Below are 115,343 nucleotides of genomic sequence, written 5' to 3'. Positions count from 1 at the left end.
TGTCAGCGCCGGGGATCATTTTTGCAGCGTCGCCGCGTCCACGTTGCAAACTGAAGATCGTTTCTGTCTGGAGATCCTCATCAACTGCGGTATTCGTTGCACCTCGCTCCAACAACAGCAGGCGCACGGTTTCGCGACGACTGAGAAGTGACTCAATTCTCGCGCTCACGTTCTGCAGCTCAACAGCGGCTTGTGTGGCTCTGTTCGCTCTCAGAGCAACTATATCTCTCTCAGCTTCCTTGATACTCTGGCTGGCTCGAAAGAAGGTGTTTTGCAGATCAAGCGTCTTGGCTTCCACATCAAAAACACCTTTCTGAGCTTGCGTTAACTGGGGAGCCTTAGCCAATCCTTTGTCTACGAGAGATTGCGTGTTCTCAAGATACTCCTGCGCGAGGCGCAACTGTTCTTGTTGGCTCTGAATCTTTTTTTCAACGTTTTCGATTTCCGTCGTCAGCAGCGCGATTAACTCCATCAACGAAGCCTGCTCTCGTTCTAATGCTGTTCTGCGAGAGCTGAAAATGCGCGTCTCCTCATCCAGCAAGCGCGCGAGCTTATCAGCGCTGCTGTCTCGGCCGAGCGTTTCGGGAAACCGCAGCTCAGTATGCTCCTCAATTTCTGCACGCAAACGATGGGAGGTTATTTGAGCACGAAGCAGTTCTGCCTGAATTTGTTCAAGCGATCCTGTCTCACGCAACACGGACAGTGGATCACCATTAACTGTATCGAGATGGCGACCACCACCCGCGAGGGCAAAAGCTTGAAGCACTGTCAAACCTGGTTGTGCCGAATACGCCCCGGGATTATCCACATCACCGAGGATGTAAAACGCGCCGTACTCAATAACCTCAACAGAGGTCGACGGCGGATCATTGCTCCGCACCTGTGCCTTGAGAGCATCAGCGACATCGTATGCGAGCTCTTCAGGCGTGCGCCCTGCCGCCGGCAGATGCCCCGCGAGCGGCACCATGACGCGGCCTTCAGATTGCACGGAAAACTCTCCGCTAACAGCGCGCCAGATCACATAGTCCCGCTCACCTTCATCCCAGATCACAACCCGAAGGCTGATTTTATCTCCGGCTGAGAGCCTATATATGCCGTCATTTTCTAGTGACTGCGCAATCCCCAAAGACGCAGTAGCCAAAAAACTTAACGAAATCAGCAAAGCCCAAATAATGCTCTTTTCCTTCCGAGCAGCGAAGTGACACCCGAACATCACACCGCCACCAGAACTTTCCATTTAAAACTAGACATAAGAAAAATACCCATGTTTGAATAATCATCGATTGTTTGACAATTATTCACTTAAGGCTTGTCTCGTTGCAAGGTTCGATTTCTGCAATTATTCCGACATTTAATCGGAGTAATTTTCTTCAAGAGGCAATTGATGCCTTATTGCATCAAACGCGACCCGTGGCTCAGATTATTGTGTGGGATGATGGGTCAACCGATGCGACGCCTGAAATAGTCAAATCAGCGATGAACGCTGATAAAAGAGGGGTAATTCAGTACTTCCGGGCCGAAAATCAGGGCAAATCTTTTGCTTTGAATAGTGCCATGAAAGAAGTGCGGGGGGAGTACGTGTGGATCTGCGATGACGACGATATCGCTTGTCTGGATGCGGCGGAGAAAATGGCCGAAGTGCTTGACGCAACCGATGTGGGCATCGTGGCGGGAGCACATGCGCGCTTCAGGACAGTTGAGCCCGAGAATGACAAAGAGTTCTTCGGGACAGGTTATTGGCCAGACTTATCGTCAGGCAGCATCATTCGTCATCTGTTGGAAGACATTTTCTTTTTCCAAAATGCCAGCTTGGTGCGTCACGCTTGTTTTGACAAAGTGGGGCCGTTTCGCGAAGATTTAAGCCGTTCAATTGACTATGAGATGTTTGTGCGATTGTGCACGCGTTTTCGGGTCGAGATGATCGATGATGTGTTGTTCTACCAGCGCAAACATGACGGCTCACGTGGTCCAGCAGGCCAGCAACATGCGGCCAAAAAATCCGAAGAAGTTTGGCTTTCTGCCGATCGGGAGATATTCCGCGATCTCTACCAAACATTGCCGATTTCTTTCTATGCATCGTTTTTTGAGGCGGAGAAATCAGCCATGGCCTTACGGGCAGCTCATTTGCAGCGTGCTTGCGTTTACGCGCGGCGTTGCGATTGGGTGCGCGCCATTGAGGACTTTAAAGCCGCAGCACAAATGGCAGAAAATGACGGCCTCACACCGACTGAAATTGACATTGTTGTGAGGTCTATGGCCGGTAAGCACGGTAACGCCGAGGCGTATTCTTCGCCGGTACGCAAACAGCTATTGAGCCTTTCGCAATTTGGCCTTTCGGGCAAAACAATTTTAAATGCACTTGGACGAGGATCTGTTTGGCGCGTAAGAGAGGCGTTGAACAATCGCGACTTTGAACTGCTCACGAAAATTACAACTTTTCTTTTGCAATCCGGAGCGCGACCGCGCCCCGGAATGCCTGCATCACATCTGTCTGAGTTGGACCACCTGACACATGAGGCATACAATTGGTAACAACGATTGACCCCGCGCGCGTCGCCGTTCTTATTCCGACCCTGAATGAAGCAGATCAGATTGAGGCTGTGCTGAGCCAGATCATGCATGGAGATGCTGTCGCTTCTCGCTGCACAGTGATCGTCGCAGATGGTGGGAGTAGTGACGACACCTGCGCCATTGTTACACGCCTCATGAGCAAGCATTCCAATTTGCATTTGAGGCACAATTCTCAACGCATACAAGCGGCTGCATTCAATTTGCTTCTGTCGCCGGAATTCGACGGCATCGACTTCGCGATCAGATGTGATGCCCATGCTGCCTATCCACAGGGCTACGTCAGTGATCTGGTGCACTGTATGTTAGAGAAAGAAGTCGACTCGGTTGTTGTTCCAATGGATGCCGTTGCTGACAGCAACAGCTGCTTTCAATCAGGGCTCGCCTGGGTTGCGGATACCCCTCTTGGCGCCGGAGGCTCCCCACATCGTGGCGGGAATGTTTCCGGGTACTGTGAGCATGGGCATCATGCAGCGTTCCGCATGTCGACGTTCCGAAAGCTCGGTGGTTACGATGTTGACTTTCGTACCAACGAAGATGCCGAATATGATAAGCGGCTGAGCGATTTTGGCGGCAGTATCTGGCTGAATTCCGATGTGCGTATCAAGTATTTTCCGAGAAAGACCGCAAGCCGTTTGTGGCGACAGTATTTTCGTTACGGCGAAGGACGTGCGCGGACCTGTCTTAAACACAGCATCAAGCCCGCGCCGCGTCAGATGATACCAGCCGTGCACACGGCAGTCTGTGCTGTTAGCTTGGCTGCCCTACCTATCACGTCCCTGCTACTTCTGTGGCCCGCGTTCTATGCCTTAGCTATGCTGTCTTGCGGGATTTTGATTGCCCTCAGGCACCGCTCCATCTGTGGCCTTGCTGCCAGCGTTGCTTTAGCAACCATGCACTTTGCTTGGGGAATTGGGTTTCTCTCACGTCTGATGAAGAAATCACCCAGAACATTTTCCCCGCAGCCTGCAGAATAATCGCGGATCGAAGACTTCCTATGTCTACAATCGCATTTTTTGGTCACAACTCAAACGAACCTGCAGTCCGTCGACGCGCTCGCGCTTTCCAATCAGCCGGTCATGAGGTCATCGGCTTCATGCCACATCGCGGTACCAAGCAAGACACGGGGTGGCCGCTCGTTGACCTCGGAGAGACTGCCGATAACGCCTACGGGCAAAGGCTGCTTTCTATTTTTAAAGGCGCTAAAATTGCAGTGCGACACGAGCGCGAGTTGGGCAGGGCTGATGTTATTTACGCTCGAAATCTTGATATGCTCGCGGCAGCTGCGCGCGCGCGTTCAAAACTCAGCCTCAACACTCCATTGATATATGAATGCCTAGACGTGCATCATCGCCTTACTGGCACTTCCGCAATCGCCCGCCTTTTGCGTGGTATAGAGGCGCGCCTACTAAAACACTGCGCATTGGTGGTGATTTCTTCGCCTCGCTTTGAGAGTGAGCACTTCGCCGTACATTACCCAAATGCCTATCGATCTTTCTTGCTCGAAAATCTGATGATCGACGGAGACAATTTCCCAGATCGCCCAACCAATGATGACCCATCGCCAAAGCAGCGTCAGCGCCTCCGCATTGGCTGGTTTGGCAATCTACGTTGCCGTAAATCGCTCGCTTTGTTGCTAGGGTTGGCCAAGAATTTTCCGGAAGACGTCGATATCGTATTGCGCGGCTACCCCGCACCGGGCGTGTTTGAAGACTTTGAGGGTGAAATCCGGCCCTATGACAATGTCTCTTTTGGTGGCCGGTATAACGCCCCGGACGATTTGTCTGAAATGTATGCTGATGTCGATCTGGTCTGGGCGGGCGATTGGTATGAGGAAGGCGCCAATTCACTCTGGCTATTGCCTAATCGTATTTATGAGGGGGGATATTTTGCGACCCCTGCCCTGGCCCCTGCGGGCACAGAGACTGCGCGCTGGCTTGAGGATCATGGAAGTGGCATTCTTCTCAATCAACCAATTGAGCAAGCTCTTGAAAAAGAAATATTGGTACTGTTGAAAGACCGCACCCCAATAGAGAAGCTGCGGGCCCAATTACTATCGCTCCCTCGCAGCACTTTTGTGGAGACCCCTGCGACAACGCAGAGCCTGCTGCAGGCGGCAACGGCCACCTAGAGAGCGGGCATCTGAGAAGCAAGTGCGCCTTTGATTGCGGCGAATACGCCACAAACACTAAGGCGCATCTTTAAAAAGATACGAATTGTAGATTCCACAATCGACTCGGGTTAATCTCTTAATGTCTTTTGATCGACATTTTTTATTTTTCTTATCTGACTCTCAAGGTCATTGAACTTTGACAAGATTACCTGACTTTATCATCGGCGGTGCGCCGAAATGTGGCACGACATCGTTGCATTTTATACTGGGGCAAAATCCGGAAATCGGTATCCCCGATCAGGAAATCCATTACTTTGATGCGGACGATCCGATCACGCATCCCGACTTTCTGACTGAAAACGAAAACGGCCTTAAATGGTTCGACCCCAGTCAAGAGAACGCACCCAACTTGAGTTGGTATATGTCTTGCTTTTCTGAGTTCCAAAATCATCAGCTCGTCGGAGAAGATTCTACAACCTATCTTTTTTCTGCGGTCGCAGCGCGTCGCATCAAAAGACTATTGCCAGACGTGAAGCTGGTCTTTCTTCTGAGAAACCCCGTCAAGCGCGCCTACTCTCAGTATTGGCATCTGATTTGCAGCGGCCGTCTAAGCTGTGGTTTTGAAACAGCCATTAGCGCGCACAGCTCGATCATACTCGGCTCCACTTATGCGCCGCATCTTGCGGAGTATTTTCGAGTATTTGGCCGTGATAATGTGCATGTCGCACTGTTTGAAGATTTTCTGAGCGACAAACAGGCTTATTTAGACGGTGTTACCGCCCATATTGGAGCCTCGAATATGGACGTAGAAACGCTGAAAACTTGGTTCAACCGTACCAACTATCCCTCCCTGCCCAAGGGCCAACAGCTGATCAATTATCTCGGCCAACCAATCGTTTCTCGCCGCTATCGTAATCACATGGGGCATGAATCTGGCTTGTCTCATGCCATCAGAAAAAAAATTCATTATCAGTGGTTTAAGCGGATTAATCCGATCCTGCTCACAGCTCAGAAGCCGCCCGCAATGAAGTCAGAAACAGCCAGATACCTGACAGGGCATTTGTCGCTCAGAAATGCCGGGTTATCAGAGCTGTTGGGGCGCGATCTGTCACAAGTCTGGCCAGGGTTTAGCGAATGACAGCCAGCCGCATAGATATCCTGCTTGTATATGACCCAAGATTCACTGGGGGAACGGCGAGCGCGATTTTGACTGACGCCCATGCTTTTCATACAGCTGGTTTGACAATTGGATTACTGGAAGTGATTTCCGGATTTTTCATTGATGCGGGCACTGACAAAAACACAGCGTTAGCGGCGCTGGCTGATTTACCGGGTGTCAAAGTCATCAAACCGGGAGCATGTGTTGTTGCTGACACGACCTTCTTTCACCACCCGCTGACTTTCGCACATCAAGTGCAACAAAACGCAAAAATTCGTTCAAACACATCCGTTTTGGTGAGCCATCATCCTCCATTTCGCGGTGATGGATCACTTGAATATGACCCGATTGCCATAACACGATATATCGAACAGTCTTTTGGTCTTCGGCCTATGTGGGCGCCAGTCTCAGGCGTCATCCGAAAACATCTGCGCAGTTTCCTGCCATTCATACGGCTAACAAACGCCGATTGGGTGAACTCCTTTGATACCGACAACTGGATGTCCAGTCGTCCCATTTTTGATGGGCCCATTGCAACGGTTGGCCGTCACAGCCGCGAAGATCCGCTAAAGTGGCCGGACACTGCAGCAGAGGTTACTGCACATGTTGCGCCATGGGAGGCGGGCTGGAAAACACGCGTTATGGGGTGCCCAGAAGCGCACCTCAATTCTCTCGGCGCCAATTTAGACGGTTGGGAGATTGTGCCATTCAACAATGAACCTGTGGACCGTTTCGTTGAAAGTCTAGATGTGTTCTCCTACTTCCACAGCCACAAATGGGTCGAAGCCTTCGGGCGCACGATCCTTGAAGCCATGTTGATGGAGCGTCCCTGTGTACTGAGCCCAAGCCTAAGAGATACGTTTGGGCCGATGGCGTATTACGCCAACCCGGCAGACGTTCATGATCTGGTTCGATCTCTTCGTTCAAACGTCAAAGCAATCCGGCAGAACTGCACAGATATCCGTGAGCGTGCGGCACAGCAATATGCAAGCAAGGCCATCCCCGAAAGACTGAGCGCCCTGCAAAACGATACAGGCAGCTGTTCTCGCCTAGGGCCAATTCAAGCTGCTCCGATCACTGCATTGAGAAAACTGATTGGCTTGAAGCGCCGTCAACGGAATGCAGTATCCATAGAACAGGCGGCAAAGCCCTGATGACGACCGTTACGCTGCAAACCGCCCTTTCGAAGAACTACGATGTTTGCGTTATTGGAGCGGGCGCTGCTGGCTTGGCACTGGCTTTGTCACTTGGGCAAGCAGGGGTGAAGGTTCTTGTCATCGAACAAGGCGGGTTTGACGAGGGGACAATTGATCCTAGTGAGCGTAGAGACCTTCATCTTTCAACCGACACTCACGATCCACGGCATCGTACAAACCGCGAAGCAGTGGCGGGTACATTGCTTGGCTGGGGCGGGCGATGCATGCCATTTGACCCAGAAGATTTCGCGCAAGCCCGTTCGCGCCACAAGCACCCTTGGTCAATAAGTTTCAATGATTATGCTCGGTGGATCGCTCCGGCCGCGGAATTTCTCAAAGCAGATTCGACATTTAGATACTCCTCCCTTCCGAATGGCCCAGACATTCCCGGCGTCTGTCTCGAGAAAGTGGAGCTCCTGAATGCCCAAGACCAAGCGACCAATCTGCAAGAGCGACTCAAAAACGGGCTTGAGCCCATTGATCTTTTACCTAGGACACGCGTTCTCTCCTTTCGTTGGGAAGCTTCTGAAAAACACCAAGTGAGAGGACTCACATTAACCCATGCAGGGCAAACATGTGTCCTGCCCTGCAAAAAACTCGTTTTGGCCTGCGGCGGACTTGAAACCACACGTATGTTGCTGCTTGAAAAAGCTGCACATCCCAAGATCTTTGCTTCCACTGAAAATGCCCTTGGGCGCTACTACATGGGGCACCTCACCGGCGGTATGGCTGAAATCACTTTCACTGATCCACAACTCGCCAAGCAATTCGGCTATCAAAGTGGTCGTGGTCGCAGCCCGTATCGGCGCCGATTTTGCCTGTCAAATGGCGCACCAAGTAACGTGGCTTTCTGGCTTGAAAACCTGCACCCTGAAGATCCCCGACAAAGCTCCGGCGAGATCTCCCTTAAAAAACTGCTCAAAAAGCCCAAGGGTCTCGAAGATGCCGGCAATCATATCGCCAATGTTCTCAAAGATCCCATTGGTGCATCAAACATCCTGCGTTCGGCAGCACAGCGGTTTCTGCCGCCTTCGATGCGACGCCCTCAACGTCTCGCCTTGGTAGGCCGCGGGCCGTACATTCTCGCTTATCACGCAGAACATTTCCCAGAACCCGAGAGTCAGGTTACACTTTCTGAAGAAAGAGATAAATTCGGGCAGCGCATGTTGCAGATAGACTTTCGATACGGACAGCGCACAATTGATGCGCTAATGGCTGGCCACAAGCTTTTGGCAAAGCGCCTCAAAGCAGCGAATGTTGCTGAGATCACGCTGCCGGAAGACGAGGCTTTTGCGAAGGCCATCGAAGACAAGGCTCGCGATGGCTATCATCAGGCAGGCCTTACTCGCATGTCTGCCACACCGGGATCGGGGGTCGTTGATAGCAACTGCTGCGTACATGGGGCCGACAATCTCTATGTCGCCTCCGCCTCAGTTTTTCCGGTGTCAGGACAGGCCAATCCAACGCTTTCGGTTGTGGCAATGTCATTACGGCTGGCAGACCACCTTAAACGGCACCTTCGGAGTGAGGTAACGCAATGACCGCTACTGCGACACCGATGGAGGTCTTGGAAATTCGCGAACGCCGCCGGGATTTCGTTCTTGTTGCCTTGTGGTTTTTTGTAACTTTCAAACAATTTCGCTTTGACGAGCTCATACTCTACCCGCTGGCGCTCTACTTCGCGTGGGCCTTCATAAGAGATTTTCAGAAGATTTTCCCTTTGATTGCCCGCAGCTTCGTCCTTTTCCTTTTTCCTGCTTGGTGGCTTTTGTCAGCAATATGGGGCGTTGAGACGACCTTAATTCTAAGGTCAGGCCTGCAACTGCTCCTGACAATCATGATCTGCTATTTCATTGCAACAAGGTTAACGGTCCGTGATTTGATTTTAGCTCTGGCTCTGACCGCGACCTACTACGGCGTACTTAGTTTTCTCGCGCCTTACCTGGGTACAGGTACGAGTGCCCGTGGTGTGTTTTCGAGCAAGAATGCCATGGGAACAGCGATGGTGATCCTATGGCTCTGCTCTTTGTGTATAGTTTTTGATCCGGATTCATCTAAGAAACGCAAGCTCTTCGGGATGTTCTCTTTGGTTTTGTCCGCTTGGCAAATTTACATGGCAAACTCCGCCACCGCTATGCTCTTGGCATTTGGCATCGCGGTGATCGCCTTCTTGTTCGCAATCGTACCTCAGACGGGCATTCTAAAACGCCGCTGGTTCTATGCCCTGGGTTTTCTTGCGGTAGCCGCGCTCCTACTAAGCGCCTCGGCCTTTTTTACAACGCAAAGCATTGATCCCATAAATGCTGTTCTTGGCGCATTCGGTAAAGACACGACATTAACCGGCCGCACGCTGCTCTGGGAATATGCAACACGCCAGATAGAGGACGACCCTCTTCTCGGCGTTGGGGCTGGCGGCTTTTGGACACCTTATGACAAACTGTCTCAGGCTAGCCGCATCTATGAAGAGTTCCACAAGGCCACCTATGCAACCTTTTCTTTTCACAATTCCTATTTTGAAATTGCTGTACACCAAGGACTGATCGGTCTCTTCTTCTGCATCCTGACGGTTCTCTGGACAATCGGAAGCATCCTGCTTGCAAGAAGCCAGACCAATCCGATCCCAACTGTATTTTTCCTCTGTGTCTGCTCGGTTTCACTCGCTCGTAGTATGACCGAGTCTGACTTCATCGCGCCGTTTGCACTGCTCACCATGCTATTTATAACCGGGGGATTAATGTCAGCTATGTCTCGGGTGAAGACGCCTGAGACTAAATTTAAGCAAAATGCCCGATTCAGTAGTGTTCGTATTCAGCCACAGCGCCCACCTTTTCTTACCAACCCTGCTACCTCTTGGAACGGTGCTTAGTTTCGGCCCCGGTTGGGAACCCTCATAGATAAGTTTTTGAAAGCGGCGAATGACGCAAAATTTCAGTAACAACAGATTGCAGCAAGGCAAACAAAGTGCACTCAAAAGCTACCAGCAGCGGATCGTTGGGAGCGAACGTTTCTTTGACCTGCTAAAGTATGAAGCTTGCACACTATTTCTTATGAATTTGCCCGGCGCGCTTGGGCTACTGCTACGACAAAAGATCTACCGCGCCCTGATTGGCAAACTTGGCAAAGGCGTAGCGATTTCCCGTGGCGTTACTTTGAGGTGTCCACAACGTCTCACCCTGGAAGAGAGTACCCTTGTTGACGAAAACACGGTCTTTGACATCAAGAGCACAGAAGCATCCGTTTCAGTTGGCGCACAGACGCAAATTATGGCGGGTGTCCGGTTTGAGACTGGATACGCAGGACACATCTCTGTTGGGAGCAACAGCTTTGTTGGTGCCTATACTATATTGAATGGCCACGGCGGCTTAACCATTGGCGATAACGCCCTGATCGCAGGTCATTGCCACATCATAGCCGGAAATCATGGATTTGCAGACTTAACCACCCCTATGATCTCTCAGGGCGTAAACTGTCTTGGTATTCAAATCGAAGATGATGTTTGGCTCGGTTCAGGCGTACGTGTACTCGATGGTGTGCGGATTGGACATGGCAGCATCATCTCCGCTGGGGCTGTGGTGACCCAGAATGTAGAACCCTACAGCATTATGGGGGGAGTTCCGGCGAAACTCATTCGAAAGCGTACCGAAGAAAATGTCTGAGGCGCCAGCTGGAAAGGGCCGTCTTCGGGCGGTGATCTCATTCTTGATCAAGGCGGTCATTAGCATCGGCTTGCTGACGTATTTGCTGTACACGCAAATAGACAACATGGATGAAATCTGGGAGGCCATAGGCCACGCTGATCCTGTGCTTCTTCTGCTGGCATTTTTCCTCAATGTTTTTGGTTATCTGCTGTGCTCTTGGCGTTGGCGGATTCTCTTGGCTGCTCAGAAGTTTGACGTACCTTTAATGGTACTGATCCGTGCCTACACAATCGGAATATTCTTCAACGCATTTTTGCCAGGCCTGATGAGTGGCGACTTTATGCGGGCTTACGACATTTCTGACCGCGTAGGATCCTATACGCGCTCTTTCCTAATTCTCTTTGTGGAACGGCTTACAGGTATGTTTGGGCTGCTCGTCTTAGCTGCGCTCGCACTGCCTTTCGTGGGGCGCGATATTCTTGCTCAAACCGGCGTTCATTGGGTGCTCTTGGCGGTTTTTGTTCTTCTTTTTATTGCCAGTATTGGCCTTGCATTGATGCGTAAAGAACGGCGTCAAACGTCTACCTTTAGTCTGCCCGGTGCTCAAAAGCTCCAGAGTATAGCTGGCAAGATTGGTGAAACATCTCGAGCCTTTGGGTCCGAAATGGGAGCGGTCTACAAATGTATGGGAATTTCATTTGTGTTTCAGGCCAACGTAGTGCTGCATTATTTTTTGATTGGAGTAGCACTTGGCATTGAGGTTCCTGTTTGGATCTATTTTGGGATTATTCCGATCTCGCTTTTTGTCATGATGATCCCTGCCTCAGTCAACGGTATTGGCATCCGCGAACAGATTTTTGTGTACCTCTTTGGAGCTTTTGGGATTGGTGCTCCACAGGCCATTTCTCTCGCGTGGATTGGGTTTGGAATGGTCTTAATTCAGGCTGTTGCAGGTGGTGTCATCTTTGCGATGCGGAAGAGACAGCGCAGCGATTCGGTGGACCCTTTGGCTTGGTCAAGCGCGAGCAGCCAAGAATAAGTGGGATACCCAAGGTCATATCCCCTTTTGAGATCAAGAAGGCTCAAGCACCTTCATCGGTTCCATTTTTTCGGGTGCTGAAGTGGGATAATATTCTGCTCCAAAGATCTCCGGATGCTGAATCGCGAGCGAAACTTCAGTGATGTGCAAAGAGAACTCTCCGCCCAGACGCGGTGAATTACCACTCTTCAGTGCCATCGCCATCTCCGCAACACCAAGCGCAAAGTCCATCGGATACCCACGCTTAGCCGTGGAAATTTCGCGCGAGGCCTCCGGCTGTAAGCGTTTGCCAAAATCCAAGCCCAAGAGCTTTTTTGCCCCGCGTTGCAGACGGGTTGTTGGTAAAGGAGTGGATCGTACAGGTGAGGAGAAATCCCAAGTTTCGTCGACGCTCAAAACGCCGTCATCGCACATGATACGAAACTGGTGGTCATGTGGCGCGACAATACTGTTGGTTAGCCGTGCGACCAATCCATCATCAAACTCCAGACAGGCCGCCGTGAAATCAGGCGTGGTGTAGTTGGTTGGTGTATCCGGTCCTTTGTCTGCCACTAAGCAACTTGCAAAAGACACCATCCGTCGAACAGGACCGAACATGCCAACAAGCCAAGTCAGGGCATATCCGGCATGCTCCAATGTGCAGCCCGTCTCAAATTCATTCTCCGCCGGCCAATATGCGCCAGAAGCCGTTTTCCAATTTTCATAACCGATACGATGAACCATGCCATCGTCCATCTCAGCATAAACGAGACGCGGCACCCCCTGCTCGCGGTTGCGCACCGCCTGATAGAGAGTCTGTCCTGCTGGCCCCAAAAAACTCGAGGGTGCGGAAACAACGTACAACCCTTTCTCTTGTGCCAAATCTACCAAATGCTTGGCTTCAGGCAAATCCAATGCCAGCGGCTTTTCAGAGTAGACATGCCGCCCGGCAGAGAGACATTTTTGGGAGATCGTGTAGTGCTGCGCTGGCGGAGTAAGATTGACAACAATCTGGACGTTCGGATCGGTAAGGATCGCATCCAAACTGTCATACTGCGGGGCGCCATAGTGGCTGGCAAATTGCCTCTGCCGAGCCAGGGAAATATCGTGTACGCCCTTGAGATCTAATAGCCCGGTCCAATTGCTAAGGGTGGCCTGATACAAATCAGCAACATAGCCACAACCTACAAAGGCAATTCCGATTTTTTCAGCGAAGTCACTCTTCATCATAAAGTCTCAGAACCGATAGACCCATAACTGAGTGACTGTCGGCGCAATTAAAAAATGAACAAAATTATAGTTATTTAATCAGCTTAACACATCATTCCTTATCACTATTTTGCCTAACGGCACAATCGCAACGACAACGAATTACGTCTCGCCCCAATAAGCCGCCGCTATATTGCGCGAATGCATCAGTCTATCTAAATGGTTAGCACTCTAGTCTTGCTTTGTAAGGCTTGGAATTCCTACAACGAGGACGAATAATTTGCACGTTCAGGCAAAATTGGTTTGACTAAATGCTGCAAGAGTTTGGAGACTGGTCCTCACTGCAGGTGCCCTAGCGGTAGAAAATGCGGTTTTTTAGACAAGACGCCACCAGATTTCGGCGGAAATAGCAGTATTAAATTTGAGATGCCTTGATGCGAATTTTAGTTCTAGCGCCGCAGCCATTTTTCTCTCTGCGCGGCACTCCGATTGCTGTGCTGATGCTGCTTGAAAGCCTTGCGGCAAAGGGGCATGAGATCGATATGCTCGCCTTCGCTGAGGGTGATCCCGTGGAAATAAAGGGGGTCAATATTTTTCGGGTAGCCGATCTGGCTCTATTGCGCGGCATTCGCCCCGGCTTTTCCGGAAAAAAAGCTTTCGCTGACCTGTTGATGACAGCTATGGCCATCGCAAAATTATCGCGCAACCGCTATGATGTTATCCACGCAGTCGAGGAAATGGCCTACGTCGCGCGATGGCTCAAACCGATCTTTCGCGTGCCTTATGTATTTGACCTAGACTCCTCTATTCCCATGCAAATCGAGGAGAAATACAAACTTCCGAGGCCCATCAAACGCATGCTGGAGGCCACGGAGCGTGGCGCTCTTAGACGCGCGACTGCAGCAATCACCTGTTGTCCGGCACTGGAAGACATTGCTCGTGCCAATGCGCCAGATTTGCCCATCAAAACTATCACTGATGTCAGCTTGCTCGACGGAGCCTTGATAAAGCAGGACGATGTCGACACATCGGATGCCAGATTTGATGCTCCCGTGGCGATGTATGTGGGAAATCTTGAACACTACCAGGGGCTGGATCTGCTGATGGAAGGACTTGCCCGCGCCCTCCCTCAAAGGCGGATGCATCTGGTCGTGATTGGCGGGGCCAGCGAAGACATTACGCGATATAAAACCAAAGCCGCTGATCTCGGCATCGGCGACGTCAGCCATTTTTTGGGGCCGCGTCCGATTTCTGCACTCGGAGCATATCTGAGCGCCGCTGACATCGTCGTGTCTCCGCGTTTAAAAGGTGTCAACACGCCGATGAAGGTCTATTCATATCTAGACAGCGGCCGCCCGCTGCTCGCAACGGCCCTCTCGACCCACACCCAGGTGATAGGCCAAGATATCGCTCATTTGGTTGCACCGACGCCTGAAGCGATGGCCCAAGGATTGCTGCACTTGACTGCAAATCCGGAAGCGGCCGAGGCTCTCGCCGCACGTGCCAAAGAGCGCGTGAAAGAAGAGTTCAGCCATGCGGCATTTCAAACGCGGTTGTCCGAGTTTTATCAGACAATCGTGGCCGCTAGAGTGCTAACTTGAAGATGTTTTAAGTCGACTGAGGTGCCGCGAGCTTGGCGAGCAACTCTTGTTTTGAAACGGGCTTTCCGAGAACTTCGTTTATACCTTCCGCGAGATACTCCTCTATTTGGTGTGTCATAACATTTGCAGTGACCGCTATGATTTGCGTAGCCTGCGCGCCGTTGGCCATTTCCAGTTTCCTGATTTCGTTCGAGGCTGTGATGCCGTCCATAACCGGCATTTGTATGTCCATGAGAATGACATCGTATGTAGTCTTGGAAGCAGCTTCTACAGCTTCCTTCCCGTCTTTAGCCTCGTCAATCTGGAGCGGCGTATCTTTGAGAAAGCGCTTCAGCACGAAGCGGTTTGTCGCATTGTCGTCGACAACTAAGAGCCTCTTCTTTTGCAGAAAAGGCTGCTCGCCTGCCTCCTCTACCAGTTTAGGTGCCTGCTTTGAGCTGTCTTCAATTGGTGTTTCTTGCTCGGCTAACGGCAACTCAAACCAAAATACCGAACCTCTGCTAGAATTGTTCGCAACCCCAATGCGCCCGCCCATCGCCTCACAAAAGCTGCGGGAAATCGCAAGCCCAAGGCCGGTGCCACCTTTGGAACGCGTAACGCTGTTGTCTGCTTGAGAGAATGGTTCAAAGATTTTTTCTTGTACGCTTGGATCGACTCCAGGCCCTGTATCGCACACTTCAAACCGGCAAATTGCGTGATCGTCGATGAATGACGCTCGAAGCGAAACGGTGCCGTTTTCAGTAAATTTAATGGCGTTGCCTATCAAATTGTGCAGCACTTGACTTACCCGCTGTTTGTCACCGCGCACAAAATGCGGCAACTGATCCAACGGGCTAAGAACAAGGGAAATCTGCTTTTCACGGGCGCTGGCTGTGTAGAGTTCGACCGCTGCATGTAGAGTTTGGTGTAGATCAAACACGCTGTTTTCTAATTCAAATTCACCGGACTCAACTTTTGAGAGATCCAAAACATCGTTCAAGGTTTTCAGCAGCAAATCCCCGGCATGCGATACAATGGTGAGACATGATCTCTGGTCCTCGCTCAGCGGAGTTTCTAGGAGCTCGCCAGACATCCCAATGATCCCATTCAGCGGCGTCCGGATTTCATGACTTACATTTGCAAGAAAACGTGACTTCGCTTCATTTGCCATTGAGGCTGCCTTAGCTTCGGCGCGCAAGTCTTCTTCTTTTCGTTTGGCGCGAGAGACGATGCGGGCTTCAGCTAACAGATAAACAACTAGTATGGCGATCAGCACAAGCACCAAGCGCTCGCGAACGATCCCACGTGACCTAGCCAATTGCTCAAGTTCACGCTTCGAAAAAACCTGATTGGTATATGAGTCTTGCCAAGTTTTTTGCAATACAAAGCCAAGCCTTTGAACATCCTGCGCTGCGCTGAGAAGTTGCACGGGATCATAAGCGCTTTCGTCCAAAAGCAGGGGGTCAAGTTCAATCAGTGTCGATTTGAGTGCGTAGAGAGGATCATAGAAACTTTCAAAAAACCGCAGATCTGAAGTTAGCGCGATGTCAACTTTGCTCCAAAGTAACTCGAATCTAAGTATAACATCTTGAAGATCTACTTCACTGAGCGACACGGTCTTTGGGTCCCCGGTGAATACGAGGCTAGTGGAGTATCCAAAGTGAAGCGTATCTACGATTACATCGTTGAGACGCCAAATAGTTTCGCTGCTGCCAATAAGGGAACGCTTCCGTAGGCCTTCAATATCTCTTTGGTTCGCAATGAAAACAAACATCAAAGAAACCAATAGCCCGAGGGCAATCAGCGTCCTAAAATTTCGCAGGTTGATAAAGCTTCTGAGGCGCTCAAACATCTTGATTGTTACACGACGTCAGCGCGTGTAGTCCAGTTGCTTGAGTTGCCAAACCATACGCCTTTCAGCGTTAACATCTAAAGAGTCTGACTTAGTAGTTGGATAGATAATCCAAATCGGGCCGCGGTCACGAACTCGCATAGCCTGTCCATTATGTTCCAGCGCGAGTAATACTTGATATTTGCGCGCATCGCTCAACGGGATCTCTATGCTATAGTCATTTAGCGCGAAGGCCACAAACGTACCGGTTTCAATATCTAGATAGCGTAAGAGAGCCGACATTGGCGTGCCTGTGAAGGTTTGCTCTCCCTCCAAAAACGGAGACTCTGTTGTGATGGTCTCCCAGCCAATTTCTTTCAGCTGATCACGATCAAAGGTGACCTGTTCTCCGTGTGAAAGGTCACCGGTCACGGTCAGAATGGTCGCACCCTGAGGCTCGGCGCGTCCCTCCCCAATAGCGGCAATTAAGAAGACGAAGCTGAGGAGAGCAAAGTTTAGATTTCTGAACACTGCGGTTCTCTCCGTTTTGTGGCTTGCAGCGGGTTCGATGGTTTCGGGCTAGTTCGTTCTAACTCCGTCCCGCGCGTTTAATGATGACGTTTTGAACTAGTCAGAAATTGAAAAGACCTCAAGGAAACGCCCGTGATTAGGGGTATGACCAACCGGCTCCTCAATTCCTTCTAACACAACTAAAGTTGGGAATGGCAGACCTTGTTAGGAGGCCAGGAGAAGTTCTGTGTCCTCCTCATCCGCTCGGAAATCGGACACCAATTTGGAAAGCTTGCTGGTCTCCCGATCGAGCACCCCGCATGCCGCCGCGGTCTCTTCGCACATGACTGCATTTTGTTGTTGCGTACTTTCCAATTGCCCCATGGCAGTGTTGAGCTCGGAAATTCCCAAAGACTGCTCCCGTGCCTGTTTGGAAATGTCTTTGACATGATCTGAGATGTCAACGAACGCGCTCAGCATCGCTTCCAAAGAGGCGCTTGTGCGATCGACCAGTTCGACACCGTGACCGACCTGTTCGCTGGAAGTGTTGATGAGTTCTTTGATGTCATGCGCCGCATCTGACGATCTAAGCGCGAGGCTCCGCACTTCTGAAGCAACAACCGCAAAGCCCAAACCTGCGTCGCCAGCACGCGCTGCTTCCACACTTGCGTTCAGAGCCAGCAAGTTTGTTTGGAACGCAATGTCATCAATCATGCCGGTAATTTGCGTGATTTTCTCCGCCGTCTCGTGAATGGACCCCATCGCTTTGACCGTATCGCGCGCCACTGCCGTGCTATTCACGGCGCTGCGGTTGACTTGGTCCACCAATTGCTCTGTCTCTTGCGCGCCTTGGGCAACGTTCGTGATCGATTTGGTCATCTCATCCAGCGCGGCAGCGGTTTCTTCCAATTGTGCGGCAGATTGCTCGGTGCGCTGCGCAAGATCATTAGACGCTGTCGTGATTTCTCTCAGCCCGGCGTCGATGGAATAGGCGGAGACATCGGTTGAGCTGATCAGGTTCGCGAGCTGTTCTACGGTGTTGTTAAAGTCCACACGCAGCCGCTCATATTCTTCAGGCATCTGCTCTGCAATTTGCGCGTCCAAATGCCCGGAAGCCAGGAGCTGGAGGCCATTTGCCAGCGCGCGAACGACGTCTTCTTGCTGCAGTTTTTCTTTCCTCTGAGCCGCTTCAAGGGCATCTTTCTGCGCTAAGCCCTGGCGCAAAATTTCAATGGATTCCGCCATGACGCCGATCTCATCTTGGCTCTTAGGCAACTCAATGGGATTGGCCACATTTCCGCCTGACAAATCTCTGATGACATTCAGTATTTTTCCAATTGGACGGCCGACGATCGAACGAACGCACAAGAAAACGGTCAAGATTGCGAGTGCGATCATGATGAATTCTTCGACCAGTTTTTCAATGAGTCTTTGTCTCACTGGAGCCACAAACACTTCGCGCGGTACATCGAGAACAACCGCCCATGTTTTGTTCATTCCATAGGCGCTGAAGGGCAGGAACAGGCGCGTTGCTCCATTTGGCATTTCGTTGGCGATTTGAGGTTCGCCGGTGCGGATTGCGGCGTCGAATGCGTCACGACCTTTTCCTGAAAACTCTTTGGTCAGTAGAGCAGGATCGCTGTTGGCAAGCCACTTTCCGCCCTGACCAAGAAGCATAACGCGCCCGCCGTCATAAAAAGAGGCTGCATTTACAAAGCTGGAGAGTTCCCCAAGCTCTATGTCGACGCCAGCCAAGCCCACAATCTGGTCTTGGACCTTCACCGGCACCGAAACACTTGTTAGCAGATTTCCCTCGGAAGACAGGTAGGGCTCAGTAATAACACTTTGACCACTGCTCTGAGGTGCCGCGTACCATTCCTCGGTGGTATCAGCTGCGTAGGAGAAGGGGCTGAAGTCCAAGCCACCGGACGCATTTTCAAGCCAATAGGGTGCAAACACGCCTTCAGGATTTCGCCCTGCTTCTCCTGAAATGAACTGCTCAGTCGGTCCGTCAATAATAGAAGCAAACCAAGAGGTGAAAACGAGGTCATATTGGCCTGGTACCCCTCTCATAATCTCAACCAGTTTTGACGTTTCGGAGACACCGCTTTCCATGTAGCTGGCAAGCGAGCCTGCAAGACTCGCTGCCGCGGACGTGGCTTCAATAAGTTGACTGGTCAGGCCTTGAGAAACTTCTTTGCCACGTTGTGTCGCGCTTTCCAGAATTTGAGCTTTCACCGCACGGGTTTCGTTGACGACAGTGTAAATAGAGAAGGTGAAAGTCACCAATACAAAAACAGCAGTTATTGATGCAATAACTTTGCCGGAAACCGATCTGAATACTGCGAGCATTGGCTGGCCTATGGAGTTGCTATGATACCGGGGCCTGATGTCACACATGACACTAAAGATTCCCTGAATAGAAGTGCGCACGCTTCGCTGTCAGATGCAAAAACCGATAGTACAGAGAGTGGGGCCAGACACGGCCATTTTCAAAGACACCATCTCGTCCAGAAAAGCTGTAGCTCTTTTCGTTTTAGGTGCCCTGAGCAGTGGGGTTGAGTGGTGAATTAAACGCTGAAGCGATTGCCTATTTACTCTAGCTAAAATCGTCCTGGTCCCACGTCCAGAAGTCCAAATAGTCTTTAGCGGGTCAATCTTATGGCTCCATAATCTAGTTCAATATGGTTTGAACGGCACCAAAATTACGCTACGTCAATTTATATTGCGAGCGAGGAGCCAGCATGAAACTTTGCCTAGTCTATTTTGGTCGAAACGAGGTTCCTTACACCTCCCCTCTCTCCCTCCCCGAGACGGATCGACTATGCAATGCGCTGGCTCCTCATTTGCCGGATGCCGAGTGGAGCCTTCTAGACGCATCAAAAGGCAATGTGCCTATTTCCGATGCGTATGATGCCTACTTTATTGTGGGTTGTGGGCGAGGAAAGCGCTCATACGATTATCAGCAGAAGCTAAACTTCCTTGTCCGTGAACTGAACGGACTACGGATAAAAACCATCGGTGTTTTTCACGGATTTCATGCGGTGACTTTGGCGCTCGGCGGATCTGTTGCCAAACGACCTAGCAACTACCAGACGCATCTAAGCCCATTGAAATCCCAGGCGGCGAACCATCTGACTTTGGTCGAGACTAATCCGGGTGGAGAAACCCAATTCGTGGAGCAAGTGATGCAAGTTCCTAAAGGTGCAAAGCTCGTGCTTACAAAGAAGTATCGCCCAATCAGCGGCTATACGCTTGATAGCTACCTGCTGGCCATAGAACAGCCTTTCGCTGATTTTACAGGGCACATCGGGACTCTTCGTAAAGGGTACGGTTCGGCAGTGACTGTTGCCGATCTTAGTGCCGCAACCACGCCCATAGCTATTCAAATGATCGCAGATTTTTTGCAAAGCCAACCACCACTCACACTGGCCTGCGCCTAGGTATTTAGCGACGGAAAATGACATACAGCAGATCTCTTCGAGAAACCTTCACCTAGCAGTGTAGTGTCTAACCGAAGTGAACTTTGGATTGACTTTATAATCATTCCGTTGAGGTGTTGACGGCAAGGGTCTCAAAGGCAGCGATCAGTTTCTCTTGGGTGTCTGATCCCTTTTGCCAATCAGCACAGGCCAGAAAAAAGGACGTTTCGAAGTCCACGCCTTCTACACGCCGCATGATCAAGTTGGGGTCTCGATCGCAGATTTTCTCTGCCACCAAGGCGTTATTGAAGGTGACTGCGGACAAAGCCTCAACCATGCGGATGGCGAAGCCAGCAAACGGGGATTGCAAAACTGTTTTTATGGAAACACCATTTTCGTGCCACAGTTTGGAAAAATAGTGGAATGCCGGATCGTTGCGTGTTGAGGAAATAATGCGCTGCCCTGCAAAATCGCGGACGCTCAAAGATTTTGCCGCAGCCAATGGATTATCCGCTCTCATGACTGCCACTAGGGGTGCAACGCCAACTTTTGCGTTGTGCAGCCCAGGGTGCTCAAGCGGGCGGGTATGAAAGGCGAAATCAACATGCCCTTGAATGAGAGATTGAACCATTGAGGAGAGGGGCACCGAACTGACATAAAACATCGCATCTGGATGATCCGCGACGATTTCGCTCACAATATTGGGCAACAGTTCGCTGGCAATACTCATCGACGCGGTCAGCCGCACTGTTGATAGCACGCCCGTGCGCCCATAGCTCAACTGCGCCTGGAAGCGATCCAGGTGTGCCAGCAAACTCACCGCATCTTCTCGCAAGCTCTCGGCACGGCTTGTCGGGAAAACCGCACCGTTTCTGCGGATAAATAGCGGTGCGCCGATGGCATTCTCCAGCACCTTGATCAATTGACTGATCGCAGGTTGAGAAACACCTAGTTGGCGCGCAGCTGCAGAAAACGAACCGGTCGAAATGACGGCTGAAAAGGCTTCAATATGTTTCAGCCGTCTAATCCGGTTGGACTTAATGCCGTCAGCCATGGTGTCGCCTCATCCAATGCAACGCTGCCATTGCATCCCAGCACAGATACACGGAGATCTCAAACCTATCTTATGCAACCTCTTCAGGGCGGAACCTTGGCATCGCGGCAAGCAAGCCCAGAGTGTATTCATGTTCCGGCGCAACCAGAACTTTGTCACAGGCTCCAATTTCTACAGCCTCCCCCGAACGCATCACCATAACGCGATCACACATTTGTCTCACAACAGCCAGATCATGGCTGACGAAAAGCAGTGTGAGCCCAAGCTGGTCTTGTAAATCTTTCATAAGATTCAGCAACTCCGCCTGTACAGTCACATCCAGAGCAGAGGTCGGCTCATCGCAGAAAATGAAATCGGGTCGGAACGACAGAGCCCGCGCAATGCCAATTCTCTGGCGTTCTCCACCAGAAAACGCATGGGGCATTTTTCGAGCCGATGCTCTGGGCAGGCCGACAAGTTCCATGAGATCGCCAGACAATTCAAGCGCCTGCGCGCGGCTGAGTACACCATGAGCCCTAAGGGCATAAGTGATGTTATCCCCTGCCGTCATGCGCGGGTTGAGAGAAGAGTACGGATCCTGAAAAATACACTGCAGCGACTGACGATGAGCGAGCTTTTGCGCCTTTGATGTCAGATCGTCTATGTTGTGGCCCTTGTACGTGATTTCATATCCGGGATCTGGCTTGTGCAGTCCTAGGATCATCTTGCCAACCGTCGATTTCCCGGACCCGCTTTCGCCGACTATCCCCAAAGTCTCCCCGGGAAATACGTCGAAGTTTATATCAGATACTGCTTTGAAATCGGTCGCTGCCTTTAGGGCTGTGGCCTTCATCGTAAATGTCTTTGAGAGGTTTTTCACACTCAAAAGGGGCGCCCCTTCAACGCCCGCATCTGCCTTGCGAGACATCAGATAATCTATGGCGCGCTCGCGATCTTCCGCTTTACCCAAGCCGCCTGGCACAGCAAAGCGCTCGATTTTGTGGTCGATCCGCGGGATCGCCGCCATCAATTCCCGACTATAGGGTTCGCTGGGATTGCTCAGCACTTGCGCAGTGCTGCCTTCCTCAACAAGTTTCCCATGTCTCAAAACGTAAACATAGTCACACATCTCGGCCACGACACCCATATCGTGCGTAATCAGAATAATCGCGATATTCTCTTGGCGTGTGAGTTTGACAAGCGTTCCGAGCACAGCTTTTTGTACTGTGACGTCAAGTGCTGTTGTCGGTTCATCCGCAATAATCAAATCCGGTTTGGCACTGATTGCGATGGCAAAAACAATACGCTGGCACAGGCCACCCGAAAGTTGATGCGGATATTTGCTCAATCTTTCTTCAGGCAGAGGGACTTCCGCTTGCTCCAAGAGATCAATCGCATAAGCACGCGCATCCTGCCCACGTTTGTTCGTATTGGCCTCGATCGCTTCGATCAGCTGCTCGCCAATGGTGAGAACTGGATTGAGCGCGGTCATGGGATTCTGATAAATATATCCGACTTTGGAGCCCCGAATGTCCGCAAATGCGTGCTCTTCCAGCCGTGTGACCATCACCTCATCAAGCATGACGCCCCCGGTGTCGATCACTGCATTTTCATCAAGCAAACCTAGCGTCGCTTTGCCGATTGTCGATTTTCCGGCACCACTTTCACCCACGACGCCAACAATTTGTCCGCGCTTAACGGCCATAGAAAAGCCGTCAATCGCTCGGAAAACTGCACCATCCGCCATCGGATAGGCCACGGTCAGATTCTCGACGTGCACAAGCTGATCAGTCATGGTTCACTCCTTGCCGCGTAGATAGGGGTTGGCGTGATCACGCAAACGATCTGCCACCACGTTGATACAAAGCACCATGCCAACCAAAACGAGACCTGGGAAAATACTGATCCACCACTTGCCAGACAAGATGTAGTCGTTGCCATTGGCGATCAATAAACCCAGCGAGGGCTCGGTGATGGGCACGCCCACTCCTAGGAAAGAAAGGGTTGCCTCTGCTCCGATTGCGCTCGAAATGGACATAGGTAGCACCACCAGAACTGGGGAGATTGAGTTCGGGAAAAGGAACCGTCCCATGATGCGCCAGTCAGACAGACCTGCAAGTTGGGCTGCGTGAATGTAGTCTTTCTTCAACTCTGACAAAGCGACCGCACGGACCAACCTCGCCTCCGATGCCCAGGCACCAATAATGAGGGCGATGATGACTTTGTCGATGCCTGTTCCGAAAATTGCGAGCACCATCAGCGCCAACAAAATCCCGGGAAAGCTCATTTTCAGATCGACGGTTCGCATGATTACGGTTTCGACCCAGCCGCCTTTCATTGCCGCCAGAAGCCCCATGAAAACCCCAATCGCAGAGCCAACAATCACAGCGACCAGCGCGACAAAGAGTGAAATTCTCAACCCATAGAGAACAGCTGATAGAATATCCCGCCCCAATGCATCGGTGCCAAGCAGACTGGTCGTGCCATCGCCAAGCGTCGAGCCAGGTGGCAAAAGGCCATCCAAAATATCCAGTCGTGTCTGGTCATATGGGTCTTGGGGCGCAATCAGAGGGGCAAAAATCGCAAGAAAGATAAAGATTGAAATTCCAATCAACCCACAGATAGCTGCCGGATGGCCTCTGAAGATTTTGGCAACATTTTCCAAAAATCTGGGTTCCGGCTTATCTGGAGAAGAAGGGCTTCCAATGTCAGCAGTTGTGGTATCAACAGGCATCTCTTTCTCCTCAAGTATAACGAATACGTGGGTCGAGCAGCGCGTAGAGCACATCGACGACAAAGTTTATGGTGACAAACATGAGGGTGATCAGGATCAGGTAGGCGACAACAACCGGGCGATCCGAATTGTGGATGCTGTCCAGAAGCAATTTGCCAATGCCGGGCCAAGAAAAAACCGTCTCGGTAACTGTTGCAAAGGCTATGAGGCCACCCAGCTGCAAACCTGTAATTGTCACAATTGGAATGAGAATGTTGCGCACAAGATGGCGGCGGATAATCCGTTCCCGACTGATCCCTTTGGCGCGCGCAAAGGTCATGTAGTCCTGATACATAACTTCCTGCGTGCCTGACCTTGCAAGTCGCGCCTGCAGGCAAATTGTATAAATCGCCAGGTTAAGGGCCGGAAGCATAAGGTGGCTCAGGCCATCAAGGCTGAACACTGACCAACCCACACCGAAAACATCTACGGTATCGCCTCTGCCCGAGGCAGGCAGAACCTTGAACCAAACCGAGAACAGCATGATCAGCAAAACGCCCTGCCAAAAATTCGGTATGGAGTAGCCAACGGTGGTGAAGAAACTGATGGCTTTGGTGCTGCGTTTCTTCTGGTTCAACCCAGAGTACACACCCAGTGGAATACCAACCACCAAGCCTATGAACATGGCAAAGAAGGCCACCTCCAAAGTTGCTGGCAAGCGCTCCAAAATCAGATCCATGACAGGGCGATTGTAGACAAACGATGTCCCAAAATCGCCTTGCAGCACATTCCCTAAAAAGGACAGATACTGGAGGAAGAGCGGTCGATCTACGCCCAGTTCCTGCGCCAACGCCAGGCGATCTTCCTCTGTGAAGTCTTCCCCGGCGAGTACAGCGACCGGATCGGAGACAACATACATCCCCACAAAAACCAGAGCCGACATGATCAGCACCAACACGGCGCTTTGCCCAAGTCGCTTGGTGACGAAACTCAACATAATGCCCCCTCCGGCGGTTCGCGAGTTGCCGGGCCTACAGCAGGCTCGGCAATCTACTGCGGTTCTAGGTGATCACTTACGGCTAACAGTGGTGGCGCTGGTGCGCTCGTCCTGACGCCCGTTCACTTCGAGATCGGCGCGATGCGCCCAAATCGTATGCTGGTAGTAGAGTGGAATGCCGGGCAGCTCATCGACGACAATCCGCATCGCTTCACCGAGATAGGCGTTGGCTTGCGTTTCATCTGTTTCGACCGCCCAAGCTTTCATCGCTGCGTCAAAGCCATCATTTTGGTAGTTCGAGTAGTTTGATGAGCCCAAACCAAGCTCTTTGTCTCTTGAGGCGAATGCGAAGGAGATCATCTGCGCAGGCCCTTGAGGGTGTCCCCAACCGTACATGAAGACGCCCAATTCATTCTCACGACGTTTCCCCGCGAATACCGACCAAGGTTCAGTCTTGAGGTTCACCTTAATCCCGATGCGCGAGAGATATTGCGTCACTGCTTGGGCTACCCGCGCGCCGTTAGCATAGCGATCAGACGGCGCATAAAAATCGATTTCAAAGCCATCCGGATATCCCGCTTCTGCCAATAGCTCCTTGGCCTTAGCCGGATCGTGGGGCAACTCCGCGAGTTCCGGCGCCCCAGCGCGATACTTTGGAGAAAACTGATTTGCGACAGTCGCTTCTCCTCCAAAGAGTCTATCGGCAATCGCCTGGCGATTGATCGCCATCGACATTGCCTGGCGCACCCGCTGATCTGCCAGCGGTGCGCTACCATCTTCTGCCCGTACACCTTTAGCGCCTTCTGCATTCACATCCAGAACTAGGAAGATTGAACGCCAAGACGGTACAGCGGTGTAAGTCAGATCTTCATTGGCTTTCAAGCCTGGCAGATCTTCTGTTGTTGGATTTTCAATCAGATCAAAGTCGCCCGCCAATAAGCCCGCAAGACGCGCTCCGGCATTGCCGATGGTTCTGATTTGCACCTCGTCCCACTCGGGAGCACCACCCCAATAATTGGTATTTTTGATCAAATCTGCTTCGCCGGATTTATCAAATCTCACAAATTTGTATGGCCCGGTTCCAATCGCGGCGGCGCCTGCCTCAAATTCCGCTCGCGTTGGATAGGTGATACCGCCGCAATCACCTTGGTCATCATAGGTAATCGGCCCTTCGGGAGTATCCGCACCTGCCGCAGGCAATATCGACAGGAACTTCATTTTTTGGATCCAAAGCGGATACGGCGCTTTCATATCAAAACGGACAGTATGATCGTCCGCCGCGACCACATCAGTGATTGGCCCCATCGAACTGGTGAGCAAATTTCGTTTGCCGTCAATCAGGTACATCATCCGACACGCCGAATAGACGACATCACGGGCCGTCAGCGCCGTTCCGTCGTGGAAGGCAACATCCTGGCGCAGCTTCACCTCTAAAGATGTGGGGCTGGTCCATTGCCAACTCTTGGCCAGAAGTGGAGAGTCGTCTGCAGCCACCAGAGCTTCAAAAACGTGTTCTTTCAAGGAAGCCGTGGGTGTTCCGCCAAAGGGATAGGGATCAATGGACCGTGGTGCAGAGGAGAATGCCATCCGTAGCGTTTCTGCCTGAGCGGCCGCGGGTAGAGTCAATGCAGCGGACAATCCTATAATCGCCAAAGCCGTTTTCATGGGTGTTCCTCCTCTCATTTTTTGTTTGGATGGGGCTGTTTTGCCCCGCCGGTGCGGTGTTCAATGAATGTTTTGAATTCTTGCAAAACCCAGGCGCAGTCCGCCTGTACTTTCGCGAAGTTCTCATTTCGCTCTCGCGTTGCCTCTGTCATGTAAAGGTCGCGGCGAAGCTCCACTTGCAAGATGTGCTGATTGATCTCGGGCCACCCGTACCGCAGCGTGATCTCCCCGCCGATGAAGCGCTTGTTCATGCCAACATCATACCCGCGCGCGGCAAACAGCTCCGCCATTTTCTCGGCAATGTCTGGGGCGCAAGACGTTCCGCGGCGCGTTCCGATATCGATTTCTGGCCGCTGTTTGCCCCCGCGCATCTCGGCGTCGAACTGAGTCATCGAGTGACAATCCACAATGTAGACCTCACCATGCATGTCGCGCAGGCGCTCAATCATACGGGTCATGGTCTGATGATAAGGAATGAAATAGCAAGCAAGTCTGCGCTTTGCTTCGGCATTGCTTAACTTGCGATCATAGATCGGTGTGCCGTAGGCCTTCGACCAAAACAGCGTCGCGCCTACATCAACCGATCCTGGCAGAAATCGTCCTGGCCAGTTTTCTGGATCTTCTAACATGTTGGCGTCAATGTCGTGCTGATGCCGATTGACATCGACATAGGCCCTCGGAAAGTTCGCTTTGATGGTGCTAAGTGACAAGGTTTCTGCCCCGCAAAAGAGTTCATCAACGTACTTGTCTGACGGATGGTCAATTTCTGCGTAGGTAAGTTTGGGGTCGAATCCAAAGTCTTCTGGATAGACGTCTCCCGAATGCGGAAACGATAGCATCAGGGGGGCGCTCTTCTCAACCACACGCACGACGTCGGATAGATGGGCCGCGGTGTCTTCGCTGGTTTCTATCAACATAGCTTAGCTCTTAACCTTTGTTTGAAGCAAATTTGAACCAAGGTTACGGGCAGTTGCAGAACCAAAAAAGCTTATTGACCTACCCTCTCCCTCCATAATTTTAGCTTATAGGGTGAGCGCTTATGGACCTATCAAATTAGGCAATACCGTTTTTTACTCCACGCCCAGGTGATACGATTGCTCTAACACGCTCCTGTCAGTCAGCACGGTCAAACACTATGAAAATATGTATACTTCACATCGGACACAGTGATCCAAACGAGAAACCAAAGCATCCTCCTTCCCCGGTGAGGTTCCGACAATCTCTGGAGCCGCATCTACCCAATGCGACTTGGACGGTCATAAGTGCAGTTACAGGTTCACTGCCAAACCCATTCGCGTTTGACGCTTATCTCATCACTGGAGGCAAATACTCAGTTTTTGAAAATTTCCCGTGGCAGGACAAGCTGTTTGCATTCATTCGACGTCTGCACGCAGGCAAAATTCCTCTGATCGGCATATGTTACGGGCATCAGGCCATCGCACATGCGCTTGGGGGCGAGGTAGCCCGCTCCTCGAAAGGCTGGGGCGTTGGTTTGATGCCTGTAGATGTGATCCGGAATACAGAGTGGGCCAAAAAAGAGCCCGATATCTGGCTGCATGCAATGCACCAAGACCAAGTGACGGGCCTACCTAGAGGGGCGGAAGTCTTCTTATCCAGTGATTTTTGCCCCAACAGCGGCTTCACAATTGGCGATCATTTCTTGGCAATCCAACAGCACCCTGACTTCACGCTCGAGCTCAATGCAGATCTTATCAATCGTCGAAAGGAACGCATGGGATCGGCGGCATCGACGGGTTTAGAGTCGCTCACGGGAAGGGACGACACGTCAAAAAGCGTGGATTGGATGGCAGGTTTTCTTAAGCGCGCGTGCTAGCTAGGGGCTTCCAAAAATCTTCCAACAGAAGCGACATGTAGCTTCGATTGAGTTCCTGTTTTGCGGAAAATTTCCACCAAAACAGAAATCCTCTATTTCGGACTTAAATCCATTATGATAGACGTACCTCCATCAACGGAGGTCGCACATGTCGGAAGCATTCCTATCCCATATCTCAAGCACACTCACACAGATCGAGGCTGAGGGTTTGTACAAGCGCGAGCGAATGATCACATCGCCTCAAGGCGGTGAGATTGCGGTCGGGGGTAAGACAGTTATCAACTTGTGCGCCAACAACTACCTTGGCTTGGCTGATCATCCAGCTCTTATCGCTGCTGCAAAAAACTCCATGGACCCAAAGGGTTTTGGCATGGCGTCAGTTCGCTTCATCTGCGGAACACAGGACATTCATCGTGAACTTGAGCAGAAATTGGCCGGCTTTCTATGTAAGGACGATGCTATTCTCTTTGCTGCCTGCTTTGATGCCAATGGCGGGCTTTTTGAGCCTCTGTTGGGGCCTGAAGATGCAATTGTCTCCGACAGTTTGAACCATGCGTCGATCATTGATGGTGTACGTCTTTGCAAAGCAAAGCGTTATCGCTACGCGAACAACGATATGAATGATCTGGAAGCAACGCTGAAACACGCACGCAATGAAGGCGCACGCCACATTATGGTTGCCACAGACGGTGTATTTTCCATGGATGGCTATCTGGCCAACCTGCCTGAAATCACGAAGCTGGCCAAAGACTATGATGCGGTCGTGATGGTGGACGATTGCCACTCAACCGGTTTCATGGGGTCGCGAGGTGCTGGCACGCCAGACCATTTTGGCGTTGATGTGGACATTCTCACCGGCACTCTAGGCAAAGCACTTGGAGGGGCAATTGGCGGCTATATCGCTGGGCCGCAGCCGGTGATCGACCTGCTGCGGCAGCGGGCGCGGCCCTATTTGTTCTCAAATTCGCTCCCGCCCGCCATTGTCGCCGCTGGCCTAGAAGCCATCCGACTGGTCGAAGAAGGGGCCGACCGTCGCGAGAAGCTTTTTGAGAACGCCCGCTATTGGCGTGCGGGGCTTGCTCAATTGGGCTTTAACCTTCTGCCCGGTGAGCATCCGATCATACCCGTCATGTTGGGTGAGGCAACGCTTGCACAAGAGATGGCCAACAGGCTGTTTGACGAAGGTGTATATGTCTCCGGGTTCTTTTTTCCTGTTGTCCCCCGCGGGCAAGCTCGGATCAGAACACAAATGAATGCAGCTTTGACTAAAGATGAGTTGGATCGCGCTCTGGAAGCTTTCGGAAAGGTTGGCCGAGCACTTGGAGTCATTTCATGAAGCCAAATACAATGAAGGCTCTAGAGAAATCCAAGCCGCAAGAAGGGCTTTGGATGGTACAGGCGCCGGTTCCGGAAGTCGCTCCAGACGAAGTGCTGATCCGCATTAACAAAACCGGTATTTGCGGCACAGACATTCACATATGGAACTGGGATGACTGGGCAGCCCACACTGTGCCCTACCCGATGATCACAGGACATGAATTCGCAGGTACAATTGTTGAGATCGGCAGAGATGTGACCGGCCTTGAAATCGGCCAGCGATGCTCTGGAGAAGGCCACCTTATAAGCAGCGACAGCCGTCAAAGCCGCGCCGGAAAATTTCACTTGGATCCAGGTACGCGCGGGATTGGCGTGAATGAACAAGGGGCATTTGCGGAGTATCTAAAGTTGCCTGCATTCAACGTAATTCCGCTACCAGATGATATTCCGGATGAGATTGGCGCGATCCTCGATCCGCTTGGCAATGCTGTGCATACCGCGCTCAGTTTTGACCTTCTGGGCGAAGACGTTTTGATAACCGGTGCAGGTCCGATAGGTATCATGGCCGCTGCCGTAGCGCGCCACGCAGGCGCGCGAAACGTTGTCATCACCGATATCAACCCAGATCGTCTAAAGCTGGCGCAACACGTGGCGCCAACTGTCCGGGCCGTCGATGTCACAACCGAAGATCTGTATGATGTCATCTCGGAATTGGGTATGGCACAGGGTTTTGATGTGGGGCTTGAGATGTCCGGTTCGCAAATTGCTCTGGACCAGATGATCGAATCCCTCGTGATGGGGGGCAAGATTGCACTCTTGGGCATTCCTCCTGGAAGGTCGCCGGTGGACTGGTCGCGCATCGTATTTAAGGCCATCACTATCAAAGGCGTCTACGGTCGGGAAATGTTCGAAACCTGGTACAAGATGATTGCGATGCTGCAGAATGGACTGGATGTCAGTCGCGTGATCACACACCAGTTTGATGTGGATGACTTCACTAAAGGTTTTGCTGCAATGAAATCTGGGCAATCTGGCAAAGTTGTTCTGAACTGGACCTAAGAAACGCTGTTGAAGAGATACACGATGACGAACACGCACACTTCCATTCTTGGGGCCATTGGGAATACGCCGCTGGTTCGGCTTGACCGGTTGGTAAAGCATTATGGCTGCGAGGGAACAATCCTCGCTAAGCTCGACCACCTGAACCCCGGTTTCTCCAAAAAAGATCGGGCAGCGCTTGGTGTTATTGAGGCCGCCGAACGTGATGGCTCCCTCAAACCGGGTCAAACCGTTGTAGAGCTGACGAGTGGGAATATGGGCACCGGCCTTGCGATTGTTTGCGGAATAAAAGGCTATCCTTTTGTAGCGGTTATGTCGAAAGGCAACTCGCCTGAGCGCGCGTGCATGATGGCCGCGCTCGGCGCCGAGGTGGTTCTGGTGGATCAGTTGCCTGGTAGTCGGCCGGCAGAAGTTTCAGGTGCTGACCTGGCTGAAGTAGATCGCGTTGCAGCCGACTTGACCAGAGATCGCCAGGCATTCCGCGCAGATCAATTCCGCCGTTCGGGCAATCCGGGATCCCATGAACAAATGACAGGTCCCGAGCTTTGGGAGCAATCCGACGGCCAAATTGACGCGTTTTGCGATTTTGTCGGATCCGGGGGAACTCTTGCAGGTACGTCTAAGTTCCTACGCTCAAAAAATTCTAACATCAAATGCTATCCAATCGAACCTCAAGGTGCTGCGGTGATTGCAGGGCAAGATGTGTTAAAGCCTGATCATCCCATCCAAGGTGGAGGCTATGTAATGGCCGATCTCGATTTTTTGCGGGACCTAAAGTGGGATGGGTTCTTGCAAGTAGATGGGGACACTGCGCGCCAAACTGTGCGCGACCTGGCGCGGCTAGAGGGGATTTTTGCCGGCTTCTCTGCAGGCGCAAACGTAGCTGGGGCAATCGAATTGTTAGAAGGCCCTCACAAGGGCCAGACAGTAGCCGTAATCATCTGTGACTCTGGTTTAAAGTATCTTTCTACGGATCTCTTTGGGTAAGTCGCCTGGTGTAATAAGCGTGCTGTTTTCCGCATCACAAGGCACATCTACCTAAATAGTAAAAACTTCGATTTCTTCAGGTAGTCCACGAATGAGGTGTCGACCGGCGGATTGCACTTTTGATGGCAAGTGCTGCGCAACGCTCTGCGTCACTAGGATCTTCTTGTCGAGGTTCTTGTATAGCTCTTGCACGCGACTGGCCACATTTACTGTCGGTCCTACAACAGTAAAATCCAACCGGTTGGGGCCGCCGATATTGCCAAAAGTCACTTGTCCAAAATCGATACCAATAGCAAACTCCATGATCTCCTGGCCTTTAGCAAGGGCAGTGCTGTTGTGTTCTTGCAGGCGGATCAATGATTTTCGAGAAGCCTGAGCGGCAGCCTTACAGGAGTTAATTGAGCAATTGTCGATGTCAAATATCGCCAGAATGCCGTCTCCCATAAATTTAAGCACGTCGCCTCCTGCCTCCTGAATAGAGGGGACAACCAGTTCGAAGTAGTCGCCCATCATCAGCAGCGAGTCTGCTTCGGATAAGGCCTGAGCCTTTGATGTAAAGTTGCAGAGGTCGGCAAAGAGGATCGCGGCTGAGACTGTATGATGTTCTCCGCGCTTAATATGCCCCCGTTCAATTTCTTTGGCAGGGCCTCTCCCGAGATATGTTTGCAATAGGCTTGTTTGCGAGTGTCGTACTGCGATGGGTTCGAGCGCCGCGGCGAGAGCATGGCATGTATTTTCGATGTAGAAAATGTGCCGCTCCGAAAACCCTGTTTCTGCATTCGTGGTGAAGCTTGTGCCTTGGATAGAACCGTTGCCATGCTCAAGTGGGACGGCCAGAAAGTCGGTAGCTCCGGATTGCGCAAGCTCAGCGTAGACTGGGTGCTCGGTGCTCAGATCTAGGTGGTTCAGTCGTTTGCGCAGCGAGCGGCTATGTGTGACGACGTATTCGAAAGGGCTGCCTCGCCAAGAGCCGGTGGCCAAGACCGCAGCTGGGACCGTGTAGCGTTTGGTGGCTTTGGGAGACCAAATGATTCCCCAGGCACTGAGCAGTGGGCTGGCATAGTTTTGTGCAATCCGAGCACGGCTCAGGGGCACTCCCAATTTCACCAAGCCTTCGCAATAGGCTTTCACGATTTGAGCTTCATCCCCAAGCAACCGGCCTTCCGAAATCAGCCAATGGTTTAGCCTATCAGCTCCTGTCACGTTTCTCTCACAATTTAAATCTGTGGTCTCTCTTTTATACAGTTTAAGGCGCAAGCGCGTTTCTCCAAGGGAAATTCGCAGATGTTGACTGAGTTCGAGAGCGTTAGGCCTAGTTTGCGATCAACTTCAAATATTGACTGTGGGTCTATTGCTTGTATGAGCGAGTCTAGGTCACGTTGGCGCCCGGCTGTAAGGCAGTTGGACACGCCAAGGTACGGAACACATTATTCTAGGTAGACCTCTGAACAGATAGAGCTGCCCAGCTTCGGTCACCCGCCGGGGGTGATCCTCCAGCTTCAGATCTACGCAGTTTTCAAAGAGGTAAATAGTGTGGTGCTGCGGCACAACTATCTGTCGCAGTCCATCTGCCACAGTTCGGCGCGACCATATGTTGGCGATAACATCGCGACTCCATCGAGCTTGGAGAGCCGGACGTGGGGCTTTGAGTTTCCCCTTAAATCCTTAATGTGCAGGAATTTTTCCGCGTGTCAGAGAATTTATTTACAATATAGGATGCCTGCAGGGAAACCTATTTACAGAATTTTTCTTTTTTCTCTTAGACTTGTTCACTTGTTTTCTCACCTCCGTATTCTTGAAGCTGAGGCCTCGGGCGCGACTGCCTGAGGGGGGAGATACTGTATTTTATCATCGAGGGAGGAGCCTCAATGTCACTGGATACCAATGCACCCGCAAAGTCTTTGTTGTCAGCCAATTTGACCAAAGATGCACATATTGATGCAGCAAAATACGACGCGATGTACGCGGCCTCTCTGGCGGATCCTGAAGGGTTCTGGAACGAGCACGGCCAGCGTGTGGAGTGGATCAAGCCCTACACCAAGGTGAAGAACACCTCCTTTGCGCCGGGCAATATCGACATCAAATGGTATGAGGACGGCACGCTCAACGTGGCGGCCAACTGTATCGACCGCCATCTGGAAACCCGCGGTAATCAGGCCGCGATCATCTGGGAACCGGATGATCCAAACGAGCAGGCCCAGTCGATCACCTATGCTGACCTGCACCGCCGCGTCTGCCGCATGGCCAATGTGCTGGAAACCATGGGCGTGCGCAAAGGCGACCGCGTGGTGATCTACCTGCCGATGATCCCGGAAGCCGCCTATGCCATGCTGGCCTGTGCCCGCATCGGCGCGATCCATTCGATTGTCTTTGCAGGCTTTTCTCCCGACGCCCTCGCCGCCCGCATCAACGGCTGTGACGCCAAGGTGGTGATCACGGCGGATCACGCGCCCCGTGGCGGCCGCAAAACTGCGCTCAAGTCCAACACCGACGCGGCCCTCCTGCACACCAAAGACACGGTGAAATGTCTCGTTGTGAAACGCACCGGCGATCAGACCACCTGGGTCGACGGGCGTGACTATGACTACAACGAGATGGCGATGGAGGCGAATGACTACTGCAAACCCGCAGAGATGAGCGCCGAAGACCCGCTCTTCATTCTCTACACCTCAGGCTCCACCGGCCAGCCCAAAGGCGTCGTGCACACCACCGGCGGCTATCTGGTCTACGCCTCCATGACCCATGAGTACACCTTTGACTATAAAGACGGCGACATCTTCTGGTGCACCGCCGATGTGGGCTGGGTCACGGGCCACAGCTACATCGTCTACGGGCCGCTGGCCAATGGCGCGACCACAGTGATGTTTGAGGGCGTGCCGACCTATCCGGATGCGTCGCGCTTCTGGCAGGTCTGCGAAAAGCACCGGGTGAACCAGTTCTACACCGCGCCCACCGCGCTGCGCGCGCTGATGGGTCAGGGAAATGAGTATGTGGAGAAATGTGATCTCTCCTCCCTGCGCATCCTTGGCACCGTGGGCGAGCCGATCAACCCTGAGGCCTGGACCTGGTACAACGACGTGGTGGGCAAAGGGAACTGCCCGATCGTCGACACCTGGTGGCAGACCGAGACCGGCGGCCATATGATGACCCCCCTGCCCGGCGCCCATGCCACCAAACCCGGTGCTGCGATGAAGCCGTTCTTTGGCGTCGCCCCTGTGGTGCTTGATCCGCAGTCCGGCGAGGAAATCAGCGGCAATGATGTGGAAGGCGTGCTGGCGATTGCCGACAGCTGGCCCAGCCAGATGCGCACCGTCTGGGGCGATCACGAGCGTTTTGAGAAGACTTACTTCTCTGATTACAAAGGCTATTACTTTGCCGGTGACGGCTGCCGCCGCGACGCAGACGGAGACTATTGGATCACCGGCCGTGTGGATGATGTTATCAACGTGTCCGGCCACCGCATGGGCACAGCAGAGGTCGAAAGCGCGCTGGTGGCGCACGCCGCCGTGGCCGAAGCCGCCGTGGTGGGCTATCCGCATGACATCAAGGGGCAAGGCATCTACTGCTACGTGACCCTGATGAATGACCGCGAGCCCTCTGATGAGCTGCGCACCGAGCTGCGCAACTGGGTGCGCACGGAAATCGGCCCGATTGCCTCACCCGACCTGATCCAATGGGCGCCGGGTCTGCCCAAGACGCGCAGCGGCAAAATCATGCGCCGCATCCTGCGCAAGATCGCCGAAAACGACTACGGCGCGCTGGGGGACACCTCCACGCTGGCAGACCCCGCCGTGGTTGATGATCTCATCGAAAACCGCATGAACAAAGGGTGAGATCAGATGTCAGCAGATAGCGAAACCCTCACCCGGATGGTGAATGTGATCCTGCTTGGCCCTCCCGGGGCCGGTAAAGGCACACAGGCGGAATTGCTCGTGAAAACCCATGGGCTGGTGCAGCTCTCCACCGGAGATATGCTGCGTCAGGCCAAGGCCAGCGGCTCTGAGCTGGGCAAACGTGTGGCCGAGGTTATGGAACGCGGCGAGCTGGTCACCAATGACATTGTCATCGGCCTGATCAAGGAGAAATTCGCCAACTCTGATGCCAAAGGTTTCATCTTTGACGGCTTCCCCCGCACGCTGGCGCAGGCCGATGCGCTGGGGGCCCTGCTCGAAGAGGCGGGCGTGACCCTGAGCGCGGCAATTGAGCTGCAGGTCAACGACAAGATCCTTGTGGAGCGCATTCTGAACCGGGCCGAACAGGCCAAGGCGGCAGGGCAGCCGGTGCGCGCGGATGACAATGAGGAAACATTGGTGCAGCGGCTTGAGGCCTATCACGCCCAGACCGCGCCACTGATTGACTATTACGCAGGCAAAGGCGTGCTCAAGCCTGTGGATGCGATGGGCGAGATTGACGCCATCGCCAACGAACTTGCCGCGATCGTCTCTGAGGCGGGCGCGTGAAGGGACACATCTGCGCGGATATTTTTCGCGCAGATGTGGAGGATAATCACAACGTGGGAGGAGGCATTTATGTCTGACAACTCATCTAACGCTGCATATTGGTCTGCCAATGTGCGCATCATCCTGATCAGCCTCGTCATCTGGGCGCTGGTCTCTTTCGGGTTCGGCATTCTGCTGCGTCCGATGCTGGCGGGCATTTCCGTTGGCGGCACGGATCTGGGATTCTGGTTCGCCCAGCAAGGGTCCATCCTGGTCTTTCTTGGTCTGATCTTTTTCTACGCCTGGAAGATGAACAAACTCGACGCCGAACACGGCGTTGACGAAGAATAAGGGGCCCGTGCAACCATGAGCCAATTTGCCATCAACCTGCTGTTTGTGGGCGCGTCCTTTGCGCTTTACATCGGCATCGCGATTTGGGCCCGTGCCGGGTCTACATCAGAATTTTACGCCGCCGGGCGCGGCGTTCACCCGGTCACCAACGGTATGGCGACAGCGGCAGACTGGATGTCTGCGGCCTCGTTTATTTCCATGGCGGGCCTCATCGCCTTCACCGGCTATGACAACTCCTCCTTCCTGATGGGCTGGACCGGTGGCTATGTGCTGCTGGCGCTGCTGCTTGCGCCTTATCTGCGCAAGTTCGGCAAATTCACCGTGTCAGAATTCATCGGTGACCGCTTTTACAGCCAGACCGCGCGTATTGTGGCGGTGATCTGTCTGATCGTGGCTTCCACCACCTATGTGATTGGTCAGATGACCGGTGTGGGCGTGGCCTTTGGCCGCTTCCTGGAAGTTTCCAACACCGCCGGTCTGCTGATCGGAGCCTGTGTGGTGTTTGCCTATGCGGTGTTTGGCGGCATGAAAGGTGTGACCTACACACAGGTGGCGCAGTATTGCGTTTTGATCACAGCCTACACCATTCCGGCGATCTTTATCTCGTTGCAGCTGACCGGCACGCCTATTCCGGCGCTGGGTCTGTTTGGCGAGCACGCAGCCTCCGGCGAGCCTCTGCTGGCGAAGCTGGATGCGGTCGTGACCGAACTTGGCTTCAAGGAATATACCGCGCACCACGCCGACACGTTCAACATGGTGCTGTTCACCCTGAGCCTGATGATCGGTACTGCGGGTCTGCCCCACGTGATTATGCGCTTCTTTACCGTGCCTCGCGTGTCTGATGCGCGCTGGTCTGCGGGCTGGACACTGGTGTTCATCGCGCTGCTGTATCTGACCGCCCCTGCGGTTGGTGCCATGGCACGCCTGAACATTTCCGAGCTGATGTGGCCAAATGGCGGCATCTCTGGCGAAGCCGTGACGGTTGAGCAGATCGAGAACGAACCAGAGTATGACTGGATGGCCACCTGGCAGAAAACCGGTCTTCTGGATTGGGAAGACAAGAACGGCGACGGCAAGATCCAGTACTACAATGATGCCAATGCCGATCTTCAGGCGATGGCCGCGGAAAAAGGCTGGGAAGGCAACGAGCTGACCAAGTTCAACCGTGACATCCTCGTGCTGGCGAACCCTGAAATTGCCAACCTGCCATCCTGGGTGATTGGTCTGGTGGCAGCGGGTGGTCTGGCAGCGGCGCTGTCCACAGCGGCGGGTCTTCTGCTTGCGATCTCTTCGGCCGTGTCTCACGACCTGATCAAAGGCGCGATCAACCCGAACATCTCTGAAAAGAGTGAGCTTCTGTCGGCGCGTGTTGCCATGGCTGTGGCCATTGCGGTGGCGACTTGGCTGGGTCTCAACCCTCCGGGCTTTGCAGCGCAAACCGTGGCTCTGGCCTTCGGTCTGGCGGCGGCGTCGATCTTCCCGGCGTTGATGATGGGGATCTTCTCCACCAAGATCAACAACACCGGTGCGGTGGCAGGGATGCTGGCAGGTCTGACTGTGACGCTGATCTACATCTTCCTGCACAAGGGCTGGCTGTTCATTCCGGGCACCAACTCCTTCACCGATGCGGATCCGCTTCTGGGCACCGTGAAATCCACCAGCTTTGGCGCGATTGGCGCGGCGGTGAACTTTGCTGTGGCCTATGTTGTGGCTGGCATGACCAAAGAGACCCCTGCCGAAATCAAGGCGCTGGTCGAAAGTGTGCGTGTGCCGCGTGGCGCAGGTGCCGCTCAGGATCACTAAGTCCTGACACCCGGCGCTGGCGGGGGCTCCCCTCCCTGCCAGCGCTCTCCTCCTGTCCCGTCCGGGTCTTTCCGGGCGGGACATGTGGTCTGATCCGATGTGCCACCGATGTTGGCGCGGCAGACCCAATATAAACACACGGAACTGACGCACCCATGCCGTTGACCCCTGCTCAAATCGCCCGCTTTCTGAGATCTGTTCACCCCTATGACAGCCTGCCTGCCGAGGTGACCACAGCGCTGAGCACCCGCCTTGAGGCCCACAGCTACAGCCTCGGCGATACGGTCTATCAGCATGGTGCACCACTGGCGGGGATTTACCTTGTCTATGCCGGGCTCGTGGAGATTTCTGATGAACATGGCGGCGTGGTCTCCCATCTGGGGCTGCGCAACTCCTTTGGGGAGCGCGGCCTGCTGCGCGATGGCAAGGCCGCCACCCATGCGCGCTGTGAAGAAGACAGCACATTGCTTTTGCTGCCCAAAGACACGCTGCTGGCGCTGATTGAAGAGCATGATGCCGTGCGGCGGTTTTTTGACCGTGCAGGCTCTGAGCGGCGCGGCGCCACCGCGGAAAATGATATTGCCAATACCGACATCGCCACATTTATGGCGCGCAACCCCATCACCCTGAAAGCCGATGACACCGTGCGCCGCGCCGCGCGCACCATGGCGGAGGCCGGAATTTCCTCGGTCTGTGTGATCGGAGAGGACGGCGCGCTTCAGGGGCTGGTCACCACCGGCGATCTGGTCAGCCGCGTGCTCTCGCAGGATCTGAGCCCGGACACGGCGCTGGCCGAGGTGATGACCGCCGCGCCGCGCAGCCTCCCGCCCCATGCGATTGGCTCTGATGTGCTGCATATGATGACGGAATTCGGCTTTGGCCATATTCCGGTTGTGGAAAACGGCGCGCTGGTGGGGATTGTCACCCAGACCGATCTGACCCGGCTTCAGGCGGTGAGCAGCGTGGAAATGGTGCGTGACATCACCCGCGCCGACAGTGCCGAAGAGATTGCGCAGGTGACCGCGCGCATTCCCAAGCTGCTGGCGCAGCTGGTGGGATCGGGTCACCGCCATGACATTGTCACCCGGCTGATCACCGATGTGGCCGATATCACCACGCGGCGTCTGCTGGCTTTGGCCGAGGCGCGGCTGGGCTCGCCGCCGGTGCCCTATCTGTGGCTGGCCTGTGGCTCGCAAGGGAGACAGGAACAGACCGGCGTGAGCGATCAGGACAATTGTCTCATTCTGGATGACGCGGTGACCGAGGAGATGCGCCGCGGCTATTTTGCCGAGCTTGCGCGCTTTGTCTGTGACGGGCTGAACACCTGTGGCTATGTCTATTGCCCCGGTGACATGATGGCCACCGCCGAGCGCTGGTGTCAGCCCGCGCGGGTCTGGCGCAGCTATTTTCAGGGCTGGATCAACACCCCCAATCCCGAAGCGCAGATGCTGGCCAGCGTGATGTTTGACCTGCGCCCGATTGCCGGAACCTGGCAGGGTTTTGAGGAGTTGCAGACCGAGACCCTGCGCACTGCGGCGCAGAACTCGATCTTTGTGGCCCATATGACCGCCAATGCACTCAAGCATCACCCGCCTCTGGGGCTATTGCGCGGATTGGTGACCATCAAATCCGGCGAGCACAAGCACCAGCTTGATATGAAGCACAACGGCGTTGTGCCGGTGGTGGATCTGGCGCGGATCAGCGCCCTGCAAGGCCGGCTGAGTGCCGTGAACACCCGCGCGCGGCTGCAGGCCGCCAGCGATGGCCGCGCCGGATTTTCCGCCTCCGGCATTGCCGATCTGCTGAGTGCCTATGATCTGATCGCGGAGGAGCGGCTGAGCCATCAGCTGCGCCAGATCCACGCGGGCATCGCGCCGGATAACTTCCTTGCACCTTCCGCGCTCTCAGACTTTGATCGCAGTCATCTACGCGATGCCTTTGTCGTGATAAAATCCCTGCAGGGCGCGCTGGGTCATGGACGCAGCGCCAGCACCTAAGTCACACGCCCATTCCTGAGGAGGCCAACCATGTTTCTCGAACTTCTCGCCGTGATTTTTGCCGGTGTGGCCGGGGCCGGGTTGATGATGGTAATTATTCGCCTGACTGGCGGGCGGCTTCCGAAATGGCTGACCCCGGTGGCGGCGGGCGCGGTGATGATCGCAGTGAGCATCAGCTCGGAATACAGCTGGTTCAGCCGCACCACCGCAACCCTGCCCGAAGGGCTGGAGGTGGTGGAGACCGTGGAGACCTCCGCGATGTGGCGGCCCTGGACCTATGCGGTGCCAATCACCGAACGTTTCGTGGCGGTGGATACGGCCTCGATCCAGACCAATGCGGCGCAGCCAAATCTACGTCTTGGGCAGGTCTATTTCTATGGCCGCTGGTCGCCGTTGAACCGACTGAACGTAGCCACAGATTGCGCGAGCAACCGCCGGGCAGCGCTCATAGATGCAGTGTCGTTTGCTGCAGACGGAAGTTTAGATGGTGCGGATTGGGTGAGCGTGGACGAAGGTGACCCATTGATCGAGGCCATGTGCGAGATTTCTTGATGTTGTCCCGACTTTCTCTGAGATTGCGTGTTCTTCTGTTCTTTGCCCTGCTGGCCATAGGCGGCATGTTGATACTAGCCTCCGCGCTGGTCGTAGGTTTCCGAAGCGCGTTATCTGATGGCATTTCAAATGGCTTCATCACTGCCGGGCTGATTGCTGGCTTCGGTTTTCTGGGACTTGTGGCTGGCATCTGGCTTCTCTTTGATGAGAACGTCGCCAAGCCCATACAAGCCCTAGCCACCACGCTTCGCGCTCGTGCGCACGCGGGGGCAGGGGAAGTGGATACGCATGGCGCGCGCTATCTTGGCGATTTGGCACCTGCCGCGGACTCTATAAGCAGCACACTCGATAGCTCCCGTTCGGCGATGTCTCAGAAAGTAGCGGATGAAACCGAAGTCATCCGGGAAGAACTTGCACAAATGTCAGATGTTCTCCGTGACCTGCCGACAGGACTACTTGTGGTGGGCGATGACGACCGCATCGTCCTCTACAACAGGGAGGCCGCAGCGGGTCTGTCACAGATTGCCCCCATGCGCCTGAACGCGGCCATGTCTGACTATTTTGACGCCGAAACTTGGCGTGTCAGTAAGTCGCGCGCCGCTAACGGAGCGCTGCTTTCTGGTATCACGCTGAACCGACAGGATGGAGCGAAGGTCTCCAATGTAAGCGTTCAGAAACGACGCTCTGAAACTGGGTATCTCATCTGTTTGGAGCCGGCGCCGGAGAAGCCTAAAGCAGCTACGGTCGCCAATCTGACGTATGATTTCCAACTATTGTCAGATCGCACATCAGACGCATTGCACAATCGTAGGTTGGAGCAAACTCCATTTGTGGTTTTCGATTGCGAGACCACTGGGCTGCTGCCCCATAAAGACGAAATCTTGCAGCTCGGAGCTGTACGCGTGTTCCGCAATCAGATCATCTATGGGGAAGAAATTGACCAATTGGCCAATCCTGGCCGACCAATTCCTGCAGCCTCCACACGTATCCATCACATTACCGATGCAATGGTCACAGACGCACCACCGCCCAAAACACTGGTCACCAAGTTCCACCATTTTGCCCGGGACTCAGTAATCGTGGCGCACAACGCCCCCTTTGACATGGCCTTTATGCATCGACATGGCAACGAAATGCAGATCGACTGGCCTCATCCAATTTTGGACACTGTATTGCTCTCCGCAGTGCTCTTTGGGACATCTGAGAAGCATACTTTGGATGCTCTGTGTGATCGACTTGGCGTAACAATCCCGCCCCACCGCCGCCACACAGCGCTTGGAGACGCCCTTGCCACGGCCGAAGTCCTTTGTCGCATGCTGCCCATGCTCTCCGCGCGGGGCTGCCACACTCTAAGCGATCTGCTCGCGCAAACCCGGAAACATGGTCGTCTCCTAAACGATATGAACTAAAGCGGAAGAACTTCACCTTTACCCATATAGGTCAAGGCAACCCTGCGGCGACCTCGACCAATGCACTGTGCAGCGAACCAGCAGACGAACGTGGGCCGACTACATTAAAGCGCGCCTCTTCGCGGATCAGAAAACAACCGATATGATGGATGTTGGTGCGGGTCGCAGTACCTATGGACATGTCGGGCACGTCGACTGCACAGAGGCGTTCAAACAAGGCCTCTGGGTTGGCGCCTTCGATATCAAACAGGCACCAGCCATCGGTCTGCTCTGTCACAGCGCCAGCGTCTCTGACGATCTCTTTGATCTCTTGGGCCAGAAGAGGGTGCGTGTCGTGATCCGCTTCAATCATCCACTGACCGGGACCGGACCACCAGAAGCGATGATCATCTTTGGTCACACAACCTCCTGGGCCAGGTAGGTCGATCCCAAGAGCAACCTCAATGGCACCAGCGACAACTGCTTCTTGCCCTTTGCGGGCAGCCAGCGAGGCAAGCGAGCAGTTTGGGTTTTCAGAGATGGTGAACGCACCGACGACATCAATGCGCGCGTTCTCTTCTCCAAGCGCGGTGGTGGGTTTCAAATCAAACACGCAAACGCCCTCCTTCAGGGTCAATGAAATGAGCGGATACCACCTCTACCGTGGCCTCCTTGCCCTCAAGAGGGTTCACCATGCGAAGGGTTTCTCCCATACGATTGGCACCATCCTTTAGAAACCCAAGACCAATGGAGCGCTCAAGCACCGGAGAATAGGCTGCTGATGTGACGTAGCCCTGGTCATGTTTGGCATCCACAGGACCATTTGCGTTCATGAGGTGAGCGCCCGCGGTTACCACACCGTCTCCTACAGCTTTCAAGCCCACGAGGCGCAAATCATCATCCCCATTCAGCCCCGAACGTTCTGACAAAGTGCTTCCAATACTGTCTTTCTTCTTGGACACCATTCGCCCCATACCGAGATTGGCAGCAGTGGTGGTACCGTTGATTTCAGCTGCAACAGCGTGGCCTTTTTCAATTCGCATCACGCCAAGAGCTTCGGTGCCATATGGAGTTACGCCAAACTCTTCTCCTTCTGTCATTAGGCGGCGCATCAAAGCGTCACCGTACCGGGTTGGCACGGCCAGCTCATAGGCCAGCTCGCCAGAGAAAGAAATTCGGAACAGACGCGCCCGCAACCCGCTACAGATTGTGATCTCACCACAGCTCATGAACGGGAAAGCTTCGTTGCTGAGGTCGTGATCAGGATCAACAATTTTCTGCAACAGCTTGCGTGCATTAGGCCCCGCAATTGCGTATTGCGCCCAGGCTTCCGTGGTGGAGATCAGTTGGACATCCATCTCTGGGAACAAACATTGGCGGGCGAACTCCAAGTTTCGATAGACGAGCACAGCGTTTGCAGTTGTGGTCGTCACGACGAAATGGTCCTCGGCAAACCGGGCTGCAGTCCCATCATCATAGGCGATGCCGTCTTCGCGCAGCATCAAGCCATAGCGGACTTTGCCGATGGCCAATTTTGCAAAACCGTTGGCGTAAATCTTGTTGAGAAATGCGGCGGCATCCGCACCCTGAACGTCGATTTTGCCGAGAGTTGTTACGTCACAAACCCCCACAGAACCGCGTGTTGTCAGAACTTCGCGGTCGACCGTTTCGCGCCAGTGACTTTCGCATTTGCGGGGAAAGTACTGCGCACGCAACCAATTGCCGGTTTCCACGAAGACAGCACCCTGCTCCTCCGCCCATTTATGGCTGGGAGTTTTTCGGACAGGATGGAACTCAGCGCCAACGGAACGACCAGCCAGGGTACCCATTGATACCGGCACATAAGGAGGGCGGAAGATGGTTGTACCTGTTTCCGGTATGGACTTTCCCGTTATCTCGGCCATCACAGCCAATCCGGTGACATTGGCGGTTTTGCCCTGATCCGTTGCCATACCAAGCGTGGTATATCGTTTCAGGTGCTCGACTGAGCGGAAACCTTCTTGATGCGCAAGCTTCACATCTTTGACAGTCACATCGTTTTGGAAGTCAATCCAAGCACGTTTGGCACCTTGGACATGCCAGAAAGCTGTGATGTTGCGAGATTCCTCCGCAACTTGCGGCAACTCGATCTCCTTTGCGGTGATGCCAAGGGCTGCCAAAGCGTCCATTGCGCGTTGGCCCCCTCCCATCAAAGCCTGTGAGGTGGTCATATCACCGCATGCAGCCCCTGCGACGGACTGGCCTACGGGCAGCGCCCCTCCTGGCACAAATGCATGAATTGGATTGTCCCACACAGGCCGACCACGCTGATGACAGGTTAGTCCCAGATTCGGATTCCAACCGCCAGAAACCGCAACGGCACCGCAAGGGATAACGCGCGTTTTTCCATTGGCTAATTTGACAGTCACCGATTTAACACCGAGTTTGCCTTTGGTGTCGATAATCTGAGCGCCCGCCAGCACCTCTGTACCTGTGGCAAATGGTGCATTAAGCCGCGTATCAATCACCGCAGGCACAGAAACGCCCTTTGCCAGCAGGTCCGCCGCTGTGCGGTGTCCGTCATCGTTGTTGGTAAAGACCACAACACTTTGGTCCGGCGTCGTGGCCCACCGATTGGCGTAAGCACGGACTGCTCCCGCCAGCATGACGCCCGGGCGGTCATTGTTTTCAAATGCGATCGGGCGCTCAATAGCTCCAGCACAGACAAGAGCACGCTTGGAATAGATGCGCCAAAATATCTGACGCGGCTTACCGGGTTGCGGGGCTGCCAAATGGTCAGACACACGCTCGACTGCGCCATAGATGCCGTGGTCATACGCTCCAACAACGGTGGTGCGCGGCATAATACGTACATTATCGAGTGAGGCCAATTCTGCTTGGATTTTCGCCACCCAGTCGATCCCGGCCGCGCCATCCAACTCTTGAGTTTCCGCCAAAAGGCGGCCGCCCAGTAAGAAGTCCTCTTCTGCAATGATCACACGGGCACCAGCGCGCCCTGCTGTCAGTGCAGCCGCCAAACCCGCAGGCCCAGCACCGATCACCAGAAGGTCACAATGCAAAAAGCCTTTGTCGTAGACATCAGGATCATCTTCAAAGGATATGCTGCCGAGACCCGCAGCGCGGCGGATCAAAGGCTCATAGAGCTTTTCCCAAAAGGCTTTCGGCCACATGAACGTCTTATAATAGAAACCCGCCGCAAAGAACGGCGCGAACCGATCGTTAATGCCAAGAAAGTCATATTTGAGAGACCCCATGTGATTTTGGCTTTTTGCGCTGAGCCCATCAAAAAGCTCTATAGTTGTCGCCCTTGTATTGGGCTCCTGACGGCCACCCTCGCGCAACATGACCAGCGCGTTGGGTTCTTCAGATCCAGCCGTAACGACACCCCTCGGGCGGTGATACTTAAACGACCGCCCCATGAGGCGCACGCCATTGGCCAGCAAGGCGGAAGCAAGAGTATCACCTTGGCGGCCCTCATAATTCTGCCCATTAAAAGTAAAATTTATCGGCGCGTTGTGGTCTATCAGACCGCCCTGTAGTCTGTTGACACTCATTGGGCAGCTCCCCCCGATCGTCTTGTTTCGCTGGCCATTTCCACGGAAACAATTTCATGTGTCAGTGTGTTGCGCGTCACGAGCAACCATGACCGATCACCCTGTTCGTGAAACCAGAGTTCCCGATGCAGACCTGCCGGATTGTCTCGCAAATAGAGGTAGTCGTGGAACGCCTGAACCGCGTTCTCGGCCTGCCAATCGGGGCGGTTCATCAACGAGGCGTCGCCCAAATAGGTGAATTCAGAGGCATCGCGTGGTCCCAAAAGAGGATGATTGATCAGCATGTTTTAGCCTCCAACGGCCCAAAAACGGCGTATTGCACTGCAAGGCCCTCGCTGCAGGGAAGCCAATGCGGGATCGGGCCCTGGTCAAGCTTGTTGATCATGGTGGTGTCCTTAGTGCAGATTTGGTTGGGCACCCTGCCCTTTTTCGTCAATCATATGACCCGTTTGGAAACGATCCAGCCGATAGGCCTGAGCCGTTTCATGCGATCGGTCAGTCGACAAGAGATGCGCCAAGCACCACCCTGCTGCCGGAGTTGCCTTGAAACCGCCGTAACACCAACCTCCGTTGAAATAGAGTCCCTCGATGTGAGTTTTGTCGATGAAAGGCGACCCATCCATGGACATGTCCATGATGCCGCCCCAACTGCGCAAAAGGCGCACGCGCCCCAGCGCTGGGATCAGGGACACACCACTTTCCACCACATCTTCAACAACAGGCAGATTGCCCCGTTGCGCATAAGAGTTGTACCCATCTATGTCGCCGCCAAATACAAGACCACCTTTGTCAGACTGGCTGCAATAGAAGTGCCCCGCACCATAGGTAATCACCCCTGGAATCGTAGGTTTTAGCCCCTCTGAGACAAAAGCTTGCAGTACATGGCTCTCCATTGGGAGCCGCATGCCAGCAAGGGCCATCAGGCGGCTTGAGCTGCCAGCAACGGATGCTGCTACCTTTTTTGCACCAATGTATCCGCGTGACGTTTCCACGCCGAGGACTTTGCCATTTTCAATACGAAAGCCGGTGACTTCACAGTTCTGGATGATGTCGACGCCATGCTGATCTGCACCGCGCGCGTAGCCCCAAGCTACGGCATCATGGCGCACAGTTCCGCCACGCCGATGCAGCAAGCCTCCTCGGATCGGGAACCTAGCGTTCTCAAAATTCAGAAAGGGATACATGGCGCGCACGCCCTCTGCGTCCAAAAGCTCGGCATCTGAGCCGTTCAGGATCATCGCATTGCCCCGACGCCGGAACGCATCTCGTTGCCCATCCGTGTGATACAGATTCAAGATACCGCGCTGGCTGACCATTGCGTTGTAGTTCAGCTCTTGTTCAAGCCCTTCCCAGAGCTTCAGCGAAAACTCATAAAACGGCTCGTTCCCGTCGAGCATGTAGTTCGAACGCACGATCGTCGTATTGCGCCCAACATTGCCACCGCCGATCCAGCCTTTTTCCAGAACCGCGATCTGCTTCTGACCAAATTGTTTCGCCAAGTAGTACGCGGTTGCAAGCCCATGGCCGCCACCGCCGATGATGACAAAATCATAGTCTGGTTGAGGAGCCGCATCGCGCCAAGTTGGGCGCCACCCCTTGTGGCCCGTCAGGGCTTCCTTGATCACTCGAAATCCGCTGTAACGCATCGCATCCTCACTTATTTGAGACGAAAATGACGGTTGTGGTTTGGTTTTCACAGGCGCGTTTTGGTCAGCCATTGCTCCATTTCCGTCACATCGCACAAAAGCACGATCGCCCACTTGCACAGAGGTAACGTTTCCTTTCACATGCCTCGCATGAAGCAATTGAAACGACAGCTGCCCCCTTTGACCTCGCTGGTTGCCTTTGAGGCGGCTGCGCGGCTGGGGTCTTTCACCACGGCCGCAGAAGAGTTGAATGTGTCGCGTGAAGCGGTAAGTCGCCAAATCCGCGCCTTAGAAGCGCATTTGGGTGTTAAGTTGTTTGAACGAGACGCAAATACGGCCGCCATGGGCCTGACGGGGCAGCAGTTTTATGCAACCGTTTCGCCAAATCTATGGGCCATTGCTTCTGCTGCAAATGAGCTTACAGGAGGGGCCAATGAGAATGAGCGAGCCCCTGAGGTGGAGCTATTAGAGGTGCCTCTGGAACACGATGACAAGCCGACTCTGTTGGTCGTCGACGATTCCACCGACAATATTCATCATCTTTACGGGCTACTCAGCGAGAGCTATCGTGTGATTGCGCAACGCTCTGGGCAGGGTGCTCTGTCCTATTTGTCCAAAGAGAGCGTAGACCTCATCTTATTGGACATCCGAATGCCGGACATGGATGGCTACGAAGCATGCCGCCGCATCAAAGCGACGGCCAGTCTCGCGGAAATACCGATCATCTTTGTAACAAACTTGGATGATCCGGCAGATGAGACCAAAGGTTTGGAACTAGGCGCTTCTGATTTCATTTCACGCCCAGTTGTACCCGCGGTCTTGAGTGCGCGCATCCGTACTCAAATCGAACTGCGACAGTCCAGGAGCGCATTAGAAAGCCTGCTCACACGTCGCGCGGACAGATTGCAAAAGGCCGAAAACCTGCTGACAAAAATGGCCAAAGAGATCGAGGCTTATCGGTCAGAGTGAGATCGCGGACTCGCATCTTTGGCCAGCCGAAGAGCCTTAACAAAGTCCAACTTTTCGAGTGCATCTATCAGTTCGACGAACTCTTTACTGAAGTGTTCGCGTTTGTGGAGCATCTTGGCATGGCCTAAAGACGCCATATCATGACTTTGGATCAACTCAATTAGCGCCTCCCAACTGGCAGGATGTTGGGTTGAAGTCTCCTCTAACCCCAAATCCTCCAAGGTAAGTTCTTCGGACAAAACTTCGATTTCGCTCAATACAAATTTGAGATGCGCCTGATCAGTTTCAGTCTTCTGGGCCGCTTCGGCGAGCGGCACAGCACCCACGGTGCGTGCAGATCCCTTAATGACATGAAGTGTGGAGTTCATGTCGTCGGGCGCAACGCCTCCGCCCGACAGTGCTTGCCACCAACCCTTAAGTTGCGCGCGAAAGCGTACCAAATTTTGTTCATAAAGCAGGCGATTTCCCCCTGCGAGGAAGAGGCCCTGCTGGCGATCTAAATGCTTTGGCGCCTGCGTAGTTGGCACGTGTTCTTCCAGCACCGCTTGCAACTTGGCAGGGTCGACCGGTTTGGGCAAAAATTCGGCAAAGCCGGCAGCGCGACACTTTTGGTACTCTTCTGGGGTGGCGTTGGCCGACGTAGCGATGACCGGGGCCAATTTACCCCCGTAATTCTCATGAAGCTTTTGCATGGTGCGGTGACCATCCATCATGGGCATATGCAGATCCATCAAGAGCATGTCAGGCATGGCTTTCGCCACGTGCTCTATTGCCTCAAGGCCATTGGCGGCCGTTCGAACATCAGCACCAAACCCGCCGATCAACGCTTCAAAGACCGATTGATTGATCCGATTATCCTCCACAACAAGGATATCGCGCCCTGCCAAAATATCTGGCGTTGATTTGGGCTCATTGGTTTGATTTTGAAAGCGTTTCACCGCCTCAAGAAATTCGCCGTGTGTGATTGGAAGGTCGATCGATATCGCCGGTGTAGCGTTTAAATCTTCACGCAAAAAAGTAACGTGTTCGCCGTCCACAAGAACTCGAACAGCTGCGACCTCTTCAGCCAACTGGCCACCAACTCTTTGCGCCATAGCAGCTACCGCGTCCCGTTGGTGACCTTCCCCCAAAACCGGGATCGTCAGTTTTCTGTCCTGTCCGTAGAGCGCGGGCTTGCTGGGGACAACAAAATCAAATGAAAAACAGGCACCTTGGCCAGTCTCGCTTTCTACATTCAAGTTCCCACCCATTTGCTCCGCTGAGCGCAAAGCAATGGACAGTCCTAGTCCGGTTCCACCATATTTTCGGGTGGTAGAAGTATCTGCCTGTCCAAATGGTTTGAATATCTCCTCGATCTGCTCCGGTGAAATTCCGATGCCTGTGTCGCGGACACTAAGAGTGAGGTGACCTATGTTCTGATCAAGCATCTCGCAACTGGCATTGATGCAGATCTCTCCTTGGTCTGTGAACTTCACAGCGTTAGAAGCGAAGTTCATCACCACTTGCCGCAATCTGAGCGGGTCAGCAAAGATCTCACGAGGGAGGTCCGGCGCGTAGTTCCAGATCAAGCGAACCGGCTTTTGTTGCAGCAAGGCGCGTGTCTGCATCATCACGCTGTCCAAAAACTCATCAACAGAGAACCATACGTTCTCCAATGCCATTTCCCCCGCCTCAATTTTGGAGAGATCCAGCACCGAATTGATATTTTGCGACAAATGGGTCGCAGCAGCGCGCATATCTTGAATGTGGCGGGGCGTTCGATCGTTGTAACCGTCCCTCAACAGCACCTCGGACAGGCCAATGATGGCATTCATCGGCGTGCGCAATTCGTGACTCATATTGGCAAGAAAGACGGATTTGGCTTGCGACGCCTCAACGGCCTCATTTCGTGCCGCCACCAACTCTTGTGTGCGATCGTCCACGATGGATTTCAGATTATCCCGGCTATCTTCCAGCTCGCCGACGGTTCTCCCAAAGGCGCGCGCAAGACGTGAGATTTCGTCTCTGCGGTGCGGATCAAGCATGTGGCGGTCGCGATCGGTAAGTTCGAATTTATGCCCATCTCGCACGCGCAATGCTGCCATCTGCAGGCGAGTAATTGGGCGAATAACGGTCACCTGCACCAAAAGGAAAATCGCGCTGGTCACAAGAAGTGTCTGAAGAATGCTAGAGCCAAGCACCACAAAACTTCGGGCGACCATTTCAGCCCCGATGGACTGGTAGGAGTAAATGGCAAAAAGAGCCCCGATATCAGCCCCATCTCGCTTGCTGTGCAGGGCAAAGCGGTAGGTTTCATCGCCATCTGCGCCAAAACCAAACCAACGTGCGACGCTTGGCGCTTTTACCTGTGTGGTGCGAGCGACCGACAAATCACCAATGCCCGCACTTTCCCGCAAGCTGTCGCTTAACAGAGGATCTTCAATCCATGCTTCGGTGATCACCGGATCTTTTAATAGCCCCCCCATAAAGGCCAACGTGTCGGGGATATCGACTTCCCAATATGCGCTTTCGATTTGCGGCAACGTGGCACGAATGATGCGGTCAGCGTTTTGACGGGCCGTGTCAACCCGCTGTGTTCCTTCAAGCCAAAGGGTCACAACGCCCAGAACGAGTCCAGAGAGAATACCAATGATGCCCGCCGCGATCGCGATCTTGGGAGTTACCCCCAAACGATGCAGACGTATGTCTCTCATTCTTCAAAATGCTCCTGAACGATTTCACGGATGCGGCCGGAAGAATGCATGGCGCTCAGAGAGCCTTGCAGGCGATTTGCCATGTCGTCCCCGTCTCCGTCTCGTGGGAATGCAATATAGCGCTCTTGCTCGACCAAGGGTGTTGGAAGAAACCGCAATTTCTCGGTCAACCCCATGTCGTCAATGATATGCGCAAGCGTGGCGCGACCACCGACAATCACATCTGACCGCCCCAGCATGAGCTTTAGTATATTGGTGAAATCATCCTTGGACATCTCGCGGGCAATGTCGGGATGACGGTCAAAACTGTCTTCATAGGTAAATCCTGACACGACGCCTACAATCAGCCCATCTAGTTCGTTAAGTGACCGGATGTCCTCTATAGGGCTGTCAATCAGTGTCACGTAAACCGTTTTTGTGCGGCGCAATGGGCCAACCATATTCCACTTCTCAAAACGTTCCCTCGTTGGTGCAAGTTGAAAAACAGCATCCAGATTTCCGGCATTAAAATCCAGCAAGGCGCGGTTCCAAGGTAAGGGACGGTGCTCCAGTTCAACATTTATCTTCTCAGCCGCTTCATTGAGGATTTGTACGTCGATCCCGCGGTACTGGCCGTCGACCGTATAATTGAACGGGGCAAACCCCTCCATCGACCCGACGACCCAAACCTCGGCGTTGCCAGGCTTCGCCAAATTGGCGCAGCAACAAATAGCCGCCAACACAGGAATGGCTTTTGCCAAAAGGGTCTTCATTTGGAAGGCTCCGTCACAGTTACGTGGAACTGTAACCACCGGCTTTTGCCCAAGGCAATGTTTCCAGCCCTCAGAAAAATTACGGTCACAGCGTAACTTTTTTGTCTCTCACAAAGGCGCGGGCTTCGCTGGTAACCAACTTTCGGACAAAGCGTTGATGCTCGCCTCTGCCGACTTATGGCCGCGGGCATATGGCGTATGGTAATTCAACAGGAGGAAAACATGTCCAAGACCAAGAAAATCACAGGTGCTCTGCTGGCTCTTGCCATGGGTGCAGGTGCTGCTTCCGCAGCGGATCAGACCTTTGTTACCATCGGAACCGGCGGTGTCACAGGTGTCTATTATCCTACCGGCGGTGCAATCTGCCGTCTGGTGAACAAAGGTCGCAAAGAGCACAATATCCGCTGCTCCGTGGAATCCACGGGCGGTTCCGTTTACAACGCACGCACCATCCGTCAGGGCGAGCTGGACTTTGGTGTGATCCAGTCTGACGTTCAGGTGAAATCCATCAACGGCACCGACCAATTCTCCGAAGACGGTCCTTACAGCGGCCTGCGCTCCCTGTTCTCCGTACACCCTGAGCCAATGCACCTGATGGCGCGCGCAGATGCTGGTATCGCGTCTACTGCAGATCTCAAGGGCAAGCGCGTTAACATCGCAAACCCTGGTTCCGGCACCCGCGTTCTGGCGGAAACACTTCTGAAATATGAAGGTCTCTCCGTTGACGATTTCTCTCTGGCAGCAGAGCTGAAGTCCTCTGAGCAAGCCGCAGCGCTGTGTGACGGCAAAATCGACGCGACCATCTGGGCTGCTGGCCTGCCTAACGGCTCTTCTCAGGAAGCGACCTCCACTTGTGATGTGAAAATCATTCCTTTGTCTGGTGAAGGCATCGACAAGCTGCTGGCGGACAACTCGGCCTATGCGCCTGCGACCATTCCTGGCGGCATGTACCCTGGCAACCCAGATGATCTGCCATCCTGGGGTCCGAAAGCCACCATCGTGACATCTGCTGAAGCATCTGACGAAGTTGTCTACGAAGTGGTAAAGGCCATCTTCGAAAACTTTGATGGCTTCCGCAAACTGCACCCAGCCTTCGCCAACCTGAAAGAAACTGAAATGGTTTCGGATGGCCTGACCGCAGAAATCCACCCAGGCGCGATGAAATACTACCAAGAACGCGGCTGGAAGTAATTTTCTCCCAACTGCCCCCACCAAATCGGTGGGGGCCCTTTTTATTCGCTCACAAAAAGAATTCCGCAAACAAGAGGGACAACCGTGACCAACGCTTCGACACAGTCAGATACATCTGCACCGACCGATCAGGTCGATCTGGAAGATATTGTTGCCGAGTCCGACACCGGAGCGCGCATGCCGCACAATTGGTTTTCGGCCAAGATCTTGTGGGTGGTTCCTCTTATTTGGTCGATCTATCAACTTTGGATCGCCTCCCCGCTTCCCTTCATCCTGGGGGTTGGCGTCTGGAACGACACACAAACCCGCGCGATCCACCTTGGTTTCGCGGTTTTTTTGGCTTTTGTGGCTTTTCCAGCCTTCCGCTCTAGCCCGCGCCATCATGTACCCGCGCTGACTTGGCTGACCGCCATAGCAGGCGCAGTCAGCGCCTCCTATCTTGCGTGGAACTATGTAGGGGTTGCGGCCAGGACCGGTATCCCAAGCACGCTTGATCTCGCCATGGCAGGCATCGGCATTGTGTTGCTGATGGAAGCCGCCCGCCGTTCTCTTGGCTTCCCACTTATGGGTGTTGCGATTTTCTTCCTTGCATATGTCTTTTTCGGCTCCTGGGACGGTCTGCCGGAAATGGTTCAGTGGAAGGGCGCGTCGTTTAATAAGGCGATGAGCCACCTGATGCTAACAACCGAAGGCGTGTTCGGCGTGGCTCTGGGGGTCTCCTCTGGCTTTGTGTTTCTGTTTGTGCTGTTTGGCGCACTTCTCAATCAAGCCGGTGCTGGCAACTATTTCCTTCAGCTGGCTTTTGCTGCGCTAGGGCACCTGCGTGGCGGCCCCGCGAAAGCGGCCGTTATCGCCTCTGCTGCCACTGGTCTGATCTCCGGTTCCGCCATCGCCAATGTGGTGACCACCGGAACATTCACGATCCCGCTGATGCGCCGTGTTGGCTTCTCGCCCGCCAAAGCAGGTGCGGTAGAGGTTTCCTCCTCGATCAACGGTGTGCTGACACCGCCGGTCATGGGCGCGGTAGCCTTCCTGATGACGGAATATGTGGGCATCTCTTATGTAGAGGTCGTGAAAACCGCCATTGTACCTGCGGCGATCTCCTACATGGCGCTCGTCTACATTGTGCACCTTGAGGCCCTGAAGATGGGCATGACCGGCACCAGCCGCATGCATCCCATCAAGTTCATGCTCGGTGCAATTTTCATTATCGCGATTTCTATCGTGATCGGTGGCGGAACTCTTTGGCTTGCCGGTCAGATCGTGACCTTCGTCGACAACCTGATTGGGCCTATGTCCACACCGGTTCTTGTGGTTGGCCTCTTGATCGCCTACGTGGCAGCTGTCCGCTATGCCGCAGCACGACCCGATCTGGAAACCGGCATCGACTCCATGCTGAATCTCCCCCCGGCTCGGACTATTCTGAAGACTGGTTTGCATTATCTGCTGCCGATCCTCCTGCTGATGTATCTGCTGATGATCGAGCGCAAATCGCCGGGCCTATCGGCCTTCTGGTCTTCAATGTTCATGCTTCTGATTTTGCTGACCCAGGATCCGCTCAAGGCCTTTTTCCGAAATCAAAACACCATCACCGCGTCTTTCTCACACGGGTTTGCACAAACCATTGAGGGCATGATCATCGGTGCACGCAACATGGTGGGCCTTGCCGCGGCGATGGGGCTTGCGGGCATCATCGTGGGGGCGGTGACGCTGACCGGTATCGGACAAGTCATGGCTGAATTTGTGGAATTCCTGTCAGGCGGCAACCTGTTGGCAATGCTGTTCTTCGTCGCTCTGATTTCGATCATTCTGGGCATGGGGCTGCCAACAACAGCAAACTACATTGTGGTTAGCTCGTTGATGGCCGGCGTGGTTGTTGAGCTGGGTGCTCAAAATGGCCTTATTGTGCCACTGGTTGCGGTACACATGTTCTGCTTCTACTTCGGCATCATGGCAGATGTGACCCCCCCGGTTGGCCTTGCGTCTTTCGCAGCTGCGGCCATTTCAAAAGGCGACCCTCTGCGCACCGGTTTCCAAGCGTTTTTCTACTCCATCCGGACCGCGCTTTTGCCATTCCTGTTCATCTTCAACACTGACTTGTTGTTGATCGACGTTGGCCCGGTCCAAGCGATAGTTGTCTTCATCACCGCGCTGATCGCCATGCTGCTCTTCGCTGCAGGTACCATGGGCTATTTCCAGACACGCTCAAAACTGTGGGAAAGCGCGGTACTGATCTTCTGTGCCTTCATCTTGTTCCGTCCGGATTTCTTCCTGAACCAGATCGCAGATGAATTCGAAGTCCGCTCACCCGCAGAACTCTACACTCTGGCAGAAGCCGCGCCCGACAATGGTACCCTTCGCGTCCGTCTTACCGGAGAAAACTTGGAAGGCGATCTGGTAGATGCGCGCTATCTGCTCCCGCTTGGCACGGCTGGTGAAAATGGTGAAACACGACTGTTGGATGGCGCGGGCATCGAGTTCCGTGACGAAGATGGCACGCTTTTGGTGGACAATCTGAACTTCGGCGGCCCGGCAGAGCAGCTCAAGATCGACTTTGATTGGGAAGTTGTTGAGATCGAAGTGGAGGCTGCGCGTCCTCCTCAAGAGATCTTCTATCTTCCTGCTCTGTTGCTGCTTGGCCTTGTGTTTGGCGTTCAGCGCCGCCGCAAAGCGAAAACCGACTCTCAAGAGGTGCCCGCATGACCCGCACAGTACTCGCCGCGATTGACCTGACCCAACCTGAGGATCAGAAAGCCGTACTTACAAAAGCACGCCAGATTGCCGATTTGGAAGGTATGCGACTGTCTGTTGTCACAGTGCTGCCTGATTTTCGCATGAGCGTCGTTGGTACCTTTTTCTCTCACGAGCATACCCGCGAAATGGCAGAAGGCAGCCGGGTGGCCCTCCATAAATTCATCGAGGAAACCGTCGGTCGCGACGCTGAAACAAAGCATGTGATCCGCATGGGTAAGACCTCTGAGGAAATCCTGATCACGGCAGAGGAGCTTGATGCACAGGTGATCGTGATGGGCGCCCATAAGCCCAATCTCAGGGACTATCTTATTGGGCCAAATGCCGCCCAAATTGCCCGCCACGCCCCTTGTTCTGTCTACATCGTGCGCTGAGCAAATTTCCTCAACGCCAGACGTAATGCAAGAATTTCAGCCATATAGCACGCGACTTAGCGACTGAGTTGTGACCGAGAGACCATGGAACGTAGAGACACAACCAACATTGGTTTCCTGGTTTTTCCGGGCTTTCCGATGGCGTGCTTGACCTCCGCCATCGAGCCGTTGCGGGCGGCAAATGAAATCTCCGATCGTGAGGCTTTCTCGTGGCGTGTACTTTCTGAAAATGGCGAGGCGGTCACCGCCAGCGCCAATGTCGTTTTTCAACCAGATTGCTCTCTACGCGATGTCGAAAACCTCGACTATCTGTTTCTCTTGTCTGACCCTGAGAGCGCATTTGCAATGCCTGCATCCGGAAACGGGCATCTGCGGTATTTGGCGCGCCACGGTGTACAAATCGGCGCGGTAAGTGGCGGTGTTTTCCCGCTTGCAGCTTCGGGCCTGCTTCTGGGACACACCTGCTCGGTGCACTGGTGCTATCGGGCTGCCTTCGAAAAGGCTTTCCCGGAAATTGCAGTCAGCGATGATGTACTGGTCCTTGATCGCCGCCGTCTGACGGCTTCTGGCGCAGCCGCCATGTTTGACCTGATGTTGGGCATGATCGAAGACACGTTGGACAGCGTTGTGATGACCGAAGTCGCCTGTTGGTTCCAGCATCCGATGGTACGCACAGAAGGCGTTGGCCAAAGCGTCCCTGCGTTTAAAACAGCGGGTGTGACAAGGGATCTGCCGCCCCCTCTGGCCAAAGCGATTGCGGTGTTCTCCGACAATCTAGAAGAGCCCGTGAGTATTGGAGATGTCGCCGAGCAGGCAGAGGTCTCCCCACGCAAACTTGAGCGTCAATTCAAGAAGTACCTTGGTCAAAGCCCACTGAACTACTATCGCATGTTGCGCATGAACGCTGCCCGACAACAGGTCTTATACTCACGTAACAGCCTGTCTGACGTAGCACTTTCCGTAGGTTACAACAGCTCTTCAACGCTCTCAAAACACTACCGGCAAGCCTTTGGTCTGTCCCCAAGCGAAGAGCGCAACCAAAAAAGCAACCGCTTCAAAATTGAACGCGGGCAGCCATTTCCGGTCGTATGAATTGCTTGGGGTAGAATCTATTGAGAATAGCCCTCCCCTAGAGAATTTCTATTTTGGTTGTCAACCAATCCGTTAGCATCTGCAAAAGACTGGCAGCATAAATGAACGCAAATGTATTGCTACGCATGTTTTACTGGAGACTGATCAATCAAGTCTTAGTGTAGCTATTTGAGCGCTAGTGCAGGCTTTTCCCGCTCACAATTAGTAAGGCGGTTTCGGGTCCCCGATGCACGCTTGCGGGTAGCACCATTTGGCAAATCCTTTAGATATCTTAGAATTTTGCTTTCGCTATATCCAACCTCCCAGAGCGCCCCAGTTCGAAGCAGCGGTTCTTGTTGTATGCTCTTTATTCTCTGTATCGGAGCTTATATTGACAGAAAACGCTGCATGATTTGACTTAAATTCTACTATAAAGTGTGTGCGAGCTACTCGTGTACCATATTGGGCTTGGACGCTAATGCTATCTTAGCAGCAGAAAAGACCTGGAAAATCTTCGGGCTACGTGACAAATACGACACCTTGGAATATTCAGCACTCCGGTAGGTTAACAGCTAAGCCACCAAGCGATGTCTCTTTGTATTTCTCTGCCATGTCGACACCGGTCTGGCGCATGGTTTCAATACAATTGTCGAGCGGCATGAAATGCGTGCCATCGCCATGCAGTGCCAGAGAAGCGGCGGAAACCGCTTTGATCGCGCCCATGCCGTTGCGCTCAATGCACGGCACCTGAACCAGCCCCATCGCGGGGTCACAGGTCATGCCAAGATGGTGTTCTAGCGCAATTTCGGCTGCATTTTCGATCTGTTCATTGGTACCACCCAATGCCGCACAGAGACCGGCAGCAGCCATGGCCGAGGCGCTGCCAACTTCGGCCTGACAGCCACATTCTGCACCGGAGATGGAGGCGTTGTGTTTGACCAAACCGCCAATGGCTGCGGCCGTGAGCAGGAACTCATCAATGCCTTCACGCGTCGCGCCGACACAATGGTCGCGATAGTAGCGAATGACGGCAGGCACGACACCCGCCGCGCCGTTGGTTGGCGAGGTGACTACCTGCCCGCCCGCAGCGTTTTCCTCGTTGACCGCCATAGCATAGACCGAAAGCCAGTCGTTGATGCTGTGCGGTTGCTGGCTGTTTGAGCCGGTTTGATTGGTCAGCCGTTGATGAATGGCACGGGCGCGGCGTTTCACATTAAGGCCACCCGGCAGAATGCCGTCCTGAGAGAGGCCACGGGCGATACAACCATCCATGACGCTCCAGACAGCGTTTAGCTGATTGCGCAATGTCTCAGGAGACATCGCGGTTTCTTCGTTTGCGCGTTTCATTTGCGCGATTGTCTTGCCGGATTTTGCCCCCATCGCCAGCATTTCTGCGGCAGAGCCAAAGGGATAGGGATATCCCGCTGCTTCCTGTTCAGCATGCAGATCAGCATCAGGCGCATCATTGGCCGAGAGCATTTCGGCCTCGGTCATGATGAAGCCACCACCGATAGAGTAATATGTTTCTGCCAAGATGGTGTTGCCTTCAGCGTCATGGGCACTGAGTTTCATTCCATTGGCGTGCAGCGGCAGCGCGGGGCCGTAGTCAAATTCCAGATCGTTCACAGGGTTAAAGCGCAGGGTACCGCAATTGGCGACATTCAGTTGATGATTCTGCATAAGCTTTGCCAGTTTTGCTCCCGCGAGATCTACATCGACTGCGTCGGGACGGAAGCCCAACAGGCCCAGAAACACGGCGCGATCCGTGGCGTGGCCCTTGCCGGTAAAAGCGAGAGACCCGTGCAGTGATCCTGTGATGTGATCGGCAGATGCTGGGTCAAATGTGCCGCCTTTACCTAAGGACAGCTTATCCAGAAAATGCACGGCGGCTTTCATCGGCCCCATGGTGTGGGAGGATGACGGTCCAATCCCGATTTTGAAGATATCAAAGACGCTGAGGAACATGCGTGCAAATCCCTGGCTAGAATACTGAGAGGAGAAGGTGGCGGCGCCTGGCGCCGGAAGGCTGCGGCCCCCGTTGAGGGCCGCAGCGCAATTATTATTCCGCCGCTTCGGCGTAGTCTTCCATTGGAGGACAGGTACAGACCAGATTGCGGTCGCCATACGCGTTGTCGACCCGGTTCACTGCTGGCCAATATTTGTCCACGCCGAGGTTGCCCGGAGGGAAACAGGCCTGATCGCGGCTGTAGGGTCGATCCCACTCACCAACCAAGTCACGCACGGTATGTGGCGCATGTTTCAGAGGATTGTTTTCGGGATCAATCTTACCGTCGATGATGTCCTGCGCCTCTGCCCGGATGGAGAGCATTGCATCACAGAAGCGATCAATCTCCGCCTTGGGCTCGGATTCCGTAGGCTCCACCATCAGCGTGCCGGCTACTGGCCAGGACATGGTAGGGGCGTGGAAACCGCTGTCGATCAGACGCTTGGCCACATCATCTACGGTCACATGCGCTTCATCGTTGAGAGGACGGGTGTCCAGGATGCACTCATGTGCCACACGACCGGTTTCGGAGGTGTAGAGGATTGGATAGGCGTCTTTCAGACGGGCGGCGATGTAGTTCGCGCTCAAGATCGCGATTTTGGTCGCCTGTGTCAGACCTTCGCCACCCATCAACAGGATATAGGCCCAGCTGACCGGCAGGATAGACGGGGAGCCAAATGGCGCTGCTGAGACCGGACCAAGTGCCGACCCGTACTCCGGGTGACCTGGAAGGTGCTCTTCGAGATGGGCTTTGACACCGATCGGGCCCATGCCGGGGCCGCCACCGCCATGCGGAATGCAGAAGGTCTTGTGCAGGTTGAGGTGGCTCACGTCGCCGCCGATGTCGCCCGGGCGGGACAGGCCCACCATCGCGTTCATGTTTGCGCCGTCGATGTAGACCTGACCGCCGTGATCATGGGTGATCTGGCAGACCTCCTGCACAGTGGTTTCAAATACACCGTGGGTGGATGGGTAGGTGATCATACAGCCTGCGAGATTGTCAGAGTGTTTCTCAGCCTTCTCACGGAAGTCCGCCACGTCGATGTTGCCGTTCTCATCCGCTTTGATGGGAACCACTTTCCAGCCCACCATCTGAGCGGACGCCGGGTTGGTGCCATGCGCAGAAGTTGGGATCAGGCAGACATTGCGGTGACCTTCACCACGGGAGATGTGGTAGTTACGAATGGTCAGAAGACCTGCGTATTCCCCCTGTGCACCCGAGTTTGGTTGCTGCGAAATCGCGTCATAACCGGTGATCTGGCAGAGCTTGTCATTCAGATCGTCGATCATTTCGAGATAGCCCTGCGCCTGATCTTCGGGAACGAAGGGGTGCAGGTTACCAAATTCCGGCCAGGTCACCGGGATCATCTCGATGGTTGCGTTGAGCTTCATCGTACAGGAGCCGAGCGGGATCATCGCGCGGTCGAGCGCCAGATCGCGGTCCGCCAGACGGCGCATGTAGCGGGTCATTTCCGCCTCTGCACGGTTCTGGTGGAAGATCGGGTGAGCCAGATACTCAGTCTCGCGCAGCGCGTAGTCAGGCAGACGATACTCAACATTGTTGCTGTCATCTTTGCGATCAATGCCGAAAGCACCCCAAACCGCCTCGATGGTTTCCGGGCGGGTCTGTTCGTCAAGCGAGATGCCAACTTTGGTTTCGCCGACCTTGCGCAGGTTGATGCCACGCTGCACAGCCGCGTCCATGACGGTTTTCTGCAGGTGACCCACTTCGACGGTGATGGTGTCAAAGAAGACCTCAGGCTCCACCTTGAAACCTGCCTCTTCGAGGCCGGTCGCCATGCGGGAGGTTTTGCGGTGGACCGACTGCGCAATGGCTTTGATGCCTTCTGGGCCGTGATAGACCGCATACATGGAGGCGATCACCGCGAGAAGCGCCTGTGCGGTACAGACATTGGAATTCGCCTTTTCGCGACGGATGTGCTGTTCGCGGGTCTGGAGCGCAAGGCGGTAAGCCTTGTTGCCGCGTGCGTCGATGGACACACCGATGATGCGGCCCGGCATGGAACGCTTCAGCTTGTCGGTGGTGGCCATGTAGGCAGCGTGTGGTCCGCCGTAGCCCATCGGCACACCGAAGCGCTGGGTGGAACCAATCGCGATGTCAGCCCCCATTTCACCCGGTGATTTCAGCAGGGCCAAAGACAGAATATCTGCCGCCACGACCGCCACGCCTTTTTGCTCGTGCAGGGCCGCGATCTGATCGGTGAAATCGCGCACGTGACCGTTGCTGCCGGGATACTGGAAGATCGCGCCAAAAACCGCGCCGGCATCAAGGCTGTCCACATCGCCAACCTGTACATCAATGTCGAGCGGTTCCGCGCGGGTCTTGATTACGGCGATTGTCTGCGGGTGGCAGTGTTGATCGACAAAGAAGGCCGCTTTGTTGGACTTGGAACGCGCACCACGGTGGGCCATCGCCATGGCTTCTGCTGCTGCGGTTGCTTCATCAAGCAAAGAGGCGTTGGCCACTTCGAGGCCGGTCATGTCGCTGACCATGGTCTGGAAGTTCAGCAGCGCTTCGAGGCGTCCCTGAGAGATCTCAGGCTGATAAGGCGTGTAAGCCGTGTACCAAGCAGGGTTTTCCAGAATGTTGCGCAGGATCGGCGCAGGCGTGGTGGTGCCGTAGTAACCCTGACCGATAAGGGAGGTCAGAACCTTGTTCTTATCCGCAACCTGACGCATGTGGAACAGCGCATCCCGCTCGGACATGCCGGGCTGGCCCCAATCGAGAGGCTCTTTCTGCCGGATGGCAGGGGGCACGGTTGCGTCGATCAGATCATCAAGAGAGCCAAAACCGACGGTTTTGAGCATCTCTTCGATTTCTGACGGCGAAGGACCGATATGACGCCGGTTGGCAAAGTCATATGGGTCGTACTTTGTCAGTTCAAATGCCATTTCGGTCTCCTCAGCCGATAAGAGCTTTGTAGGCGTCAAGATCCATCAGGTCTTCGAGCTGTGCCGCGTCAGAGACCTTAACCTTGTAGATCCAAGCATCGCCTTCCGGGCTTTCGTTCAGCGCGCCTGGGTTTTCTTCGAGTGTGCCATTCACTTCGGTCACTTCGCAGTCAATCGGCGCATAGATTTCAGAAGCGGCTTTCACGGATTCGATCACACCGATTTCGTCGCCTTTTTCGAATTCTTCGCCTGTCTCACGCTGTTCAACGAAGACAATCTCACCCAGCTGTTCAGCCGCGTGTGCAGTGATACCGATGGTCGCAACGTCACCGTCAACGGTGATCCACTCGTGATCTTCAGAATAATAAGTGGTCATATCAAGGCTCTCCCAAATTAGCGTTTGTAGTTTTGCTGTACGAAAGGCAGCGCAACAATCTCTGCAGGCTGTGCCTTTCCACGGATGATGAGATTCACTTTCTCACCTGGCGTTCCGTGCCCTTTGGACACGTATCCCATGGCAACCGGGCCACCTACGGTGGGGCCGAAGCTCCCAGAGGTGATCTGGCCAATTGTAATGCCCTCGGTGCATTGCACCTCAACGCCCTGACGCGCAGGGGCGCGGCCAGTCGGCTTGATGCCAACAAGCGTACGCGCGGCGCCTTCGGCGAGTTCTTTCTGCACGCGCGTAGCGCCCGGGAAGCCGCCCTCTTCTTTGCGGCGTTTCTGAATGGCCCAGCCGAGGCTCGCTTCAATCGGCGAAGTACTCTGGTCGATGTCATTGCCATAGAGGCAGAGACCGGCCTCCAAACGCAGGCTGTCACGTGCACCCAGACCTGCGGGTTCAAGATCTTCATGCGCCAGAAGGGCACGGCACACATCAATGGCGTCGCCTTCGGGAATGGAAATCTCGTAACCGTCTTCGCCTGTGTAACCCAGACGGGAAATGCGGCACTCGACGCCATTGATTTCGGCCAAGGTGGTTTCCATGAACTTCAGTTCACGCGCCGGTGGGCAAAGCGCTCCGACGACATCTTCGGCCTTTGGGCCCTGGACCGCGACAAGTGCACGATCAAAAATCTCTGTGACCTCGACGCCTTCGAGGTTGGCTTCCATGTGTGGGATGTCCTGATGGCGCAGCGCGGCGTTGACCACGACAAAGAAGTGGTCACCCGCATTGGCAACGATCAGGTCATCCATAATGCCGCCGTCTTCGTTCGTGAAGAAACCGTAGCGTGCTTTGCCTTCTTTCAGCGTAGCGTAAGCCTGTGGGCCGATTGTCTCCAACTTTTCGCCGACATTTTCGCCACGCAGGATCACCTGCCCCATGTGGCTAACGTCAAACAGCGCGGCCTTTTCACGGCACTGATTGTGCTCTCCCATGATGCCCAGGGGATAGTTGACTGGCATTTCCCAGCCAGCGAAGTCGACCATTTTGCCGCCCAGTTCAACATGCAGATCGTAGAGCGGTGTGCGTTTCGGTGCCTCTGACATTGAAACTCTCCTGGATAAACTTTGGATATTTGTGCCCCGGAGCTGAGCAAGCCCAGCCCCGGGACGTTTTTGGTTACTCGGCTGGGTTGCCACCGGGCTCTTCGGTCTGACCGTTTGAGGCAAAGAACTCTTTGGTCACTTTGAAGACAACCGGGCTCAGCAGGGCCAGCGCGATGAGGTTTGGCAGGGCCATCAGCGCGTTCAGCGTATCCGCAAGCAGCCAGATGAAGCCGAGGTCCGCAGTCGCACCGAAGTAGATCGCTGCGATCCACAGCAGGCGGTATGGCAACAGCGCTTTTGTGCCTGCAAGGAAGCCCACACATTTCTCACCATAGTAGGACCAGCCCAGAATGGTTGTGAATGCGAAGATCGACAGGGACACAGCGATCAGATAGCCGCCAAAGCCCGGCAAGGAGGTCTCAAACGCCAGAGATGTCAGCGCTGCGCCGGATTCACCGGATGTCCATGCACCAGACGCGATGATCGCCAGACCGGTGATCGAGCACACGATGATGGTGTCGATGAAAGTGCCCAGCATCGCGATCAGACCCTGGTTTACCGGACCTTTGGTGTTGGCTGCTGCGTGTGCGATTGGCGCGGAACCCAGACCCGCTTCGTTGGAGAAGACACCGCGTGCCACACCGAAGCGGATCGCGGCCCAAACTGCCGCCCCTGCAAAACCGCCTTCTGCAGCGGATGGGGTGAACGCATGGGTGAAGACCAGCGAAAGAGCGTTGCCGATTTCACCGATGTTGATCAGCAGGACAATCAGACCGAAGAAGATGTAGCTGACAGCCATGAATGGCACCAGTTTACCAGCAACAGCACCAATACGGGTGATACCGCCGAGGATCACGGCGCCGGTCAGGCCCATCAGAACAATGCCGGTCAGCGACGTGTTCAGGCCAAAGTTGGTTTCCAGAACTTGTGCCACGCCGTTTGCCTGAACACCGTTGCCGATGCCGAAGGCAGCAATCGCACCGAAGATGGCAAACACTACGCCGAGCCACGCCCAGTTCGCGCCAAGACCGTTTTTGATGTAATACATCGGGCCGCCGACATAGTTGCCTTGGTCGTCTTTTTCGCGAAACTTAACGGCACAAACCGCTTCGGAATATTTGGTGGCCATACCCACAAGGGCGGTCATCCACATCCAGAAAAGTGCGCCAGGTCCGCCGAGGAAAACCGCAGTGGCCACGCCAGCGATGTTCCCGGTCCCGATGGTGGCAGACAGGGCAGTCATGAGGGCGTTGAAAGGTGAAATCTGTCCTTCGCCGACGCTTTCGCGGCCTTGGAACATGAGTTTGAACCCGCGACCCAAATTGCGAATTGGCATGAATTTCAGGCCAATTTGCAAGAATAGGCCGACGCCCAAAATGATGACAAGCATCGGAGGCCCCCAAGCCCATCCGTTGATTGTCCCCACGAGTGATTGTAACGCTTCCATGGTTTCCTCCCTTTAGCGTTGGTGTTAACTGCGTTGCGCGAGCCGCTCCCTGCGCGCGTTCTGCAGTGTCTTGAAGTCCGCATCAGCGTGAAATGACGACCGTGTCAGGGGCGTCGCCGATACGTGCAAAAATCCTTTGGCCCGAGCGATGGTTTCCAGCTGCTCGAACTCTTCTGGTGTCCAGAAACGGTCAATTGGGTGATGTTTGGCGGTTGGCTGGAGGTATTGGCCGACCGTCAGGAAATCCACTTGTGCTGCGCGCAGATCATCCATGACCTGTCGCACTTCCTGCATGGTTTCGCCCAATCCCACCATGAGGCCGGATTTGGTAAAAACCTGTGGGTCCGCGCGCTTGGCGTCATCCAACAGTCGCAGTGACTGATAGTAGCGCGCACCGGGGCGCACGGTTGGATAGAGCCGAGGGACGGTTTCCAGATTGTGGTTGAACACATCAAGTCCTGCGCCAAACACCACATCCGCCGCAGCGCCTTTGCCCAAAAAGTCAGGGGTCAGAACTTCGACCGTTGTGTTCGGATTCTGATGACGCACAGCCCGCACGGTCTGAGCGATGTGCTCTGCCCCCCCATCGGCCAGATCATCACGGTCCACACTGGTGATCACAACGTGGCGCAAACCCAGCTTCTTGACTGCGGCTGCAACACGGCCTGGCTCAAAAACGTCCAGGGCATCCGGGCGGCCCGTGGCCACGTTGCAGAAGGAACAGCCGCGTGTGCAGATCTCGCCCATGATCATCATCGTGGCGTGACGCTTGGACCAGCATTCGCCGATGTTTGGGCAAGCCGCTTCTTCGCAAACGGTGGTCAGCGCATGATCGCGCATGAGACGGCGGGTTTCGTAATACTCCTCCGACTCAACCTTTTTCTTGCGAATCCACTTGGGCTTGCGCGGGATCGCGCTGTCCACTTTCTTGGCTTTTTCAGGATGGCGTAGACGTGGAACGTTCATGGCATCTTCCCTTAGGCGTGAATGGCGCGACCCAGCGCATCAAGACAGGCTTCTTTGACGGCTTCGGCCATGGCGGGGTGTGTGTGACAGGTTTGCGTGATCTCTGTGATGGTCGCGCCTTTGGTCATCGCCAGCACCAGCTCGGCAATCAGGTCGCCACCATGTGCCCCGCAGATGTGCGCCCCCAAAAGCGTGCCATCCGGTGCAGCCAAGACCTTTACGGCGCCGTCTGTCTCTCCGCTGGAGCGCGCACGGCTGTTTGCCATGAAGGCGAATTTTCCGCTAATGTAGTCCGTTCCGGCGTCTTTGAGCGCCTCTTCAGTGGCACCAACAGAGGCAACTTCCGGATCCGTGTATACCACACCGGGGACTTTCCCGTAATCGACGTGCCCTGACAGGCCGGCCAATGTCTCAACACATGCCACACCATCTTCTTCGGCTTTATGCGCCAGCATAGGACCAGGTACACAGTCGCCGATTGCATAGATGCCCGGAACCGAAGTTTGGAAATCCGCACCCACTTCGATGAAGTCACGGCTGTCTTGAGTGATGCCCAGGGCTTCCAGCCCAAGACCGCGTGTCACCGGCCGGCGGCCAATCGCAACCAGCACTTTGTCGGCTTCCAAAGCTTCCTGTTTGTCTTTGCCGACACGTTCCAGCGACAGTGCAAGCCCTGCATCGGTTTTCTCGATGCCCGTCAGCTTGCGTCCCAGCTGAAACTTGAGCCCACGCTTGGACAAGGCGCGTTGTGCCAGTTTGGCGATCTCACCATCGATACCGGGAAGAATACGATCCAGATATTCAACCACGGTCACTTTGGAGCCCAGACGCGACCAGACTTGGCCAAGCTCAAGTCCGATCACGCCTGCGCCAATCACAACCAGATGTTCAGGCACAGATCCCAGAGAGAGAGCACCTGTCGAGCTGAGGATCTGCTCCTCATCAATCTCAACGCCTGGGAGGGAGGTTGGCTCTGAACCGGTTGCAATCAATATGTTCTTGGCAGAGAGGGTTTGCGTGCCTTCGTCTGACGACACGCTGACCTGACCCGCCGCAGGAATGGAGGCCCATCCTTCAATCAGCTCGACCCCGTTCTTTTTGAACAGAAAGCCAATCCCTTTGGTCAGATCTCCGACGATCTTGTCCTTGCGCGCCATCATGGCACCCAGATCAAGTGTGGCCTCCCCGACAGACACCCCATGTGTGGAGAGATGCGAGAGCTCGGCATATTTACCTGAAGAGGTCAGCAACGCCTTTGACGGAATGCATCCCACATTCAGGCACGTGCCGCCAAGCGCGCCGCGTCCCTCCACACAGGCGACGCGCATCCCCAGCTGCGCCGCGCGGATCGCGGCAACATAGCCCCCCGGGCCGCCGCCTATGACAACAAGATCGAAGTCAGACATCACGCCGCCCTCAGTAGATTGGGAAGGCTGCGCAAAGCTCAGAGACTTTGGCGCGTGTTGCGGCCTCAACCTCTGCATCGCCCTCTGGTTTTTTCGCCAGAGCGTCCAGCACATCGCTGATCAAGTTGCCAATGGTTACAAATTCTTCCGGGCCAAACCCGCGTGAACAACCTGCTGCCGTGCCGAGGCGAATGCCGCTGGTCACGGTAGGCTTTTCAGGATCCCCCGGAACGCCATTTTTGTTGCAGGTGAAACCCGCGCGCTCCAGCGCAACTTCAGCCGCGTTGCCCTTCACCCCGATGGGACGGAGATCGACAAGCATCAGGTGGTTCTGGGTGCCGCCGGACACGATATCGCAGCCTCGTTCAATCATCACCTTTGCCAGCGCATCGGCGCTGTCGACAACGCGCTGCATGTAGTCTTTGAACTCCGGCTTGAGTGCTTCGCCAAATGCGACGGCTTTGGCAGCAATCACATGCATCAGCGGGCCACCTTGCAGACCCGGGAAAACCGCAGAGTTGATTTTCTTGGCGATGGCTTCGTCGTTTGTCAGAATGATACCGCCACGTGGTCCGCGCAGCGTTTTGTGCGTGGTGGATGTGACAACATGGGCGTGTTCGATTGGTGACGGATGCAGACCCGTTGCCACCAACCCGGCGATATGCGCCATATCGACCAGCAAGTAAGCACCAACTTCATCGGCGATTTTGCGGAAGGCGGCAAAGTCGATGATCTGGGAGAATGCGGATGCGCCGGCAATGATCATCTGCGGCTTATGCTCTCGCGCCAGTGCAGCAACCTGATCCATATCGATGGTGCCATGATCATTCAGACCATAAGCAACAGCATTGAACCACTTACCGGACATTGCCGGACGCGCACCATGGGTCAGATGGCCACCTGCATCCAATGACATGCCAAGAATCGTGTCACCGGGTTTGAGTAGAGCGAGTTTGACTGCGCCGTTGGCCTGTGCCCCGGAATGCGGCTGAACATTTGCGAAACCACAGCCAAACAATTGCTTCAGACGCGCGATGGCTTCGGCTTCGACCTCATCGACATATTCGCAACCGCCATAGTAGCGGCGACCGTGATAGCCTTCGGCATATTTATTGGTTAGCAGCGAGCCCTGCGCGTCAATCACCGCTTTGGAGACAATGTTCTCCGAGGCAATCAGCTCAATCTGTCCAGCTTGGCGGTCGGCCTCCTGCGCAATCGAAGCAGCAATAAGCGGGTCAGCGTCACTCAGCGAAGTTTTGAACATGATTTCCTCCAACAGTCACGCCCACGATAGGGAATTAAGTTTCCTATAGGGGAATTTAGTATCTTATTGCAATCCTTTCCCTTTTTAGATTCATTGCTGACCCCCTAGGGAAGTGGTAACGTTCAGAAAAATGAGGATATTTTATGGACGACGAATTTCGTCACGACGCCTCGGGCATCGAAGATGCAGAGGATGTTGCTGCTCTTGGACGTTCGATTCGTGAGGCACGACGGGCAAAAGGATGGACCTTAGAGGAAACTTGCCGTGCGGCGGGGATCGGTCGTTCGACGCTTTCAAAGATCGAAAACAACCAAACACGCCCGAGTTTTGACATCGTTAGGAGGCTGACACAGGCACTGGACATGAACCCGCCGCAACTGTTTGTGCAGTCCGGGCAGACAGGGATTTCAGGTCGCCGCGACTTTACCCCATCCGGTCAGGGCGAACGGCGGGAAACCTCTACTTATTCCCATGAGCTTCTCTGCACCGAACTCTCGAGCAAACGGATGCTGCCATACATTGCGACGATCAAAGCGCGCGATGTGTCTGAGTTTGAAACCTGGATCCGTCACTCCGGTGAGGAATTCATGTATGTCATCAGCGGCGAGCTTACGTTTCTGTCAGAGCATTATCGCCCCTTGGCGATGAAGGCCGGCGACTCCATCTACTACGACAGCGCGATGGGTCATGGGTGCGTTTCGACCAGCGATGAAGATGCTCAGGTTTTGTGGGTTTCTATGGAGTAATTGCGCTTGGCCCAGACTTCCAAAATGCCTCACTCTGTTTCAGCCGTGAGAGATGAGGAACGACCATCTCGTACGGTGCTAAGCATTCAAGTCTCTTACGAGTGATAAAAGACCTCTTTCATCATCGCCCAGTGCTCACTTTCCGCCCGACCAGGAAGAGGTCTTTGACATTCATCGGTCAGCGCCCACCACTCTTGCGTTTTCAGATCGGCAGCAACAAGAGCCATGTCTTTTTCCAGGTCACTTCCATGATATTCCCAATACCCGAACAAAAGACATTCAGCCTCGTGCAAGAAGATCGAAAAGTTACGGAAATTGCCTTCAGTCATTTTGGCCAGCACTTGAGGCCAAGCCTGTGCATGTAGGTCCCTATAGGTCGAGATTTTCTCCGGCTTGATGCCAATCACCATCCCCATTCGCTGCATATGCTGACCTCTTGCATCCGCAAAATTGCCTAGGCTAGTAAGACACCACTGCTCGGTAGATAGACGCCTCAAAGTGCCTGCGTAAACTCTGGGCTGCTCCATCGTGGTCTTTCTTTTCAACCTGTTCGAAGATCGCCAGATGTTCATTCGCAGCACTCAGCAAATTGCGTACATAGGCGGCATTTTTCTGCATTGAGCGCACCATGCGAATGTTCTGTTGCAGCCGATTGTGGGTCGCCAGCATGGACTTGTTGTTAAGTGCCTCGACAAAACTTGAATGAACAAATTGATCCAGAGCCACAAAAGCAGCGACGTTTGTCATGTTGTCCGGTTCCCGCTCCAAGCAATCGATTAACATCAAATGGCGATCCCGCACAGCTTTCAGCCAGTCGTCATTCACGCTTGCAGCAAAAGATCGAAGTGCTTCCTCTTCAATGAGGATCCGGAACTGATAGTTTTCGCGAACAAATGACAATTCGGGGTTTAGAATGGTCACACCTGCGCGCTGCTTCACTTCGATCAGGCCGTATTCCTCCAGCAAAACCAATGTCTCTCGCAGTGGTGTCAGCGACAAACCAAGTAAATCACATAGCTGTGCCTGAGTTAATGTCGTGCCCGGTGGCAATTGGCCCGTCCCGACGGCCTGAATGAACTTTTCAAATCCCGCATTCCAATGCTTTGGCAGTTCTTCAAGCGTTTCAGGGATGTAAACCTGATCCAAAACCATCTCCGTCATGCGCTGCTTTTCCGATCAATTTTTTGCTTCTTTTAGCACTGACACCAGGCTCCTGAAAACCCCAGGGAGAATTTTTGAGCCAAAAAATATTCTTTACAGGCTTTAAAATATTTTTAAGGTGGCAAAAAAGAGGATTAAAATGAAGATAGCCAAATTCACATGTTGGGTTCATGAGGCACCACGTGCGCCACAAATCATATGGCGTTTTGGTTTGCCAACGTCGCACGGCGGCTTACCTGACGGCGAAGGTCCTAGGCTGGCGTCTATCCTCATGGAGACAGAGTGCGGTCGATCCGGTTTTGTCACTGTCGAAATGGGGGACGCGGTGTTCGACGTCGTCAGGCGCCGTTTCGCGCATTTTATCGGTGACAACCCTCTGATGACCGAGCGCATGTGGACCCGCGTTTGGGAAGTCGACCGCATGGAAGAGTTCCACCAGCGCCAACTTGGCATCCTCGATATGCTGTGCTGGGATCTCAAATCCAAAGTGGCTGAGATGCCCCTTCATGTGATGCTAGGAGGCTCCAGAACGTCTATCCCGGCCTATGCCTCCACAGCGACCTGGAAAGATCTGGCGACCTATGAGCGCAACATCAAAGCCTGCCGAGATGTCGGCTTTGGGGCATACAAACTGCATGCTTGGGGGCTGGTGAAAGAAGACATCGAATTGATCCGCGCCCTACGCAAATGGGTTGGGCCTGACGCGCCGCTTATGTTTGATGGGTCAGCAGGCTGGGACTACGCCGATGCGCTGACCGTCGGCAAGGCCCTGCAGGACGAAGGGTACATGTGGTACGAAGAGCCGATGCGTGAATTCCACCTCGGGTCCTACGCCAAGCTCGCGGACAAGCTTGATATACCCATTCTGGCAGCAGAAACGTCTGACGGCGTACACTGGAACGCGGCAAGCTGGATTGAGGCTGGGGCGCTCGATATGACGCGTGTGAGCTTCCACTTCAAAGGTGGCTTCACGGGCTCGATGAAGATCGCGCAACTGTCCGATAGCTTCGGTATGCGCGCACAGGTACATGGCATGGGGCTGGAAAACGCGCAGCTGTGCGGAGCCATCGAAAACAATGATTTTTATGAACAGATCATCTTCGACGAAGACCACATTCACACCCTCAACGACATGGGGGCGATCTCCATCATTGATGGACAATTAAACATCTCTCAGGAGCCGGGTATTGGGCATCGCTTTGATCGGGAAAAACTGGATGCGACCGCTTTGTCCAAAACTGTCGTAGATCAGCGGCGGGACTAATCCATGTCCAAGGTTCTGCTTCGCAATATTCGCAAGTCTTTCGGCGCACTTGAGGTCATTGCTGGTGTTGATCTCGACATTGAGCCAGGAGAATTTGTGGTCTTTGTCGGGCCATCAGGCTCTGGTAAATCGACGATGTTGCGCATTCTTGCCGGGCTTGAAGATGCCACTGCGGGTCAGATCCAGATTGGTGATCATGACGTAACCTACGCTTCACCCGCTGAGCGCGGCATCGCCATGGTGTTTCAGTCTTACGCGCTGTACCCGCACAAATCTGTCTTTGAGAACATTGCCTTCAATCTGCGTCTGAATAAGGTTTCAAAAGCGGAGGTGGACAGTCGTGTCCACGAAGCGGCGCGTATTCTGCGCCTTACCGAACTGCTGGAGCGCAAACCCAGCCAACTGTCGGGAGGTCAGCGCCAACGCGTTGCCATCGGCCGCGCGATTGTGCGCAATCCCGAGGTGTTTCTGTTTGATGAACCATTGTCAAATCTGGATGCTGCGTTGCGCGTTGAAATGCGATTTGAGATCGAAAAACTGCACCGCAATGTCGGCGCTACAATGGTCTACGTGACCCATGATCAGGTCGAAGCAATGACACTGGCTGACCGCATCGTCGCATTTGACGGTGGCAGAATTCAGCAAATTGGCACCCCTCTGGAGCTCTACAATCACCCAAACAATCTCTTCGTCGCAGGATTTATAGGCTCGCCCAAAATGAATTTCATCGCGGCGACTGCGGCTGGCTCGAACTTGGTTCAGATTGAACTGGCAGAGCAAAAATCCGTTGCTCTGAACCAGTGCGACCTGACGGGACAGTCGGATCTGACGCTCGGCATTCGCCCCGAAGCCGTGCAGATCGGAACCGAGCAAACTGACGCTTTGAATTTCAGAGGGGAAATCGTCTCACTAGAACAGCTCGGCCACGTAAGTTACGCCCATATCGACTATGGCAGCGAAACACCTCTGGTCGTGCAATTACCAGCCTCAGCCAGCGAAAAACGGGGCGATATCGTACCCGTCTCAATCGCCCCTGACGACTTCCACGTCTTTGATGGCACAGGCCAATCCATCCGATAATCCGGTCACTAAGGGAGGAGACCCAAGATGAAGAAACGGATACTTCTGACAACCGTCGCCGCAGCGCTTGCAGCGGGCAGTGCAACGGCAGATCCGGTGAAGTTGACTGTATGGTCAGACACAGCGCGCATAGAGCCTTTCAAAGCGTTCGATGCCGCCCATGACAACATTGAGCTCGATATTGTTACGGTCGCCCCGCCGGACCAGACTGCAAAATTGCAACTTGCGATGCGCTCAGGGGACGATGTGCCCGATGTGATCTTCATGGCAGAGCTACAGCAGATTGCGCAATTGTCCACCCGCCGTTCAAACTATCTGATGGATCTCAGCGACAAGGTAGACGCCACCGTCGTTGACAGCTTCCTGCCAAGCTCACTCTCGCCATGCGAAACCGGAGACGGACGCCTCCTGTGCTTGCGCAACGATCTGGCCCATTTCATCACTTGGTACAACAAACCGAAGTTTGATGAACTGGGACTGGCGGTCCCGGCAACTTGGGAAGAGTTTGAAAAAATTGGGGAGGTGGCTGCACAAAACGGGATGATCGTCGGTACAGGTACGCAACCGACACCGGTGATGAATATGCTGATTGCGGGCGGTTGTGAGCCTGGGTTCCTGGTGGAAGGATCCACCGATACGATCAAAATCGATATGGCGAATGACGGTTGCGTTGCAGCCGCAGGCATGGTGGACCGGATGCGCGCGAATGGCGCCCTGAGCCCTCACGGCCCGTTTGAGCCGTCCTTTGTGACCGACGTCAAAGACGGCAAGCTGTTGATGTTTAACGGCCCGACATGGTTTGGTGAACACGTAATGCGACCTCTCTATGAGCTGGATGGCGGCATCGTTGCAGCCTCTGAATCTCTGAAGTTTCAGGATCAGGAGCAACCTGTCGCTTGGAGCTGGGGTGGCGGTGTTTTTGGCGGTTACCACAAATCCGAGCACCCCGATGAGGTAGTGCAACTCATTGAGTGGATGACCACAGACACCGGCCTGCAGGGCAAAGCAACCACTATGCCTGCCCATGCGGACAGTTCCGCGGTTTGGAAAGATCGCGTCGCCAGCGATCCTTGGTATGCCGCAACAGATGTCTACGACAAAATGGAAGCTTCAGCACCTTACGGACATCCTTCATATGCCGGATACCGCTTTGATATCATGGCAGCCTTTGCCAAGATCGACGGAGCATCTGACGACAGCATCGTGGACAAGCTGGCAGACTATGCAGCTGAAATAGAAAACTCCGCCAAAGTTGCCGGGTATAAGATCGCAAACTAACCCTGTTCGGAGGCGGCACACGCCGCCTCCCCTTGCTCGCTCACAGGCATCCATGACACAAATCTCAGCGCCCAATTCAGACCCTAAAAAACGCCGCCGGCAGGATCGCTGGTTCATCATCGCGATGATGGCACCCTATCTGGCATTGCTTGGCTTCTTCGGGATTGCGCCGGTTGTCTATGCGATCGGTCTCAGCTTCATGGACACAATCGACTGGGTGTTCTGGGGCTTCACAAATTACGAATTTGTTCTCAATGACTTCCGCCTGATTGAAGCCATTCAGAATGTGTTCACCTATGTCGCCATCTGGCTAACCATGATGGTTGTCGGCATAGCGGGTCTGTCGTTGATGCTGGACGCCCTGCCGGATCGCACGGCGTCTGTACTGCGAACCTCGTTCTTTTTACCTGGCGCGATAACATCATCCGCTATCGTGATCCTCTGGCTCTTTCTTCTGGACCCCGCCGTGAGCCCCTATGGCGCTTTGTTTGAAGCGCTTGGATGGGAGAACCGCCGTCAAGTCGTGTCACATTTCGGCTACCCTGTCGTCTTTGCCTTGATGGCCTATCTCGCCTATTCCGGCGGCTGGATCGTGGTTATTGGCGGCGCGCTTAAAGGCATTTCAAAAGAAGTGGTTGAGGCCGCCCATGTGGATGGGGCCAACCAGTTCCAGATTGCAACGCGGGTCAAATTGCCGATGGTCTGGCGTTCCCTTGCGCTGATGGCCATCCTGTCTTTTGCAAACGGTATCCAGATGTTTGTGGAACCCCAGCTTATGTCGCTGGCAGGATCGACCTATTCACGCCCTGACTGGTCAGTAAACCAGTTGGCGTTCCAATATGCGTTTAACTTGGGTGATTTTGGCGCGTCCGCCGCGATGAGCACCATGCTCCTCGGGGTCGCGATCTTCATCTCTCTCTGCGTTGTCTTTGGCACGCGGTTTTACAAAATGGATTGACCCATGGCCGCTGCTCAGAAAACACCCCCTTTGAATGCCCGGTTGGGATGGTTCATCGTTTGGCTCTGCCTCGGGCTTGCCTTTGTCTTTTACGCCACACCAATTCTGTGGCTTCTACTCGCAGCCTTTCGGGACGAACCCACGCTGTTTTCATCGGGGCCATTTTCTTTGGGTCGCTTTGAGATGTTGGCCCAGACATGGCACAATCTGACAACCTACAATGACTTTCAGATTGGCCGATGGGCCCTGAACTCTGCCATTTACACCATCGGCGGCGTCAGCCTGTCACTGGTCGCGGTGCTCCCGGCGGGGTTCATACTGGCAACTTATGATTTCGCCTTGCGCAAGACCATTTTGGTGCTGACGCTGGTGGCGATGATCACCCCCAACACCGTGGTTGCGCTGCCGATCTTCCTCCAGATGCAGGCCTTCGGATTGAACAACAGCTATCTAGGCATGATCATCGCCACCGCGTTTTTTCCGTTTGGGGTCTATCTCGCCTATATCTACTACGCCACTTCGCTGCCCAATGGGCTCATAGATGCTGCGCGCATTGATGGCGCGAGCCGATTTGAAGTCTTTAGCAAGGTCGCCTTGCCTCTCTCCAAACCGTTGATCGCACTGGTCGCCTTCTTCAGTTTTCTCGCCAATTGGAGCAACTATTTTCTGGCCTTTGTGCTGCTCACCAAAGATGAGCTCTACAGCTTGCCCATCGGCCTTGCCGTCTTGGTCAGCAGTTCCGGCGCATTGGGCAATGATGTGGCCAGCGATATTCCAATCAACAAGCCGGAAGCAATTGTTGCGGCAATTTTGGTCATCGCACCGGTGCTGTTGCTGTTTCTTGCTTCCCAAAAATACGTGCGTGCGGGAACACTGTCAGGCGCTGAAAAAGGGTGAATTAGCCAGCCATATAGATCGCCGCTGGATAACGCAGTCTTGACGACATCGGTCACCAAAAATGCTTGGGCGAAATCCTGTTTGATACGCTCTATCGACGATGATTTCCGTGGGGTGCTCTCGGTCACCCGCAGCCCAAATCGCCATCTGATTGACGACACGAGAACGCTTAGCTCGCTCCGGTATTCACGAAAACGGAATAGACTGAGGTTGTGGCGGTGATGAAGAGGACATTCCCGCGCTCTCCGCCAAAGGTAAGGTTGGCGACCCGTTCAGGAACCAAAACCTTGCCAATCAGGTCCCCAGTTGGCGCAAAGACGTGTACGCCATCATTGGCTGAGCACCAGACGTTGTCATGATGATCGACACGCAACCCATCTGGCAAACCATTGTCGATTGCCGAAAAGTCGCACACATTTGCCAACGCTCCGTCGGACATAACGTCATAGACTTTTAGAACTGACGGTACTGACGCATCATGGCTGCTGCCAGACTCCGCCACATAGAGCCGGCTTTCATCCCTAGAAAAAGCCAACCCATTGGGCTGAACAAAATCTGTTGCGACCGGTTTGATCTCTTGCCCGTCAGGTGCCACGCGGTAGACGAAATTACCCTCTTGCTCGGGATCAGCACGGCTGCCTTCAAGATCCGAAAGGATTCCGTATGTGGGATCGGAAAACCAGATCGAGCCATCGGAATGTACAATCACATCATTGGGGGAATTTAGCCTCTTCCCCTCATGGGCATCTGCAATGACTTTTTGACTTCCATCATACTCCGTGCGGACCACCGAACGCGTTCCGTGCTGACAGGTCACCAAACGCCCCTGCAGATCGCGTGTGTTGCCGTTGGCAAAATTCGAGGGTGCGCGAAATACGCTGGTCCCGCCATCCGGTGTCCAACGGCAGAGGCGCTGGTTCGGAATATCTGAAAACAAAAGCTGCTTATGCGCAGGAAACCAGACGGGACCTTCCGTCCAGGCATGTCCGCTCGAAATCCGTGTCAGGCTCAGATTTTCGTGAATCAAATCACGGAACTCGGGCTTAACGATGTCATAGAGCTGTGCACGGATCATGTGTTGTATCCTTTCCGACTGGCAAGCGCGACGACGCACACAATCACAAGCCCTGTAAGGATCAGTCGTATCCCGGCCCCCAGACCATATGAGTTCAGCATCGAGACGATCAGGAACATGAAAAGCGCTGCGCCCCAGATACCGGGGACGTTCGAATTACCTCCGCCGATCGAGGATCCACCGATGACTACGACGGCAATCGACATCAGCATGTATTCTGTCCCCATGTTCAGGTTGGCCCCGCCGGAAAAACTAGCCAGAAGAAATCCGGCAAGCGCAGCGCAAACAGCAGAGTTCACATAGACGGCAAAGCGTACGATGTTTACAGGCACGCCGCTCAACCGTGCAGCACGCAGATTTTGCCCGATGGCGGAGATCCAACGCCCCGCAATGGCCTTCTCCAACAACACATATGCGAAAACCGCCAATGCGATCCCGACCAGTGCCACATTGGGCACACCCAGGGTGCCCCCTGTTGCGAATTCTGCCAGAGGTTCGGGCGGTTTGATCCGCAAGCCACGGTTCGACCAAATCGCCAGAGATTGGTAGAGAAACGACGCAGCCAGCGTGGCAATAATCGGCGGGATGCGCAGCATCAAGATCAGAGCGAAATTCAGGATTCCACAGCCCATGCCCACACCGATCGCAATCAAGAACCCAGGCAGGATCAACTCAGTTTGCGTGTCCATGAATTTCAGTGCCAAGGTCGCCGCCAGCGTCATAGAAGCGGGGATCGACAAATCAACATTGCCCGGGCCCATGGTGATAACAAGCATCTGCCCGATACCGACAATGGCCGAAAAAGACGCAAAGGTTAGTGCCGCATAGAGAAGCGATCCGGCTGCGGACCCTGCAACCAAGCTGGTCGCAGCAAATGTCAGCGCCGCCGCAATATAAGCCCAAAGCCAAGGTTTGCGGATCAGGTCAGAAAGCCGATTGGCGCTTGGTTCTAAAGACAACATCTTGTCAGTCATGCGGTAACCCCTTTGCGTACAAACAGCAGCCGGACCGCCAGAACCAGTATCAAGATCGCGCCCTGCGCACCAATTTGCCAATCCGGTGACAGGCGTAGAAAAGACAGAAAACTGGCCGCCAATGTCAGTGTCAGCGCACCAATCACAGCCCCAAACGGCGAAATGCGCCCGCCGACAAACTCGCCACCACCCAAGATCACCCCAGCTATCGACAAGAGCGTATAGCGCAGCGCGATATTGGCATCGGCGGCTGTCGTGAGCCCAACCAGACACATGCCCGCCAGCACCCCGAACAGCCCCGCCAAACCATACGCCCCCGCGCGCAACTGGACGACAGACCAGCCCGCCCGCTCCATTGCGCGTTCATTTCCTCCGAGCCCCTGCAGGACCACGCCGACCCAGGAACGTTTGATCAGCACATGCACCACAAAAGCAATGATCAGAGGTACTATCACCGCAATCGGAACCAGAGGTGTTTTGAAAACCATCAAAGCCTTCAGCCACTCAGGGGAAGCGCCACCTGGGGAAGGCAAGATCAACACAGCCAGTCCGCCCCAAACGAAAGACATACCCAGTGTCACCACGATGGCTGGCAGCCCGCGCAACTGTATCAAAGCTCCCAGCGCGGCGTATCCCAGAATGGCAAGCAACAGGATAGAGTAGCCGATTAGTGGCGTGTCATGCACAAATGTCGCTGTCACACAGGCACAAAAACTGACAAAGGCACCGATGGAGAGGTCAATATCATTGACCATGATAATCATCATCTGGGCAATCGTCGCCAAGGCAACAGGGATCGCCAGATTGAACAGCAGATTTAGCCCGAAATAGCTCATGGCGCGGGGTTGTAAGTAGAAGACGGCGCCCAAAAGCACCGCCAGTGACAGAACAGGCAGTAGTAACCGCATCCGCTCAGCAGTCATTCGGCGGCCTCCTGCATTTCGAAGGAAGCACGCAGGATATTCTCTTCGGTTATTTCTTCGCCAATCAACTCTGCTGCAATTCTACCGGTGCGGAACACAAACACCCGGTCGCACTCTAAAATTTCGTCCGTTTCCGTAGAATACCAAAGAAAGCTACGCCCCCTGGCAGCTTCATCTTGAAGCATCTGATAAACTTCTTTCTTAGTGCCCACATCCACACCGCGCATTGGATCGTCCATCACCACGATGGGTGCAGCGGAGGCAAGCGCGCGGGCAAACAGTACCTTTTGCTGATTGCCGCCTGACAAGGACAGGATCGGATTGCGTAAATTATCGGTGCGAATACCGATCCGCTCTTTCCAGCTCTGCACCAATCCAACCTCTGCGCCATGATCCACCATGGCCCTACGGCTGAACTCGTTCAGGGTGGTCAGTGAAAGGTTGCGCAGGATCGACCAAAGCGGCATCACTCCGTCACGGGATCGGTCTCCGGCGACGAATACGACTTCCGGTGTCTTTGTCGTTTTCCACAAGGGGGAATGATCAAAATAGATTTGCGCCAGCGCTTCGGCCTGCCCATGCCCGGCTAGACCGGCAAGACCTACAATTTCACCTTTACGAGCGCTCAAGCCGTTTTCGGCGCGGATCACTTCATTTCCGAGCGGGCGGTTAGCACGATCGACCACCGCCTCATCATGATCTGGTGCAACATGGCCCATCGCATCCACGATACTGCTACGTGTAAACGCTCGAGCAGGTTGATCGTCAACAATTTGGCCGTCTTTCATGATGATGATCCGGGTCGCGACCTCAAAAATCTCTCCCATCATGTGAGAGATAAACAGAACAGCCCCGCCTGCAGCACAAAACCGGTTGATGTGAGCCAGCAATTGCTGAGCAATCGCAGCGTCGAGCGACGATGTTGGCTCATCCAGAATAACAAGGCTGGGTTCGCTATCCCGATCGGCAAACGCAATGGCAATCTCAACCATCTGCCGTTGCGCAATGGTCAAAGCACCCACGGTGGCATGTGGACGGATGTCATGCCCGGGAAAAACCAAATCCAGCGCATCAGTAACTTTTTGCTTCGCAGTGCGCCGCCAATTTCTACGCGACATATTCCAGTACGTGATCCGCAGGTTTTCCAGAACGGTAAGATTTGGACAAAGGGATAGCTCTTGAAACACGCTACGAATTCCAGCGTTTCGCGCGTTCTCACTGTTTGTCATCGCGATATTGGCATAGCGATGCGTCACCCCTCCACCTGTCGGCGAAAGCCGTCCGTTGATCACATTAGCCAAGGTCGACTTACCCGCGCCATTGTGCCCCACCAGACCAACACATTCCCCGGCGGCTACGGCCATTGTCGCTTGGCGCAGGGCATGAACAAGGCCAAAGGACATATCCGCCGCGTCGAGCGAGACAACCGGCGCATCTAGTGCGCCGGGTATCGTTTGAGTATCAGGCATAAGTTATTTGGCCGCCGCGATCACATCTTTGGCCTGTTGCAGCGTGTATTCCACGTTTGCGACCGACCCCTTAGGTGTGGTTTTCAGCGCCTCTTCCAGAGAGGCTTCCGAAATAGTCAGGAAGGGAACGGTCAAATCCTTGGGAACGCTATACCCATCGAGAACCTGTTGTGCCACCCAAAATGCGAGTGTGCTGACACCCGGAGCAATGGACAGCGAAGTGGTCTGATACCCGTTGGCCGCTTTTTCGTCAGCCCACCATTGCAATTCATCCTGACGATTGCCCATCACAATGGTCGGCATCGCACGATCCGTTGCGCCAATCGCCTGCGCGGCGCCATATCCATCGCCCCCTTGGGTCACGACACCTACAATATCGGGCAGGCTGGGCAGTATACCGGCAACTGCTTTCTGCGCCACGTCCTGAGCCCAATCACCATGAACCGATCCGACAATTTCGAATTTCGTGTTCTTGACTTCATCATGAATGCCCGCGCTGATCTCGTCGTCAACAAAAACCCCAGCAAGTCCACGAATCTCCAGAAGGTTGCCGCCATCGGGATAGCGCTCAGCCAAGTATTTTACCTGCTCACGTCCCATCTGCTGAAAGTCAACAGCAATGCGCCATGCACAGGGCTCCTGCACAATACCGTCAAACGATACAACGGTAATGCCTGCATCGCAGGCCGCCTTGACTGCGCCGTTGATGGCTGTCGGCGACGCAGCGTTTATAACGATAGCGTCATACCCCTGCAGGATCATATTCTGAATTTGAGCCGCTTGTTCGGTAGCCTGGTTTTCGGAAGTCGTGAACGCGTCAGCGGCAGCAACGACGCCATCAGCCACCGCTGCGTCACCATTCTTCTGCCAGCTTTCAAGCATCGCCTGGCGCCATGAGTTTCCCGCGTAGTTGTTGGACAACGCAATACGTTTGTCTGATGTGTCTGCTATGCCAGGTGTCGCAGCCAAAGCGGCTAATCCAGTCGTAGCACCCAATAAAATGGCCTTAAGTTTCATGGTATCCTCCCAGAGCGGCCACACTGCCGCACATGCATTCTTGCCCCCAAAAGGGGCCTGCGCGACAAAGATTCCGAGTTTCGGCGATAAGGGTAAGAGTAGTCCGCGCGCATTGCTTGCGGCTTCCCGCAAAGAGGCTGCGGCAACCCGCATGACACGCGGTATCGCTCTGGCTATAGTTTCAATGCCTGCTTTGCAAAGGGTCTTAAATGGCTGATCTTGCCTATTACCTGCGGATCTCAAACCATCTGGCAGGAAACCTCGATATCAAATCCGCGCTGCGCTCGGTCAAATCCGAGATCGACCGCATTTTGCATGTGGATCACTTGGATGTATGTCTCGTCGATGAAAACGGGCAGCTCAACACAAGTTACGAAGTCGGCCTGCGCACCAGTTGGAGCCGTACGCGTGCTCCGGTCGCGGTATCACCTGTGCGCGATATCCTGACAGGCAAGTGTGACAGCCTGCTAACGGGCAACGCCTTAGAAGACCCCCGTTACATATTTGAAGGCGCAGATGCAGGGCCGATCATACGGCACCAGATGCGCAGTCGTGTGAATGTCGCAATGAAAGTGCTGGGCCGCACGATTGGCGCCCTCAACTGTTCATCCCAACAGCCAGACTACTACGATGAAAACGCCGTCGAACAGGTACGCAATATTGCCGATATTTTGGCACCTTACTTTTATGCGTTGCGCGCTACTGAGCAGGCCAAACGCGAGGCGATCATGCGGGCCGAAGTGCAGGCGCGCGAAGAAGGCTTACGGCTTGGGGCGTCAAGTCTGACCGATGCGCTGGAACAGGAACGCCAACGCATTGGCATGGACCTGCATGACCAAACGCTGGCGGACCTGACGCGGATAAGCCGCGAGTTGGAATGCTGCAAATCGCAGCGAGATATTGCCGCTTTGCGCGACCATATGCAGAGATGCATTCAGGATTTGCGAACCATCATAGACATGTCGATCCCTTCTCTGTTGGAACTTTTCGGGTTTCAGCACGCAGTTCGTACACATTTGGAGCGCGCCGTAGGGCCGGACCGGCAACTGGAGATTGATGTACGCGATTTGTCAGATGGGCTTGTCGATCAGTTGCCCCAAGCAAAACGGATCGCACTGTTTCGGATCGCGCAAGAGGCGATTAACAACGCTGTTCGCCACGCGCAGGCGCAGTCCATCACAGTCGAGATCGCCTGCCGCGACGGTTTGTATTTATCGGTACACGATGATGGTCAAACACATCCAGAACTGGAGCCAGCAAAGGCATCGGGTGGGCTGATGCATATGCGCACCCGCGCCAGGCTCATCGCCGCACAGTTCGATATCTCCTATTCCAATGGCACCGAGGTCATTGTCTGTCTGCCGACATCACAGTGCACCAGCAAGGAAGAGATGCCAGCATGAAGATCCTCCTGGTTGAAGATGATGCCATGCATGCCAACTACCTCATGGAACTGGTCTCGGAAGCGCTGCCTGAAGCTATAGAAATGGAATTGGCTACAAACGGGCGCGAGGGTGAACAGATGGCTCGCGACGATGCTGTCGAAGCGATTGTGATGGACCTGCGCATGCAAGAGCGCAACGGGATTGAAGCCGCGCGCACGATTTGGGCCGAACGACCGAGCACACGCATTCTGTTCTGGTCAAACTATTCTGACGAAGCTTATCTGCGTGGTATTGCGCGGATCGTCCCGAAAGAAGCCGCCTATGGATACGTGCTCAAAACCGCGAGCCCCTCTCGCATGCAACTGGCCCTACGCGCGGTGCTGCTCGAAGGCCAGATCATGGTCGATCGCGAGATCCATCAGATTCAAAGCGAACAGAGCCGCTCAAGTGAAGCATTAACCGAAGTCGAGCTAGCAATTCTCTCTGATTTGGCGCTTGGACTGCCGGACAAGATCATAGCGCAGCGCCGCAAACTCGCCCTACGGACTGTGCAGAACCGGTTGCTGTCGATCTATGAAAAGTTGGACGTCAACGACCTGCCCCTGGCGCATGCTGATGTAGCGATCAACAAGCGCGTCAGGGCAGTGTCAAAAGCGATGCGCATCCACATATTAAATACCGAAGTCATCGCATCTGCCGAAAAAGACCTTGGTGAATGGTTAAGCAGAGCGTCTCTTGGACCCTGAATTTTGGGTTTGACATATAGCCTATCGCTCTATCACCGCCAATTCTTGCCTGACTAACCCGCTAATCGATTACTTACACTCTCAAAACACAAGACTTTTCGCAAAAAGACAAATACCAAAACCGTCCTAAGTTTCCGTCAAGTTTTTCTCAGAGTAACGATCCCAGTGAAATCGGTAACGATCCGGTAATGCCGCCTGTTCCTGATGCCTCTGCACACCAAGGAGGGCATCATGACTAAAGAGGCAAATGTTGCTTACGCCACCGCTAGAATTCCAGAATCAAGTCAAGTGGTCGAGGCACTCAAGTGCCGTGCGGCAGCCATTCCTCTGAGGGCTTTGGCCGTTGAAACCCGCTGCAACGGCGAGGCGGAGGCATTTCCCGGCATATGGCCAACCCGGTTTTCCAAAGGATTGGAGCACAATGCTTTCGGAATCGTCACAACGTATTCCTACAACAACTTTTTTGAGGAAATTTCAGATCCTAGCTACACCGACAACATGGGGAACCGGATCGCGCTTTTTGATTCACCGGCATATTGCGGCAGCTTCCAAACCCGCCCCAATGCGGAAGGTAGCGAATTTTCATGGCGCAATTGGGACATGCCTTTTGCGTACCATCAATTGGTTGCGCAAGCACCAGAAGCAAACTCTGTTGCCTTGGCGCCCGCGCCCTGCCTGGGGTCAGATGAATTGGCAGCGGAAATGGCCGAGCTATATGCAATGGCGTATCTCCGGGATCTTTCTTTTGAGGCCATGAGGACCAGCAAGACCTCTCAGCAGGTCGCTGCTGCCTTGACCAATATGCCTTGGTTTGATCCTGAGCAAACGCCAACCGATGCCGAAGGCAATCCGCTCAGCATGGTCTCTTCCAGCAGGCGCATGCGAGATGGCGAAAACCTAACGCCGCAAACTCTTTTCCGCGGTTCAAGCGCCGGTTGCGCCGATGGCCCTTATGTTTCGCAGTTTTTGCTCCATGGGGCTGCGGCGCCAGAAGGAAAAAGCGCTCAAGTTAAGATCGGGCGTTGGGACCCGCGGATCATCGAACGCGCACCCGGTGTGGATTATCTGCGCGATTGGGCAGAGTGGCTGGATGTTCAAAACGGCGCCAATACGAAAAAAGAGCGCGCTGCTTTTGAAGGCACAAAAAAGTTTATTGAAACGCCGCGTGACCTAGCCACACTGGCCTGCACTGATGCATCTTGTAAGCCCTATCTTAATGCGGCCACATTGCTGTTTGATTGGGAAACCAAAAGTGATCTTGGCCTATCCCAAAATGAGGATACGCGGCATTTTGACGGCTCGGGAAAAGAGCAACTTTTGTCTCTGTTGTCTGAGACCGCCAAACGGGCGCATAGAGCTTCTTGGCAACAGAAATTTGAGACGCATAACCGCGCCCGCCCCGAAAAGCTTGGTAGTGTGGCTTGCTTGATTGAAAACGGCTACGGCGCAGAGCTTGGCGCGGCGGAGGCGATGGCCACTCAGCATTTGGACAAGCTGGGGTCTGCCTCTACCGATGACTTCAACCTGATTGAGGCGATTGTTGCAGCTCCTTCTGAACGACGCTTCAAGCACAGCACCCGCTCTTGGAGCCGCCTGCCCCAAATGACACGCAACCTATTGTTGCCGATGGCTTCCCCGGGAGGATCGCCCATGCATCCGTCCTATGGGGCCGGGCATGCAACGATAGCTGGAGGGTGTGTGACTGTGCTCAAAGCATTTTTCTGCACCCATGGCGCAGACCAGAGGCCGACGTCGTTGAAAGAGGCGGGTGCGCCCGCTGCATTTGTGCCGGAAGACGGAGGCCTGAACCTAAAGGAAACAAAGGGTGACGATGCCCCTGACGTGCTGACCCTGAACGGTGAGTTGAACAAACTGGCTGAAAACATGTCCCTTGCAGGCTGCATGGCCGGTGTGAATTATTATAGCGACAGTTTCGACAGCCTGCGCATGGGCGAGCGGATTGCTGTCGGCATCTTAGCGGAACATATGGCGACCTTCCGTTCTAATGTGACCATGACGATTGAAACCTTCGATGGTGACGTTCTAACGATCTCTGGCAATGGGGCCGGCAGCTCTGAAATCCGCGTTTCTGGCTGTAGCCTGAGTGATTGGTGGACCCGCCACCTGCCACCGCAACCCCAATTGTGACAGGCGAGCAAAAACGACATACCGGTGAATGCCTAAGTGGCAGCGCCGGTGAATTCTTCACCATCCCCAACAGAGCTTGCCCCAATCTATGCTCTGTGGGACGGCGCGGCCGCAGGGCCTTTCTTGCGGCCGCACAAACTTAATCCCGAATTGTTTAAGGGACGTAACGATGTACATTTTTCAGTCTCCAGGACGCGCGGACCCAGATGTAAGCGATGCAGTGCTTACCGTATGGAACGACACAATTCTCGACAAGATAAATTCGCACAAAGCCAGCCCCTTTTTGGTCACTGACCCGTCGAAGATCGCTGATGGCAAAATCGCTCATTCTATCAAATGGCCAGCGAACCCGCGTGAACCCCTGGATTGTCTGGGCGAAGAACTGGCTGTTCAACTTTCGGACTGGGGATGGCCCGGACGGGCAGAGCTGCATAATGAATACCTGGAATATGCGCTGATCATGCGCCCTGACAGCGATGGAAATCTGCGGCCCAAACGGTTCATTGCAACAACCGAACTGATGGAGTGGTGGCAAGCGATGGCGGTTTATGACCTGCCTTACTTCCTGCAGCGTGTGACCAGTATCACTGGCCGACGTTATGAGGCCGAAGAGCTGTTTGGCATCCCTGAGCAGCAATGGAATAGCTTAACTGTCAAAACACGCACCGAAACCTTCCGCAGAAGGTTGGTTGGGTTCGGCAGGGCACAACCGCCTGAACACCCACTAAATATGGAACATGTGCTGTTCATGGCCGAAAACATCAACGGGCTCAGCGATCTGATTTTTGTCGTGCATTTCGGGTCATTTCCCTATGCGGTCCATCAGGATGGCAAACGCAGACGCGCCAAACTGGAAGAAATCTTCCTGTCGGTAGATCGCGAAGATCTTTATTGCCGTAATGCTGATGCCGGCGCAGCTCAGGCAGCCTACGATCAGGTTTTCTTACGGGGCAAAAACCCGCCTCAGGGGCGGGTGATGGCCTTTGCCAATCCTTTGGGGGTTTACCTGCGTGCGCTCAGAACCAAGGATCTGAGCCTTGATGGTGAACCTGTTCCACAAGAATGGGGGCGCTTTTCTCGAGGAACAGACGGCATGATGATGCGGCTTGAGTTCGGCCCCGGCGACGAAGATCCGCATTTTCTGGATGACCTGCTTTGGACCAACGGGGCGCGAACCTCAGTTGTGTCGGGCTACCTTTTGGCGCGCTTGATCGAGGTGGGACCGCTGGTTGTGATCGGAGATACGCCGCGCCCGATCGCCAATGATGAGTTTCGCGACATCCCCACGCGACCGTGTGCCTCAATTACCCGGGGACTGCCGAGCTATGAACGATGCAAACAGATTGCCACCTTTGCGGATCAATATGAAAATCCGCTAGGGGTGGTTCCCGGCACGCGGGGCTTGCGCGAAAGCTAACAGAGCGCTGGCCGGTTTATGAGCATATCAACTCATAACAGGCACGGCCTTTACAACAGGTAGCGGTACGTCTGCGGCGGTCATGTCAAACACAGCAACCGGTTTGCCCAAGACATTGGCCGCGTACTCCAGAGCGCGACTAAGGTCTGGTGGCAGAATTTGCCACGCTTCGCGGCTAAACTCTTGCTGTGGCGACATCGGCCGATCCCCTCGCGCACCACGGTAGAGCTCAAAGAAACGCGCCTCCTCAGCGTCCATATCCTTTGGCGTGACCCCTTTGTGGTCCAAAGTGACCATATTGCGCCACGACACGATTGCTTCCCCTGCCGCGCTCAACGCGCCCTGTTCCAAGTCGTTGGCAAAAGCTGTGCCATAGCAAGGCCGCCCGCCATCGAAATCACTGCACACGGCGCGCACAAATAGCCCAATGTCGGGGACCGGCAGCACATGGATGTCAAGTTTGCGCAAATGCCGCGATAGCCACGCATTTAGGGCTTGCGGCAAACAGTCTGGCGCGACGCGGTGAGTATACTCCCCCATCTGATCCAAGGCATGCTCAAGGCATTCATAGACCGCGCGCAAAGCAGCATCAGCATGTGTTTGTCCTGCTGCGGCCCCTTTGGAGGTAACGGCGCCATTGGTGTCTGGCGCCCCAATCGCCAAGGCCGCCCTCGGCATTTCGTATGAACCACCACCTGACGCAATCAGACTGTGGCAGGTCCGATCCTGATCTGAACTGTATTGCAGGGCGTAACGCTCAATTGCCTCAAAACCCGACAATCGCGCAGCCTGTTCGGGAGTATCCGCTACCCCGAAAGCCACCCGCCGCTTCATCGCTCCTGGCGGAGAAATGCTGCCCGCACGCAGCTCGATCAGCCGAAACGCCACATGAATTGGGGCGTTGTCAGGAAAGTCGGCAAAGGATGGTTTGGAAATAAGTTTCCCGGTTTCGGCACTTTGAATGAATGTGTCGGTCATTTTCAGTTCCGGCAAACTGCTTAAGGGGTTATTAACTATTATTATTGAACCAAAAAAGGACTTTTGGAATGGCACGATTGAAACTGAATGACAGTTTCTCACTTAAGGAACTTGGCCACGCAATTCTTGAACTGGCGGCCGCGTCCGATCAGTCGCAAGGTGCAAACCGCGAAGCAGGCGAAAAAATCATTCGGGACATGTTCGCCGGTACCAGCGAAAGCGGCGAGTCCCTGAACCCGGAGATTACTTTTGTCTACGATAGCCCAAAACAGGTTCACGTGGTGATCCCGGATATCTCCTCAAAGAGAGGCAAACCCGAACCCTCCCCTCTGGACGAGTATGATCTGCGCGACATCGCAGCCGAAGCTATGGGTGGAATCTCGGTCCGCGGGTGCGGCAAGTAACAAAGGCTTTGCGGCCTGTCTGACGGATGACCATGAGCCAAGCTCGAACCAAGATTTTCCTTTCGGGCCCGTTTCAGATCATCTGCGATGATGGGCGGGACGCGACGCCACGCGGCACCAAGGCCAAGGCGCTTATCGCGCTGGTCTTATTGTCAAAAAACACGGTCCGCAGCCGGGTCTGGATTCAGGACCGGCTGTGGAGCACGAGCGCTCCGGCGCAGGGAGCCTCTTCACTACGCAAAGAGCTGAGCGTGCTGACCAAACATTTCGGCAAGTTCGGCCTCGATTTTCTGGAAATCGATCGAGAAACCGTTTCCATCAAACTGGGCACGCTTGAGGTCGATTTGTTTGATGAGCAGTTATTGCCGGACCGCTCTGAATTGCTCGAAGGACTGGACGTCGCGGATCCGGAATTTGAGGACTGGCTGACCGTAGAACGGCAGGCCTATTGGGATCTCGAAACAAGTGAAGAAACCCCTAACAGATTGCCGTTTCAGCCAAGAGGGCTACCCCAATGGGGACGTCAGCGCCCCACCGTTATGGTCGAACAGATGGAGCAAGTCGGCAATGATGCCGAATTGGATATTGCAGCGAGCTCAATCCACGACGAACTCATGTTCTTACTCGGAACGCTTTCCGATGTGATTGAATTGCGGGATGCCAGCCGCCAGGAAGGCCCGGTTGAGGGGTATATCTTAAGCGGGCGGGTGATCATCGGCGCCGAGGGTATGCGTGTTTCTGCTCAGTTGACCTCGTCACTCAACAAAACCTGTCTTTGGGCGGGACGTTTCCGGTTTCAGGCGCAAGACACGTTTAATGCCGTCGAAGAAATCTCAATGCAGGTCGTACAGGCCTTGCAGCTGAACCTGCGTGACGGCCACTGGTCCGATATCTGGTCCTCGCGCACCACCACAACCGAAATCTGGACCGCCTTTCAGCAGGGACGCATTCAGGAAAGCCACACCACACAGGACGGACTAAAGCGTGCAATTCAACAATATGAGATCTGTTTGTCGTTGGATGAGGGCTATTTGCCTGCCCACGTCGCGATCGGGTTTTGCCGGTTGGACATGATCCGCTTGGGTATGGATACCACGCCTGAGCAGACACTCAATCAGGTGATTTCTACCTGCCAGACTCTGCGTGCAAGCCACCCCAATGATGCTTATTGCGCAGCACTTGAGGCGTTTACACGCAATGTCGCTGGCGAAACCAGCGAGGCTTGCCGCCTTATGCAACAAGTTCTGGATCAGTTTCAGAACAGTCCCGAACTGCTCGGATATCACGCAGGGCTTTTGGGGTATGACGACCAACTCGACGGCGAGATCGCCTTGTGCCGTCAGGCCCTCGCACTTACCCCCCACCCGCCCATCTGGATCGAGGCCAATTTGGCCATGGCGCTGGCCTTATCCGGCGACCAGAGCGCATGGCAACACGCACATAATGTGCTGCGCGTCAGTCCAGGCAGCGTACGCGCGCGTGTGGTGTTGTGCGTTCTGTCCGCTGACGCAAACAACCTGCCACTCGCCCGCAGACACGCCCGCCAGATCCGCGACCTGCAGCCCAGCTTTACCGCAGAAAACTGGGCCTGGCCGACCTGCTTCAAGAATGGTGAGCATTATACTTGGGTTGCAAACCTCCTGCGCGTCGCTGGGTTATGAGCGGCGACCAATACTTAAAGGTCGGTGATGGTGCCTTCGAACAGTTCGGCAGCCAGTCCTATTGTCTCCGACAAAGTTGGATGAGGGTGCACGGTCAATGCGATATCTTCTGTATCCGCTCCCATCTCTATCGCCAAGGCGATCTCAGCGATCAGATCGCCCGCGCCCTGACCAACAACACCCCCTCCAAGAATCCGCTTGGTATCGGGATTTGATCGGCTCCTCTTCTCGCCCCATGGATGATGATCGGCCCGATGCCATCCACAAAAAGTCGTTTCTAAAATTGGTGTCCTGCGCTTTGGCTTCCTGTTTCTGTTAAACCGCTCCATGCTACCTCAGGATCGCAATAGGTGACGGAAGGGATTACCCCTTCACCAAAGACTGCCTTATGAGCGGCATTGGCTTCAGCCGCGAAATGGCCTTAGTCAAGAGCTTCAGCCACTTGCCAAATTTGGCCGCGGAGCCCCCAGTCAAATATTGCTGCAGCAGCTGCCCAACCAGCGGCTTAATCCAAATAGCGCACACCCAAATTTCAAGCAATCAACGCGCTCTATCAGCGCTTTTTCTGATCTGCTACACGACATCAAGCGTATGATCTCAAACAAAAACTCACAAAGAGAAGCGCGGGTTTGCAAGTCGTTTGGTTCAAGCGAGACTTACGTGTCTCAGATCATGCTGCCTTGGCTCAGGCCGCATGGCGCGGTCCTGTGCTACCGCTTTATGTTGTTGAACCTGAACTTTGGCTGCAACCGGACGCATCAGAGCGGCAGTGGGGTTTTGTAGCCGAAACCGTTGCTGAACTGCGCGACGAAACCGGACGGCTCGGACAGCCACTCATTGTTCGAGTTGGGACAGTGATCGAGGCCTTGGCAGCTCTAAAAAAACGAGGCCATCTGGATGCACTTTGGTCGCATGAAGAGACAGGAAACGACTGGACCTATCGCAGGGACAAAGTGGTCGCAGCCTGGTGCCGCGAAGCTGGCGTGCCCTGGCATGAACTTCAGAACCACGGCGTAATTCGTCGACTGAAATCCAGAAACGGGTGGGCCAATCGTTGGGACGCACAGATGGTGCAACCAACCATATCACCTCCGCAGCTCACACCACTGGGCCTCGAGTTTGGCACGCTTCCCAGCGCTAAAGACCTAGGACTGCAAGAGACACCCTGCCCCCACCGGCAGGCGGGAGGGCGTAAAGTGGCATTGGAGGTTCTGAGCAGCTTTCTGAATAAGCGCGGCGAATACTATCAACGGTTGATGTCCAGCCCATTGCAAGGGGCCGCCGCCTGCTCGCGGTTGTCCCCATACCTTGCATGGGGCGCAATATCGGTCCGCGAAGTTGCTCAGGCCACAGAAGCCGCCCGACGCGCGTTGCCAGCAGACGCCAAGGATTGGCAGAAATCGATGCGGTCTTTCTCCGCCCGTTTGCACTGGCACTGCCATTTCATTCAAAAGCTGGAAGACGAGCCCCAAATCGAGTTTCGCAATCTGCACCCGTTGTATGACGACTTGCGCCCCAAAGAGTCAGAAGCGGAAATTTTACATGCGTGGTCGTCAGGCGAAACAGGCTATCCGTTTCTGGATGCCTGCATGCGGTCCTTGCGCGCCACGGGCTGGTTGAATTTTCGCATGCGCGCGATGATGATGGCCACAGCGAGTTACCATCTTTGGCTGCACTGGCGCGCACCGGGGTTGCATCTGGCGAGGATGTTCACGGATTATGAACCCGGTATTCACTGGAGCCAGGTCCAGATGCAATCCGGCACAACCGGCATCAACACGGTCCGCATCTACAATCCGGTCAAGCAAGGTTTGGATCAGGATCCAAAAGGCAGGTTCATTCGCCGCTGGGTGCCAGAGCTGGCCGAGATAGCAGATCAAGATCTCCATGAGCCATGGAATGCGGAAAACGCCGATGCCGTTATTGATCAAAGATATCCGATGCGTGTTTTTGACCACTTGGCGGCGGCAAAGGCCGCTCGTGAAAAGGTCTGGGCGGTACGGCGGGGAGCTGGGTTTCGAGATCAGGCACATGCCATTGCCGCCAAACACGCCAGCCGCAAATCCGGGCGCGCCCACAAGCGAAAATCAAAGATCGCCACGAGCCCAGCCCAACTCAGCCTTCCCTTCGGAGACGTCACATGAAAATGCGCAAGAAAGCCGATTTGCCGCAGAAAATCTGCCCTGTGTGCAAACGTCCCTTCGCGTGGCGCAAAAAATGGGAGAGGGACTGGGAAGACGTTAAGTACTGTTCGCAACGTTGCAAGGCGGCCGCATGACCTCGGGATTTGAACAGCTGAACGACCCTCCGGAACAGGTGCGGTTTGAACCCGCCCGAAAGGCGGGTTTGGCACGTCTGGAACAGTTTGTATCCCGCACGGGACGTCACTATGCGCGCACGCGGAATTATGATTTCGGGGCCGACAGACGCAACAACGTCTCCGTGCTATCGCCGTGGCTGCGACATCGCCTGGTGACCGAGGAAGAAGTGCTTTTTCGTGTACTGGCGGCCCATGGGGAGAAAGCTGCCGAGAAATTTATACAAGAAGTGTTTTGGCGCCCCTATTTTAAGGGCTGGCTGGAACAGCGGCCAAGTGTCTGGATCAACTATCAGAGAAACCTTCTGGCGTGCCTAAAGCGGCTGGAAGGCGATGACGCGTTGAACACTACGTATCAGAATGCGATCTCCGGCAGCACTGGCATCGATTGTTTTGATCATTGGATGAAAGAGCTCACCGCTACCGGCTATATTCACAATCACGCGCGGATGTGGGTAGCCTCAATCTGGATTTTCACGCTCAGGCTGCCATGGGAACTGGGGGCGGATGTCTTCATGCGCCATCTTGTAGACGGGGATCCTGCCTCAAACACGTTGAGTTGGCGCTGGGTGGCTGGGCTTCATACGAAGGGGAAGACCTATCTGGCGCGCCCCGACAATATCGCAAAATACACCAATGGCAGGTTTCAGCCTCAAGGTTTGGCCGATATCGCAGAACCTTTGGTTGAAACGGAACAGCATCCGCGCGTCGCGCTCCACGCCCGTTCAAATCAGCCGCTCACGCAGCCATATCTGCTCCTGATCACAGAAGAAGACATGGAGGCGGCAAACACCGTACCATGTCCGCCCGTCGATGTGATTGGCTTAACGGCGACACATGGCCGCTCACCTGGCCAGATCGGCGATGTGGCATCAAGTTTCGCGAAAGACGCCATGGATAGCGCATTGTTGCCTTTTGGGAAGGTCGGAGAGGCCCATGAGGATTGGGCGGAACCCCTGATCAGGGCAGCCAAAGACTGTAACGTCAACACCATCGTCACACCTTATTGCCCTGTTGGCCCAGCCCGCGCGCGGCTGGACGCCGCCGAGCCGAAACTGCGCGCCGCTGGAATACACCTGCATCGGATTTTGCGCCCTTACGACGCGCGTTCTTGGCCGCATGCCAAGGCGGGCTTCTTTGGTCTCAAGAAAAAGATCCCCTCCATCCTGCGTGACCTGGATCTGGTCCGCTGATCCCATCACTCAAACAGAGAAACACTGTGACATACGCCGCTCTTGTGCTTCCAAATCAATTGTTTGCCCAGCACCCCGCCTTTGATTTTCCCTTGCGGAAGGTGGTTTTGTTTGAGGACCCTTTGTTCTTTGGCGATCCGCAATATCCCACTCAGATGCACAAACAGAAGCTCTGGCTCCATCGGGCGAGCATGGCCAGATATCACCAAGAACTGGAGGCCAAAGGGTTTGATGTGGAGCTCATACCATATGAACCTTGCACCAAAGCTTGCTTGCGTGCCTTCGAACGGCTCGCCGCCCAGCAGATCTCTCATGTCGTCATGGCCGACCCCGTCGATTTCATCGCTGAGAGGCGGCTGCGGCAGGCGGCCGCCGTGGTGGGGCTCGCACTTGAAGTCCTGCCATCACCTGGCTTTCTGAACACGCGCGCCGACAATCAAACGTGGTCTGCCGGGCGCAAACGCTGGTTTATGGCGGAGTACTACAAAAGCCAGCGCCGCCGTTTGAACGTCTTGATGGACGGCGATGCCCCCTTGGGCGGTCAATGGAGTTTTGATGAAGACAATCGCAAGAAGGTGCCCAAAGCGCTTTTGCAAAGCCTGCCCTGGATAGACTGGCCCCATCACGACGATATCGATCAAGCCGCGAAAGACAGCGTTCTGAGCGACTTTCCAATCGCGCCTGGACATCTCAACGCCCTTTATTATCCAACGTCACACAGCGCGGCCTCAGATTGGCTAGATCAGTTTCTTGACAGGCGCTTTGCGCAGTTCGGTGATTTTGAAGATGCCATTGTTCAGGGAGAAAGCTGGCTTTGGCACGCCGTTCTAACGCCGGCCTTAAACATCGGTTTGATCACGCCCGAAGAGGTTTTGCGCGCAACCTTGGAATACGCCAAGCGCAAAGATATTCCGCTCAATTCCGTCGAAGGTTTCATCCGTCAGATCATTGGCTGGCGCGAGTTTATGCGCGCCACCTATGAGGATCTGGGCGCGCGCATGCGGACCTCAAACCACTGGGGTCATGGCCGGCCAATACCTGCTGCCTTCTATGATGGCACCACCGGAGTTGCCCCGATTGACGACACAATCAAACGTATTTTGGAAACCGGCTATTGCCACCACATAGAGCGGTTGATGGTGCTGGGCGGCTTCATGTTTCTGTGTGAGATCAAGCCAGATGATGTCTACCGCTGGTTTATGGAAATGTTTGTGGACAGCTATGACTGGGTCATGGTTCCCAATGTTTATGCCATGAGCCAACATGCTGACGGTGGTCTGATCACCACCAAGCCATATTTTTCCGGGTCAAACTACATTCGCAAAATGAGCCATTGGCCCAAAGGAGATTGGTCCGACACTTGGGACGGACTATATTGGCGCTTCCTCTTCAAACATTCCGACGCGCTTGCCGAAAACCCCCGCTGGGCAATGATGTGCCGAACAGGCGCAAAGATGGCACCAGAGGTAGAAGCGAAGCATTTAGAAAACGCCGAAGCGTTTCTGAGTGGTCTGGCATAAATGACGCTAAACAGGATTGTATTGAAGCGCAAATGGCGTTGCTAAGTCCGCTTGAACTCTCAATGCCCGCAGAGCTCAGTTCTGCTCTCACTTACATTCATGAAAACGCAAGATGCAAGGCAATGATCTGCGTCCGACACCAGCCCGCTAAAAGCGCTCATATTCGACACACCAGCTTAACTATCTCCACAGAGCTACAATCCGGTGAGGAACCAGTGGGCAAAATTGCTTGGCCAGATCGATAATGCACCGACAAGCATTCTAGACCAGTCAAGTAAGGCAGCTCAGATTGCGCTATCGCGAAAGAAACCCCGCTATCCGATCCAGCACCTCACCAGCTCGATAAGGCTTGGCGAGGTAGTCATCCATGCCACAGGCCAAGAACCTCTCGCGCTCACCTTCGTTCACATGCGCGGTCACGGCAATGATTGGCGTATAGGAGGATGTGTCCGCCTCCAACTCGCGGATTTTCTGGGTCGCCTGTAAACCATCCATCACAGGCATGGAGACATCCATCAGGATCATACGGGGCTGGTGGCGTTGATAGCGCTCAATGGCTTCAACGCCATTCTTAGCGACTACAAAACGATAATTGTGCTTTTTCACAATCGCCATCAGCAAGCGCTGATTAGTCATGTTGTCATCACAAATCAAAACGTCCACTGCGCCCGCTGCCCCCTCGTCAGCAGGGTCCACCAGAGGCGCGGAAACAGGGCTATTAGATGCATTAGGCTTGGGCGCTTCGGCCAATAGTTTGAAACGCTCTGGGTTCAGAAGGCGCATCATGGCATTGCGCAGTTGCGTCGGCTGCAGTGGTTTCATCAAATGGGCAATCCCACCAGCAGCTTGCATGTCCAGTTCCGTCGGCGTCGACTGAACAGAGTTCACCTGCAAAATCGGCAACGCGCCGTTTGTATCGTGTGACATCTCCTGCCATTCCGACAGGCTACTTTCGTCCACGATAGCGAGATCTGCTTGCGGAAGAGAATGATCCGCACAGCTCTCTGATGAAACTACATGTGTCGCGGCGCCCCAGGCCGTCAGCAACTCCACCAAGATGGCACGCCGCGCTGTGTCATTATCCGCCACCAAAACAGTTTTGCCGCCAATCTGCGTCTTGGCATCCTGTGCGAGCGTTACGTCTGAAGCGGCTTTCAGGTTGATTTCAAAAGCGAACGTCGACCCGTGGCCCAAAGTGCTTTCGACAGAGATGTCCCCATCCATAAGGGTGATCAGCGTCGAACTGATCGCCAGCCCCAGCCCGGTCCCGTCATGACTGCGCGTGTACGTCCCGTCCACTTGGGCAAACTCATCAAAAACGCGGCCCAACTCATGCTCCGGGATACCGCATCCTGTGTCCTGCACACGGCACACCAGACGCCATTGACCATCCGTGTCGCAGGCTCCGGTGACATCAACCCGCACAAATCCGCTATCTGTAAATTTGATGGCGTTGCTCACGAAATTCAGCACCACCTGCTGCAGTCGACCTGCGTCACCGACAAAAGTCTTGGGTAAGACCGGATCGACCCGCACTGTCAGATCAAGGTCTTTTTCGGCTGCACGCGCAGACATAAGTGCACCAACACTTTCAAACACTTGCGTCAGTGCAAAAGGCTGTACCTGAATTGTCATCTGACCGGCGCGCAGCTTGGAGAGATCCAAGATGTCGTTGATGATGGTCAGAAGCGATGTACCGCAACTGTTGATGGTCGCGACAAACTGGCTTTGCTGCGGGTCCAGAGCTGTATCCGCCAAAAGGTCGGTTGTGCCGATCACACCGTTCAAAGGTGTGCGAATTTCATGGCTCATCACCGCAAGAAACTCTGTTTTGGCACGATCTGCCGCTTCAGCGCGTTCTTCCGCCTCCTTGACCTCAGTGACGTCAATTTCGCTGGTCAAAATGACGATATCACCGTCAACCGCATCCACCCGTTTTTGCATGATAATCTCATGCCAACGTTCGCCAAAAGTGGTCTGCACGCGCGCAACCTTACGCGTGTCTTCACCCACGCAAAGCTCTGTCAAGAGTTCATCGGCAACGTCTGCTTCCACAAACCGCGACCAGAAAGATTTCTTTGGGTCATAGGTCTCTCGTGCTGCAGGATTCTGATAAAGCGTTTCACCATTCTCCATATGAAGAGAGATCGCAACCGGTGTATGCAATAGCGCTTCGGCACTGCGAACGGTGGTTGGCGCGCGCTGCTTATCACTTGTCCCTTCACACAACATGGCAATACGTCCATCAGGCAACGTCACGCCCAGCAACGTCACATTCAGATGCTGAGGTTTGCCATCAGGATACAATGTCCAGGATTCATTCAACACAAGGTCAGGGTTCGACAAATCTGCCCGATACTGCTGAAGACGCGCATGGACCGTATCGGACATGTCTGCCCCCAGATCACGAGAGCGCAGTTCGTCCAGCGTCACCGCATCCCAAACACGTAACGCGGCTGCATTGGCCCAAATGACGCGCTTTGCGTCGAAATCATAAATCCACATTGCCGTCGCAAGTCGATCTGTCTGGCGTGCAACAAGATCATGCAAATCCTGTACATTCGCTGGAGCAAATTCCATTAGCACGCTGCCTTTTGATTGGTGGACCCACTGAGAATTTCTGTCAGGAGCGCCCAGGTATTGCATTTGTGAAATTGTTTTGAGATCTTGACACTCGCCAAATGTCTCTCTGCATCGGAGAAGCTTATCAGGCCAGGCACCCTATTTAGTGCAAATGAAGGTATTTGTCTCAATAGGCAAGTGACCAAACAAAAGGTGTGGTTACAGATGCTCAAGTTTCCCAACCAAATGCGTGGGAAACAAACCCTTTTTGGCGCGCCTTGGCTGAAGCCGCACAAGAGTCCAGTGTGACATTTCATACAACAGCGTTTCCTCCCTCACCAAACACCGATACTAAACTGCCGCAAAAGAGTACAATACCGCGTTAACATCGCTGCGTTAATGTGGGTCTGATCGCAACTTTTCCGTCGCCAATCCGTGGTGGACATGATCACGCTGATGATAGTCTGGTCAAGCTCTTGCCTAAGATTCCAGTTTTGGCGGCGATCAGCATCGGTTCCGTCCTAAGCAATCGCACTTAGGGCCTAGGAACGGACCCAAAAGGCAGTGCCAAAAGCACTGCAGCTCATACTCCTAGCTAACTGACTGCACCGCCCCATCCGACACACAAAGCACGCCAAATGCAAAGCAACATTGCCAAGCGCAAACACTTAAGTTCGATGTTCGTCTTAGCTCAGACTGAAGCCAGTAGCAGAATGCAACAAGTGTGAAATTTGTCCTTATTCATGCGCTATTCGCTGGTTTCGGGGGAAAACAACGCCGCTACCGAGCGAGACTTAGCCGAGGAGTATGAACTCTCCAATCAATTTTTGCTTTGAGAGGCCGAAAACCCACGGGTTGCGCAACCTCTCCAATTTGGAAGCGAACAACAATTGCGTCCTGCCCTAAATCAGACTGACGAGACTGATATTGAACATGTCAGGCGCGTAGAATCGAAGTCGCGATGGTGTTTCTGATCTTTAGAAGCTCGGCCTCAATCTCTTCCACATCAGCCTCACATGTGGCGTTGTTGGCGTAGGGCACCGTGAGTGCTCCATGAAGTTGTCCGCCCAAAGAAACCAACGGCACGGAGAGATCCACAACTCCGCCCATAAAACGGCTGTTGAAGCGCAATACTCCATTCTGAGCCAAAGATCCGCGGTATTCTTCCAAGTTGTCGGAGCAAAATTCTGGGTTTCGCTCTCGAATGCGCGCCTCAGTCTCTGAGTAGTGAAATGGGTTCATTGCACAGAGCATTACGATACCCGATGCCGAGTCTTCCAACGGTCTGCGAGAACCAATGGGTACGCTGATCGACATCCGCAGAGGCGGTTCCCATCGCTTCATAACAACCATCTCATCGCCGCTTGGTAAAACCAATTGGCATGGTGCACCTGTACGGGTAGAAAAGCGGTCCGCCATCGGTGAAATCGCCTCAAAAATATCTTTTATAATTGGGGCACTAAGTCCCATCTCCAGCAGTTTAGATGTGGTCACATACCCATAGCCCGCCCCTGCTTTTTCCAAAAAACCCTCAGCTTCCAAAACCGCGATCATCCGAAACACTTCGTTTCGGTTACGACCGAGTTCGGCGGCAATGTCCTGGGTGCTTAGCGGCTCTGGCGCTTTGCTCACAATCTCAAGAATTTTCAGCCCACGCGTGAGAGCTGGTGCGGAATAGGAGGATTGAGTCGATTTCGTCATGCGTCACCCTTTCGTATTTGACACACTGTTTCAAATATGCAAATCATTCAACCCGCATCAGGGAGGAAGATGTGAGTTGATGCCAGATTTGGAGACATCTCGCAGGGCGCAATCGTCGAAAAAACGCAGCTTGTTGCAAAGCTGCGCAGCACGCCATCGCTCCAAAGGCCTCCTCAGTTTGTATTTGAGCGCCCTTCCAAAAAGCCGGGACAAAACCTCGATTTCCGTAAGAACACCGCCCTTAGCGAACGCACCAGCATTTTAGCCAACAGTTTCAAAACATACCCAGGGAGGAAAAAATGAAACTACATCACATCCGCACCGTTGCCCTAGGCGCAACTATGGCGCTCACTGCAAGCGTATCCACCGCTTCGGCGCAGGAAGTTCTACGCTTTGGTCACGTCTATGAAGCCTCAACGCCGTATCACGCAGCAGCCGAACGAGCAGCTGATCTATTGGAAGAAGCCACCGAGGGTCGCTACACGATGGAGGTATTCCCAGCCTCTCAACTTGGCAAAGAAGCTGCGCTGAACGAAGCCTTGTCTCTGGGCACAGTCGATGTGATCTACACAGGCATTGCTTTCTTGGGTCAGTCTTATGGCCCAATCAGCATCTCTGATTACCCATTCACAATGCGTTCGTATGACCATTGGAAAGCCTATGTTGGCTCTGACTTGTTTGCAGAAATGAGCGAGGCCTATAGCAAGGTTTCCGGTAACACCATCGCAGCAATGACTTACTATGGTGCGCGCCATGTGACTTCGAACAAACCCATCATGTCGCCAGAAGATATGGACGGGCTGAAAATCCGCACACCAAATGCGCCTGCTTATCAGATGTTCCCAAAAGCAACTGGTGCAAACCCAACACCAATGGCCTTCGCAGAGGTCTATCTCGCTTTGCAACAAGGCGTTGTAGACGCGCAGGAAAACCCACTGCCAACCATCCAGTTTAAAAAGTTCCATGAAGTGCAGTCCAACATCAACTTAACGGGCCACATCACTAACTCTCTGGCAATGGTAGTGTCGCCGGTCACCCTCGGCAAAATGGGCGATGACGGCCAAGCCCTTCTGAACGCTTTGGCGGAAGCCGCCTCTAGCACCTCTGATGAAATTGTTGCCTCAGAGGCAGAACTCGCTGATTGGTTCCGCGCACAGGGCGTGACCGTCAACGAAGTGGATCGCAAACCCTTCATGGATGCGGTGTCTCCAATGCTGACCAGCGCAGATGTGCCTTGGACGCCAGAGATCTTCGCGCGCCTGCAAGCGATCAAAGAATAAAAATGGTTCTGGGCCTGCCGATTTCGATCGGCAGGCCCAGCAACATATGGAAAGGAAAGGTCCGATGAAGGACATGATCCAAGCGCCTGAAATCGATTTTGACGCCCTGGCTCAAGAAGACGAGCTGCACTTCAAAAACTTCAAAATCAGCATAGCCGATTACCCGCTTCTCGCCCTCTTTGCGGCGTTGTTTTGTGTCGTGTTCCTGCAGTTCTTCACCCGCTACGTCCTCAACGATTCAATCGCATGGACGGAGGAAGCAGCCCGGTATCTCCTGATCTTGCTAAGTTTTTGCGGTGCAATCCGCTGTCAGGTGATGGGATCGCACATCGCACTCGAATTTGTAGACAAGTATTATGGCCGTCACCTGAAGTGGGTCCATCTCTTTGCTCTACTGGCGAGTTTTGCACTGTTTTCGACCATCCTGTGGTCAGCTTGGGAGCTGATCCAGCGCACTTCGTTTCAGCAAATGGTCTCTCTCCCTTTCCCCAAATACTACCTTTACGCGGGCGTGATGGCTCTGGCCGGGATCAATGCATTGATCATCATTCTACAGATCTTCACACGACTGAAATCCGCGACACGGAGCTAAGAATCCATGGGCCTCTTCATACTTTTCGCATCGCTCTTTGGTTTGATGCTGCTGCGCGTGCCAATCGCATTCTCGCTCGCGCTTTCCTCCTTCGCCTACATTCTGCATTCCGGCCTGCCGCCGGTTCTATTGATGCACAATATGGTCAATGGCATGGATAGCTTCCCGCTCCTTGCCATTCCCTTCTTTATTCTTGCCGGTGCATTGATGAACTCTGCCGGCATCACCGCGCGTATCTTCGGCTTTGCCCGCGCCATTGTGGGCTGGATGCATGGCGGTCTTGGCCACGTGAACATCGGCGCAAGTATTATCTTCGCAGGGATGTCCGGCGCTGCAGTGGCTGACGCCGGTGGTCTTGGCGCAATTGAAATCAAAGCCATGCGCGAAGCGGGCTATGACGACGATTTCAGCGTGGGCGTCACCGCAGCGTCATCCACCATCGGCCCCATCATTCCGCCTTCATTGCCTTTGGTGATCTTTGGCGTCATGGCATCGGTCTCGATTGGCCAATTGTTCGTCGCTGGCATTGTGCCAGGCTTGATGATGGCGGGCGCTCTGTCGGTGATGGTGTGGTGGATGTCTCGCAAACGCGCCTATCCCCGCGACGTTGCTTTTAGCGTCACCCTGATTGGCACCCGCTTCAAGGCAGCCTTCTTGCCCCTGATGACCCCAGTTATCATCGTCGGTGGCATTGTGTCCGGCGCGTTCACACCAACTGAGGCAGCCATCTGCGCGGCGGCTTATGCGCTGGTGCTGGGCACTTTGGTCTACCGAACACTCACTCTGCGCAAACTTGCCGTGATTTCTTTGGAAACCATCGAAACCACGGCCGCGATTATGCTGATCGTTGGTGCAGCCTCTGTGTTTGCTTGGATTTTGACGGCCAATCAGATCGCCACTCAATTTGCTGAATTCGTGTTGTCCTTCACCGACAGCAAAGCCGTAGTATTGCTGCTGATCATGGCGATCGTTCTGATCGTGGGCCTCTTCATGGAGACCATCGCCGCAATCTCGATTCTGGTGCCTGTCTTGATGCCTGTGGCCGCGCAATTCGGGATCGATCCCATTCACCTTGGCATCATCGTCATTTTGAACCTGATGCTGGGCTTGTTGACGCCACCTGTGGGCATGGTGCTCTTTGTACTCTCCCGGGTTTCAAAGGTGCCCTTTGAGCAGTGTGTAAAGGCCACCCTGCCCTTCTTAGTTCCGCTGATTGGCGTACTCCTGCTGCTCACCTTCATACCGCAGCTGGTGCTTTGGCTGCCTGAACTGCTCTATGGATGAGCCAATTTTCGTGACAATCACGAAGTCGAAATGCCCACATTAGAGCCAGCAATCAAAGGTTAGCTCTGTTCGGTCTTGTATTGTGTTACCTTCACAAGGTTTCACGTTCGGTCGCTACAAACATCAAGAGCCACGTCGAGGGCTACCTCAGCGCGGCTACCGAGCGAAGAAGAGTGACATTGGCCCGCCTAAGTGTGCTGTGTCGGGTGAAATTATTGCAGCGCAGGTTGCCAACAGGCACTGTGCAGCAGGCCAAAGCAGTGGCCGACAACACCTAAGTGCTTCGCCACGCTCTGGGCCGGGTCGACAGATTTCGCGATGTCTCCAACCTGACCAGCGCGCATCGCTGCCACCTGACCTCAGTGACTTTTGCACTTCGACAGAGACGCTAGTGTTGCCAGCCGATAAAAAACCGGCCAGCAAGCAAGACCTCACCTCTTAAAGCTGTCCTCGAGAGCTCGGAAGCCACCGATAAACACATCATTGGCCACGAAATCCTGCCAATGCTGGGTCTGACCATCTCCGGCCTCAAAATTTGCCCACCATTCCGCAAAAGTTTCGTTGCGATCAGTGATCGGCGTGAATTTCATCTTGGCGATGTAGTTCACAAACGGCAGTGGCCCGTTGGGCAGCATGTCATATGACAACGTGTGCTCAAGATCGGAGATCGCCAGCAGCGTCTCGCGGATGCGGCCAGAACCATCGGTCAGGGCAAAGTTGCGCACGCAGCCCACCTCGCCATTGGCATGCCCCTCTTCGATCTTACTGTCCGTGGCGGCGGGGTGCCAGCTCGGCAGCCCGTTAAAGTCGCGCACCCGCTCCCAGACCTGCGCCACTGGCACGGCGATAACGGTAGAAGAATAAGCTTTGATCATCAGGCAACTCCCTTTTTGACGGCGGTCCCGCAACGCATTGCGCCGAACTTTGCGGTTTGCTCGGAAATGGCGCGCTCGGTCGGCAAGCGTTCCATCGATGAGGCACCATAGAACCCATGACAGTCAGGGCAAAGATCAAGGAAAGCTTGCGCATCCTCAGGCTCGGCCAGCGGGCCGCCATGGCAGATAAAAATCAGGTCGTCGCGGTGCGCGCGAGCCGCAGCCGCCCATTCGTTATAAAGGCGCGCGCAGTCTTCGATTGTCGGTGCGCTATCGCCCGCGCCGATTGCGCCACCTGTGGTCAGGCCGAAATGCGCCACGATGACATCTGCGCCCGCTTTGGCCATGTCCGCCGCATTCTCGGCGCTGAACACATATGGCGTCGTCAGCAGATCACGCTGGCGCGCCTTCGCGATCATCTCAACTTCCATCTCATAAGACATGCCCGTCGCTTCAAGCTCCTGACGGAAGCGGCCGTCAATGATACCGACGGTGGGGAAATTCTGCACACCGGCAAAGCCCATGCCTGCCAAATCATCGAGAAACTCATCCATGATGCAGAACGGGTCGGTCGCATTCACACCCGCCAAAACCGGAGTATTTTTCACCACGGGCAGCACTTCGCGGCCCATGTCTTTGACGATCTCATTGGCATTGCCATAAGACATATAGCCTGCGAGCGAGCCGCGTCCAGCCATGCGATAGCGGCCTGAATTGTAGATGACAATCAGGTCAATTCCGCCTGCTTCTTCGCATTTGGCCGACAGACCCGTGCCCGCGCCGCCGCCGATGATGACCTTCTCTGCCGCGATCTTTGCGCGCAACCGACCAAGGATGTCTTTGCGTCCTGTAACCGCCATGTCAGCTGTCCTTTTCCGTATAGATTTCTTTGAAACTGCTGATCGCCGCCGCGGCGAAAGCAGGGTCGTTGATATGCATGTCCAGCTCGACGAGCTGGCGATCTGTTGTGATCTTCACGGTGTCGCGCAACGCCTGAAACAGCGCCGCGTTTGCCTCTGGATCGTGGAAGGCACCGCCTTCGATATCGAGCGCCGAGACCCCGCGCAGCGGCAGCAAGAAGCGCACCGGCCCTTTGCAGGCATTGAGCTTTTCACCAATCCACCGTCCGATCTGGGCGCATTCCTCGACTGTGGACCGCATCAATGTCACTTGGGCGTTGTGGTGATAAAACGTGCGTCCCTTGAACTCGGCCGGCACAGACTCTGGCGACCAGAAATTCGCCATATCGAGCGCGCCGCAAGAGCCTACGTAAGGGATTCCGGTGCGGGCCACGGCATCCAGCCGCTCTTCACCCGCAGACAGAAATCCGCCGACAATCAGATCGCATATTTCGGTGGTTGTGATGTCCAGCGCACCGGCGATCTCCCCCTGATCAATCAGTTGCTCCATTGAGCGCCCTCCAGAGCCAGTGGCGTGAAACACGAGACAATCAAACGCGCTCGACAATTCGTCGGTGATGGCCTGCACCGCTGGTGTGGTCACGCCAAACATCGAGAGGACCAAAGCCGGGCGATCATCCGCGCTCTCAGGAATGGCGTGGGTCATCATGCCGTTCAATGCGTGGGCCGCATTGGCCAACAACTTGCGCGACACGCGGTTGATCCCGGACACATCCGTGACCGGATGGAACATATTCACATCCGACGCACCCACATAGGCTGAGACATCGCCAGAGGCGAGCGTGGAAACCAGCACCTTTGGAAGGCCAATGGGCAATGCCTGCATGGCAGGGGCAATAATGCCCGACCCGCCGGAGCCGCCCAGACCGATGATGCCGCCCAGATCCTCCTGCCCCAATACATAAGCCTCAAGCGCCTTGGACATTTCGACCACGGCGCGCCCGCGATCGTTCACGAACACCGTGGCAGGGCCTTCAGGATGGCAGGCCGCGACAGTTGCCGCGCTGACATCCGCCACGTCTTCGCCGCCTTTGGTGCCGACATTGACCAGAACTGTCGGCGTTCCTGCAGCTTCAATCAGATCGCGCACATATGACAGCTCCGCAGCTTTGGTGTCCGCCGTGCCAACGACATAGGCTTTCTTGATCATCTTCACGTTCTTCTCCTCCTGTCGCTGCCTCAACCCGCCTGCCCAGGCTCAAGCCCCAGATGTCGCTTTTGCATGGCAGTATCTTCCTCAAGCGCCTGCGCGGTCATCCGCTCGACGACCTCGCCGCCGACCATGATCGCCACATCTTTGACCGAGGCCAAAGCCGCATGCAGGTTCTGTTCGACCAAAAGCACCGCGATGCCTTCTTGGGCGATCAATTCGATCAGTTTCACCACATCCGAAACAATTGCCGGGGCCAGCCCCTCGGTCGGCTCATCCAGCACCATCAGACGCGGGTTCAGCAACAACGCGCGGCCGATGGCCAGCATCTGCTGTTCCCCGCCAGAGAGCGCATTGCCCAAATTCCGGCGACGTTCCTTAAGGCGCGGGAAGGTCTCGTAAACCCGGTCAATCGTCCACGCGCCGCCTTTGCGCGCCACAATTTTCAGGTGCTCTTCAACCGTCAGCGAGCGGAACACGCGCCGTCCCTGCGGCACATAGCCGATGCCCATGCTAGCGCGTTTTTCCGGGGCCAGCCCGGACAGATCAACGCCGTCAAAGCGGATCGTCCCGGCTGAGTTCGGATGCAGGCCCAGAATGGTATTGCAAAGGCTGGTCTTGCCCATGCCGTTGCGTCCCAGAATGCCCAGAGGCCTGTCGCCCAGATTCAGATCCACCCCATGCAAAACATGGCTAGACCCATAGCGCAGGTCGAGCCCGCGTATTTCAAGCAAAGCGTCAGTGGCCATGTGCGCCCCCGATATAAACTTCATGCACCTGTTCATTGCGCATGATCTCGTCAGGTGCGCCTTCGGCCAGCATCCGACCGTTATAGAGCACCGACACGCTTTCAGAGGTTTGCAACGCAATATCCATGTCATGCTCGATCAGCACGACAGTCACGTCTTTGGGCAGTGACATCAGCAATGCGCTCAGCTTGGGGCGCTCCGCCGGGGACAAGCCTGCCGCCGGCTCATCAAGGAGCAGAATCTTTGGGTTCTCCGCCAGAGCAATGCCAATCTCGAGCTGCCTGCGCTGACCGTGGCTCAGCTCGGACACTTCGCGGCTCAGGACATCGGCGACGCCGGCGACATGGGCCAGCCGCTCTGCCTCGAACATGCGTGCGTCGGCCTTGCGCACGGGCATGATCTGCCCCCAGCCGCCGCGCACCCCGGCCACCGCCAGAAACAGAGTTTCCTGAACGGTCAATCCATTGAACAGATGGGCGTGCTGATACGTCCGGCGCAGCCCACGCCGAATACGTTTGTTGATCGGCTCGCGTGTCACCTCTTTCCCAAAGAGGGTGATCGAGCCGGTCGAAGCGCTCAGATCGCCGGTCAGCACGTTAAACAGGCTGGTTTTGCCCGCCCCGTTTGGACCGAGGATCGCGCGGCGTTCGCCGGGACGGACTGACAGGGTGATGTCCTGCACAGCCCAAAACCCACCGAAGCGCTTGCCAATGCCCTGAGCTTCCAGGGCATTGACGGTGGTATTTGCAGCACTTACGGGCACGAAGGATTGTCCCGGCTCACCGGACCTGCGGCCAGGAAGGTCTCTTTGTCCTGCCCCAGCAGCTGGTTCACATCGCGCACAACTTTCACCACGCGGTTGCCCAGAGTGCCGTCTTCACGCTCAAACACTTCGGTTACAAAGTTGTCGACGATGCCGTTGCGGTTTTCGTCCAGACGCATAGTGCCGCCGGTCGGGGTGACAAAGGTCAGATCGGTCAGAGCTGCGCGGAACGCTTCCTGATCGCTCGACAAATCCGCGTCCACCTCGTCCAGCGCCAGCATCGCCGCCTTGGCGCTCATGTAGTAGTGATGCGCAAAGATTGACGGGGCCGAGAAGCCATCGGGAAAGGCTTCGGTGTAGCTGGCGGTGAAAGCTTTCCACTCCTCACCGTCATAGTCGCTCACCGTCGGGGTGCCCGCAGGCGCGCCAACCAGCAGCTTCTTGAACGGACCCTTGGAGTCAAGGATCGACTGGTCGATGGTGATTGAGCCGCCGATGATCGGCTTGTCGCCTCCCGCCTGGCTGTACTGCGTCAGGAAGTTGACCGCATCCGCACCGCCAAGCGCGACAAAAATCGCGTCCACATCCTGTGGGATCGAATACACAACCGAGGAATAATCCTTGTTCCCAATCGGGGTCCAGAACTTCTCAGGCACCTTGCCACCAGCTTTGCAGTACTCGCTCATAAAGCCCAGAACCTGCGTGTAGGGGAAGGAATAGTCCTCGGCGATCACGGCCACCGTTTCATAGCCCATTTCGTTGTAGGCGTAGTCGCCCACACCCACCATCCACTGGGCACCATCGCCACCAAAGCGGAAGAAGTTTTCGGAGCTGTCACGCAGCGTGGTATCCTGTGCGGCAGAAGAGCCGTTGAGGAAGGTCACAGCGGGGTAAGATTTGGACAGATCGCGCAGCGCCAGACCTTCGGATCCCGAGAGTGGGCCCACGATCATGTCAACGCCATCCTGCTCGATCAGCTTGCGGGCCGCGTTCACGGCGCTGTCAGGGCTTGCATCCGAGGACATGGTGATCACTTCTATGGACTTGCCGTCCACTTCACCGCCCACTTCTTTTACCGCCAATTCGGCGCCACGGATGCCATCCTGACCCAGCGCGGCAAAAGCGCCTTCAAGGATCGAGATCACTCCGATTTTGATGTCGGCGGCCGAGGCCGGCATGGCCATCGCGCTGAGCGCGAGCACCGATGCTGCGAGTTTGAGCTTGTTCATGTTAAGGTTCCTCCCTTTTGATTTGCTCAATTTGTTGTCTTGGGTGCTGGCTGCGGCGGAGTCGGGCGCAGGCGCGTGCCCCAGTCCGTCACAAGCTGCTGCAACCCGTTGGGCGCCGCGATCACGATCAGCAACAGAACGGCGCCGATCAGTGTATTGAAGCGTTCGCGGTCAATCAGATCGACGGCAAAGGTGTCGAGTAGGACAAAGACCACCGCTCCGACAAACGCCCCGCTGGGGTGGCGCAGGCCACCGATCACGGCGATGATTAGCAGGTCGATGATGGACCCCAGCCCGACCGAAAAGGACGACACGCGCTCCTGATACCAGGCATTCAGAATGCCGCCGGTCCCGGCCAGAAAACCCGAGAAGGCAAAGGCTGCGACGATCGGTGTGGTGACTGAAATGCCCAGAGCGAGCACGCGCCCCGGCGCGTCGCGCACGGCCTGAATGGCCAGACCCAGAGGCGAGCGGACAAAGCTATTGACCAGCACCAGCGCAATCACGGCAATTGCCAATGAGAGAAGATAAAGCGGCAGAGGATCACGCAGGCTCATGTCGCCAATCATCGGAGCGCGCACGCCCGAGAAACCGGTCCAGCCATTAAAGAAGGTGTAGTTCTGGCGGGTGAAGTAGAAGAAAGCCACGCCAATCGCCAATGTGATCATGATGGCATAAATCCCGCGCGACCGACGTGCGATCAGGCCAACAATCGCGCCCGAAAGGGTCGCTAGCACCAAGGCCAGCGGCACCGTCAGCCAGAAAGTCAGCTCAGTGCCCACACCCACAGTGTTCGGCCCGAAATAGGCGATGGTGTATCCCGCCACGCCGGCCAACGTGGCCTGCGCGAAGGAGACAACGCCAAGATATGTGGCCAGAAAGCTCAGGCTCAGTGCCATCACTCCAAGGATCAGCGCGCGGGTCGCAACCTGGGTCAGCCAGAAATCATTCAGCATCAGAGGCAGGAGCAAAAGCGGGGTTAGGATTGCAGCGTGTTTCATTATTGTTCAGCCTTTCCAAGCAGCCCCTGCGGGCGCACCGCGAGAACCAGCACCATGATTGCGAAGGTGAAAACGACACCATAGGTCGGCGCATAGGCGAGCCCGTATTGCTCGGCGAGCCCCACCAAAAGCGCCCCAAGCGCCGCACCACCGATTGAGCCCATGCCGCCCACGATCACCACAACAAGCGACGACAGCAGGAATTGCAGATCCGTGCCCGGTGCAATCGACAACGCACTCGCCGCAACCACGCCCGCCATGCCAGCCAGCAAACCACCAAGAGCAAAGACCAGAACAAAGATGCGATTGATCGGATAACCAAGCGCCCGCAGCATGTCTTGGTCATCCACGCCGGCGCGGATCACAGCGCCAAATCGGGTCTTTTGGATCAAGAGCCACAGCGCAATGCCCGCCACCAAGGCAAAGCCCATCAGCGCCAGCCGGATGTTGGCATAACCCACGCCAAGGACCGGCAAACGCTGACCACCCGCCAGCGCCTCCGGCAGCTCAACCTGATACGTGATGCCGCCCCAATACCACAGCATCAGGTCCGCCATGATGATCGAAATCGCAATGGAAGCCAGCGTCTGGCGCAGCTCATCGCCCTGCATCCAGCCCAGAACGCCGAACTGAACCAGCGCCCCTGCTAAGGCCGCCGCAACACCACCGCCCATGACGCCAAGCGCCCAGGAACCGGTGAGGTCAACAACGCTATACCCGACATAACCGCCCAACAGCAAAAGCGCGCCATGCGCCATATTCACGGTCCGCATCAGACCGAAGATGAGGCTAAAACCGCTGGCTGCGAGAAAGTAGAGCGCTGCCAGCGTCAAACCGTTCAAGGTGACAATAAGAAAAAGTGTCATGAGTCCTCCGTTGCCGAAGACCATGCCGGAATTTTCTGCAAGGGCGCAGATCTCGATGAATTGTCACGCGAAAAATTAATCTTTTATTTTCAGTATCTTACAGAGGTATCGAGGAGCCGCTCTCTGCAAAAATCAGAAATTTTCAGAAATTACTTCCAATTACGACCTGTTTCTTCCTACAAATCGGAATGCAGAAACTGACTCTGACCGGACATTGCGCCACAGCACCTGTCCCGCGAAGCCGCATCTATTGCCCTGCGCTTGATGGCCTGACACCCCGTCAGGCGGATCTGTCTTTTGTGATGCCGCGCATGGATCACAACCGGGCGCTGCGCGAAACGGCAAACCAGGGCGACTGGGCGTCGATACTGGCCAGCGATCCGTTTGGCTCCACCTCCGCCTTCTTCTCACGCCTCAAAGAGCTGGGGTATAGAGGCGTGGCAAACTGGCCCTCCTCGATCCTTTTGGAAGGCATCCTAAAAGAGACAATGGCGACAATCCCCGCCACGCCGGAGTTTGAATATGACGTCCTCGCTTCAGCGCAGCGCGCGGGGTTGGGTGCGATGGCGTTCTTTCTGTCCTTGCAACAGGCGCGTGCAGCCATGCAGGCCGGTATCAAGCGGTTGGTGCTACACCCGGGATTGCTGGTCTCAGAAGGTGGCATCGCGCCAGACATGGTGCTCGGATCTCTGCAAAGGTTGATCAACGCGCTCAAATCTGAGGCCGAAACGGTCGAGGTGTTGGTCTACACATCCGCATGGCACGAAAGGTCATTGCCACTCAGCACGTTGACCGCTGACGGGGTGATCTGGTTTGGGGACGCGCCATGAGCACATCCGAAAAACCCTTCCTTTTTGCAGCCGTTGTCGGCTCGGGCCTGACGGCAAAAGCCGCGGACAAAGCCGGCGCGGATTACTTGCTTGCGCTCAACGCAGGCCGGTTCAGGGTGCAAGGCGCATCATCACTGACCAGCTTCCTGCCGGTCCGCTCTGCAAATGATTGGGTGATCGAATTTGCCGAACGTGAAATGCTCGGCCGCTGCGATGCTCCGTTGACGGCCGGATACTCCGTCAGCGACCCGACTCTCGATATCGAAAACCTGATCAGCCGCACCCGCGATCTGGGCTTTTCCGGCATCTGCAATTTTCCCTCCACAACCCTGCTTGACGGGCGTATTTCCGAAGTTCTGGAGCAAGAAGGTTTGGGCTTTGCGCGTGAGCTTGACCTCGTGCGCCTCGCCTCCAAGGCCGGGCTGACCTCTTTTGCATATGTACGCACGAACCAACAGGCGCGCAGGATGGTTGATGCGGGCGCCACGGCGATCTGCGTGAATGTCGGCTTTACCAGCGGCGCGACCGGGGTCGGCACCCATTTGACCTTGGACACGGCCGCCCGGCTGATTGATCGGGTGCTGGAAGGTGTGCCCGCCACCGTCGACAAGCTCTGCCACGGCGGCCCAATCACCTCTCCCGAAGAGGCCCTGGCCGTCACGCGCATCTGCAGGGTCGAAGGCTTTGTGGCCGGCTCCACGCTGGACCGCTTGCCTGTCGAGCAAACCCTGAACGAAGTGACGCGCGGCTTCACTGCCATCCCCGCGCTGGCGCGCAGCTCCTCTAGCTCAGAAAGCTCCGGTCACGACCTCGTAGGCTCATCCCATGCCATGCAACACATCCGCGCTGATCTTAATGACCTTGCCCACGCGGATATCCCCGTTCTGCTCGTCGGAGAAACCGGCACAGGCAAAAGCCGCGCCGCACTGCACCTTCATGAAAGCGGCCTCACCGCGCGGCGGCAGCCGGTTGTGGTCGACTGTCCTGCCCTGACATCAGAAGATGGCGCAACCTATCTGTTGGGACGCGGCGGCGGCAGCAGCGGCAGCCAGCGAGGCGCGCTTGAACAGGCGGCGGGCAGCACGGTGATCCTTGACGAAGTCTCAGCCCTGGCCTTGGACCATCAGGGCAAGCTCATGAAATTCGCGGACGAAAGGGTCGTGCAACGCGTCGGCGATCACACACTCCGCGAAGTGTCGGCCCGGATAATTTCCACCACCTGCGAACAGCTTGACGAGATCGCTGAGACTGGCGCATTTCGCCGCGATCTGTTTTATCGCCTCTCCGGTCACGAAGTCATCCTGCCCCCGCTGCGAGAGCGGGTGGATGACATCCCTGAGCTCGCCCTGCATCTGGGACGTAAACAGACCGGCATGGAACCAAAATTCTCAAACGCTGCCTTGCGGGCGTTTTTAGAGCATCCGTGGCCCGGCAATGTGCGCGAACTCGGCTTTGCCGTGCACCGCGCCATCCGAAATGCAAATGGCGGCACCATCGACCTGCGCGCGGTCGAGTTCCTGCGCAGCAAGCCGCAAACGCCCCAAACCATACCCGAAGAGCCAAAGCTCCCCGCAACCGCCAAATCCGAAAAGGAATGGATCGCCGAAGCCCTGGCCCGCAACGGTTTCCGCCGCGCCCAGACCGCCGCAGAGCTCGGCATCACCACACGCACGCTCTACAACAAAATAAAAAAACATGGCCTGCAGACCTGATAAAGCGGCACATTTTCTGGAATTGAAGGAACCAGCAGCGCAAGCTTGGCGCGATGGCTGACCATTAATCTAACGTATGATCGCTTCAAAACTGGGGCCGCTAAATGTCCGCACTGACGGACACTTCGGAGCTTCAATACTCGGGCTGAGATGTCCCCCTTGGAAAGCTTCTAAATGACCTAGATGTCGTGCGCACATCGACTAATGCAAATGTGAAGGCGCACTTCTGTATTCTAAGCATTCCCTGTTGGGAAGAATTTCGCTTCACTGGAGCCACTATGTCTCGCCATCTATTCGCTATGGCCGTCGCGTTATAGCTCCCGTTTAACGCGGTTCCTGTCCATCCCACTAGGCCAAATCGAAGCCGCCAAAGCCATCGGCATGACCCCACGCACCTACATGATCCGGATCGTGTGGCCGCAGATCGTTCCCTTGGCTCTGCCAAGCTTCACCAACAACTGGCTGGTGCTTCTGAAAACAACCGCACTCGCCTCAATCCTTGGGCTCCACGACATCATGTACAACGCCCATCAGGCTGGACGTACTTCGCAGGAGCCGTTCCTGTTCCTCCTCATGGCGTTTTGCATCTATCTGGGGTTGACCATGATTTCCGATGTCGGCTTGCGCGTGCTTGGCAAGCGCTACGCGCTGAAATGAGGGGCAAGCGATGGAATACGATCTGATCTGGGAACATCGCGGCCTTTTTCTGGAAGGTGTCTGGACAACAATCTGGTTGATTGGCTCTTCGCTGCTGATCGGCGCAGTGCTGGCGATCCCTCTGGCTTTGTTTCAGGCCTATAAAATTCCCTATCTCGGCCGTGCCGCCGCCACCTACAGCTATGCGTTTCGCGGCACGCCGCTCTTGGTGCAGCTGTACCTTCTCTATTACGGAGTGTCGCAGTTTGAGGCGGTACGTGAATCTATCTTCTGGGTTGCCCTCAAACGCCCCGAAATCTGTGCTGTGCTTGCCTTCTCTCTGAACAGCGCGGCCTATGTCTGTGAAATGATCCGCGGCGCCATCCTGGCGATCCCGCAGGGAGAAATCGAAGCGGCACAGGCCATCGGCATGACCCGCGCCAAGGTGACCCGCCGGATCATCATCCCAAGCGCGCTGCGCCGCGCCCTGCCCGCCTACTCCAATGAGGTGATCTTCTTGCTGCATGCTAGCGTCATCGCCTCAACAATCACCATCACCGATATCCTCGGTGCCGGCCGGACCCTGAACGGCATGTATTACCTCGCCTATGAAGGTCTGCTCGTGGCGGCGGTTCTCTATCTCGCGATTGTATTCCTGGTGGATCGAGTCTTCAAACAGGCAGAACGGCGTTATCTGGCATATCTGGTGCGCTAAACACATGGAGCGCCATGTGAAGCGGCGCTCTCACAACCACCATAAATGCGGTGGAAAGAGACGACTACGACGTTGGCTCAAAACCCGGTCGGGTCACACTCACGGAAGACACGACGCCGGACGTTTTCACAACCATACGTGAAAACTTAGGACACGGGCGCAAGTTTTTGGCAGCTTCCCACCTACTTGCGCCCACTGTTCTGCCCTACACGCCCTCATCTCAACTCCAAGACCGACCCGCATCCGTTAGGCGACGATTGCTCTTCGTTAGTTTTCCTGATCCGGGCTATAGGCCGCGAGCTCTCCCAATGTCACAGGCTTAAGCGGTGACCGAATGCGCAGGGCTCCGGTTTCGATCTGTGTCTGCCCTGTTTCCTGCGCGAGAATCTCTGTCACGGTCAGCCCGCAGAACCGTCCCTGACAAGGCCCCATGCCAGACCGCCTAAAGGCTTTGGCTTGATTGGGCCCTTTACAGCCCAACTCAGCGAAACGGCGGATATCTCCGGCGGTCACCTCTTCGCAACGGCATATGATGGTGTCATTCGCGGGCCACAGGCACTGTTCAAACGGGGGGTAGGCGCGATCCAGAAACGGCCGCACTGCCAACTTCTTGGCGCGTTTTTTCTGCAATGGCGCGGAAAGCGCCTCTGCATCGGAAACCAGCCCCAAAGTCTGCGCGGCGCCAAATGCGGCAATTTCACCAGACAGGGCCGCAACCTTCGCGCCGCCAATCCCGGCACCGTCTCCGGCGATGCTGATGCTCGGATGAGATGACACCCCCATTGCATTCACCTTAGGAAGAAAACACCGCTGCGTCTGATCATAATCGTGATCCAGCCGCAACGCGCGGGACATCTGCGTATTTGGCACTGATCCTCCCCCACTGAAGTGGTCCGCCGCTATGTTTAGGAAAACGGAGGATTCACGATGGGAAACAAGCGACACAAGCCCGAGGAAATTGTCACGAAGTTACGACAGGTTGAGGTGCTTGCCGG

96 protein-coding genes (1 of these 96 running past the window's edge) are annotated in these 115,343 nt (G+C 54.7%); 50 read left to right on the top strand and 46 right to left on the bottom strand.

What is annotated here, in order from left to right:
* Nucleotides 1-1,237, bottom strand: partial view of a polysaccharide biosynthesis/export family protein gene (locus J7400_RS19565; protein ID WP_209065785.1) — the 5' portion only. Its footprint begins 74 nt before the window's first position; the window shows 1,237 of its 1,311 coding nt (coding positions 1-1,237); the start codon lies at nucleotides 1,235-1,237; its stop codon lies beyond the left edge, outside the window.
* 80 nt (nucleotides 1,238-1,317) lie between these two features.
* On the opposite strand from J7400_RS19565, the gene J7400_RS19560 reads away from it, so the two are divergent.
* The 9 genes from J7400_RS19560 (at nucleotide 1,318) to J7400_RS19520 (ending at nucleotide 11,713) form a co-directional block, all read left to right on the top strand.
* The gene (locus J7400_RS19560; RefSeq protein WP_209065784.1) at nucleotides 1,318-2,532 is read left to right on the top strand and encodes a glycosyltransferase family 2 protein; all 1,215 of its coding nucleotides are present in this window, start codon (nucleotides 1,318-1,320) and stop codon (nucleotides 2,530-2,532) included.
* Nucleotides 2,526-3,545: a glycosyltransferase family 2 protein gene (locus J7400_RS19555; protein ID WP_209065783.1), complete on the top strand. Its 1,020-nt coding sequence runs from the start codon at nucleotides 2,526-2,528 to the stop codon at nucleotides 3,543-3,545. The genes J7400_RS19560 and J7400_RS19555 overlap by 7 nt, the downstream gene beginning before the upstream one ends.
* 20 nt (nucleotides 3,546-3,565) lie before the next feature.
* A complete protein-coding gene (locus J7400_RS19550) occupies nucleotides 3,566-4,699 on the top strand; it encodes a glycosyltransferase (RefSeq protein ID WP_209065782.1) in 1,134 nt (377 codons plus the stop codon).
* 178 nt (nucleotides 4,700-4,877) lie between these two features.
* On the top strand, nucleotides 4,878-5,819 hold the full coding sequence (locus J7400_RS19545; protein WP_209065781.1) for a sulfotransferase: 942 nt from the start codon (nucleotides 4,878-4,880) through the stop codon (nucleotides 5,817-5,819).
* Entirely contained in the window at nucleotides 5,816-6,994 is a 1,179-nt protein-coding gene (locus tag J7400_RS19540; RefSeq protein WP_209065780.1) for a glycosyltransferase, read from the top strand. Before J7400_RS19545 ends, J7400_RS19540 begins: the two co-directional genes overlap by 4 nt.
* Nucleotides 6,994-8,577: a GMC oxidoreductase gene (locus J7400_RS19535; protein ID WP_209065779.1), complete on the top strand. Its 1,584-nt coding sequence runs from the start codon at nucleotides 6,994-6,996 to the stop codon at nucleotides 8,575-8,577. Before J7400_RS19540 ends, J7400_RS19535 begins: the two co-directional genes overlap by 1 nt.
* Nucleotides 8,574-9,902, top strand: coding sequence for an O-antigen ligase family protein (locus J7400_RS19530; protein ID WP_209065778.1), 1,329 nt, complete (start codon nucleotides 8,574-8,576; stop codon nucleotides 9,900-9,902). The genes J7400_RS19535 and J7400_RS19530 overlap by 4 nt, the downstream gene beginning before the upstream one ends.
* Nucleotides 9,903-9,951: 49 nt before the next feature.
* Nucleotides 9,952-10,692 carry an acyltransferase gene (locus tag J7400_RS19525; protein ID WP_209065777.1) on the top strand — a complete coding sequence of 247 codons (741 nt, stop codon included), beginning with the start codon at nucleotides 9,952-9,954 and terminating at the stop codon, nucleotides 10,690-10,692.
* Nucleotides 10,693-10,735: 43 nt separating this feature from the next.
* The gene (locus J7400_RS19520) at nucleotides 10,736-11,713 is read left to right on the top strand and encodes a lysylphosphatidylglycerol synthase transmembrane domain-containing protein (protein WP_209065776.1); all 978 of its coding nucleotides are present in this window, start codon (nucleotides 10,736-10,738) and stop codon (nucleotides 11,711-11,713) included.
* Nucleotides 11,714-11,746: 33 nt separating this feature from the next.
* Here the strand turns inward: J7400_RS19520 and J7400_RS19515 are convergent, their stop codons facing one another.
* Nucleotides 11,747-12,922 (bottom strand): Gfo/Idh/MocA family oxidoreductase, encoded by a 1,176-nt coding sequence (locus tag J7400_RS19515; protein ID WP_209065775.1) that lies wholly within the window; start codon nucleotides 12,920-12,922, stop codon nucleotides 11,747-11,749.
* A 413-nt stretch (nucleotides 12,923-13,335) separates the two neighbouring features.
* On the opposite strand from J7400_RS19515, the gene J7400_RS19510 reads away from it, so the two are divergent.
* Nucleotides 13,336-14,502: a glycosyltransferase gene (locus tag J7400_RS19510; RefSeq protein WP_209065774.1), complete on the top strand. Its 1,167-nt coding sequence runs from the start codon at nucleotides 13,336-13,338 to the stop codon at nucleotides 14,500-14,502.
* 7 nt (nucleotides 14,503-14,509) lie between these two features.
* Here J7400_RS19510 and J7400_RS19505 read toward each other — a convergent pair whose 3' ends face one another.
* The 3 genes from J7400_RS19505 to J7400_RS19495 all read right to left on the bottom strand — a co-directional run bounded on the left by J7400_RS19505 (nucleotide 14,510) and on the right by J7400_RS19495 (nucleotide 19,174).
* Nucleotides 14,510-16,333, bottom strand: a complete 1,824-nt coding sequence (locus J7400_RS19505) for an ATP-binding protein (RefSeq protein WP_209065773.1) — start codon at nucleotides 16,331-16,333, stop codon at nucleotides 14,510-14,512.
* A gap of 18 nt (nucleotides 16,334-16,351) precedes the next feature.
* Nucleotides 16,352-16,843 carry a molybdopterin-dependent oxidoreductase gene (locus tag J7400_RS21445; protein WP_209065772.1) on the bottom strand — a complete coding sequence of 164 codons (492 nt, stop codon included), beginning with the start codon at nucleotides 16,841-16,843 and terminating at the stop codon, nucleotides 16,352-16,354.
* 204 nt (nucleotides 16,844-17,047) lie between these two features.
* Nucleotides 17,048-19,174, bottom strand: coding sequence for a methyl-accepting chemotaxis protein (locus tag J7400_RS19495; protein ID WP_209065771.1), 2,127 nt, complete (start codon nucleotides 19,172-19,174; stop codon nucleotides 17,048-17,050).
* Between the two features lie 392 nt (nucleotides 19,175-19,566).
* Here J7400_RS19495 and J7400_RS19490 point away from each other — a divergent pair, with 392 nt between their 5' ends.
* Nucleotides 19,567-20,265 (top strand): hypothetical protein, encoded by a 699-nt coding sequence (locus J7400_RS19490; RefSeq protein WP_209065770.1) that lies wholly within the window; start codon nucleotides 19,567-19,569, stop codon nucleotides 20,263-20,265.
* 100 nt (nucleotides 20,266-20,365) lie between these two features.
* On the opposite strand, the gene J7400_RS19485 is transcribed toward J7400_RS19490, so the two are convergent.
* From J7400_RS19485 to J7400_RS19460, 6 genes are all read right to left on the bottom strand, one after another.
* Nucleotides 20,366-21,298 (bottom strand): LysR family transcriptional regulator, encoded by a 933-nt coding sequence (locus J7400_RS19485; RefSeq protein ID WP_209065769.1) that lies wholly within the window; start codon nucleotides 21,296-21,298, stop codon nucleotides 20,366-20,368.
* A 70-nt stretch (nucleotides 21,299-21,368) separates the two neighbouring features.
* A complete protein-coding gene (locus tag J7400_RS19480) occupies nucleotides 21,369-23,072 on the bottom strand; it encodes an ABC transporter ATP-binding protein (RefSeq protein WP_209065768.1) in 1,704 nt (567 codons plus the stop codon).
* 3 nt (nucleotides 23,073-23,075) lie between these two features.
* Nucleotides 23,076-24,011 (bottom strand): ABC transporter permease, encoded by a 936-nt coding sequence (locus J7400_RS19475; protein ID WP_209065767.1) that lies wholly within the window; start codon nucleotides 24,009-24,011, stop codon nucleotides 23,076-23,078.
* A gap of 10 nt (nucleotides 24,012-24,021) precedes the next feature.
* Complete coding sequence (locus tag J7400_RS19470; RefSeq protein WP_209065766.1) at nucleotides 24,022-24,987, bottom strand: ABC transporter permease; 966 nt, start codon at nucleotides 24,985-24,987, stop codon at nucleotides 24,022-24,024.
* Nucleotides 24,988-25,059: 72 nt separating this feature from the next.
* A complete protein-coding gene (locus tag J7400_RS19465) occupies nucleotides 25,060-26,652 on the bottom strand; it encodes an ABC transporter substrate-binding protein (RefSeq protein WP_209065765.1) in 1,593 nt (530 codons plus the stop codon).
* Nucleotides 26,653-26,666: 14 nt separating this feature from the next.
* Nucleotides 26,667-27,569 carry an N-formylglutamate amidohydrolase gene (locus tag J7400_RS19460; protein ID WP_209065764.1) on the bottom strand — a complete coding sequence of 301 codons (903 nt, stop codon included), beginning with the start codon at nucleotides 27,567-27,569 and terminating at the stop codon, nucleotides 26,667-26,669.
* Between the two features lie 218 nt (nucleotides 27,570-27,787).
* On the opposite strand from J7400_RS19460, the gene J7400_RS19455 reads away from it, so the two are divergent.
* The 4 genes from J7400_RS19455 to J7400_RS19440 all read left to right on the top strand — a co-directional run bounded on the left by J7400_RS19455 (nucleotide 27,788) and on the right by J7400_RS19440 (nucleotide 31,849).
* Complete coding sequence (locus tag J7400_RS19455; RefSeq protein WP_209065763.1) at nucleotides 27,788-28,486, top strand: type 1 glutamine amidotransferase; 699 nt, start codon at nucleotides 27,788-27,790, stop codon at nucleotides 28,484-28,486.
* A gap of 148 nt (nucleotides 28,487-28,634) precedes the next feature.
* On the top strand, nucleotides 28,635-29,822 hold the full coding sequence (locus tag J7400_RS19450) for a glycine C-acetyltransferase (protein ID WP_209065762.1): 1,188 nt from the start codon (nucleotides 28,635-28,637) through the stop codon (nucleotides 29,820-29,822).
* Nucleotides 29,823-29,833: 11 nt separating this feature from the next.
* A complete protein-coding gene (gene tdh, locus J7400_RS19445; protein WP_209065799.1) occupies nucleotides 29,834-30,862 on the top strand; it encodes an L-threonine 3-dehydrogenase in 1,029 nt (342 codons plus the stop codon).
* Between the two features lie 24 nt (nucleotides 30,863-30,886).
* Nucleotides 30,887-31,849: a cysteine synthase family protein gene (locus J7400_RS19440; protein ID WP_209065761.1), complete on the top strand. Its 963-nt coding sequence runs from the start codon at nucleotides 30,887-30,889 to the stop codon at nucleotides 31,847-31,849.
* A gap of 51 nt (nucleotides 31,850-31,900) precedes the next feature.
* Here J7400_RS19440 and J7400_RS21440 read toward each other — a convergent pair whose 3' ends face one another.
* Nucleotides 31,901-33,052 (bottom strand): adenylate/guanylate cyclase domain-containing protein, encoded by a 1,152-nt coding sequence (locus tag J7400_RS21440; protein ID WP_209065760.1) that lies wholly within the window; start codon nucleotides 33,050-33,052, stop codon nucleotides 31,901-31,903.
* Between the two features lie 665 nt (nucleotides 33,053-33,717).
* Between J7400_RS21440 and acs the strand changes: the two genes are divergently transcribed.
* The 7 genes from acs (at nucleotide 33,718) to J7400_RS19400 (ending at nucleotide 42,400) form a co-directional block, all read left to right on the top strand.
* The gene (gene acs, locus J7400_RS19430; protein WP_209065759.1) at nucleotides 33,718-35,682 is read left to right on the top strand and encodes an acetate--CoA ligase; all 1,965 of its coding nucleotides are present in this window, start codon (nucleotides 33,718-33,720) and stop codon (nucleotides 35,680-35,682) included.
* 6 nt (nucleotides 35,683-35,688) lie between these two features.
* Nucleotides 35,689-36,309 carry an adenylate kinase gene (locus J7400_RS19425; RefSeq protein WP_247738926.1) on the top strand — a complete coding sequence of 207 codons (621 nt, stop codon included), beginning with the start codon at nucleotides 35,689-35,691 and terminating at the stop codon, nucleotides 36,307-36,309.
* Nucleotides 36,310-36,378: 69 nt separating this feature from the next.
* A complete protein-coding gene (locus J7400_RS19420; protein WP_209065758.1) occupies nucleotides 36,379-36,639 on the top strand; it encodes a DUF4212 domain-containing protein in 261 nt (86 codons plus the stop codon).
* A 15-nt stretch (nucleotides 36,640-36,654) separates the two neighbouring features.
* Nucleotides 36,655-38,442 (top strand): sodium:solute symporter family protein, encoded by a 1,788-nt coding sequence (locus tag J7400_RS19415; RefSeq protein ID WP_209065757.1) that lies wholly within the window; start codon nucleotides 36,655-36,657, stop codon nucleotides 38,440-38,442.
* A gap of 155 nt (nucleotides 38,443-38,597) precedes the next feature.
* The gene (locus J7400_RS19410) at nucleotides 38,598-40,439 is read left to right on the top strand and encodes a DUF294 nucleotidyltransferase-like domain-containing protein (protein WP_209065756.1); all 1,842 of its coding nucleotides are present in this window, start codon (nucleotides 38,598-38,600) and stop codon (nucleotides 40,437-40,439) included.
* Nucleotides 40,440-40,469: 30 nt separating this feature from the next.
* Complete coding sequence (locus tag J7400_RS19405; protein ID WP_209065755.1) at nucleotides 40,470-40,991, top strand: hypothetical protein; 522 nt, start codon at nucleotides 40,470-40,472, stop codon at nucleotides 40,989-40,991.
* Nucleotides 40,991-42,400 (top strand): 3'-5' exonuclease, encoded by a 1,410-nt coding sequence (locus J7400_RS19400; protein ID WP_209065754.1) that lies wholly within the window; start codon nucleotides 40,991-40,993, stop codon nucleotides 42,398-42,400. The genes J7400_RS19405 and J7400_RS19400 overlap by 1 nt, the downstream gene beginning before the upstream one ends.
* Before the next feature lie 31 nt (nucleotides 42,401-42,431).
* On the opposite strand, the gene J7400_RS19395 is transcribed toward J7400_RS19400, so the two are convergent.
* The 4 genes from J7400_RS19395 to J7400_RS19380 all read right to left on the bottom strand — a co-directional run bounded on the left by J7400_RS19395 (nucleotide 42,432) and on the right by J7400_RS19380 (nucleotide 47,579).
* On the bottom strand, nucleotides 42,432-42,992 hold the full coding sequence (locus J7400_RS19395; protein ID WP_209065753.1) for a sarcosine oxidase subunit gamma: 561 nt from the start codon (nucleotides 42,990-42,992) through the stop codon (nucleotides 42,432-42,434).
* Complete coding sequence (locus J7400_RS19390; protein WP_209065752.1) at nucleotides 42,985-45,933, bottom strand: sarcosine oxidase subunit alpha family protein; 2,949 nt, start codon at nucleotides 45,931-45,933, stop codon at nucleotides 42,985-42,987. Before J7400_RS19390 ends, J7400_RS19395 begins: the two co-directional genes overlap by 8 nt.
* Complete coding sequence (locus J7400_RS19385; protein ID WP_209065751.1) at nucleotides 45,930-46,217, bottom strand: sarcosine oxidase subunit delta; 288 nt, start codon at nucleotides 46,215-46,217, stop codon at nucleotides 45,930-45,932. The genes J7400_RS19390 and J7400_RS19385 overlap by 4 nt, the downstream gene beginning before the upstream one ends.
* Before the next feature lie 111 nt (nucleotides 46,218-46,328).
* On the bottom strand, nucleotides 46,329-47,579 hold the full coding sequence (locus tag J7400_RS19380) for a sarcosine oxidase subunit beta family protein (RefSeq protein WP_209065750.1): 1,251 nt from the start codon (nucleotides 47,577-47,579) through the stop codon (nucleotides 46,329-46,331).
* Between the two features lie 180 nt (nucleotides 47,580-47,759).
* Here J7400_RS19380 and J7400_RS19375 point away from each other — a divergent pair, with 180 nt between their 5' ends.
* Nucleotides 47,760-48,548, top strand: coding sequence for a response regulator (locus J7400_RS19375; RefSeq protein ID WP_280638031.1), 789 nt, complete (start codon nucleotides 47,760-47,762; stop codon nucleotides 48,546-48,548).
* Here J7400_RS19375 and J7400_RS19370 read toward each other — a convergent pair.
* Nucleotides 48,533-51,241 carry an ATP-binding protein gene (locus J7400_RS19370; protein WP_209065748.1) on the bottom strand — a complete coding sequence of 903 codons (2,709 nt, stop codon included), beginning with the start codon at nucleotides 51,239-51,241 and terminating at the stop codon, nucleotides 48,533-48,535. The two genes, J7400_RS19375 and J7400_RS19370, sit on opposite strands and share 16 nt — an antisense overlap.
* Nucleotides 51,238-51,993: a transporter substrate-binding domain-containing protein gene (locus tag J7400_RS19365; protein ID WP_209065747.1), complete on the bottom strand. Its 756-nt coding sequence runs from the start codon at nucleotides 51,991-51,993 to the stop codon at nucleotides 51,238-51,240. Before J7400_RS19365 ends, J7400_RS19370 begins: the two co-directional genes overlap by 4 nt.
* A gap of 198 nt (nucleotides 51,994-52,191) precedes the next feature.
* On the opposite strand from J7400_RS19365, the gene J7400_RS19360 reads away from it, so the two are divergent.
* The 4 genes from J7400_RS19360 (at nucleotide 52,192) to J7400_RS19345 (ending at nucleotide 57,401) form a co-directional block, all read left to right on the top strand.
* Complete coding sequence (locus J7400_RS19360) at nucleotides 52,192-53,184, top strand: TAXI family TRAP transporter solute-binding subunit (RefSeq protein WP_209065746.1); 993 nt, start codon at nucleotides 52,192-52,194, stop codon at nucleotides 53,182-53,184.
* An 84-nt stretch (nucleotides 53,185-53,268) separates the two neighbouring features.
* Nucleotides 53,269-55,887 (top strand): TRAP transporter permease, encoded by a 2,619-nt coding sequence (locus tag J7400_RS19355; RefSeq protein WP_348540215.1) that lies wholly within the window; start codon nucleotides 53,269-53,271, stop codon nucleotides 55,885-55,887.
* Complete coding sequence (locus J7400_RS19350; protein ID WP_209065745.1) at nucleotides 55,884-56,309, top strand: universal stress protein; 426 nt, start codon at nucleotides 55,884-55,886, stop codon at nucleotides 56,307-56,309. The genes J7400_RS19355 and J7400_RS19350 overlap by 4 nt, the downstream gene beginning before the upstream one ends.
* An 84-nt stretch (nucleotides 56,310-56,393) precedes the next feature.
* On the top strand, nucleotides 56,394-57,401 hold the full coding sequence (locus tag J7400_RS19345) for a GlxA family transcriptional regulator (protein ID WP_209065744.1): 1,008 nt from the start codon (nucleotides 56,394-56,396) through the stop codon (nucleotides 57,399-57,401).
* 528 nt (nucleotides 57,402-57,929) lie between these two features.
* On the opposite strand, the gene J7400_RS19340 is transcribed toward J7400_RS19345, so the two are convergent.
* The 8 genes from J7400_RS19340 to glyA form a co-directional block, all read right to left on the bottom strand.
* Nucleotides 57,930-59,345, bottom strand: coding sequence for an L-serine ammonia-lyase (locus J7400_RS19340; RefSeq protein ID WP_209065743.1), 1,416 nt, complete (start codon nucleotides 59,343-59,345; stop codon nucleotides 57,930-57,932).
* Nucleotides 59,346-59,439: 94 nt separating this feature from the next.
* Nucleotides 59,440-62,298, bottom strand: a complete 2,859-nt coding sequence (gene gcvP / locus J7400_RS19335; protein WP_209065742.1) for an aminomethyl-transferring glycine dehydrogenase — start codon at nucleotides 62,296-62,298, stop codon at nucleotides 59,440-59,442.
* Nucleotides 62,299-62,308: 10 nt separating this feature from the next.
* A complete protein-coding gene (gene gcvH, locus J7400_RS19330) occupies nucleotides 62,309-62,674 on the bottom strand; it encodes a glycine cleavage system protein GcvH (RefSeq protein ID WP_209065741.1) in 366 nt (121 codons plus the stop codon).
* Between the two features lie 17 nt (nucleotides 62,675-62,691).
* Nucleotides 62,692-63,789 carry a glycine cleavage system aminomethyltransferase GcvT gene (gene gcvT, locus J7400_RS19325; protein WP_209065740.1) on the bottom strand — a complete coding sequence of 366 codons (1,098 nt, stop codon included), beginning with the start codon at nucleotides 63,787-63,789 and terminating at the stop codon, nucleotides 62,692-62,694.
* 73 nt (nucleotides 63,790-63,862) lie between these two features.
* Nucleotides 63,863-65,236, bottom strand: a complete 1,374-nt coding sequence (locus J7400_RS19320; protein ID WP_209065739.1) for a sodium:alanine symporter family protein — start codon at nucleotides 65,234-65,236, stop codon at nucleotides 63,863-63,865.
* Nucleotides 65,237-65,260: 24 nt separating this feature from the next.
* Nucleotides 65,261-66,202, bottom strand: coding sequence for a lipoyl synthase (gene lipA, locus J7400_RS19315; protein ID WP_209065738.1), 942 nt, complete (start codon nucleotides 66,200-66,202; stop codon nucleotides 65,261-65,263).
* Between the two features lie 11 nt (nucleotides 66,203-66,213).
* Nucleotides 66,214-67,608 (bottom strand): dihydrolipoyl dehydrogenase, encoded by a 1,395-nt coding sequence (lpdA, locus tag J7400_RS19310; protein WP_209065737.1) that lies wholly within the window; start codon nucleotides 67,606-67,608, stop codon nucleotides 66,214-66,216.
* 10 nt (nucleotides 67,609-67,618) lie between these two features.
* Nucleotides 67,619-68,872 carry a serine hydroxymethyltransferase gene (gene glyA / locus J7400_RS19305; RefSeq protein WP_209065736.1) on the bottom strand — a complete coding sequence of 418 codons (1,254 nt, stop codon included), beginning with the start codon at nucleotides 68,870-68,872 and terminating at the stop codon, nucleotides 67,619-67,621.
* 143 nt (nucleotides 68,873-69,015) lie between these two features.
* Here glyA and J7400_RS19300 point away from each other — a divergent pair, with 143 nt between their 5' ends.
* Nucleotides 69,016-69,618: an XRE family transcriptional regulator gene (locus J7400_RS19300; protein ID WP_209065735.1), complete on the top strand. Its 603-nt coding sequence runs from the start codon at nucleotides 69,016-69,018 to the stop codon at nucleotides 69,616-69,618.
* Nucleotides 69,619-69,713: 95 nt separating this feature from the next.
* Here J7400_RS19300 and J7400_RS19295 read toward each other — a convergent pair whose 3' ends face one another.
* Both J7400_RS19295 and J7400_RS19290 read right to left on the bottom strand, forming a co-directional pair.
* Nucleotides 69,714-70,043, bottom strand: a complete 330-nt coding sequence (locus tag J7400_RS19295; protein WP_209065734.1) for an L-rhamnose mutarotase — start codon at nucleotides 70,041-70,043, stop codon at nucleotides 69,714-69,716.
* A gap of 34 nt (nucleotides 70,044-70,077) precedes the next feature.
* Nucleotides 70,078-70,779, bottom strand: a complete 702-nt coding sequence (locus J7400_RS19290) for a GntR family transcriptional regulator (RefSeq protein WP_209065733.1) — start codon at nucleotides 70,777-70,779, stop codon at nucleotides 70,078-70,080.
* 379 nt (nucleotides 70,780-71,158) lie between these two features.
* On the opposite strand from J7400_RS19290, the gene J7400_RS19285 reads away from it, so the two are divergent.
* The 5 genes from J7400_RS19285 to J7400_RS19265 are packed head-to-tail and all read left to right on the top strand — an operon-like array spanning nucleotide 71,159 to nucleotide 76,256.
* Nucleotides 71,159-72,043, top strand: a complete 885-nt coding sequence (locus J7400_RS19285) for an enolase C-terminal domain-like protein (protein WP_209065732.1) — start codon at nucleotides 71,159-71,161, stop codon at nucleotides 72,041-72,043.
* 3 nt (nucleotides 72,044-72,046) lie between these two features.
* The gene (locus J7400_RS19280; RefSeq protein WP_209065731.1) at nucleotides 72,047-73,123 is read left to right on the top strand and encodes an ABC transporter ATP-binding protein; all 1,077 of its coding nucleotides are present in this window, start codon (nucleotides 72,047-72,049) and stop codon (nucleotides 73,121-73,123) included.
* A gap of 27 nt (nucleotides 73,124-73,150) precedes the next feature.
* Nucleotides 73,151-74,401: an extracellular solute-binding protein gene (locus J7400_RS19275; RefSeq protein WP_209065730.1), complete on the top strand. Its 1,251-nt coding sequence runs from the start codon at nucleotides 73,151-73,153 to the stop codon at nucleotides 74,399-74,401.
* A gap of 52 nt (nucleotides 74,402-74,453) precedes the next feature.
* Nucleotides 74,454-75,359 carry a sugar ABC transporter permease gene (locus J7400_RS19270; protein ID WP_209065729.1) on the top strand — a complete coding sequence of 302 codons (906 nt, stop codon included), beginning with the start codon at nucleotides 74,454-74,456 and terminating at the stop codon, nucleotides 75,357-75,359.
* Nucleotides 75,360-75,362: 3 nt separating this feature from the next.
* Entirely contained in the window at nucleotides 75,363-76,256 is an 894-nt protein-coding gene (locus tag J7400_RS19265; protein ID WP_209065728.1) for a carbohydrate ABC transporter permease, read from the top strand.
* A 169-nt stretch (nucleotides 76,257-76,425) separates the two neighbouring features.
* Here the strand turns inward: J7400_RS19265 and J7400_RS19260 are convergent, their stop codons facing one another.
* Genes J7400_RS19260 through J7400_RS19240 form a run of 5 tightly spaced genes read right to left on the bottom strand, consistent with a single transcriptional unit; the run spans nucleotide 76,426 to nucleotide 81,714 of the window.
* Nucleotides 76,426-77,331, bottom strand: a complete 906-nt coding sequence (locus tag J7400_RS19260) for an SMP-30/gluconolactonase/LRE family protein (protein ID WP_209065727.1) — start codon at nucleotides 77,329-77,331, stop codon at nucleotides 76,426-76,428.
* Nucleotides 77,328-78,305, bottom strand: coding sequence for an ABC transporter permease (locus J7400_RS19255; RefSeq protein WP_247738925.1), 978 nt, complete (start codon nucleotides 78,303-78,305; stop codon nucleotides 77,328-77,330). Before J7400_RS19255 ends, J7400_RS19260 begins: the two co-directional genes overlap by 4 nt.
* Nucleotides 78,302-79,228 (bottom strand): ABC transporter permease, encoded by a 927-nt coding sequence (locus tag J7400_RS19250; RefSeq protein ID WP_209065726.1) that lies wholly within the window; start codon nucleotides 79,226-79,228, stop codon nucleotides 78,302-78,304. The genes J7400_RS19255 and J7400_RS19250 overlap by 4 nt, the downstream gene beginning before the upstream one ends.
* Entirely contained in the window at nucleotides 79,225-80,697 is a 1,473-nt protein-coding gene (locus J7400_RS19245; protein ID WP_209065725.1) for a sugar ABC transporter ATP-binding protein, read from the bottom strand. Before J7400_RS19245 ends, J7400_RS19250 begins: the two co-directional genes overlap by 4 nt.
* A 3-nt stretch (nucleotides 80,698-80,700) precedes the next feature.
* Nucleotides 80,701-81,714 (bottom strand): substrate-binding domain-containing protein, encoded by a 1,014-nt coding sequence (locus J7400_RS19240; protein ID WP_209065724.1) that lies wholly within the window; start codon nucleotides 81,712-81,714, stop codon nucleotides 80,701-80,703.
* Nucleotides 81,715-81,923: 209 nt separating this feature from the next.
* Between J7400_RS19240 and J7400_RS19235 the strand changes: the two genes are divergently transcribed.
* The 4 genes from J7400_RS19235 to J7400_RS19220 all read left to right on the top strand — a co-directional run bounded on the left by J7400_RS19235 (nucleotide 81,924) and on the right by J7400_RS19220 (nucleotide 87,410).
* Nucleotides 81,924-83,117 (top strand): ATP-binding protein, encoded by a 1,194-nt coding sequence (locus J7400_RS19235; protein WP_209065723.1) that lies wholly within the window; start codon nucleotides 81,924-81,926, stop codon nucleotides 83,115-83,117.
* Complete coding sequence (locus tag J7400_RS19230) at nucleotides 83,114-83,845, top strand: response regulator transcription factor (protein ID WP_209065722.1); 732 nt, start codon at nucleotides 83,114-83,116, stop codon at nucleotides 83,843-83,845. The genes J7400_RS19235 and J7400_RS19230 overlap by 4 nt, the downstream gene beginning before the upstream one ends.
* 231 nt (nucleotides 83,846-84,076) lie before the next feature.
* Nucleotides 84,077-85,993: a hypothetical protein gene (locus tag J7400_RS19225; RefSeq protein WP_209065721.1), complete on the top strand. Its 1,917-nt coding sequence runs from the start codon at nucleotides 84,077-84,079 to the stop codon at nucleotides 85,991-85,993.
* 88 nt (nucleotides 85,994-86,081) lie between these two features.
* Nucleotides 86,082-87,410, top strand: coding sequence for a hypothetical protein (locus J7400_RS19220; protein ID WP_209065720.1), 1,329 nt, complete (start codon nucleotides 86,082-86,084; stop codon nucleotides 87,408-87,410).
* 27 nt (nucleotides 87,411-87,437) lie between these two features.
* Here J7400_RS19220 and J7400_RS19215 read toward each other — a convergent pair whose 3' ends face one another.
* Nucleotides 87,438-88,388: a YcaO-like family protein gene (locus tag J7400_RS19215; protein ID WP_209065719.1), complete on the bottom strand. Its 951-nt coding sequence runs from the start codon at nucleotides 88,386-88,388 to the stop codon at nucleotides 87,438-87,440.
* 68 nt (nucleotides 88,389-88,456) lie between these two features.
* Between J7400_RS19215 and J7400_RS19210 the strand changes: the two genes are divergently transcribed.
* Together J7400_RS19210 and J7400_RS19205 are read left to right on the top strand one after the other, a co-directional pair.
* A complete protein-coding gene (locus J7400_RS19210; protein WP_209065718.1) occupies nucleotides 88,457-88,792 on the top strand; it encodes a hypothetical protein in 336 nt (111 codons plus the stop codon).
* A gap of 32 nt (nucleotides 88,793-88,824) precedes the next feature.
* Nucleotides 88,825-90,453, top strand: coding sequence for a hypothetical protein (locus J7400_RS19205; protein WP_209065717.1), 1,629 nt, complete (start codon nucleotides 88,825-88,827; stop codon nucleotides 90,451-90,453).
* 14 nt (nucleotides 90,454-90,467) lie between these two features.
* Here J7400_RS19205 and J7400_RS19200 read toward each other — a convergent pair whose 3' ends face one another.
* Nucleotides 90,468-90,782 (bottom strand): hypothetical protein, encoded by a 315-nt coding sequence (locus J7400_RS19200; protein WP_247738924.1) that lies wholly within the window; start codon nucleotides 90,780-90,782, stop codon nucleotides 90,468-90,470.
* A 300-nt stretch (nucleotides 90,783-91,082) separates the two neighbouring features.
* On the opposite strand from J7400_RS19200, the gene J7400_RS19195 reads away from it, so the two are divergent.
* From J7400_RS19195 to J7400_RS19180, 4 genes are read left to right on the top strand one after another with little or no spacing between them, the layout of a single operon-like run.
* Nucleotides 91,083-92,597 carry an FAD-binding domain-containing protein gene (locus J7400_RS19195; protein ID WP_209065716.1) on the top strand — a complete coding sequence of 505 codons (1,515 nt, stop codon included), beginning with the start codon at nucleotides 91,083-91,085 and terminating at the stop codon, nucleotides 92,595-92,597.
* Nucleotides 92,594-92,731, top strand: a complete 138-nt coding sequence (locus tag J7400_RS19190; RefSeq protein ID WP_209065715.1) for a DUF2256 domain-containing protein — start codon at nucleotides 92,594-92,596, stop codon at nucleotides 92,729-92,731. Before J7400_RS19195 ends, J7400_RS19190 begins: the two co-directional genes overlap by 4 nt.
* Nucleotides 92,728-93,963, top strand: coding sequence for an FAD-binding domain-containing protein (locus J7400_RS19185; protein ID WP_209065714.1), 1,236 nt, complete (start codon nucleotides 92,728-92,730; stop codon nucleotides 93,961-93,963). The genes J7400_RS19190 and J7400_RS19185 overlap by 4 nt, the downstream gene beginning before the upstream one ends.
* A gap of 26 nt (nucleotides 93,964-93,989) precedes the next feature.
* A complete protein-coding gene (locus tag J7400_RS19180) occupies nucleotides 93,990-95,483 on the top strand; it encodes a cryptochrome/photolyase family protein (protein ID WP_209065713.1) in 1,494 nt (497 codons plus the stop codon).
* 294 nt (nucleotides 95,484-95,777) lie between these two features.
* On the opposite strand, the gene J7400_RS19175 is transcribed toward J7400_RS19180, so the two are convergent.
* Nucleotides 95,778-98,063 carry a response regulator gene (locus J7400_RS19175; protein ID WP_209065712.1) on the bottom strand — a complete coding sequence of 762 codons (2,286 nt, stop codon included), beginning with the start codon at nucleotides 98,061-98,063 and terminating at the stop codon, nucleotides 95,778-95,780.
* A 918-nt stretch (nucleotides 98,064-98,981) separates the two neighbouring features.
* Nucleotides 98,982-99,746 (bottom strand): helix-turn-helix domain-containing protein, encoded by a 765-nt coding sequence (locus J7400_RS19170; protein ID WP_209065711.1) that lies wholly within the window; start codon nucleotides 99,744-99,746, stop codon nucleotides 98,982-98,984.
* 299 nt (nucleotides 99,747-100,045) lie between these two features.
* Here J7400_RS19170 and J7400_RS19165 point away from each other — a divergent pair, with 299 nt between their 5' ends.
* The 3 genes from J7400_RS19165 to J7400_RS19155 all read left to right on the top strand — a co-directional run bounded on the left by J7400_RS19165 (nucleotide 100,046) and on the right by J7400_RS19155 (nucleotide 102,902).
* A complete protein-coding gene (locus J7400_RS19165; RefSeq protein ID WP_209065710.1) occupies nucleotides 100,046-101,026 on the top strand; it encodes a sialic acid TRAP transporter substrate-binding protein SiaP in 981 nt (326 codons plus the stop codon).
* Between the two features lie 64 nt (nucleotides 101,027-101,090).
* Entirely contained in the window at nucleotides 101,091-101,618 is a 528-nt protein-coding gene (locus J7400_RS19160) for a TRAP transporter small permease (protein ID WP_209065709.1), read from the top strand.
* Between the two features lie 6 nt (nucleotides 101,619-101,624).
* The gene (locus J7400_RS19155; protein ID WP_209065708.1) at nucleotides 101,625-102,902 is read left to right on the top strand and encodes a TRAP transporter large permease; all 1,278 of its coding nucleotides are present in this window, start codon (nucleotides 101,625-101,627) and stop codon (nucleotides 102,900-102,902) included.
* 431 nt (nucleotides 102,903-103,333) lie between these two features.
* Here J7400_RS19155 and J7400_RS19150 read toward each other — a convergent pair whose 3' ends face one another.
* The 8 genes from J7400_RS19150 to J7400_RS19115 are packed head-to-tail and all read right to left on the bottom strand — an operon-like array spanning nucleotide 103,334 to nucleotide 110,455.
* Nucleotides 103,334-103,777, bottom strand: coding sequence for an SRPBCC family protein (locus tag J7400_RS19150; protein ID WP_209065707.1), 444 nt, complete (start codon nucleotides 103,775-103,777; stop codon nucleotides 103,334-103,336).
* A complete protein-coding gene (locus J7400_RS19145) occupies nucleotides 103,777-104,637 on the bottom strand; it encodes a phosphoenolpyruvate hydrolase family protein (protein WP_209065706.1) in 861 nt (286 codons plus the stop codon). The genes J7400_RS19150 and J7400_RS19145 overlap by 1 nt, the downstream gene beginning before the upstream one ends.
* Before the next feature lies 1 nt (nucleotide 104,638).
* Nucleotides 104,639-105,847 carry a Tm-1-like ATP-binding domain-containing protein gene (locus J7400_RS19140; RefSeq protein WP_247738928.1) on the bottom strand — a complete coding sequence of 403 codons (1,209 nt, stop codon included), beginning with the start codon at nucleotides 105,845-105,847 and terminating at the stop codon, nucleotides 104,639-104,641.
* Between the two features lie 29 nt (nucleotides 105,848-105,876).
* Nucleotides 105,877-106,596, bottom strand: a complete 720-nt coding sequence (locus J7400_RS19135; RefSeq protein WP_209065705.1) for an ABC transporter ATP-binding protein — start codon at nucleotides 106,594-106,596, stop codon at nucleotides 105,877-105,879.
* Complete coding sequence (locus tag J7400_RS19130) at nucleotides 106,586-107,359, bottom strand: ABC transporter ATP-binding protein (RefSeq protein WP_209065704.1); 774 nt, start codon at nucleotides 107,357-107,359, stop codon at nucleotides 106,586-106,588. Before J7400_RS19130 ends, J7400_RS19135 begins: the two co-directional genes overlap by 11 nt.
* The gene (locus tag J7400_RS19125; RefSeq protein WP_209065703.1) at nucleotides 107,350-108,588 is read right to left on the bottom strand and encodes an ABC transporter substrate-binding protein; all 1,239 of its coding nucleotides are present in this window, start codon (nucleotides 108,586-108,588) and stop codon (nucleotides 107,350-107,352) included. Before J7400_RS19125 ends, J7400_RS19130 begins: the two co-directional genes overlap by 10 nt.
* 26 nt (nucleotides 108,589-108,614) lie before the next feature.
* Nucleotides 108,615-109,589 (bottom strand): branched-chain amino acid ABC transporter permease, encoded by a 975-nt coding sequence (locus J7400_RS19120; protein ID WP_209065702.1) that lies wholly within the window; start codon nucleotides 109,587-109,589, stop codon nucleotides 108,615-108,617.
* Entirely contained in the window at nucleotides 109,589-110,455 is an 867-nt protein-coding gene (locus tag J7400_RS19115; protein WP_209065701.1) for a branched-chain amino acid ABC transporter permease, read from the bottom strand. Before J7400_RS19115 ends, J7400_RS19120 begins: the two co-directional genes overlap by 1 nt.
* A 188-nt stretch (nucleotides 110,456-110,643) precedes the next feature.
* Here J7400_RS19115 and J7400_RS19110 point away from each other — a divergent pair, with 188 nt between their 5' ends.
* The 4 genes from J7400_RS19110 to J7400_RS19095 all read left to right on the top strand — a co-directional run bounded on the left by J7400_RS19110 (nucleotide 110,644) and on the right by J7400_RS19095 (nucleotide 114,348).
* Nucleotides 110,644-111,285 (top strand): phosphoenolpyruvate hydrolase family protein, encoded by a 642-nt coding sequence (locus J7400_RS19110; protein WP_209065700.1) that lies wholly within the window; start codon nucleotides 110,644-110,646, stop codon nucleotides 111,283-111,285.
* Complete coding sequence (locus J7400_RS19105) at nucleotides 111,282-112,997, top strand: phosphoenolpyruvate hydrolase family protein (RefSeq protein WP_209065699.1); 1,716 nt, start codon at nucleotides 111,282-111,284, stop codon at nucleotides 112,995-112,997. Before J7400_RS19110 ends, J7400_RS19105 begins: the two co-directional genes overlap by 4 nt.
* Nucleotides 112,998-113,264: 267 nt before the next feature.
* Nucleotides 113,265-113,654, top strand: a complete 390-nt coding sequence (locus tag J7400_RS19100) for an ABC transporter permease subunit (protein WP_209065794.1) — start codon at nucleotides 113,265-113,267, stop codon at nucleotides 113,652-113,654.
* Nucleotides 113,655-113,664: 10 nt separating this feature from the next.
* Nucleotides 113,665-114,348 carry an ABC transporter permease subunit gene (locus J7400_RS19095; RefSeq protein WP_209065698.1) on the top strand — a complete coding sequence of 228 codons (684 nt, stop codon included), beginning with the start codon at nucleotides 113,665-113,667 and terminating at the stop codon, nucleotides 114,346-114,348.
* Nucleotides 114,349-114,615: 267 nt separating this feature from the next.
* Here J7400_RS19095 and J7400_RS19090 read toward each other — a convergent pair whose 3' ends face one another.
* The gene (locus tag J7400_RS19090; protein ID WP_247738922.1) at nucleotides 114,616-115,131 is read right to left on the bottom strand and encodes a (2Fe-2S)-binding protein; all 516 of its coding nucleotides are present in this window, start codon (nucleotides 115,129-115,131) and stop codon (nucleotides 114,616-114,618) included.
* Between the last annotated feature and the right edge of the window lie 212 nt (nucleotides 115,132-115,343).

The organism is Shimia sp. R9_2, from assembly GCF_017743735.1.
Taxonomy (GTDB): domain Bacteria; phylum Pseudomonadota; class Alphaproteobacteria; order Rhodobacterales; family Rhodobacteraceae; genus Shimia.
Note: the sequence above shows the minus strand (reverse complement) of the source record. Positions and strands in the feature narration are given on the sequence as shown.

What these genes read in the sequence shown, in the direction of transcription:
- J7400_RS19480 (WP_209065768.1), bottom strand. Translation starts at nt 23,072, where the DNA reads ATGACTGATCAGCTTGTGCACGTCGAGAATCTGACCGTGGCCTATCCG.
- J7400_RS19150 (WP_209065707.1), bottom strand. Translation starts at nt 103,777, where the DNA reads ATGATCAAAGCTTATTCTTCTACCGTTATCGCCGTGCCAGTGGCGCAG.
- J7400_RS19275 (WP_209065730.1), top strand. Translation starts at nt 73,151, where the DNA reads ATGAAGAAACGGATACTTCTGACAACCGTCGCCGCAGCGCTTGCAGCG.
- J7400_RS19550 (WP_209065782.1), top strand. Translation starts at nt 3,566, where the DNA reads ATGTCTACAATCGCATTTTTTGGTCACAACTCAAACGAACCTGCAGTC.
- J7400_RS19440 (WP_209065761.1), top strand. Translation starts at nt 30,887, where the DNA reads ATGACGAACACGCACACTTCCATTCTTGGGGCCATTGGGAATACGCCG.
- glyA (WP_209065736.1), bottom strand. Translation starts at nt 68,872, where the DNA reads ATGTTCAAAACTTCGCTGAGTGACGCTGACCCGCTTATTGCTGCTTCG.
- gcvH (WP_209065741.1), bottom strand. Translation starts at nt 62,674, where the DNA reads ATGACCACTTATTATTCTGAAGATCACGAGTGGATCACCGTTGACGGT.
- J7400_RS19175 (WP_209065712.1), bottom strand. Translation starts at nt 98,063, where the DNA reads ATGGAATTTGCTCCAGCGAATGTACAGGATTTGCATGATCTTGTTGCA.
- J7400_RS19290 (WP_209065733.1), bottom strand. Translation starts at nt 70,779, where the DNA reads ATGACGGAGATGGTTTTGGATCAGGTTTACATCCCTGAAACGCTTGAA.
- lipA (WP_209065738.1), bottom strand. Translation starts at nt 66,202, where the DNA reads ATGAACGTTCCACGTCTACGCCATCCTGAAAAAGCCAAGAAAGTGGAC.
- J7400_RS19420 (WP_209065758.1), top strand. Translation starts at nt 36,379, where the DNA reads ATGTCTGACAACTCATCTAACGCTGCATATTGGTCTGCCAATGTGCGC.
- J7400_RS19350 (WP_209065745.1), top strand. Translation starts at nt 55,884, where the DNA reads ATGACCCGCACAGTACTCGCCGCGATTGACCTGACCCAACCTGAGGAT.
- J7400_RS19345 (WP_209065744.1), top strand. Translation starts at nt 56,394, where the DNA reads ATGGAACGTAGAGACACAACCAACATTGGTTTCCTGGTTTTTCCGGGC.
- J7400_RS19470 (WP_209065766.1), bottom strand. Translation starts at nt 24,987, where the DNA reads ATGTTGAGTTTCGTCACCAAGCGACTTGGGCAAAGCGCCGTGTTGGTG.
- gcvP (WP_209065742.1), bottom strand. Translation starts at nt 62,298, where the DNA reads ATGGCATTTGAACTGACAAAGTACGACCCATATGACTTTGCCAACCGG.
- J7400_RS19220 (WP_209065720.1), top strand. Translation starts at nt 86,082, where the DNA reads ATGCTCTGTGGGACGGCGCGGCCGCAGGGCCTTTCTTGCGGCCGCACA.
- J7400_RS19285 (WP_209065732.1), top strand. Translation starts at nt 71,159, where the DNA reads ATGACCGAGCGCATGTGGACCCGCGTTTGGGAAGTCGACCGCATGGAA.
- J7400_RS19155 (WP_209065708.1), top strand. Translation starts at nt 101,625, where the DNA reads ATGGGCCTCTTCATACTTTTCGCATCGCTCTTTGGTTTGATGCTGCTG.
- J7400_RS19145 (WP_209065706.1), bottom strand. Translation starts at nt 104,637, where the DNA reads ATGGCGGTTACAGGACGCAAAGACATCCTTGGTCGGTTGCGCGCAAAG.
- J7400_RS19370 (WP_209065748.1), bottom strand. Translation starts at nt 51,241, where the DNA reads ATGAGAGACATACGTCTGCATCGTTTGGGGGTAACTCCCAAGATCGCG.
- J7400_RS19540 (WP_209065780.1), top strand. Translation starts at nt 5,816, where the DNA reads ATGACAGCCAGCCGCATAGATATCCTGCTTGTATATGACCCAAGATTC.
- J7400_RS19400 (WP_209065754.1), top strand. Translation starts at nt 40,991, where the DNA reads ATGTTGTCCCGACTTTCTCTGAGATTGCGTGTTCTTCTGTTCTTTGCC.
- J7400_RS19460 (WP_209065764.1), bottom strand. Translation starts at nt 27,569, where the DNA reads ATGTTGATAGAAACCAGCGAAGACACCGCGGCCCATCTATCCGACGTC.
- J7400_RS19495 (WP_209065771.1), bottom strand. Translation starts at nt 19,174, where the DNA reads ATGCTCGCAGTATTCAGATCGGTTTCCGGCAAAGTTATTGCATCAATA.
- tdh (WP_209065799.1), top strand. Translation starts at nt 29,834, where the DNA reads ATGAAGGCTCTAGAGAAATCCAAGCCGCAAGAAGGGCTTTGGATGGTA.
- acs (WP_209065759.1), top strand. Translation starts at nt 33,718, where the DNA reads ATGTCACTGGATACCAATGCACCCGCAAAGTCTTTGTTGTCAGCCAAT.
- J7400_RS19415 (WP_209065757.1), top strand. Translation starts at nt 36,655, where the DNA reads ATGAGCCAATTTGCCATCAACCTGCTGTTTGTGGGCGCGTCCTTTGCG.
- J7400_RS19320 (WP_209065739.1), bottom strand. Translation starts at nt 65,236, where the DNA reads ATGGAAGCGTTACAATCACTCGTGGGGACAATCAACGGATGGGCTTGG.
- J7400_RS19450 (WP_209065762.1), top strand. Translation starts at nt 28,635, where the DNA reads ATGTCGGAAGCATTCCTATCCCATATCTCAAGCACACTCACACAGATC.
- J7400_RS19200 (WP_247738924.1), bottom strand. Translation starts at nt 90,782, where the DNA reads ATGGAGCGGTTTAACAGAAACAGGAAGCCAAAGCGCAGGACACCAATT.
- J7400_RS19455 (WP_209065763.1), top strand. Translation starts at nt 27,788, where the DNA reads ATGAAAATATGTATACTTCACATCGGACACAGTGATCCAAACGAGAAA.
- J7400_RS19165 (WP_209065710.1), top strand. Translation starts at nt 100,046, where the DNA reads ATGAAACTACATCACATCCGCACCGTTGCCCTAGGCGCAACTATGGCG.
- gcvT (WP_209065740.1), bottom strand. Translation starts at nt 63,789, where the DNA reads ATGTCAGAGGCACCGAAACGCACACCGCTCTACGATCTGCATGTTGAA.
- J7400_RS19525 (WP_209065777.1), top strand. Translation starts at nt 9,952, where the DNA reads ATGACGCAAAATTTCAGTAACAACAGATTGCAGCAAGGCAAACAAAGT.
- J7400_RS19410 (WP_209065756.1), top strand. Translation starts at nt 38,598, where the DNA reads ATGCCGTTGACCCCTGCTCAAATCGCCCGCTTTCTGAGATCTGTTCAC.
- J7400_RS19185 (WP_209065714.1), top strand. Translation starts at nt 92,728, where the DNA reads ATGACCTCGGGATTTGAACAGCTGAACGACCCTCCGGAACAGGTGCGG.
- J7400_RS19090 (WP_247738922.1), bottom strand. Translation starts at nt 115,131, where the DNA reads ATGGGGGTGTCATCTCATCCGAGCATCAGCATCGCCGGAGACGGTGCC.
- J7400_RS19535 (WP_209065779.1), top strand. Translation starts at nt 6,994, where the DNA reads ATGACGACCGTTACGCTGCAAACCGCCCTTTCGAAGAACTACGATGTT.
- J7400_RS19125 (WP_209065703.1), bottom strand. Translation starts at nt 108,588, where the DNA reads ATGAACAAGCTCAAACTCGCAGCATCGGTGCTCGCGCTCAGCGCGATG.
- J7400_RS19295 (WP_209065734.1), bottom strand. Translation starts at nt 70,043, where the DNA reads ATGCAGCGAATGGGGATGGTGATTGGCATCAAGCCGGAGAAAATCTCG.
- lpdA (WP_209065737.1), bottom strand. Translation starts at nt 67,608, where the DNA reads ATGTCTGACTTCGATCTTGTTGTCATAGGCGGCGGCCCGGGGGGCTAT.
- J7400_RS19510 (WP_209065774.1), top strand. Translation starts at nt 13,336, where the DNA reads ATGCGAATTTTAGTTCTAGCGCCGCAGCCATTTTTCTCTCTGCGCGGC.
- J7400_RS19280 (WP_209065731.1), top strand. Translation starts at nt 72,047, where the DNA reads ATGTCCAAGGTTCTGCTTCGCAATATTCGCAAGTCTTTCGGCGCACTT.
- J7400_RS19270 (WP_209065729.1), top strand. Translation starts at nt 74,454, where the DNA reads ATGACACAAATCTCAGCGCCCAATTCAGACCCTAAAAAACGCCGCCGG.
- J7400_RS19340 (WP_209065743.1), bottom strand. Translation starts at nt 59,345, where the DNA reads ATGTTCCTCAGCGTCTTTGATATCTTCAAAATCGGGATTGGACCGTCA.
- J7400_RS19210 (WP_209065718.1), top strand. Translation starts at nt 88,457, where the DNA reads ATGGCACGATTGAAACTGAATGACAGTTTCTCACTTAAGGAACTTGGC.
- J7400_RS19505 (WP_209065773.1), bottom strand. Translation starts at nt 16,333, where the DNA reads ATGTTTGAGCGCCTCAGAAGCTTTATCAACCTGCGAAATTTTAGGACG.
- J7400_RS19425 (WP_247738926.1), top strand. Translation starts at nt 35,689, where the DNA reads ATGTCAGCAGATAGCGAAACCCTCACCCGGATGGTGAATGTGATCCTG.
- J7400_RS19190 (WP_209065715.1), top strand. Translation starts at nt 92,594, where the DNA reads ATGAAAATGCGCAAGAAAGCCGATTTGCCGCAGAAAATCTGCCCTGTG.
- J7400_RS19120 (WP_209065702.1), bottom strand. Translation starts at nt 109,589, where the DNA reads ATGAAACACGCTGCAATCCTAACCCCGCTTTTGCTCCTGCCTCTGATG.
- J7400_RS19465 (WP_209065765.1), bottom strand. Translation starts at nt 26,652, where the DNA reads ATGAAAACGGCTTTGGCGATTATAGGATTGTCCGCTGCATTGACTCTA.
- J7400_RS19140 (WP_247738928.1), bottom strand. Translation starts at nt 105,847, where the DNA reads ATGATCAAGAAAGCCTATGTCGTTGGCACGGCGGACACCAAAGCTGCG.
- J7400_RS19255 (WP_247738925.1), bottom strand. Translation starts at nt 78,305, where the DNA reads ATGACTGACAAGATGTTGTCTTTAGAACCAAGCGCCAATCGGCTTTCT.
- J7400_RS19205 (WP_209065717.1), top strand. Translation starts at nt 88,825, where the DNA reads ATGAGCCAAGCTCGAACCAAGATTTTCCTTTCGGGCCCGTTTCAGATC.
- J7400_RS19490 (WP_209065770.1), top strand. Translation starts at nt 19,567, where the DNA reads ATGAAACTTTGCCTAGTCTATTTTGGTCGAAACGAGGTTCCTTACACC.
- J7400_RS19360 (WP_209065746.1), top strand. Translation starts at nt 52,192, where the DNA reads ATGGTAATTCAACAGGAGGAAAACATGTCCAAGACCAAGAAAATCACA.
- J7400_RS19170 (WP_209065711.1), bottom strand. Translation starts at nt 99,746, where the DNA reads ATGACGAAATCGACTCAATCCTCCTATTCCGCACCAGCTCTCACGCGT.
- J7400_RS19385 (WP_209065751.1), bottom strand. Translation starts at nt 46,217, where the DNA reads ATGCTGATCAATCATCCTCTTTTGGGACCACGCGATGCCTCTGAATTC.
- J7400_RS19380 (WP_209065750.1), bottom strand. Translation starts at nt 47,579, where the DNA reads ATGCGTTACAGCGGATTTCGAGTGATCAAGGAAGCCCTGACGGGCCAC.
- J7400_RS19235 (WP_209065723.1), top strand. Translation starts at nt 81,924, where the DNA reads ATGGCTGATCTTGCCTATTACCTGCGGATCTCAAACCATCTGGCAGGA.
- J7400_RS19365 (WP_209065747.1), bottom strand. Translation starts at nt 51,993, where the DNA reads ATGAAGACCCTTTTGGCAAAAGCCATTCCTGTGTTGGCGGCTATTTGT.
- J7400_RS19105 (WP_209065699.1), top strand. Translation starts at nt 111,282, where the DNA reads ATGAGCACATCCGAAAAACCCTTCCTTTTTGCAGCCGTTGTCGGCTCG.
- J7400_RS19215 (WP_209065719.1), bottom strand. Translation starts at nt 88,388, where the DNA reads ATGACCGACACATTCATTCAAAGTGCCGAAACCGGGAAACTTATTTCC.
- J7400_RS19300 (WP_209065735.1), top strand. Translation starts at nt 69,016, where the DNA reads ATGGACGACGAATTTCGTCACGACGCCTCGGGCATCGAAGATGCAGAG.
- J7400_RS19530 (WP_209065778.1), top strand. Translation starts at nt 8,574, where the DNA reads ATGACCGCTACTGCGACACCGATGGAGGTCTTGGAAATTCGCGAACGC.
- J7400_RS19160 (WP_209065709.1), top strand. Translation starts at nt 101,091, where the DNA reads ATGAAGGACATGATCCAAGCGCCTGAAATCGATTTTGACGCCCTGGCT.
- J7400_RS19135 (WP_209065705.1), bottom strand. Translation starts at nt 106,596, where the DNA reads ATGGCCACTGACGCTTTGCTTGAAATACGCGGGCTCGACCTGCGCTAT.
- J7400_RS19405 (WP_209065755.1), top strand. Translation starts at nt 40,470, where the DNA reads ATGTTTCTCGAACTTCTCGCCGTGATTTTTGCCGGTGTGGCCGGGGCC.
- J7400_RS19115 (WP_209065701.1), bottom strand. Translation starts at nt 110,455, where the DNA reads ATGACACTTTTTCTTATTGTCACCTTGAACGGTTTGACGCTGGCAGCG.
- J7400_RS19230 (WP_209065722.1), top strand. Translation starts at nt 83,114, where the DNA reads ATGAAGATCCTCCTGGTTGAAGATGATGCCATGCATGCCAACTACCTC.
- J7400_RS19245 (WP_209065725.1), bottom strand. Translation starts at nt 80,697, where the DNA reads ATGCCTGATACTCAAACGATACCCGGCGCACTAGATGCGCCGGTTGTC.
- J7400_RS19260 (WP_209065727.1), bottom strand. Translation starts at nt 77,331, where the DNA reads ATGATCCGTGCACAGCTCTATGACATCGTTAAGCCCGAGTTCCGTGAT.
- J7400_RS19240 (WP_209065724.1), bottom strand. Translation starts at nt 81,714, where the DNA reads ATGAAACTTAAGGCCATTTTATTGGGTGCTACGACTGGATTAGCCGCT.
- J7400_RS19390 (WP_209065752.1), bottom strand. Translation starts at nt 45,933, where the DNA reads ATGAGTGTCAACAGACTACAGGGCGGTCTGATAGACCACAACGCGCCG.
- J7400_RS19515 (WP_209065775.1), bottom strand. Translation starts at nt 12,922, where the DNA reads ATGATGAAGAGTGACTTCGCTGAAAAAATCGGAATTGCCTTTGTAGGT.
- J7400_RS19110 (WP_209065700.1), top strand. Translation starts at nt 110,644, where the DNA reads ATGCAGAAACTGACTCTGACCGGACATTGCGCCACAGCACCTGTCCCG.
- J7400_RS19095 (WP_209065698.1), top strand. Translation starts at nt 113,665, where the DNA reads ATGGAATACGATCTGATCTGGGAACATCGCGGCCTTTTTCTGGAAGGT.
- J7400_RS19475 (WP_209065767.1), bottom strand. Translation starts at nt 24,011, where the DNA reads ATGCCTGTTGATACCACAACTGCTGACATTGGAAGCCCTTCTTCTCCA.
- J7400_RS19225 (WP_209065721.1), top strand. Translation starts at nt 84,077, where the DNA reads ATGACTAAAGAGGCAAATGTTGCTTACGCCACCGCTAGAATTCCAGAA.
- J7400_RS19265 (WP_209065728.1), top strand. Translation starts at nt 75,363, where the DNA reads ATGGCCGCTGCTCAGAAAACACCCCCTTTGAATGCCCGGTTGGGATGG.
- J7400_RS19485 (WP_209065769.1), bottom strand. Translation starts at nt 21,298, where the DNA reads ATGGCTGACGGCATTAAGTCCAACCGGATTAGACGGCTGAAACATATT.
- J7400_RS19250 (WP_209065726.1), bottom strand. Translation starts at nt 79,228, where the DNA reads ATGACTGCTGAGCGGATGCGGTTACTACTGCCTGTTCTGTCACTGGCG.